Annotated in this window: 110 protein-coding genes, 3 tRNA genes and 1 riboswitch (1 of these 114 cut by a window edge); of the genes, 62 read left to right on the top strand and 51 right to left on the bottom strand. The window is 69.1% G+C overall.

The window, feature by feature from the left end:
- Positions 1–61: 61 nt before the first annotated feature.
- Positions 62–1,219, bottom strand: coding sequence for a hypothetical protein (locus AC3WOE_RS24950; protein WP_492694234.1), 1,158 nt, complete (start codon positions 1,217–1,219; stop codon positions 62–64).
- A gap of 313 nt (positions 1,220–1,532) precedes the next feature.
- On the opposite strand from AC3WOE_RS24950, the gene AC3WOE_RS24955 reads away from it, so the two are divergent.
- From AC3WOE_RS24955 to AC3WOE_RS24985, 7 genes are all read left to right on the top strand, one after another.
- Entirely contained in the window at positions 1,533–2,297 is a 765-nt protein-coding gene (locus AC3WOE_RS24955) for a PEP-CTERM sorting domain-containing protein (RefSeq protein WP_492694236.1), read from the top strand.
- Positions 2,298–2,336: 39 nt separating this feature from the next.
- Positions 2,337–3,104 carry a hypothetical protein gene (locus tag AC3WOE_RS24960; RefSeq protein WP_492694238.1) on the top strand — a complete coding sequence of 256 codons (768 nt, stop codon included), beginning with the start codon at positions 2,337–2,339 and terminating at the stop codon, positions 3,102–3,104.
- A gap of 60 nt (positions 3,105–3,164) precedes the next feature.
- Positions 3,165–4,355: a vWA domain-containing protein gene (locus AC3WOE_RS24965; protein WP_492694240.1), complete on the top strand. Its 1,191-nt coding sequence runs from the start codon at positions 3,165–3,167 to the stop codon at positions 4,353–4,355.
- A complete protein-coding gene (locus tag AC3WOE_RS24970; protein ID WP_492694241.1) occupies positions 4,352–6,166 on the top strand; it encodes an autotransporter assembly complex protein TamA in 1,815 nt (604 codons plus the stop codon). Before AC3WOE_RS24965 ends, AC3WOE_RS24970 begins: the two co-directional genes overlap by 4 nt.
- Before the next feature lie 43 nt (positions 6,167–6,209).
- The gene (locus tag AC3WOE_RS24975) at positions 6,210–10,091 is read left to right on the top strand and encodes a translocation/assembly module TamB domain-containing protein (protein WP_492694243.1); all 3,882 of its coding nucleotides are present in this window, start codon (positions 6,210–6,212) and stop codon (positions 10,089–10,091) included.
- Positions 10,092–10,274: 183 nt separating this feature from the next.
- Entirely contained in the window at positions 10,275–10,547 is a 273-nt protein-coding gene (locus AC3WOE_RS24980) for a hypothetical protein (protein ID WP_492694245.1), read from the top strand.
- A gap of 78 nt (positions 10,548–10,625) precedes the next feature.
- Positions 10,626–10,958, top strand: coding sequence for a hypothetical protein (locus AC3WOE_RS24985; RefSeq protein WP_492694247.1), 333 nt, complete (start codon positions 10,626–10,628; stop codon positions 10,956–10,958).
- A 9-nt stretch (positions 10,959–10,967) separates the two neighbouring features.
- Here the strand turns inward: AC3WOE_RS24985 and AC3WOE_RS24990 are convergent, their stop codons facing one another.
- Positions 10,968–11,315 carry a GFA family protein gene (locus AC3WOE_RS24990; protein WP_492694249.1) on the bottom strand — a complete coding sequence of 116 codons (348 nt, stop codon included), beginning with the start codon at positions 11,313–11,315 and terminating at the stop codon, positions 10,968–10,970.
- A 103-nt stretch (positions 11,316–11,418) separates the two neighbouring features.
- On the opposite strand from AC3WOE_RS24990, the gene AC3WOE_RS24995 reads away from it, so the two are divergent.
- From AC3WOE_RS24995 to AC3WOE_RS25005, 3 genes are all read left to right on the top strand, one after another.
- Positions 11,419–11,493, top strand: a tRNA-Arg gene (locus AC3WOE_RS24995).
- A gap of 59 nt (positions 11,494–11,552) precedes the next feature.
- Positions 11,553–12,386: a class I SAM-dependent methyltransferase gene (locus tag AC3WOE_RS25000; protein ID WP_492694251.1), complete on the top strand. Its 834-nt coding sequence runs from the start codon at positions 11,553–11,555 to the stop codon at positions 12,384–12,386.
- Positions 12,387–12,501: 115 nt separating this feature from the next.
- The gene (locus AC3WOE_RS25005) at positions 12,502–12,726 is read left to right on the top strand and encodes a hypothetical protein (RefSeq protein WP_492694253.1); all 225 of its coding nucleotides are present in this window, start codon (positions 12,502–12,504) and stop codon (positions 12,724–12,726) included.
- A 17-nt stretch (positions 12,727–12,743) separates the two neighbouring features.
- Here the strand turns inward: AC3WOE_RS25005 and AC3WOE_RS25010 are convergent, their stop codons facing one another.
- From AC3WOE_RS25010 to AC3WOE_RS25020, 3 genes are all read right to left on the bottom strand, one after another.
- On the bottom strand, positions 12,744–12,959 hold the full coding sequence (locus AC3WOE_RS25010; protein WP_492694255.1) for a hypothetical protein: 216 nt from the start codon (positions 12,957–12,959) through the stop codon (positions 12,744–12,746).
- A gap of 138 nt (positions 12,960–13,097) precedes the next feature.
- Positions 13,098–13,634, bottom strand: coding sequence for a CbrC family protein (locus AC3WOE_RS25015; protein ID WP_492694257.1), 537 nt, complete (start codon positions 13,632–13,634; stop codon positions 13,098–13,100).
- A gap of 160 nt (positions 13,635–13,794) precedes the next feature.
- On the bottom strand, positions 13,795–13,998 hold the full coding sequence (locus AC3WOE_RS25020; RefSeq protein WP_492694259.1) for a YjfB family protein: 204 nt from the start codon (positions 13,996–13,998) through the stop codon (positions 13,795–13,797).
- A 129-nt stretch (positions 13,999–14,127) separates the two neighbouring features.
- Here AC3WOE_RS25020 and AC3WOE_RS25025 point away from each other — a divergent pair, with 129 nt between their 5' ends.
- The 11 genes from AC3WOE_RS25025 (at position 14,128) to AC3WOE_RS25075 (ending at position 23,985) form a co-directional block, all read left to right on the top strand.
- Positions 14,128–14,631, top strand: coding sequence for a DUF7482 domain-containing protein (locus tag AC3WOE_RS25025; RefSeq protein WP_492694261.1), 504 nt, complete (start codon positions 14,128–14,130; stop codon positions 14,629–14,631).
- A 182-nt stretch (positions 14,632–14,813) separates the two neighbouring features.
- Positions 14,814–15,605: a MipA/OmpV family protein gene (locus AC3WOE_RS25030; protein WP_492694263.1), complete on the top strand. Its 792-nt coding sequence runs from the start codon at positions 14,814–14,816 to the stop codon at positions 15,603–15,605.
- A 12-nt stretch (positions 15,606–15,617) separates the two neighbouring features.
- Positions 15,618–16,673: a sterol desaturase family protein gene (locus AC3WOE_RS25035; RefSeq protein WP_492694265.1), complete on the top strand. Its 1,056-nt coding sequence runs from the start codon at positions 15,618–15,620 to the stop codon at positions 16,671–16,673.
- Positions 16,674–16,748: 75 nt separating this feature from the next.
- Complete coding sequence (ssuE, locus tag AC3WOE_RS25040; protein ID WP_492694267.1) at positions 16,749–17,300, top strand: NADPH-dependent FMN reductase; 552 nt, start codon at positions 16,749–16,751, stop codon at positions 17,298–17,300.
- 129 nt (positions 17,301–17,429) lie between these two features.
- On the top strand, positions 17,430–18,392 hold the full coding sequence (locus AC3WOE_RS25045; protein ID WP_492694270.1) for a sulfonate ABC transporter substrate-binding protein: 963 nt from the start codon (positions 17,430–17,432) through the stop codon (positions 18,390–18,392).
- Positions 18,389–19,318: an aliphatic sulfonate ABC transporter substrate-binding protein gene (locus AC3WOE_RS25050; protein WP_492694272.1), complete on the top strand. Its 930-nt coding sequence runs from the start codon at positions 18,389–18,391 to the stop codon at positions 19,316–19,318. The genes AC3WOE_RS25045 and AC3WOE_RS25050 overlap by 4 nt, the downstream gene beginning before the upstream one ends.
- A gap of 157 nt (positions 19,319–19,475) precedes the next feature.
- Entirely contained in the window at positions 19,476–20,648 is a 1,173-nt protein-coding gene (ssuD, locus tag AC3WOE_RS25055; RefSeq protein WP_492694274.1) for an FMNH2-dependent alkanesulfonate monooxygenase, read from the top strand.
- Between the two features lie 149 nt (positions 20,649–20,797).
- Complete coding sequence (gene ssuC / locus AC3WOE_RS25060; RefSeq protein WP_492694276.1) at positions 20,798–21,568, top strand: aliphatic sulfonate ABC transporter permease SsuC; 771 nt, start codon at positions 20,798–20,800, stop codon at positions 21,566–21,568.
- Between the two features lies 1 nt (position 21,569).
- Positions 21,570–22,358, top strand: a complete 789-nt coding sequence (locus tag AC3WOE_RS25065; protein WP_492694278.1) for an ATP-binding cassette domain-containing protein — start codon at positions 21,570–21,572, stop codon at positions 22,356–22,358.
- 210 nt (positions 22,359–22,568) lie between these two features.
- The gene (locus AC3WOE_RS25070; RefSeq protein ID WP_492694280.1) at positions 22,569–23,405 is read left to right on the top strand and encodes a PEP-CTERM sorting domain-containing protein; all 837 of its coding nucleotides are present in this window, start codon (positions 22,569–22,571) and stop codon (positions 23,403–23,405) included.
- Positions 23,406–23,745: 340 nt separating this feature from the next.
- Positions 23,746–23,985 carry a hypothetical protein gene (locus AC3WOE_RS25075; RefSeq protein ID WP_492694281.1) on the top strand — a complete coding sequence of 80 codons (240 nt, stop codon included), beginning with the start codon at positions 23,746–23,748 and terminating at the stop codon, positions 23,983–23,985.
- Between the two features lie 13 nt (positions 23,986–23,998).
- Here the strand turns inward: AC3WOE_RS25075 and AC3WOE_RS25080 are convergent, their stop codons facing one another.
- Positions 23,999–24,445, bottom strand: coding sequence for a hypothetical protein (locus AC3WOE_RS25080; RefSeq protein ID WP_492694283.1), 447 nt, complete (start codon positions 24,443–24,445; stop codon positions 23,999–24,001).
- A 151-nt stretch (positions 24,446–24,596) separates the two neighbouring features.
- Here AC3WOE_RS25080 and AC3WOE_RS25085 point away from each other — a divergent pair, with 151 nt between their 5' ends.
- Both AC3WOE_RS25085 and AC3WOE_RS25090 read left to right on the top strand, forming a co-directional pair.
- Positions 24,597–25,565: a metallophosphoesterase family protein gene (locus AC3WOE_RS25085; protein ID WP_492694285.1), complete on the top strand. Its 969-nt coding sequence runs from the start codon at positions 24,597–24,599 to the stop codon at positions 25,563–25,565.
- A gap of 49 nt (positions 25,566–25,614) precedes the next feature.
- Positions 25,615–25,953, top strand: a complete 339-nt coding sequence (locus tag AC3WOE_RS25090) for a thioredoxin family protein (RefSeq protein ID WP_492694287.1) — start codon at positions 25,615–25,617, stop codon at positions 25,951–25,953.
- Here AC3WOE_RS25090 and AC3WOE_RS25095 read toward each other — a convergent pair.
- The 3 genes from AC3WOE_RS25095 to AC3WOE_RS25105 are packed head-to-tail and all read right to left on the bottom strand — an operon-like array spanning position 25,950 to position 28,320.
- Positions 25,950–26,342 carry a hypothetical protein gene (locus tag AC3WOE_RS25095; protein ID WP_492694289.1) on the bottom strand — a complete coding sequence of 131 codons (393 nt, stop codon included), beginning with the start codon at positions 26,340–26,342 and terminating at the stop codon, positions 25,950–25,952. The genes AC3WOE_RS25090 and AC3WOE_RS25095 overlap by 4 nt on opposite strands.
- A 31-nt stretch (positions 26,343–26,373) precedes the next feature.
- Complete coding sequence (locus AC3WOE_RS25100) at positions 26,374–27,882, bottom strand: tripartite tricarboxylate transporter permease (protein ID WP_492694291.1); 1,509 nt, start codon at positions 27,880–27,882, stop codon at positions 26,374–26,376.
- Positions 27,883–27,894: 12 nt separating this feature from the next.
- Entirely contained in the window at positions 27,895–28,320 is a 426-nt protein-coding gene (locus tag AC3WOE_RS25105; RefSeq protein ID WP_492694292.1) for a tripartite tricarboxylate transporter TctB family protein, read from the bottom strand.
- A gap of 156 nt (positions 28,321–28,476) precedes the next feature.
- On the opposite strand from AC3WOE_RS25105, the gene AC3WOE_RS25110 reads away from it, so the two are divergent.
- Positions 28,477–36,972, top strand: a complete 8,496-nt coding sequence (locus AC3WOE_RS25110; protein ID WP_492694294.1) for a GH36-type glycosyl hydrolase domain-containing protein — start codon at positions 28,477–28,479, stop codon at positions 36,970–36,972.
- A 55-nt stretch (positions 36,973–37,027) separates the two neighbouring features.
- Here AC3WOE_RS25110 and AC3WOE_RS25115 read toward each other — a convergent pair whose 3' ends face one another.
- Positions 37,028–37,231, bottom strand: a complete 204-nt coding sequence (locus AC3WOE_RS25115) for a hypothetical protein (RefSeq protein ID WP_492694296.1) — start codon at positions 37,229–37,231, stop codon at positions 37,028–37,030.
- 129 nt (positions 37,232–37,360) lie between these two features.
- On the opposite strand from AC3WOE_RS25115, the gene AC3WOE_RS25120 reads away from it, so the two are divergent.
- Together AC3WOE_RS25120 and AC3WOE_RS25125 are read left to right on the top strand one after the other, a co-directional pair.
- Complete coding sequence (locus AC3WOE_RS25120; protein WP_492694298.1) at positions 37,361–38,878, top strand: ABC transporter permease/substrate-binding protein; 1,518 nt, start codon at positions 37,361–37,363, stop codon at positions 38,876–38,878.
- Positions 38,879–38,916: 38 nt separating this feature from the next.
- Positions 38,917–39,696, top strand: a complete 780-nt coding sequence (locus tag AC3WOE_RS25125) for a hypothetical protein (protein ID WP_492694300.1) — start codon at positions 38,917–38,919, stop codon at positions 39,694–39,696.
- 9 nt (positions 39,697–39,705) lie between these two features.
- On the opposite strand, the gene AC3WOE_RS25130 is transcribed toward AC3WOE_RS25125, so the two are convergent.
- A complete protein-coding gene (locus AC3WOE_RS25130; protein WP_492694302.1) occupies positions 39,706–40,722 on the bottom strand; it encodes an MBL fold metallo-hydrolase in 1,017 nt (338 codons plus the stop codon).
- A 116-nt stretch (positions 40,723–40,838) separates the two neighbouring features.
- Here AC3WOE_RS25130 and AC3WOE_RS25135 point away from each other — a divergent pair, with 116 nt between their 5' ends.
- Positions 40,839–41,783, top strand: a complete 945-nt coding sequence (locus AC3WOE_RS25135) for a LysR family transcriptional regulator (protein ID WP_492694304.1) — start codon at positions 40,839–40,841, stop codon at positions 41,781–41,783.
- A gap of 93 nt (positions 41,784–41,876) precedes the next feature.
- The gene (locus AC3WOE_RS25140; RefSeq protein ID WP_492694306.1) at positions 41,877–42,665 is read left to right on the top strand and encodes a glycoside hydrolase family 19 protein; all 789 of its coding nucleotides are present in this window, start codon (positions 41,877–41,879) and stop codon (positions 42,663–42,665) included.
- Between the two features lie 68 nt (positions 42,666–42,733).
- On the opposite strand, the gene AC3WOE_RS25145 is transcribed toward AC3WOE_RS25140, so the two are convergent.
- The 15 genes from AC3WOE_RS25145 to AC3WOE_RS25215 form a co-directional block, all read right to left on the bottom strand.
- Positions 42,734–42,809 (bottom strand) — tRNA-Lys (locus AC3WOE_RS25145).
- A 74-nt stretch (positions 42,810–42,883) separates the two neighbouring features.
- A tRNA-Lys gene (locus tag AC3WOE_RS25150) sits at positions 42,884–42,959 on the bottom strand.
- 69 nt (positions 42,960–43,028) lie between these two features.
- Entirely contained in the window at positions 43,029–43,817 is a 789-nt protein-coding gene (locus tag AC3WOE_RS25155) for a tRNA threonylcarbamoyladenosine dehydratase (RefSeq protein ID WP_492694308.1), read from the bottom strand.
- Positions 43,817–44,596, bottom strand: a complete 780-nt coding sequence (gene ybgF, locus AC3WOE_RS25160) for a tol-pal system protein YbgF (protein WP_492694310.1) — start codon at positions 44,594–44,596, stop codon at positions 43,817–43,819. Before ybgF ends, AC3WOE_RS25155 begins: the two co-directional genes overlap by 1 nt.
- Positions 44,597–44,601: 5 nt before the next feature.
- Positions 44,602–45,138, bottom strand: coding sequence for a peptidoglycan-associated lipoprotein Pal (pal, locus tag AC3WOE_RS25165; RefSeq protein ID WP_492694312.1), 537 nt, complete (start codon positions 45,136–45,138; stop codon positions 44,602–44,604).
- Positions 45,139–45,240: 102 nt separating this feature from the next.
- Positions 45,241–46,518 (bottom strand): Tol-Pal system beta propeller repeat protein TolB, encoded by a 1,278-nt coding sequence (tolB, locus tag AC3WOE_RS25170; RefSeq protein ID WP_492694314.1) that lies wholly within the window; start codon positions 46,516–46,518, stop codon positions 45,241–45,243.
- Between the two features lie 291 nt (positions 46,519–46,809).
- Positions 46,810–48,294, bottom strand: a complete 1,485-nt coding sequence (gene rng, locus AC3WOE_RS25175; protein WP_492694316.1) for a ribonuclease G — start codon at positions 48,292–48,294, stop codon at positions 46,810–46,812.
- A gap of 131 nt (positions 48,295–48,425) precedes the next feature.
- Complete coding sequence (locus tag AC3WOE_RS25180) at positions 48,426–49,031, bottom strand: Maf family protein (protein ID WP_492694318.1); 606 nt, start codon at positions 49,029–49,031, stop codon at positions 48,426–48,428.
- Positions 49,028–49,495: a 23S rRNA (pseudouridine(1915)-N(3))-methyltransferase RlmH gene (gene rlmH, locus AC3WOE_RS25185; protein ID WP_056198982.1), complete on the bottom strand. Its 468-nt coding sequence runs from the start codon at positions 49,493–49,495 to the stop codon at positions 49,028–49,030. Before rlmH ends, AC3WOE_RS25180 begins: the two co-directional genes overlap by 4 nt.
- The gene (gene rsfS, locus AC3WOE_RS25190; RefSeq protein WP_492694321.1) at positions 49,495–50,172 is read right to left on the bottom strand and encodes a ribosome silencing factor; all 678 of its coding nucleotides are present in this window, start codon (positions 50,170–50,172) and stop codon (positions 49,495–49,497) included. The genes rlmH and rsfS overlap by 1 nt, the downstream gene beginning before the upstream one ends.
- Positions 50,173–50,766, bottom strand: coding sequence for a nicotinate-nucleotide adenylyltransferase (nadD, locus tag AC3WOE_RS25195; RefSeq protein ID WP_492694323.1), 594 nt, complete (start codon positions 50,764–50,766; stop codon positions 50,173–50,175).
- Positions 50,757–51,692 (bottom strand): oxygen-dependent coproporphyrinogen oxidase, encoded by a 936-nt coding sequence (gene hemF / locus AC3WOE_RS25200; protein ID WP_492694325.1) that lies wholly within the window; start codon positions 51,690–51,692, stop codon positions 50,757–50,759. The genes nadD and hemF overlap by 10 nt, the downstream gene beginning before the upstream one ends.
- Positions 51,689–52,309: a 1-acyl-sn-glycerol-3-phosphate acyltransferase gene (locus AC3WOE_RS25205; RefSeq protein WP_492694327.1), complete on the bottom strand. Its 621-nt coding sequence runs from the start codon at positions 52,307–52,309 to the stop codon at positions 51,689–51,691. The genes hemF and AC3WOE_RS25205 overlap by 4 nt, the downstream gene beginning before the upstream one ends.
- The gene (gene purD, locus AC3WOE_RS25210) at positions 52,306–53,592 is read right to left on the bottom strand and encodes a phosphoribosylamine--glycine ligase (protein ID WP_492694329.1); all 1,287 of its coding nucleotides are present in this window, start codon (positions 53,590–53,592) and stop codon (positions 52,306–52,308) included. The genes AC3WOE_RS25205 and purD overlap by 4 nt, the downstream gene beginning before the upstream one ends.
- Complete coding sequence (locus AC3WOE_RS25215; protein ID WP_492694331.1) at positions 53,592–54,314, bottom strand: YebC/PmpR family DNA-binding transcriptional regulator; 723 nt, start codon at positions 54,312–54,314, stop codon at positions 53,592–53,594. The genes purD and AC3WOE_RS25215 overlap by 1 nt, the downstream gene beginning before the upstream one ends.
- A 75-nt stretch (positions 54,315–54,389) precedes the next feature.
- On the opposite strand from AC3WOE_RS25215, the gene AC3WOE_RS25220 reads away from it, so the two are divergent.
- The 6 genes from AC3WOE_RS25220 (at position 54,390) to AC3WOE_RS25245 (ending at position 60,827) form a co-directional block, all read left to right on the top strand.
- Positions 54,390–55,940, top strand: a complete 1,551-nt coding sequence (locus tag AC3WOE_RS25220; protein WP_492694333.1) for a helicase HerA-like domain-containing protein — start codon at positions 54,390–54,392, stop codon at positions 55,938–55,940.
- Between the two features lie 81 nt (positions 55,941–56,021).
- Positions 56,022–57,089, top strand: a complete 1,068-nt coding sequence (locus tag AC3WOE_RS25225) for a sensor histidine kinase (RefSeq protein WP_492694335.1) — start codon at positions 56,022–56,024, stop codon at positions 57,087–57,089.
- A complete protein-coding gene (locus tag AC3WOE_RS25230) occupies positions 57,086–57,865 on the top strand; it encodes a LytR/AlgR family response regulator transcription factor (protein WP_492694337.1) in 780 nt (259 codons plus the stop codon). The genes AC3WOE_RS25225 and AC3WOE_RS25230 overlap by 4 nt, the downstream gene beginning before the upstream one ends.
- Before the next feature lie 51 nt (positions 57,866–57,916).
- Positions 57,917–58,171 (top strand): hypothetical protein, encoded by a 255-nt coding sequence (locus tag AC3WOE_RS25235; protein ID WP_492694339.1) that lies wholly within the window; start codon positions 57,917–57,919, stop codon positions 58,169–58,171.
- A 12-nt stretch (positions 58,172–58,183) separates the two neighbouring features.
- Positions 58,184–58,999, top strand: coding sequence for a hypothetical protein (locus AC3WOE_RS25240; RefSeq protein ID WP_492694341.1), 816 nt, complete (start codon positions 58,184–58,186; stop codon positions 58,997–58,999).
- 58 nt (positions 59,000–59,057) lie between these two features.
- Positions 59,058–60,827 (top strand): glutamine--tRNA ligase/YqeY domain fusion protein, encoded by a 1,770-nt coding sequence (locus AC3WOE_RS25245; protein WP_492694343.1) that lies wholly within the window; start codon positions 59,058–59,060, stop codon positions 60,825–60,827.
- Between the two features lie 14 nt (positions 60,828–60,841).
- Here AC3WOE_RS25245 and AC3WOE_RS25250 read toward each other — a convergent pair whose 3' ends face one another.
- Positions 60,842–61,051, bottom strand: coding sequence for a hypothetical protein (locus tag AC3WOE_RS25250; RefSeq protein WP_492694345.1), 210 nt, complete (start codon positions 61,049–61,051; stop codon positions 60,842–60,844).
- Between the two features lie 130 nt (positions 61,052–61,181).
- A complete protein-coding gene (locus AC3WOE_RS25255) occupies positions 61,182–62,030 on the bottom strand; it encodes a hypothetical protein (RefSeq protein WP_492694347.1) in 849 nt (282 codons plus the stop codon).
- A 180-nt stretch (positions 62,031–62,210) separates the two neighbouring features.
- Between AC3WOE_RS25255 and AC3WOE_RS25260 the strand changes: the two genes are divergently transcribed.
- Complete coding sequence (locus tag AC3WOE_RS25260) at positions 62,211–62,726, top strand: hypothetical protein (protein WP_492694349.1); 516 nt, start codon at positions 62,211–62,213, stop codon at positions 62,724–62,726.
- On the opposite strand, the gene dbpA is transcribed toward AC3WOE_RS25260, so the two are convergent.
- The 9 genes from dbpA to AC3WOE_RS25305 all read right to left on the bottom strand — a co-directional run bounded on the left by dbpA (position 62,723) and on the right by AC3WOE_RS25305 (position 75,836).
- Positions 62,723–64,135 carry an ATP-dependent RNA helicase DbpA gene (gene dbpA / locus AC3WOE_RS25265; RefSeq protein ID WP_492694351.1) on the bottom strand — a complete coding sequence of 471 codons (1,413 nt, stop codon included), beginning with the start codon at positions 64,133–64,135 and terminating at the stop codon, positions 62,723–62,725. The two genes, AC3WOE_RS25260 and dbpA, sit on opposite strands and share 4 nt — an antisense overlap.
- 21 nt (positions 64,136–64,156) lie before the next feature.
- Positions 64,157–65,392, bottom strand: coding sequence for a cysteine desulfurase-like protein (locus AC3WOE_RS25270; RefSeq protein ID WP_492694353.1), 1,236 nt, complete (start codon positions 65,390–65,392; stop codon positions 64,157–64,159).
- A 157-nt stretch (positions 65,393–65,549) separates the two neighbouring features.
- Complete coding sequence (locus AC3WOE_RS25275; protein ID WP_492694355.1) at positions 65,550–68,243, bottom strand: response regulator; 2,694 nt, start codon at positions 68,241–68,243, stop codon at positions 65,550–65,552.
- Between the two features lie 506 nt (positions 68,244–68,749).
- Positions 68,750–70,168, bottom strand: coding sequence for a S41 family peptidase (locus AC3WOE_RS25280; RefSeq protein ID WP_492694357.1), 1,419 nt, complete (start codon positions 70,166–70,168; stop codon positions 68,750–68,752).
- A 73-nt stretch (positions 70,169–70,241) separates the two neighbouring features.
- Positions 70,242–71,336 carry an AraC family transcriptional regulator gene (locus AC3WOE_RS25285; RefSeq protein ID WP_492694359.1) on the bottom strand — a complete coding sequence of 365 codons (1,095 nt, stop codon included), beginning with the start codon at positions 71,334–71,336 and terminating at the stop codon, positions 70,242–70,244.
- A complete protein-coding gene (locus AC3WOE_RS25290; RefSeq protein WP_492694361.1) occupies positions 71,333–72,730 on the bottom strand; it encodes an FAD-dependent oxidoreductase in 1,398 nt (465 codons plus the stop codon). Before AC3WOE_RS25290 ends, AC3WOE_RS25285 begins: the two co-directional genes overlap by 4 nt.
- A gap of 60 nt (positions 72,731–72,790) precedes the next feature.
- Entirely contained in the window at positions 72,791–73,135 is a 345-nt protein-coding gene (locus AC3WOE_RS25295) for a translation initiation factor Sui1 (protein ID WP_492694363.1), read from the bottom strand.
- Between the two features lie 73 nt (positions 73,136–73,208).
- Positions 73,209–75,416: a S9 family peptidase gene (locus AC3WOE_RS25300; protein WP_492694365.1), complete on the bottom strand. Its 2,208-nt coding sequence runs from the start codon at positions 75,414–75,416 to the stop codon at positions 73,209–73,211.
- Positions 75,417–75,425: 9 nt separating this feature from the next.
- The gene (locus AC3WOE_RS25305; protein WP_492694367.1) at positions 75,426–75,836 is read right to left on the bottom strand and encodes a rhodanese-like domain-containing protein; all 411 of its coding nucleotides are present in this window, start codon (positions 75,834–75,836) and stop codon (positions 75,426–75,428) included.
- 65 nt (positions 75,837–75,901) lie between these two features.
- Here AC3WOE_RS25305 and ftrA point away from each other — a divergent pair, with 65 nt between their 5' ends.
- Together ftrA and AC3WOE_RS25315 are read left to right on the top strand one after the other, a co-directional pair.
- A complete protein-coding gene (ftrA, locus tag AC3WOE_RS25310; protein ID WP_492694369.1) occupies positions 75,902–76,888 on the top strand; it encodes a transcriptional regulator FtrA in 987 nt (328 codons plus the stop codon).
- 86 nt (positions 76,889–76,974) lie between these two features.
- The gene (locus AC3WOE_RS25315) at positions 76,975–77,634 is read left to right on the top strand and encodes a peroxiredoxin (protein ID WP_492694370.1); all 660 of its coding nucleotides are present in this window, start codon (positions 76,975–76,977) and stop codon (positions 77,632–77,634) included.
- Positions 77,635–77,728: 94 nt separating this feature from the next.
- Here AC3WOE_RS25315 and AC3WOE_RS25320 read toward each other — a convergent pair whose 3' ends face one another.
- Positions 77,729–78,004 carry a DUF4242 domain-containing protein gene (locus AC3WOE_RS25320; RefSeq protein WP_492694372.1) on the bottom strand — a complete coding sequence of 92 codons (276 nt, stop codon included), beginning with the start codon at positions 78,002–78,004 and terminating at the stop codon, positions 77,729–77,731.
- 116 nt (positions 78,005–78,120) lie between these two features.
- On the opposite strand from AC3WOE_RS25320, the gene AC3WOE_RS25325 reads away from it, so the two are divergent.
- Positions 78,121–80,556, top strand: a complete 2,436-nt coding sequence (locus tag AC3WOE_RS25325; RefSeq protein WP_492694374.1) for an ATP-binding protein — start codon at positions 78,121–78,123, stop codon at positions 80,554–80,556.
- Here the strand turns inward: AC3WOE_RS25325 and AC3WOE_RS25330 are convergent.
- From AC3WOE_RS25330 to AC3WOE_RS25340, 3 genes are read right to left on the bottom strand one after another with little or no spacing between them, the layout of a single operon-like run.
- Entirely contained in the window at positions 80,553–81,464 is a 912-nt protein-coding gene (locus tag AC3WOE_RS25330) for a tRNA dihydrouridine synthase (RefSeq protein ID WP_492694516.1), read from the bottom strand. The genes AC3WOE_RS25325 and AC3WOE_RS25330 overlap by 4 nt on opposite strands.
- Before the next feature lie 14 nt (positions 81,465–81,478).
- The gene (locus tag AC3WOE_RS25335; RefSeq protein ID WP_492694376.1) at positions 81,479–81,973 is read right to left on the bottom strand and encodes a YgjP-like metallopeptidase domain-containing protein; all 495 of its coding nucleotides are present in this window, start codon (positions 81,971–81,973) and stop codon (positions 81,479–81,481) included.
- 52 nt (positions 81,974–82,025) lie between these two features.
- Complete coding sequence (locus tag AC3WOE_RS25340; protein WP_492694377.1) at positions 82,026–82,517, bottom strand: 6,7-dimethyl-8-ribityllumazine synthase; 492 nt, start codon at positions 82,515–82,517, stop codon at positions 82,026–82,028.
- An 88-nt stretch (positions 82,518–82,605) separates the two neighbouring features.
- A riboswitch (FMN riboswitch) is annotated at positions 82,606–82,760 on the bottom strand.
- Between the two features lie 55 nt (positions 82,761–82,815).
- Between AC3WOE_RS25340 and AC3WOE_RS25345 the strand changes: the two genes are divergently transcribed.
- Positions 82,816–83,094 (top strand): 2Fe-2S iron-sulfur cluster-binding protein, encoded by a 279-nt coding sequence (locus tag AC3WOE_RS25345; protein WP_492694379.1) that lies wholly within the window; start codon positions 82,816–82,818, stop codon positions 83,092–83,094.
- Here the strand turns inward: AC3WOE_RS25345 and AC3WOE_RS25350 are convergent.
- Positions 83,078–84,745, bottom strand: coding sequence for a serine hydrolase domain-containing protein (locus tag AC3WOE_RS25350; protein WP_492694381.1), 1,668 nt, complete (start codon positions 84,743–84,745; stop codon positions 83,078–83,080). The two genes, AC3WOE_RS25345 and AC3WOE_RS25350, sit on opposite strands and share 17 nt — an antisense overlap.
- Positions 84,746–84,980: 235 nt before the next feature.
- On the opposite strand from AC3WOE_RS25350, the gene AC3WOE_RS25355 reads away from it, so the two are divergent.
- On the top strand, positions 84,981–85,571 hold the full coding sequence (locus tag AC3WOE_RS25355) for a 1-acyl-sn-glycerol-3-phosphate acyltransferase (RefSeq protein WP_492694383.1): 591 nt from the start codon (positions 84,981–84,983) through the stop codon (positions 85,569–85,571).
- Positions 85,568–85,810, top strand: a complete 243-nt coding sequence (locus AC3WOE_RS25360) for a VF530 family protein (protein ID WP_492694385.1) — start codon at positions 85,568–85,570, stop codon at positions 85,808–85,810. The genes AC3WOE_RS25355 and AC3WOE_RS25360 overlap by 4 nt, the downstream gene beginning before the upstream one ends.
- On the opposite strand, the gene minE is transcribed toward AC3WOE_RS25360, so the two are convergent.
- Genes minE through minC form a run of 3 tightly spaced genes read right to left on the bottom strand, consistent with a single transcriptional unit; the run spans position 85,807 to position 87,719 of the window.
- Entirely contained in the window at positions 85,807–86,070 is a 264-nt protein-coding gene (gene minE, locus AC3WOE_RS25365) for a cell division topological specificity factor MinE (RefSeq protein ID WP_492694387.1), read from the bottom strand. The two genes, AC3WOE_RS25360 and minE, sit on opposite strands and share 4 nt — an antisense overlap.
- Positions 86,071–86,083: 13 nt before the next feature.
- Positions 86,084–86,899 carry a septum site-determining protein MinD gene (gene minD, locus AC3WOE_RS25370; protein ID WP_492694389.1) on the bottom strand — a complete coding sequence of 272 codons (816 nt, stop codon included), beginning with the start codon at positions 86,897–86,899 and terminating at the stop codon, positions 86,084–86,086.
- Between the two features lie 37 nt (positions 86,900–86,936).
- On the bottom strand, positions 86,937–87,719 hold the full coding sequence (gene minC / locus AC3WOE_RS25375) for a septum site-determining protein MinC (protein ID WP_492694391.1): 783 nt from the start codon (positions 87,717–87,719) through the stop codon (positions 86,937–86,939).
- Positions 87,720–88,376: 657 nt separating this feature from the next.
- On the opposite strand from minC, the gene AC3WOE_RS25380 reads away from it, so the two are divergent.
- The 6 genes from AC3WOE_RS25380 (at position 88,377) to AC3WOE_RS25405 (ending at position 94,129) form a co-directional block, all read left to right on the top strand.
- Positions 88,377–88,559: a hypothetical protein gene (locus tag AC3WOE_RS25380; RefSeq protein ID WP_492694393.1), complete on the top strand. Its 183-nt coding sequence runs from the start codon at positions 88,377–88,379 to the stop codon at positions 88,557–88,559.
- A gap of 39 nt (positions 88,560–88,598) precedes the next feature.
- Positions 88,599–90,665, top strand: coding sequence for a methionine--tRNA ligase (metG, locus tag AC3WOE_RS25385; protein WP_492694395.1), 2,067 nt, complete (start codon positions 88,599–88,601; stop codon positions 90,663–90,665).
- 140 nt (positions 90,666–90,805) lie between these two features.
- On the top strand, positions 90,806–92,458 hold the full coding sequence (locus AC3WOE_RS25390) for a SulP family inorganic anion transporter (RefSeq protein ID WP_492694397.1): 1,653 nt from the start codon (positions 90,806–90,808) through the stop codon (positions 92,456–92,458).
- Between the two features lie 15 nt (positions 92,459–92,473).
- Entirely contained in the window at positions 92,474–92,677 is a 204-nt protein-coding gene (locus AC3WOE_RS25395; protein WP_492694399.1) for a DUF3460 family protein, read from the top strand.
- A 105-nt stretch (positions 92,678–92,782) separates the two neighbouring features.
- Positions 92,783–93,625, top strand: coding sequence for a segregation and condensation protein A (locus AC3WOE_RS25400; RefSeq protein WP_492694401.1), 843 nt, complete (start codon positions 92,783–92,785; stop codon positions 93,623–93,625).
- 12 nt (positions 93,626–93,637) lie between these two features.
- Entirely contained in the window at positions 93,638–94,129 is a 492-nt protein-coding gene (locus tag AC3WOE_RS25405; RefSeq protein ID WP_492694403.1) for a DUF6714 family protein, read from the top strand.
- A gap of 3 nt (positions 94,130–94,132) precedes the next feature.
- Here the strand turns inward: AC3WOE_RS25405 and AC3WOE_RS25410 are convergent, their stop codons facing one another.
- Together AC3WOE_RS25410 and AC3WOE_RS25415 are read right to left on the bottom strand one after the other, a co-directional pair.
- Positions 94,133–95,038, bottom strand: coding sequence for a DUF808 domain-containing protein (locus AC3WOE_RS25410; protein ID WP_492694405.1), 906 nt, complete (start codon positions 95,036–95,038; stop codon positions 94,133–94,135).
- A 48-nt stretch (positions 95,039–95,086) separates the two neighbouring features.
- Positions 95,087–95,542, bottom strand: a complete 456-nt coding sequence (locus AC3WOE_RS25415) for a MaoC family dehydratase (RefSeq protein ID WP_492694407.1) — start codon at positions 95,540–95,542, stop codon at positions 95,087–95,089.
- Positions 95,543–95,593: 51 nt separating this feature from the next.
- Here AC3WOE_RS25415 and kefF point away from each other — a divergent pair, with 51 nt between their 5' ends.
- The 7 genes from kefF to AC3WOE_RS25450 all read left to right on the top strand — a co-directional run bounded on the left by kefF (position 95,594) and on the right by AC3WOE_RS25450 (position 101,536).
- Positions 95,594–96,250: a glutathione-regulated potassium-efflux system oxidoreductase KefF gene (kefF, locus tag AC3WOE_RS25420; protein ID WP_492694409.1), complete on the top strand. Its 657-nt coding sequence runs from the start codon at positions 95,594–95,596 to the stop codon at positions 96,248–96,250.
- A complete protein-coding gene (gene kefC / locus AC3WOE_RS25425) occupies positions 96,247–98,094 on the top strand; it encodes a glutathione-regulated potassium-efflux system protein KefC (protein ID WP_492694411.1) in 1,848 nt (615 codons plus the stop codon). The genes kefF and kefC overlap by 4 nt, the downstream gene beginning before the upstream one ends.
- Entirely contained in the window at positions 98,091–98,918 is an 828-nt protein-coding gene (locus AC3WOE_RS25430) for an SIR2 family NAD-dependent protein deacylase (protein WP_492694413.1), read from the top strand. Before kefC ends, AC3WOE_RS25430 begins: the two co-directional genes overlap by 4 nt.
- Positions 98,919–98,940: 22 nt before the next feature.
- The gene (locus tag AC3WOE_RS25435; RefSeq protein ID WP_492694415.1) at positions 98,941–99,372 is read left to right on the top strand and encodes a DUF1841 family protein; all 432 of its coding nucleotides are present in this window, start codon (positions 98,941–98,943) and stop codon (positions 99,370–99,372) included.
- A gap of 199 nt (positions 99,373–99,571) precedes the next feature.
- Positions 99,572–99,940, top strand: coding sequence for a hypothetical protein (locus tag AC3WOE_RS25440; protein ID WP_492694417.1), 369 nt, complete (start codon positions 99,572–99,574; stop codon positions 99,938–99,940).
- Positions 99,941–100,049: 109 nt separating this feature from the next.
- Complete coding sequence (locus AC3WOE_RS25445; protein WP_492694418.1) at positions 100,050–100,634, top strand: TetR/AcrR family transcriptional regulator; 585 nt, start codon at positions 100,050–100,052, stop codon at positions 100,632–100,634.
- Between the two features lie 128 nt (positions 100,635–100,762).
- On the top strand, positions 100,763–101,536 hold the full coding sequence (locus AC3WOE_RS25450) for an SDR family NAD(P)-dependent oxidoreductase (RefSeq protein WP_492694420.1): 774 nt from the start codon (positions 100,763–100,765) through the stop codon (positions 101,534–101,536).
- A 58-nt stretch (positions 101,537–101,594) separates the two neighbouring features.
- On the opposite strand, the gene AC3WOE_RS25455 is transcribed toward AC3WOE_RS25450, so the two are convergent.
- From AC3WOE_RS25455 to flgA, 3 genes are all read right to left on the bottom strand, one after another.
- The gene (locus AC3WOE_RS25455) at positions 101,595–101,984 is read right to left on the bottom strand and encodes a hypothetical protein (RefSeq protein WP_492694422.1); all 390 of its coding nucleotides are present in this window, start codon (positions 101,982–101,984) and stop codon (positions 101,595–101,597) included.
- A 15-nt stretch (positions 101,985–101,999) separates the two neighbouring features.
- On the bottom strand, positions 102,000–102,332 hold the full coding sequence (gene flgM, locus AC3WOE_RS25460) for a flagellar biosynthesis anti-sigma factor FlgM (protein ID WP_492694424.1): 333 nt from the start codon (positions 102,330–102,332) through the stop codon (positions 102,000–102,002).
- A 138-nt stretch (positions 102,333–102,470) separates the two neighbouring features.
- Positions 102,471–103,166 carry a flagellar basal body P-ring formation chaperone FlgA gene (gene flgA, locus AC3WOE_RS25465; protein WP_492694426.1) on the bottom strand — a complete coding sequence of 232 codons (696 nt, stop codon included), beginning with the start codon at positions 103,164–103,166 and terminating at the stop codon, positions 102,471–102,473.
- A 156-nt stretch (positions 103,167–103,322) separates the two neighbouring features.
- Between flgA and flgB the strand changes: the two genes are divergently transcribed.
- From flgB to AC3WOE_RS25505, 8 genes are all read left to right on the top strand, one after another.
- Positions 103,323–103,736, top strand: coding sequence for a flagellar basal body rod protein FlgB (gene flgB, locus AC3WOE_RS25470; protein WP_492694428.1), 414 nt, complete (start codon positions 103,323–103,325; stop codon positions 103,734–103,736).
- A 14-nt stretch (positions 103,737–103,750) separates the two neighbouring features.
- Complete coding sequence (flgC, locus tag AC3WOE_RS25475; protein WP_492694430.1) at positions 103,751–104,167, top strand: flagellar basal body rod protein FlgC; 417 nt, start codon at positions 103,751–103,753, stop codon at positions 104,165–104,167.
- Between the two features lie 19 nt (positions 104,168–104,186).
- On the top strand, positions 104,187–104,828 hold the full coding sequence (locus AC3WOE_RS25480; RefSeq protein WP_492694433.1) for a flagellar hook assembly protein FlgD: 642 nt from the start codon (positions 104,187–104,189) through the stop codon (positions 104,826–104,828).
- Positions 104,829–104,859: 31 nt separating this feature from the next.
- Positions 104,860–106,206, top strand: a complete 1,347-nt coding sequence (gene flgE, locus AC3WOE_RS25485) for a flagellar hook protein FlgE (RefSeq protein WP_492694435.1) — start codon at positions 104,860–104,862, stop codon at positions 106,204–106,206.
- A 19-nt stretch (positions 106,207–106,225) separates the two neighbouring features.
- Entirely contained in the window at positions 106,226–106,957 is a 732-nt protein-coding gene (gene flgF / locus AC3WOE_RS25490) for a flagellar basal-body rod protein FlgF (protein ID WP_492694437.1), read from the top strand.
- 12 nt (positions 106,958–106,969) lie between these two features.
- Positions 106,970–107,752: a flagellar basal-body rod protein FlgG gene (gene flgG / locus AC3WOE_RS25495; protein ID WP_056199143.1), complete on the top strand. Its 783-nt coding sequence runs from the start codon at positions 106,970–106,972 to the stop codon at positions 107,750–107,752.
- A 122-nt stretch (positions 107,753–107,874) separates the two neighbouring features.
- Positions 107,875–108,549: a flagellar basal body L-ring protein FlgH gene (locus tag AC3WOE_RS25500; RefSeq protein WP_492694441.1), complete on the top strand. Its 675-nt coding sequence runs from the start codon at positions 107,875–107,877 to the stop codon at positions 108,547–108,549.
- 61 nt (positions 108,550–108,610) lie between these two features.
- Positions 108,611–109,336 (top strand): substrate-binding periplasmic protein, encoded by a 726-nt coding sequence (locus AC3WOE_RS25505; protein WP_492694443.1) that lies wholly within the window; start codon positions 108,611–108,613, stop codon positions 109,334–109,336.
- Here the strand turns inward: AC3WOE_RS25505 and AC3WOE_RS25510 are convergent.
- A protein-coding gene (locus AC3WOE_RS25510; protein ID WP_492694445.1) for an amidohydrolase crosses the window boundary here: on the bottom strand, positions 109,326–109,633 show its final stretch. 961 nt of this gene lie beyond the right edge of the window; the window shows 308 of its 1,269 coding nt (coding positions 962–1,269); its start codon lies beyond the right edge, outside the window — the gene reads right to left on this strand; its stop codon occupies positions 109,326–109,328. The two genes, AC3WOE_RS25505 and AC3WOE_RS25510, sit on opposite strands and share 11 nt — an antisense overlap.

Genomic DNA, 109,633 nt, shown 5'->3' on the forward strand with positions numbered 1-109,633 from the left:
GACTGGGGGTTTGGCGATTTCCAGTCTCTCAAAACCTCGCCGGGTGAACACCCGCAACAACCTATTGAACCTTCACAGCTAGCACAAGGCCCCAGACCAGCGCACGGTTGAGCGCGAATCCGAAACCGAAGACCCGGTAGCGAAGGACCGCGTAGGCCAGGCCGAGCATGGCGGCGATGCCCACCGAGCATTCGGCGACCGTGATGGCGAGCTGGCGCTCGGGGGACGCGCCGGGCAGCGAGCTCAAGACAAAGAAAACCAGGTTGCCGCACAACAGCATGCCGACGCAGATACCCGTCCAGGCGGCTCGGTACTTCGCCATCCCCGTCGCGCGCCGCCAGGCGACCCAAAGGCAGCCAACGCCGACCAGCGCGATCAAGTTACTGACGTGAAAGCTGGGTGTACTGAGCTGCCAAAAGTAGGACGCGTCCACTGGCAGCCAACGCAGCTTGTGCGCAGCCGCGAGCACCGGGAAGACGAGACCAACGCTGACCAGCGCGACAAGCATCCGACGCTGCCACGGCAGCAAAGGCCGGCCGGCAACGGTTGACGACGTGACAGCGAAGTAGAGGTAGCAGGTGACGACGACGTAGGCCATCAGGCTGGCATTCGTCACATAGAGCACGGTTTGCAACCAGCCACCCGGCAGTCCAGCGGTGACGCCTGGCACGCTGTAGATGGCAAGGGCCACCGTGAGCGCACGTATCGGCGGACTGTCGGGACGGCGCCAGGCCAGGATCGTCGCGACGACCACCGCCATGCAACTGACGATCCAGTCCGCCGCACGTGCAGTCACCATCAGGGGCGTGACACGCCCGGGTTCAGGCACGGTACGCACGACCATGGAACGCAACTGCCCCTGCGAATCGACAGTAAGCGCGATCGGCTCACCGATGCCCTTGTAGCGCCAGGAATCACCCGGCATGTCAAACGAGATGCGGTCGCCTGCCTTGACGCCCTGACGAGCCAGGTCAGAGCCAGGCTGCACGCTGATCACCTCGCGCATCCACAGCCGACCTGTGAACTGAAAAGTCACCAATTCCGCCCCGATGCCCCCTGCCGCCTCCGGCACGACGCTGGGCCCCAGGTAGATCAACGCCCACAGCCTCATGAACGCGCAAAGCAGGCACAGGGCCAACAACGGCACCTGCCACCTCTTGGCGCTGGAGCCTGATGGCAGCGGTGCACCGGCTTCGGCCTGCGCCAGGGAAAGGGTCATGGAGTCCTCCTCGGGCTGGCCTCTGCGGTCTCGGGGCCGGCGCAGCATAGGTGTTGGGTGTGTCGCATGCCAGCCACTTTCAACCAGTCGACAGCCTCCCGTCCTTAAAGCTGCTGAAGCCGGCCTGAAGCGTCCTGAAACCGCCGCGCAACAACCCTCACTTTCAGGACGTTTCAGCGCCGCTTCAGGCGCCTTCAGGACGGCCGGCCCGGCGAAGAAGACAGTGGCCACACGGCATCAAGACCTGGTTCAAGACGCCGCCACCCGCCAGCCAAGGCTGCGGCTTCAACCACCGCCTCAAAGGAGGATTGTCATGTCTCATTCCCTTGCCCGTCTGGCCTCGGCCGCCCTGCTCACGCTCGCTGTGCATGGCGTCCAGGCCCAGCAACTGCTCGACCCCGGCGCCCCCGTCGCCAGCTACAGCCAGAGCTATCTGTCGGCCGCGCTGGCGCAGTGGGAATACTCCTTCCCCGCCGCCACCAGCCCGCTGCTGGACACCACGGGCGCCGCAACCGCGTCGGGTGACCAGGGCAAGTACTTCTTCCTGGCCGCCTCGCTCAGCGAGGCCCCGGTGGTGCGCAACGTGACGGTGCGCAGCGATCAGACCCTGGTGTTCAGCCCCATCACCATCCTCTACTGGGCCGACGCCGTGATGGACACCGAGGCCAAGATGCGCGCGGACGCGATCAAGGTGCTGGGCACCGTGAGCAACCTGACGGTGACCGTGGACGGCGCGGACGCGCTGCTGCCGGCTGGTGTGAGCTCGACGCAGGCCTTCCGCCAGTCGGGGCCGCTGTTCCCCTTCACCCTCGTGCCGGACAACATCACCGGCTACGCCCCGGGCGTGTTTCCGGCCCTCACCGAAGGCTTCACCTTCGCCATGGCACCCCTGGCCGAAGGCAACCACACGCTGCGCTTCACGGCGCAGATGAACTCCGACTACGGCTTCACCTTCGCCCAGGACATCACCTACAACATTTCCGCCGTCCCCGAGCCCAGCACCTGGGCCAGCCTGGGCCTGGGCCTGCTGGCCATCGGCGCGCGCTCGCTGCGTCGCAGCCAACCCGACCAAGCCTGAACCCCAACCCCCATCCCCTCGGACAACCTGGAGACCACCATGTCACTCACCCGCACCGCCGTCGCCATCGCAGCCCTGGCCGCCAGCCAGCTCGCGCTCGCCGCCATGCCCAACGTTCCCGGCCAGCGCGAGCGCGCCGCCCAGGCGCTGCGCACCGGCCAGATCAGCCCGCAGAGCCAGCAAAGCGCCGCCCTCGCTGCGCAGAACGGACGCGAATCCTGGCAGGGCAAGATGCTGGAGCAGTTGGTCATCGACCACCAGCGCTGGATGGTCTCGGTGCCCATTGGCGTCAATCCCGCCAACCAGGCCGAGACCGGCGCAAACTGCGGCCTCAACCAGGACGGCCCGGTCTGGAATCTGTTGGGCCCCGGCGGCCTGCCCACCTTCAGCGTCAGCTGCAGCATCCCGGCCGGCAAGGCCATCTTCATGCCGGCCCTGGGCTACTTCTACGAGTACCCCTGCACGCCGGACTACCCGCAACTGCCGCCCGGCCAGAACCTGGAGGCCTTCCTGCGGGCCATGACGGCGGAGTTCATCGACGGCATCAGCGTCGCCCAGGTCACGCTCGACGGCAAGCCCGTCAAGACGCGCCGCGTCTCGACCGGCATGTTCTCGTTCACGGGCAGCCGCGACTGGGTCAACTACGACGCCTGCATCACCGGCTCGCCGCAAGTGGCCCAGGCCGATGGCCTGTGGGTGCTGATCGACCCGCCGTCGCCAGGCAAGCACACGATCAGGATGAACGTCTCGCACTCGCTGTACGGCGCCCTCTTCGACGGCACCTGGAACATCACCGTCACAAAGTGAGCCTGGCGGGGCGGGGTGGGCTCTGCATAATCTGCTGCAAACCCGCACCCGCCCCGCTCCATGCTGATCCAGTTCTTCTACACGCTGCGTGCCGCCAAGCTCAAGGTGACGGTGCCCGAGTACCTGACGCTGCTGGAAGCCCTGCAGGCCGGCGTCATCGGCGGCCCCGACAACGGTGGCGTCGCCAGCATCGACGACTTCTACCACCTGGCCCGCACCAGCCTCGTCAAGGACGAGACCCAGTTCGACAAGTTCGACCGCGCCTTCGCCGCCTACTTCAAGGGCGTGGAGATGCTGACCGACTTCACGGCCGAGGTGCCGCTGGAATGGCTGCGCAAACAACTCGAGATCGAGCTCACGCCCGAGCAGAAGGCCGCCATCGAGAAGATGGGCTGGGACGAGCTGATGGAGACGCTGAAGAAGCGCTTCGAGGAACAGAAGGAACGCCACGAAGGCGGCAACCGCTGGATCGGCACCGGCGGCACCAGCCCCTTCGGTAACAGTGGCTACAACCCGCAAGGCATCCGCATCGGCGGCTCAGGCGGCAACAAGAGCGCGGTGAAGGTGTGGGAGCAGCGCGCCTACCGCGACTACGACGACTCGCTGGAACTCGGCACGCGCAACATCAAGGTCGCCCTGCGCCGACTGCGCCGCTTTGCGCGCGAGGGCTCGGAGCTGGAGCTGGACCTGGACGGCACCATCCACGGCACGGCCGCCAATGCCGGCATGCTGGACATCAGGATGCAGCCCGAGCGCCACAACAAGGTCAAGGTGCTGCTGCTGATGGACGTGGGCGGCACCATGGACGAGCATGTGCACCGCGTGGAAGAACTCTTCAGCGCCGCCAAGAGCGAGTTCAAGCACCTGGAGTTCTATTACTTCCACAACTGCGTCTACGACTTCGTCTGGAAGAACAACCGGCGCCGCTTCGCCGAAAAGCTCAACACCTTCGACCTGATCCGCAAGTACAACCGCGACTACAAGCTCATCTTCGTCGGCGACGCGACCATGAGCCCCTACGAGATCCTGCAGGTCGGCGGCAGCGTCGAATACAACAATGACGAGGCCGGCGCCGAATGGCTGCAGCGCCTCACCCATGCCTTCCCCAAGTACGCATGGATCAACCCCGAGCCGCAAGGCGTCTGGCAGTACCGGCAGAGCATCGCGCTGATCCAGCAGTTGATGCAGCAGCGCATGTTCCCGCTGACCCTCTCCGGCCTCGAAGGCGCGATGCGGCTGCTCAGCAAATGACGCGTCTCTTTGCGCTGCTCCTTGCAGCGCTGTTGAGTGCCTGCGCGACCCAGGCACCGCCACAGCCTCCCGCCCCACCGGCACCCGACATCCCGGCCGACGCGCCCGCCGTCTACAGCCTGGACATCCGCATCGATGGCGACGGGCGCGACAACGCCGCCCTGCACGCCCTGCTGAGCCAGAACCTGGACATCGCCCGCTACCGCGCCAGCGAGGCGGCGCTGAGCAAGGTCGAGCTGGCCCGCCTGGCCGCGGCCGCGCCCGCCCAGGCCGAGAGCCTGCTGGAGACCGAGGGCTATTTCAACGCCAAGGCCGATGTGGACCGCGACGCCGCCGACGCGACCAAGCTGGTACTCGCCGTCAAGCCGGGACCGCTGACACGCGTCGACCAGCTCGACATCGAGTTCACCGAAGGCCTGGCCGAGGAAGACGCCAAGGCCCTGCGCGACAGCCTGCGCGGCGCCTGGCCGTTGAAGAAGGGCAGCGCCTTCACCCAGCAGCAATGGGCCTCAGGCAAGAGCGACCTGCTGCTGCGTGCCCGCAATGGCGGGTATCCGCTCGCGCATTGGGGCGAGACGGCGGCGCGCGTCGACCCCGACGCGCAGACGGCCGACATCCATCTCGTGCTGGCCAGCGGCAACCGCGCCAGGCTCGGTGCTCTGCGCATCGAAGGGCTGAAGCGCCAGGACCGCGATGCCATCGAACGCCTGGCCGGCTTCGACAAGGGCGACGGCTACACCGAGCAGAAGCTGGCCGAGTTCCAGGAGCGTCTGGCCAAGACCCAGCTCTTCGACGCCGTGCGTGTGCAGCTGCTGCCTGAGACCCCGGATGCCGACGGTACTTTCCCTGTCCAGGTGACGGTCACCGAGTCCGCCCTGCAGCAGGCCACCGTCGCCGTCGGCTATCACAGCAACACCGGCCAAAGCGTCAGCGTCGAGCATCTCCACCGCCGGCCCTTCGACCTGCCGGTGCGCCTGCGCAGCAAGCTGCAGCTCAGCCGCGATCTCCGCGGCGCCGAGTTCGAACTCAGCTCCCACCCCCAACCCGATCTGCACCGCAACCTCGCCTCGCTGCAGTTCGAGCAGGACCGCACCGGCGACACCATCGCCACCAATCTCGGCATCCGCCTGGGCCGGCTCTACGAATCCACGCGCGACGAACGCCTCAGCTATGTCGAGCTGCTGCGCGCCCGCGAGACCGAAGGATCACAAGTCAACACCAACCTGGCCCTGTCCCTCAACCAGCAGTGGATTCGCCGCCGACTGGACAGCACCCTGCTGCCCACCGACGGCCACCAGGCCCTGGCCCTGGTCGGTTTCGGCTATGCCCGGGGCGGCGGCACCGACAACAGCGGCCCCTTCGGCCGCATGCAGTTCAAGCTCGGCGTCTACAAGCCCTTCGGCGGCTGGTTTGCCTCGGCCCGCGCCGAGGTCGCCCAGGTGGTGGCCAAGGAGCAGGTCGGCGTGCCCGAGAAGCTGCTCTTCCTGGCCGGCGGCGACGAGTCGGTGCGTGGCTATGCCTACCGCAGCCTGGGCCCGCAGAAGAGCGGCCTGACCGTCGGCGGCCGCGTGCTGGCCACCGGCAGCCTGGAGCTGGCCCACCCCATCATGCCCAGCTTCCCGGCCCTCTGGGGCGCCGTCTTCATCGACGCCGGCAACGCCGCCTCGCGCTGGAAGGAGTACAGCGCCGTCGTCGGCTATGGTGCCGGCGTGCGCTGGCGCAGCCCGGTCGGGCCGCTGCGCGTGGACGTCGCGCGGGCGCAGGAGACGGGCAAGTGGCGCCTCCATTTCAGCGTGGGGATCACGTTATGAAGCCAGACGCTGCGGCTTCGCCGAACTCTGTGGGCATCACGCTGTGAGGCGATCCCTGCGCATCCTGCGTGCCGGCCTCATCGTGCTGGCCGTGCTGCTGGCCATGGCAACGGCCTTCGTGGCCTGGCTGCTGCATCGCCCCGCCGGCGGCGCCTGGCTGATGGCCCATCTGCCCGGCATCCAGATCGAGGCGCCCGAAGGCTCGCTGATGGGCGAGTTCAGCGCGCGCCGCCTCGTCATCACCTGGCAGGGCGGCTCGGCCGAATTGCGCGGCCTGCGCTGGAAAGGCCTGGGCCTGACCGCCAGCGACGGCCTGCTGCTGGCCGAGGAGCTGGCCGTCGACGAAGTCCTCATCCGCAGCCAGGCCAGCGACAAGCCGGTCACCATGCCGCCCGACCTGAGCTTGCCGCTGGGCGTGCACATCGCCAGCCTGCGCGTCGCCAAGCTCAGCTGGGCGCCCGACCAGCCGCCGCTGCTCGGCCTGATCGGCCAGCTCAACCTGCCGCGCCGCGGCACCCACCACTTCAAGCTCACGGCAGCACGCTGGCAACACCTGACGCTGGCCGGCGAGGCCAAGATAGAGAGCGCCGCCCCGCTGCAGACGGACGCGACGCTGCGCGTGCAGCAATTGGAGGCGACTGACCTGCCCTGGACCGCCGTCGCCGCCGTCACCGGGCCTCTGGCCAAGCTCAAGGCCAAGGCCGAACTGGAGGCCGCCCACCAGACCCTGAAGGCCGACGGCGAGATCCAGCCCTTTGCGCCCTGGCCCGTCAACGCCCTGCAGCTCAAGGCCGACAAGCTCGATCTCGCGGCGCTTGCCCCTGGACTCCCGCGCACAGCGCTGAGCGGCGAGGCCCAGCTCAAGGCACCGGCCCGCGACGCCGAGGCCACGCTGCAGGCCGATCTGCACAACGCCGCGGCCGGCCGCTGGGACCAGGGCGCCCTGCCCGTCACACGCCTCGTCATCGCGCTGGCCGGCCGGCCCGACCAGCTCGCCAGCCTGCGCCTCACCGCCCTCGACGCCGAACTGCCCGGCGGTGGCCGCGTGCAGGGCAAGGGCCAGCGCGAGGCCGACGGCCGTTGGCAGCTCGATGCCCGCGTGGCGGGCCTGCGCCCCGAGGCGCTCGACGCTCGCGCCACGCCGGCTCGCCTGGACGGCTCGCTCACCCTCTCCGGCAGCAAGGTCGGCCCGTTGAATGCCAAGCTCGATCTCGGCGGCAGCATCGAGAACCGGCCTGTCCGCCTGAAGGCCCAGTTGCAAGGCCAGGGTACGAAGTGGCAGATAGCGGATGCTCGCCTGGCCAGCGGTGACGCCTCGCTGCAGGCCAGCGGTCGCGTCGACACCACCGGCGCCGCTCAGCTCAAGACCCAGCTGCGCCAGTTCGACCCGCATCTGCTGTGGCGCGGCGCCCCCGGCTCGGCCTGGGCCCGCCTGCCCAACCCGACCCGCCTCAACGCCGAAGCCGACCTGGACCTGCGTGGCAAGAACGTCAACTCGATCACCGGCAATGCCTATGTGCGCGTGCTGCCAAGCCAGTTCGGCGGCCTGCCGCTGGAGGGCCGCATCAAGCTGCAACGCGAACACGCCAACGACGCGGCGGCCTTCGACGTCGACGGCCGCATCGGCAACAACCGTGTGCAGACCAACGGCCAGGCCCGGCCCGAGGCCGTCAACGGCACGGCCACGCTGAAGGCCGGCTCGCTGGCCGAGCTGAACCCGCTGCTGGCCCTGTTCGACCAGCAGCCCATCGCCGGCCAGGGCGAGGGCGAGGGCAGCTACCAGCTGGTGCGCGGCACCAAGGCTTGGCAGGCCGGCGGCAGCGGCAAGCTCTCCCTGGCCTCGGCCAAGGCGATGGGCACCAGCATCGCCAGCGTGAAGGCGCGCTGGGAGCTGCCCCTGCCCGGCGCTGACGGCGACGGCCCCATCGCGCTGAACCTGGACGTCAGCCAGCTGCGCGACCCGCGGGCCCAGCTCACCAGCGCCAGGATCGACCTGAAGGGCCGCCGCAGCGCGCATGAGGTCAAGGCCCAGGTTGCAGGCAAGATCCCCCGCGAATCGCAAGACCTGGCCCTGAATGCCCAGCTCGAGGCCCGCGGCCGCTGGGACGGCCAGGCCTGGAACGGCCGCATCGCCCGCATCGACATCGGCCCGCTGCGGCCCAACACGCCCGCCTTGCTGTCGGCCAAAGACATCGCGCTGCGCTGGGCCAGCGACGGCCCGCGCCTGGTCGCCGAGCCCGGCCGCGCCGAGGTGGGCGGCGCCTTCGTGCGCTGGCAGGCGCTGAGCTGGACGGGCGGCGAACACCCCGAGGCCCGGGCCGAACTGCAGCTCGAAGACCTGGCTGCCGCACCGCTGATGGCACGCTGGCAGCCCGACTTCGGCTGGGGCGGCGACCTGCGCGTGACCGGCCGCGCCTCGCTGGTGCTGAGCGAACGGCTGACGGCTGACCTTCTCATCGAGCGTCAGAGCGGCGACCTGCGCGTGACCGACGAGTTCGGCCAGCGTGCCCTCGGCCTCACCGACCTGCGCCTGGCGGTCAACGTGAAGGACGGCATCTGGCAATTCGCGCAGGGCATCGCCGGCAGCGAGCTGGGCAGCTTCGGCGGTGCGCTGACGCTGCGTCCCACCGGCCTCTGGCCCGATGCCCAGACGCCGTTGCAGGGCGTGCTCCAGGCCAATGTGGCCCACCTCGGCACCTGGGGCAGCTGGGTGCCGGCCGGCTGGCGCCTGGGCGGTCGTGCGGCCGCCACGGTGCAGCTCAGCGGCCGCCTCGGCGCGCCCGACCTGACCGGCCGCGCCGAGGGTGAGAACCTGGCCTTGCGCCATCTGCTCTACGGCGTCGACGTGACCGAGGGCCGCTTCGTGCTCGACCTCAAGGGCCAGCATGCCGAGTTGTCCAAGCTGGAGGCGCGCGGCGGCGACGGCTGGCTGCGCGCCAGCGGTGCGGCCGAACTGGGCGCCGAGCCCAAGGCCCACATCCAGATGACGGCCGACAAGCTGCGCGTGCTGTCGCGCGTGGACCGTCGGCTCGTCGCCAGCGGCGAGGCGACGCTGGACCTCGATGCCAAGGGGCTCAAGCTCGACGGCAAGCTGCGCGCCGACGAAGGCCTGTTCGACTTCAGCCGCGGCGATGCGCCGGCCCTGGCCGACGACGTGACCGTGCTGCGCGGCCCGCGCGACGCCGCGCCCACCGCGCCACCACCACCCAAGGCCGCGCGCAACAGCGTCGTCAACGTGGCCCTGGAATTCGGCCGCGACTTCAAGGTGCGCGGCCGCGGCCTGTCGACGACGCTGCGCGGCGAACTGCAGGTCACGCAGAACAACGGCCCCCTGCGCGTGACCGGCAAGCTCGACGCGAACGGCGGCCAGTACGCCGCCTATGGCCAGAAGCTGGACATCGAACGCGGCGACATCCGCTTCACCGGTGCCTATGACAACCCCTCGCTGGACCTGCTGGCGGTGCGGCCCAACCTCGATGTGCGCGTCGGCGTCTATGTCGCCGGCACGGCGCTGGCGCCGCGCGTCAACCTGTATTCCGAGCCCGAGATGAGCGACACCGACAAGCTCTCCTGGCTGCTGCTCGGCCGCGGCCCCGACGGCCTGGGTCGCACCGACACCGCCCTGCTGCAGCGCGCCGCCCTCGCCCTGCTGAGCGGCGAAGGCGAAGGCCCGACGGGCAAGGTGCTGCGCAATCTCGGGCTGGACGAGCTGTCCCTGGCCCAGAGCGACGACGACACCCGTGCCACCATCGTGCGCCTGGGCAAGCAGCTGTCCAAGCGCTGGTACGTGGGCTACGAACGCAGCCTGAATGCAACGACGGGTTCCTGGCAGTTGATCTACCGCATCGCCCAGCGCTTCACCGTGCGGGCCCAGGGCGGCGACGACAACGCGCTGGACCTGATCTGGCAATGGAAGTGGAACTAGCCACCCCTTGTCAGACAAGGCCGCATCCGCCTGAGGCCGGCGCCGGGGCCCACCGGCCGCTTCCTACAAGCGGACGCGCCGCGCCCCACCACTTCGGTCCCGACCAGCCTACAGGCACCACCCCGGGCAAGGACGAAAGTTGATTCATCAACGGTCCTGCTGTTGATCCCGAGGAGGTTCACCATGACTCAGCCCCGTCCTTCGCAAGTCCCGAACGACAAGACGCCCCTGGCAGACGCATTGCCCCCGGCGGCCGAGCCCACCCACCTGCTGCACTTCGAGCCGCTGTCGGCCCAGAGCGCCGGCTTCGACATCCCCTGCGACCCGCAGGGCCGCGTCGGCCTGGACGCGCTGGGCGACAAGCTGCGCAACGACTACTTCTTTGCGCGCGCCCTGATCGGTCGCCTGTTCGCCCGCCCCACCGTGCGGCAGGCCCTGCCGCTGATGCACGCCTGAGCGATCAGGCCTCGTCCTACAACCGCGTCGCGATCCGCCCGACAACGGGTGTCACATGCCTCCCCGAGGATGCCGGCCATGTTTTCCGAATCCCTCTCCATTTCGTCCCTGACGCTGCCGTCTCTGCCGGTCGCCGCCGACCAGCATGTGGACGCCGATCTCGACGTCTCCTTGAGCACGCCGTCCACCCTCGTGGTTCACGCCAGCCTCGAACTGCAGACCAGCGAGGCCATGGATCTGGCTCTCGTCATTCCTCGTTCACGTTGCCGCGGCGAGCGCCCGCGCCTGGGCGCCCTGCTGGACGCCGTCCAGGCTGCCGTGGCCCGTGCGACGCGCGGTGGCACCCTGCATCAACCACGCCGCGTGCTGACGAGCGTGGCCGGCCAGCCCCACCTGGTCGCGCAGTTCTGAGCCTCGGCCCTACTTCGAGCGACCGTCGAATTCCGTGACGGGCACGGCCTTGAGGTCGATGTCCTCGAGGCAGCGGATGTTGATGGCCGCCATCGCCGAGCCGTCCGGCCCCTGGCCTTCGCCATAGGGGTGCATGCCGCAGGTCGGGCAGAAGCGGTGCTGGATGACGTGCTTGTTGAAGGTGTAGCTGCTGGCGTTGGCTTCCGGTGTCAGCAGCTTCAGCGCAGCACGCGGCACGAACCACAGCAACGAGCCCTTGCGCTGGCAGATCGAGCAATTGCAGGACAGGGCCGAGCCGATCTCGCCCTCGACCTCGAACTTGATGTGGCCGCAGTGGCAGCTTCCCTGGTGCGTCATGGTGATGTCTCCCTGGTACAGCGCCATGCTGCCAGAAAGCGACCGACACCCCATGCGAGAATGCGCGCCGCTTGATCGACGCAATCGCCACGCGCCCAAGCCGCTCGCCGTAGTTCAATGGATAGAACGGCCGCCTCCTAAGCGGCAGATACAGGTTCGATTCCTGTCGGCGGGACCAGCGTTCTCCGCCTTTGCGGACCGCATTCCCGGTCACATGCTGCGCCGTATGCTCTGCGCATGAGCACCGCTCCCCGCACACCGGCAGCCACGATGGTGGCCGCCTGGCAACGCTATGACGACGATGAGCAGCGCCTCTCGGCCCACGTCAGCGAGCGCATGCTTGATCTGGCGCAGCTTCGCCCCGGGACCCGCGTCCTGGATGTCGCGACGGGCCGCGGCGAACCGGCGATTCGGGCGGCCCTGAGGGTGGCGCCTGAGGGGGTGGTCGTCGGGACCGATGTGTCGGCCGAGATGCTCGCATTCGCGCGGGCCCGGGCAGACCAGGCCGCCGTGTCCAACCTCAGCTTGGTCACCACCGGCGGTGAGGACCTCGCGGGACTTTCCGATCAACCCTTCGACGCGGCGTTGTGCCGCTGGGGCTTGATGTACTTCGACCGCCCCGTCGACGCGCTGAAGGCCGTGCGCTCCCACCTCCTGCCCGGCGGCAGGCTGGTGTCGGCCCTGTGGGTGGAGCCCGAAAGCGCCAGCTGGTGGTCCTACCCCCGGCGCATTCTGGAGCGCTACGTCGCCCAGCCGCCGATGTCGTCCGAAGCACCCGGGCCGTTCAGGTACAGCCGGTCGGAGACTTTTCTCGGCGACCTGGCGGCGGCAGGCTTCGCATGCACCCACGAGGAAAGCCTGACGACGGCGGTCATGGAGTCGAGCACGCCCGAAGGTTTGATCGAGTGGTGCCTGACCTTCGGGCTGTCCCGCGCCCTGGCCGCGCAACCCGGAGCCGTGCGCGATGCCTGGAAGCGCGACATGCTGGCAGAGCTTGAAGGCCATCGGGACCCGGACGGCATGTATCGCCTGGGTGGCGTGACGCGATTGGTCGTGGCGCGGGCTGTCTAGGGCCTGCTCACGCCGCGGCAGCGGGCCCCATCCCCCTTTTGGGGGAGACGACGCGTCGACCTCCCCCTTGAAGGCGATATCCCTGCGGCGCCTGGATCCAGACACTGGCGGCATCATGAAAAAGACGCCGCCCGCCCCCGCAAACCCGCTGGACAGCTTGACGCCCGCCGGGGATCGCCGCACCGCCCCCCGCATCCATCACGAGCCCTGGCCCGAGGCGATGCGGGAGGAATTCAGGAAGCTGCAGTTCCTGGCCGCCATCGAAGTAGAGGAAGTGGAGTCGGACGTCTGGCGAGACATCTTTGCGAGCTTCGAGGGGCGCCACATCCGCTTCATCTAGCCCCCTCCCGGCCGATCTCACGGCAGGCGGGGCAATGGAGCAAAGCGTTCCTCACGGCCGCACTCCAGGCGCCGCAGCCGCCTTTCCAGATCGGCAAGATCCTCGGCTTCGCCAAGCAGGCGCTCGTCGGCATCACCTGCGAAGGCAAGCCAGGCGCGCGGCAAACTCTCGGCCCAGCGCGACGTCCAGTCGGTGAAAGCCGATCGCGCAAACGAAGTGCCGGCAGCTTGCATGGGGTGCTCATTCGTGAAGCTCGAAAGCGATGGCTCACGATAGACACCGCCCGGGCTGATGCAAAGGCACAGCCGGGGCCCAAGTTCACTCGCCTGTATCAGCGCCGGCGCAGTCACAGCGCCCGCCCGGCCGTCAGTTCAGGAGTGATCCCAGCCCAGCCGCACCAGCCCGCAATGCCGGCACACGAACTTGTAGAAGGCGTTGTCGCCGGCCGGCTCGTAGTCGCGAATGGCGCTGGCCCATTGCTTTTCCGTCGTTCCGTAGTGCTGCCGCCAGTCTGTCTTCGTCGCCTCAGTCGCGTCCTCGACGTCGTCCTCCGACGCATCGCCATGGAACTCGCAGGCGTCGTTGCAATGCGCCAGCCACTCCTCCTGCTGCCAGGACGAATAGCCCGGCGTCCGCAGGCTCACCTCGTCGACGATGCCCTGCGCCAGGCCCGCCTGCAGCAGCGGCTGGGCGTCCGAGAAACTCGCGCCCAGCTTGTTCGCCGCCGAGCCGTCCGCGATGCACCAGGGGCAGAGTTTCTCGTCCAGGTCGCGGGTCGCGTAGACCGGCTGCACATAGACGAAGCCGCGCGCCTGCCCGCAGCAGGCGCATTCGATCCCTCGCGCCTCGATGGCCCCGGTGGCCAGCGGATCGACGTGGTAGCGAAAGGAAGGAAGCTCGTTGCCCATCGGCACTCCAGGAGGTCTGTTGCTGGCGGCCAGCTTAGCCCGAGCAGCCAGCGCCTGGCTGGGGCCATGAGGCGGGCACCGTGGCCGCGAACCCGGATGTCATCCTCTCGTGAGGGGATGCGGCGTGGGCAGTTGAGGCGAGGCGCCGGGCCGGGCGCGCTCAGGCGTAGGCGTTGAGGTTGCGTCCCAGCGTGCCTTCGGTGGCCAGCGCCGGCTGCTGCGGCAGCGCATTGAGAAGCTGCATGGCACCCGAGGCCTGGATGTCGAGCGCCTTGCGCAGCACGAGGAGGTTCACGGCATCGGCCGTCTCCCCTTGGGCCGGGCCCGAGGCGACGCTGACGCTGGGGGAGTTGGCGATGTCCATGCCACGCGTATCGGCCGCCCCGAACGAAACTTGAGGCCCCGATTTGTAACGCTGCGCCGCCTGCGCAATATGCCCTTGCCTCGGCGGGCCACATCGCAAGAATTGCCGCTTCCCTCAACAGGATCCGCAATGCCGACATCTGCCCTCCGCGCCTTGGGCGCCGTCCTCCTGCTCGGCACCGCCGCCGCCACCCAGGCCGCCGACCAGGTCGTCAGCCTTCCCTTGAAGGAGGCCTGGTTCGAAGGCGAGATCGTTCACTACGTCAGCACCGACATCTCCGACCCCGGCATCGCGAAGAAGCAGGGCATCAACTACGTGCCGGCCCTGGCCGACACCCTCAAGCCCGGCATGCCGGTCGAGAAGGCCTACAAATTTCCGGGCGACGAGCAGGCCACGGTGCTGCCCTCCATCCCCCGGCCGGTGGGCGGCGCCAATGCCGATGCCAGCTACAGCCCGCTGTGGGTGCTGGTGATGGTGCGCTGGAGACCCGGCGCCACGCCGCACACGCTGAAGTCCGAGGAGGCGGTGCTGGCCGCCGACGAGAAAGGCGAGGTCGAACTGACCCGCACCAAGATCGTTGCGAACTGGCCCGTCGTGCGGGCCCGCGGAGCGGCGCTGCAAGGCGTTCACTAGCCGCCCAGCTTGCGCAAGACTTGCCAGCGGCTGACATGGCGCTGTGAAGACCTCGCCAGCGGCCGCTGAGCGCCGATTGCGCGGCTAGAGTGGCTTCGCCATCCACCCGGGGTGGCGTTGCCGGCCCGCTGTCCAGGGCACCCATGCCCGCCCTCAGCCTCCTCCCTCGCCCTCCAGCTTCGATGCGCCTGCCCGGCTTGTGCCTCGCCCTGGCCTGCGCCGCCCTGGACGCCCAGGCCGGCGGCACCCTGCTGCTGCTGGAGGCGCCGCCCGCCGAGGCGAACTGGTCGGGCGGCCTGTCGGTGCGCGGCTGGCCGCGCGCTCCCGGCAGCGGGCGCCAGCGCGAGGCGCTGCTGCCGGCCCTGGACTACGAATCCCCCAGCGGCTTCTTCGCCGCCACCGACACCGGCGTGGGCTGGAACGCGGCCTCCCAGCTGCTGGGCCCCGAGGCCGCCAAGGACTGGCAGATCGGCGCCCGGCTGTGGCCGCAGTCGGGCCGTTCGCGGCGCGAGTCGCCGCCCGGCATCAACCGCCTGGGCTCGCGCCTCATCACCCAGCTGTTCGCCAATGTTCAGGCCACGCCAGAGCTGCTGCTGCAGTCCGGCCTGTCCTGGGGCAGCGGGCGCCACCACAACGGCGACCAGCTGGAACTGGGCGCCACCAGCGGCATCCCCATCGGCCAGGACCTGCTGGCCATCAGCCTGTCCACCACCTACGCGAACGCGGCGCATCTGCGCGGCAGCTTCGGCATCGGGCCCGGTGAGTCGCAGGCCAGCGGCCTGCCGGAGTTCCACCCGCACAGCGGCTGGCAGGACTGGAGCATCGCGCTGAGCGCCGAGCACAAGTTTTCGTCCGACTGGTCCGTCAACGGCCAGTGGCTGCACACCCGCCTGATCGGCCAGGCCGCCAACTCGCCGCTGACCCACAGCCGCGATCAGCCCACCTTCATCCTCAGCCTGTGGCACCAGTTCTGACCGGCTGAGGCCATGCACGACGTCCTGTTCTACGCCCTGCCCGTCTTCGGGCTGTGCATGCTGGCCGAATGGGCCTGGGGCCGCCGGCGCGGACGCCAGGGCTACGGGCTGGCGGACACCCTCAGCAGCCTCAGCCAGGGCCTGCTGAGCCAGGCCGTGGCCGTCGTCACGCCGCTGTTCCAGACCGGGCTCTACGCCGCCACGCATGCCCGCCTGGCCCTGCTGCCGGGCACGCTCTGGCAGGGCGCCTTCGGCATCGTCGCCAGCGTCGTCATGTACGACTTCTGCGACTACTGGCTGCACCGCACCAGCCACGAGAGCGCGCTGTTCTGGGCCGCCCATGCGGTGCACCACCAGAGCGAGCATTTCAACCTCAGCACCGCGCTGCGCCAGGAGAGCCTCTACTCGGTGATGGGTGCGCCCTTCTTCCTGCCGATGGCCCTGCTCGGCGTGCCGACGGCGCAGTACGCCCTGGCCGGCATCGTCGTGCTGTTCTACCAGTTCTGGATCCACACCGAGCACATCGGCCGCCTGGGTTGGCTGGACCGCGTGTTCTCCACACCGTCCAACCACCGTGTCCACCACGCCGTGAACCCGGGCTACCTGGACCGCAACTACGGCGCCATCTTCGTCGTCTGGGACCGCCTCTTCGGCAGCTTCACGGCGGAGACCGAGGCCTGCGTCTACGGCACCGTCAAGCCCTTGGCGAGCTGGAACCCGCTCGCCGCGGTGGGCCAGTTCTACGGCGAGCTGTGGCGGCGCATGCGCGCCACGCCGCGATGGGCCGACAAGCTGCGCGTGCTGCTGAAGTCGCCGGGCTGGATGCCCCCCGGTGCGGCGCTGCCATCCACCTCCATCGAAGCCCGACTCGAGCAGCCGCGCTTCGATTCACCCGCGCCCCGCTGGGCCCGCCTCGCTGCGGTCGCCGTGTTCGCGCTGACGGCCGCCGGCTGCGGCGCCTGGCTGTGGTTTGCCGACGACCTCGGCTGGCTGCACAACCTGGCCGCGGCCGCGGTGCTGGCCGGCGGCCTGTGGGCGGCTGGCGCGCTACTGTCGCGGCGCGCATAAGCATCCCCTTTTTCCTTCGTTCCGCGAGGAAGGCGCCTTCCCTATCGTGCAAAGCCTGAAACGAATCAGGCCGCCATGCACATCACCAGCCTCTCAGCCAGCCCCAGCGAACGCTCGCGCACCTACTGGCTCACGCAGTTCGCGCTGACGCGCCTGGAAGGCCGCGGCACGCGCTACGAGAACATCCTGGTGCGCGACCTGCCCGCCGCGGCGCTGCTGGCGGCAGACGTGCGGGACCCCGAGATCTCAGCCGCCGTGATGTCCGTCGAGCAGGCCGACCTCGTCATCATCGGCACGCCCATCTACAAGGCGGCCTACAGCGGCCTGCTCAAGGTCTTCCTCGACCTGCTGCCGCCCGACGCGCTGCGCGGCAAGCAGGTGCTGCCCCTGGCCACCGGTGGCAGCCCGGCTCACTTCCTGGCCCTGGACTACGCCCTCAAGCCGGTGCTCTCGGCCCTGGGCGCCCGCCATGTGCTGGACGGCGTCTTCGCCACCGACGCCCAGTTGCGCCGCCATGAAGCCGGCGGCTTCGTCCCCGAGCCCGACCTGATCGCGCGGCTGGACCGCGCCCTGGCACCGCTCGCACCGCGAATGCGAACCCAGCCCGAGGCCGCGCTCAGCTGTTGACGCGCACGGCTGATTCACCACCGCTTGTCTCCTCGCCCCCCGAACGGGAACGGCGACTTCATCCCGGCGCCAACGGGCGCTGATCGGGTGCGCCCCGGCGCCGGGATTTTTTTGCACAGGACACGACCCATGCTCTTCCGCTCTTCCTTCCTCCGCTGGACCGCGCCGCTGCTGATCGCCGCCGCCAGTCTCCACGCCTCGGCCCAGACCACGCTTCGCATCGGCTTCCAGAAATCCGCCAGCCTGCTGACGCTGCAGAAGTCCAGCGGCTCGCTCGAGAAGACGCTCGCGCCCCTCGGCGTCACCGTGAAATGGGTGGAGTTCCCGGCCGGCCCGCAACTGCTCGAAGGCCTGAATGTCGGCGCCGTCGACGTCGGCTTTGTCGGCGAGGCGCCGCCCATCTTTGCGCAGGCCGCCGGCGCCCGCTTCGTCTACATCGGCTATGACCCGGCCGCCCCCGAGGCCGAGGCCATCGTGGTGCCCAAGGATTCGCCCATCAAGTCGGTGGCCGAGCTCAAGGGCAGGAAGGTCGCGCTGAACAAGGGCAGCAATGTCCACTACCTGCTTGTGAAGGCGCTGGAAAGGGCGGGGCTGAAGTACAGCGATATCCAGCCCGTCTACCTGCCGCCTGCCGATGCGCGCGCGGCCTTCGAGCGCGGCGCCGTGGATGCCTGGGTGATCTGGGACCCCTTCCTGGCCGCCGTCGAGAAGCAGAGCGGCGCGCGTCCGCTGCAGGACGGTCGCGGCCTCGTCAACAACTACGCCTACTACCTCGCCGAGCGTGGCTACGCCGACAAGCAGCCGCAGATCATCCAGGCCCTGTTCGAAGACACGCAGGCCCAGGCCGCCTACCTCAAGGCCAACCTCAAGGCCGCCGCCGCCGTCATCGCGCCGCTGCAGGGGCTGGAGGCCGAAGTCGTCGAGAAGAGCCTGGCGCGCTACCAGTTCGGCGTGAAGCCGCTGACCGCAGCCGTCGCCGCCGAACAGCAGAAGATCGCCGACACCTTCCACGCCCTTGGGCTCATCCCCAAGCCCATCCGCGTGGCCGACGCCCTGCCCGCCACCGTCAAGCTCGCGGAGGCTGGCAAATGAGCGCGAACACGACCCGGCGCGCCGCCGTCGCCATCCTCGCCACCACGGCCTCGCTGTGGACCCGGGCGCAGACGCCGCCAACGCTTCGAATCGGCTTCCAGAAGGGCTCGCTGAACCTCGCCCTGCTGAAAAGCTACGGCCTGCTGGAGCAGCGCCTGCCCGGCACGCGCATCCAGTGGACCGAGTTCCCCGCCGGCCCGCAGCTGCTCGAGGCCCTGGCGCTGGGCAGCGTGGATTTCGGCGCCACCGGCGACGCGCCGCCCGTGTTCGCCCAGGCCGCGGGCAAGGCCGTCGTCTACGTCGGCGCCGAGCCGCCCAAGCCCGACAGCTCGGCCGTCCTCGTCAAGCCCGATTCACCGCTGAAGACCCTGGCCGACCTGAAGGGCCGCCGCGTCGCGCTGCAGAAGGGCAGCAGCGCCCATTTCCTGACCGTGCAGGCCGTCAAGAAGGCCGGCCTCACCTGGAACGACATCCAGCCTATCTATCTGCCGCCGGCCGATGCGCGGGCCGCCTTCGAGCGCGGCTCGGTGGACGCCTGGGCCGTCTGGGATCCCTACTACGCCGCCGCCGAGATCAGCGGCGAGCTGCGCACGCTGGCCACCAGCCGTGGCCTGACCAACAACAACACCTTCTACCTGGCCTCCCAGACCCTGGGCCGCGACGCGCTCCTGGTGAAGACGCTGTTCCAGGCCCTGACCGACACCGACGCCCGCGTGCGCGCCGACCGCCGCGATGCGGTGCAGCGCTATGCCGACTTCGCCGGCCTGCCGCTGGCCACCGTCGAAAAGATGGTGGAGCGCCGCGGCGCCGCGCCGGTGGGGCCGCTGACGGCCCAGCTTGCGAGGGATCAACAGCAGGTGGCGGATGCCTTCGCCGAACTCGGCCTGATCCCCCGCCCCATCCGCGTCGCCGACGCAGTCATATGAGCCCCTCGTCCAAGGCATACCTTGGCCGGTCCCCCGAGGGGACGGCGATGCCCGGCGGTTCGACCGCCGAGCACGTCGCCAACGCGGGCCGGCTCGGGAGCGGCCCGGCGCTCGGCCCGCAAATTCCAAAGCTTCGAACACAGAACGGAACAGCGATATGAAGATCTTCTGGTTCATCCCCACCCACGGCGACAGCCGCTACCTCGGCAGCTCACGCGGCGCCCGCGTGGCCGACCATGCCTATTTCAAGCAGATCGCCATCGCCGCCGACAGCCTCGGCTATGAAGGCGTGCTGCTGCCCACCGGCCGCAGCTGCGAGGACTCCTGGATCGTCGCTGCCAGCCTCATCGACGCCACCAGGAATCTCAAATTCCTGGTCGCCCTGCGCCCCGGCCTGGTCGCGCCTTCGCAGAGTGCGCGCATGGCTGCCACGCTGGACCGACTGTCGGGCGGCCGCCTGCTGGTCAACCTCGTCACCGGTGGCGACCCCGACGAGCTGGCCGGCGACGGGCAGTTCCTCGACCACAAGGCGCGCTACGAGCAGTCCGCCGAATTCATCCGCATCTGGCGCGAACTGCTGGCCCGCTCCCACACCGGCGAGCCGCTGGACCTCGACGGCGAGCACTTGAGCGTCAAGGGCGGCAAGCTGCTCTACCCACCCATCAGCAAACCCTACCCGCCGGTCTTCTTTGGCGGCTCCTCAGGCCCCGCGCACGAGCTGGCCGCCGACCAGGTCGACACCTATCTGACCTGGGGCGAGCCCCCGGCCGAGGTCGCGAACAAGCTGGCCGAGGTGCGCGAGCTCGCCGCGGCACGTGGCCGCCAGCTGAACTACGGCATCCGTCTGCACGTCATCGTGCGCGAGACCGAGGACGAGGCCTGGCGCGCCGCCGGCGAGCTGCTGTCGGCACTCGACGAGGCCACCGTCGCCGCGGCCCAGGCCCGCTTCAAGAGCATGGACTCGGTCGGCCAGCGCCGCATGGCCGAGCTGCACGGCGGCCGGTTCGACAAGAACGATGTTCGCGCCGGCCTGGAGATCGCGCCCAACCTCTGGGCCGGCGTGGGCCTGGTGCGCGGCGGCGCGGGCACGGCCCTGGTCGGCAATCCGCAGCAAGTGGCAGCCCGCATCACCGAATACGCCAACCTCGGCCTCGAGTACTTCATCCTCAGCGGCTATCCGCATCTGGACGAGGCCCACCGCTTTGCCGAGCTGGTCTTCCCGCTGCTGCCGCTGGGCGTGCGAGAGAAGCTGACCGCGCCGGCCCTGACCGGGCCTTTCGGCGAGGTCGTCGCCAACAGCTACGTGCCCAAGGCCGTGTCGGCGAGCTGACATGAGGCCCCTCGTCCAAGGAGTACCTTGGCCGGTCCCCCGCGGGGACGGCGATGCGAGCAGCATCGAGCCGCTCGCACATCGCCAGCGCGGGTCGGCTTGGGAGCGGCCCGGCGCTCGACCCGCCCAATTCACGACGCCAACCTGACATGAGCATCTCACGTCGCCTCACACCCTGGCTGCTGCCCGCCGCCATCCTCGTCGCCTGGGAGATTGCCTCGCGCAGCGGCTGGCTGTCGGCGCGCATCCTGCCCGAGCCCGCCGCCGTGGGAGCCGCCTTCTGGCAGCTGCTGCGCTCGGGTGAGCTGGCGCATCACGTCGCCGTCAGCACGGCGCGGGCCTTCTCGGCCCTGGCCCTGGGCGGTGGCCTGGGCCTGCTGCTGGGCCTGTTGACCGGCACCTGGCAGCGCGCCGAGGCCCTGCTGGACACCACGCTGCAGATGCTGCGCAACATCCCGGCCCTGGCCCTGATCCCGCTGGTCATCCTGTGGTTCGGCATCGACGAGGCGGCCAAGCTGGTGCTGGTCGCCGTGGGCGTGTTCTTCCCGGTCTACCTGAACACCTTCCACGGCATCCGCAACGTCGACCGCGACCTGATCGAGATGGCGCGCAGCTACGGCCTCAAAGGCTGGCAGCTCTACACCCAGGTCATCCTGCCCGGTGCCCTGCCTTCCATCCTGGTCGGCCTGCGCTTCTCGCTGGGCTTGATGTGGGTGCTGCTCATCGTCGCCGAGACCCTGTCGGCCCAGGCCGGCATCGGCTATCTGACGATGAATGCCCGCGAGTTCCTGCAGACCGACATCGTGCTGGTCGGCATCCTGCTCTACGCCGTGCTCGGCAAACTGGCCGATGTGGTCGCCCGGGGGCTGGAGCGCGCCTGGCTGCCCTGGCATCGCGGCTATGCCGCCGAGGTGAAATGAGATGTGGGTCACCGAGTTCGACACCCCCGTGCTGCCGCGAGAGCGCGCCATCGAGGACAAGCCCGCAGCGAGCCCATCGCCCGGCCTGGCGCTGAAACTGCGCGGCGTCGCCAAGTCCTTCGGCACACGCCATGTGCTGCAGGACCTGGACCTGTCCATCGCCCCCGGCGAGTTCGTCGCCCTGGTGGGCCGCAGCGGCTGCGGCAAGAGCACGCTGCTGCGCCTCATCGCCGGCCTGGACGCGCCGAGCGCCGGCCTCGTCGAAGCCGGTGCGCCACAGGAACGCCGGCTGATGTTCCAGGATGCCCGCCTGCTGCCGTGGAAGCGCGTCGTCGACAACGTCGCCCTCGGCCTCGAAGGCTCTGACGCCAGGCCTCGCGCCATGGAAGCCCTGGCCCAGGTCGGCCTGGCCGGCCGCGGCGACGACTGGCCGGCGACGCTGTCGGGCGGCCAGCGCCAGCGCGTCGCCCTGGCGCGCGCCCTGGTGCACCGCCCCCGCCTGCTGCTGCTGGACGAGCCGCTGGGGGCCCTCGACGCGCTGACCCGGCTGGAGATGCACCGCCTCATCGAGCAGCTCTGGCGCCGCCACGGCTTCACGGCCCTGCTGGTGACCCACGATGTCGCCGAGGCCGTCGCCCTGGCCGACCGCGTGCTGCTGATCGACCGCGGCGGCATCGCGCTGGACGCGACGGTGGCGCTGCCGCGGCCGCGCTCGCGCGCGGCGCCTGGCTTTGCGGAGCTGGAGGACCGCGTGCTGTGCCACATCGTCGGCCACGGCGTGGCGACCTAGACCTTCACCGGCTGGGGAGCGCCGTCGCACATCCAGCACAAGCAGGTTGACGACTGACGCGCGCAGCCCCCCCCCTAGTTTGATGTCGAATTTATTTACAAGCTAGGGATGGAAAAATCGTCAAGCTTCGCAAGTCGTTGATTTATTTGGGTCCAAAACAGGTGGAACGACAGTTGCTTAAAGCGGGCAGCTGTAACCATAGGGGGCCTCATGAAAAAGAATGCTATCCAACGACTTTCCATCGGCGCAGCCATATTTGCGCTGCTGAGCAGCCTGTCAGGGCTCACCGTTGCCAACCCGCAGGTGCCGTCGGCTTGCAGCACCGCCGACGTCAAGATCAACAGCGTCGTGCCGCACGGCAGCTCGACCAATCTCGTGAATGCGGCGGTCAATTCCTTTGACTGCGTGGGCGCCTTCTCGGGCAACGACAAGTTCGATCCCCAAGTCAACCTGGGCGCGAAGGGAGACGGCCTGTTCAATGGCGGCATGCAGAACGGCAATGGCCCGGTGCTGTTCCCCAACGGCGTGTTCTCGAACAACTTCACGGCCTACGACCTCAATGGCGACGGCGTCGTCGATCCGGGCTGGATTCGCCTCGGCAGCTGGGCGCCCGGCAGCGGCTTCAGCGCTGCAACCATCGGCGGCAAGAACATCGTCGGCGATTGGTTTACGGCGACTGTCGACCCCAAGAGCAACAGCCTGGCAGGCAACTGGTCGCTGACCCTGCCGAACAACATCAAGGATCTGGTCGGCCCTGTGTTCGGGACCAATCTGTTCGACCACCTGCTGATCTCCATCAAGGGCGGCAATTCCTTCGCTGCCTACGACTTCAGCGCCGCCGCGCTCGGGCTGCCGCTGGACACGCCCAACGACTTCAAGGGGACGTGGGACGTGACCCACACACTGACGGGTGGCATCTCGCACATCGACGTGTACGTCCGCGACCCGTTGCAGCCGGGTCAGAACCTGCCTGAGCCGGAGTCCATTGCCCTGGTGGGCGCGGCACTGATGGGCCTTTATCTGTCGACTCGTCGTCGCCGCGCCTGATCGACGGGCGGAACCATCGCTTTGCTGAAGACGGCCGCTGATGCGGCCGTTTTTCATTTCAAAGCCCTGCCGCGGAGTGCAGCCCATCGAATCCGAGGCCGAGGAGGATGCCAAGTTCGCGCGGAGCGATTCAGGATCACGGTTGCCGCCACGGCAACCGCGCCACGACGAGCAGCCCTTTCATGGTGAATCCCTCTTCAGGCGCCCATCTGATCCGGTGCTCTTTCCAGGAATCTGAACCTGTTCTTTTCTTTCGGCGGCGGGCACAGTGGCAGTCCGTGGCTGCCCTCGGTCACAGCACGACAGGCAGCGTCAAGCAATAGTTCGGAACATCGAAATCATGGAGTGGGTCCCCACAGTCTTCATAGCGTTCAAGGTGAGCGTGCTGGGAATCGGCATGTTCCTCGCCATCAAATGGCACTACGACAAAGCGAAAACTGAGAAAGGGCCTGCGTCGCAGCGCGCGGTGCTTTGGGCGGTCGCAAAGGTTCTCGCTGCCTTCATGCTGTTGCTCGCCGCCCTGCTGTTCCTGACCTTCGGCCTGGGCTCGATGCTCGGCATCGACTTGACCCCGACATGATCCTGAGGACGGGTCAGCCTCCCTGCGGCTTCTTCAACTCCACGCGGATGGCATGCAAGGGCACGGTGCCCACGTTCTCCATCGCGTGTCCCTGCACGACGGGGAACCATCTCGCTCCAGGCGGGCGCACGCCGAGATCGCGAGTGTTGCCATCCTGCAGGTGTTCCACCATGTGCGGCGACGTGTCGATGATCATCACGGCCGGGTAGCGATGCACATGCAGCGGCTCTCGCTCGCCCGGCACGACCGTCACCTCCAGTACGCGGACCTCGTCGTTCTCCAGAAGCACCTTGTGATGCTGCGGGGCGGCCACGGTGGCGTCCAATTCCGGGCGCCACCAGCGGTCCGCAGAGCTCGACTGAGCGGTCGCGAAGGCCCCGGCCGCGAAAGCGACGACCGCGACACCAGCGACTCGCACACGGCCGCCCACAAGTCGCTCACTTTGGCTGGCTTGCTTCATCACTCACCTCTCCTTGGAAAGCGGGCCGCGGTCTGCGATGGCCCTGGTGGGGGCGAGTCTGCTGGCAGCCGTGCCGCGCCACCAGGGGAGTCACACCTACGCCGCCGACCGATCATTGAGGCGAAGTTCATCCCATCGCTATGCTTGCCGGATGAAGCTCGCATTCACGTCAGGCATGCTGCAGCAGCGCTTCGAGAGTCAGCCCGTCTGGAGCCGCATCCAGGCCCAGGATCCCGACCATCTGCTGCTGCTGGGCAATGCCATCCATCTGGACATCGACGGAGCGCCCCGCACCATGTCCACCGGCGAATTCGCCGCCCACGCCCACGCGCTCTATCGCGACCAGCTCGCCGTGCCGGAGTTCGATGCACTACTGCGCCACATGGCCGGCAAGCCGGGCCGTCGCGTGTTCGCGATCTGGAACGACCACGATTTCCTGTGGCGTGACGCGGCCGGCGCCGACATCGTCCAAGCTGCCGAACATGCCGACAAGCTCGAACCCAGCCGCGTGCTGTTCCAGCTGTTCCAGCGAGCCCTGGTGGAGCCCGGCAGCTTCCCGGCCCAGCTGGACGACATCACGCCGCCGGCCGAGCCTCAGACCGGCCCGCTGCAGGAGTCCCTGCCGCTGCGGGAGGACGTCTGGCTGCACCTGACCGACGGCCGCAGCCAGCGCAGCGGGACCTGGCTGGTGCCGCAGGACAAGCGTGCCCTGCTCGGTCCGGCCCAGCTCGACACGCTCGCCACCGCCATCGCCACCACGCCGCCCGGCAGCCTGCATCTGGTGGCCAGCGCATCGGCCGGTTGCGACTGGCAGCACCACGCGCGGGAATGGACGGCACTCGGCGACCTGGCCGCCCGCCACCGCCTGCTGATGCTCAGCGGCGGCCTGCGGCGCAATGCCTTCGCCTCGCACATCGAAGGTCGCGGGTGGCCGCTGCACGAAGCCTCGTCCTCGGGCGCAGCGGTCCGCGACGCCGTCCTGTACGGTGCCGAGCTGGAGAATTTCGGCCTCGCCGAGATCGGGCCGGACGAGATCCGCGTCCGCTTCTTCGACCGCGACGGCGAGACGACACCGCGCCACATTTCCCGCGCCGACTGGACGCTGATCAACAGACGCTAGCAACCCCGGGACGGGCAAGCGCGGGCCGGCCATGGCACCATGCCGCCCCATGTCCCTTCACGTCGCCTGCCTCTGCGCCGCCTGGTGCCGCACCTGCGAGTCCTACCAGCAGGTCTTCGAAGCCGCCTGCGCCGAGCTGCCGCAAGCCGGCCTGCACGTGCGTTGGATCGACATCGAGGACGAGGCCGAGCTCATCGGTGACCTGGACATCGAGACCTTCCCGACGCTGCTGATCGCCGACGACGAGCAGGTGCGCTTTGCCGGCCCGCTGACGCCCCAGCCGGAGACGCTCAGGCGCGTGCTGCGCGCCCACCTGGACGACCCGCGGGCCGCCAAGGTCGATCCAGACTATCTGGTGCTGGCCGAGCGTCTGCGGACAGGCCCCTAGTCCGACTTGCGGTTGACGGCTCCGAAGCCGATCCAGTTGCGCTCCATCTCGACCTCCAGCAGCGAGAACTGCTGGCTCGCCTCCGGCACCGCCATGCCCTCAAAGCGGATCGCGCGCAGCAGGGCTTCGATGCGCTTGGCCTTCTGCCAGAACCAGGCGGACTTCTGGTCGAAGCGGAACACGGTGCCGGCCGCCACCATGGCGGCAGGCATGGACGCCAGCGCGGCCGTCACCGCCTTGGGCACGCAAGGGATGCTGACGGTGAGGCCGGCCGCGATGCTGGACAGCACGGTCGCGATGGCGACCGAATAGCCGAGCAGGTAGTTGCGGCGCGCATAGCGGCGCGAGCTGTCGGCAGCCACGATGAGTTCCTTCTCGAGCGCTTCCATCGGCATTCCCCCTCGTTGAGCGGACCCCGCGTCAGTGCGCGCTGGCGGCCGCCGGTTCGGCCCGCTTGCCCGGTGAGCGCAAGAATGCCACCAACTGCCACAGCACGAACACGGCGATCAACCCCAGCAGCCCGCCGCTGATGGGTCGGTTCACGAAGGTCATGAAGCTGCCTCGGCTCAGCAGCATGGCGCGGCGGAAGTACTCCTCCAGCATGGGGCCGAGGATGAAGCCCAGCATCAGCGGCGCCGCGTCCAGGTCCAGGCGCATGAAGACATAGCCCAGCAGGCCGAAGGCGGCCGTGATGAAGATGTCGTCGAGGTTGTTGTTGACGCTGAAGGTGCCGACGCAGCAGAAGAACAGGATGGCCGGGAACAGCACGCCATAGGGGATCTTGAAGACCGACAGCCAGTAGCGCACCAGCGGCACGTTCAGCACGACGAGGAAGACATTGCCCACCCACATGCTGGCCACCAGGCCCCAGAACAGGTCGGGGTGGCCCGAGATCATGTTGGGCCCGGGCTGGATGCCCTTGATGACGAAGGCCGCCATCATCAGCGCCATGACCGGGTTCTCGGGGATGCCGATGCTCATCAAGGGGATGAAGCTGGTGCGCGCCGCGGCCTCGTCGGCGGCGGCCTGACCGGCCACGCCTTCGATGGCGCCGCTGCCGATCTCGTCCTTGTACTTGCTGAGCTTCTTGTCGACGGCATAGGCCGCGAACTGCGCGATGACCGGGCCGCCGCCGGGCAGGATGCCGAGGAAGGAGCCGATGACGCTGCCGCGCAGGGCGCTGGGGATGATGCGCTTGAACTCTTCCCAGGTCGGCATCAGGTGGATCTTGCCGCTGAAGGGCGAGCGCTCCTCGCGGGCGTCGAGGTTCTTGGTGATCTCGGCGATGCCGAAGCAGCCCAGGGCCACGCTGACCAGGCCCACGCCCTCGGCGAGGAAGGGCAGGTCGAAGGTGTAGCGCTGCAGGCCGCTGTTGACGTCGGTGCCGATCTGGCCGAGCAGCACGCCCACCAGACACATGGCCAGGCCGTTGAGCAGGCTGCCCGTCGTCACGAAGCTCACGCAGATGAAGCCCAGCAGCATCAGCGAGCAGTAGTCGGCCGGGCCGAACAGCAGGGCCACCTCGCCCAGGTTGGGCGCCAGGCTGGCCAGCACGACGATGGCCACGGTGCCGCCGATGAAGCTGGAGATGCCGGCCGTGAACAGGGCCAGACCCGTCTTGCCCTTCAGCGTCATCTGGTAGCCGTCGATGCAGGCCACGATGGAGCTGGCATGCGGGATCTTCATCGTGATCGCGCTGACGCTGTCGCCGTACTGGGCGCCGTAGTAGATGCCGGCCAGCATGATCAGCGCGCCACCGGTCGGGATGGAATAGGTCAGCGGCAGCAGCAGGCTGATGGTGGCCAGCGGGCCCAGGCCCGGCAGCAGACCCACGAGGGTGCCGACGACGCAGCCGATCGCGCAGAACATCAGGTTCTGCAGCGTCAGTGCATGCTCGAAGCCGAAGGCGAGGTTGTGCAGGATGTCCATGCTCGCTCCGGTTCAGTACAGCGGCAGGCTCAGGCCCAGCAGCTTCTGGAAGGCGAAGGCGATGGCGATCAGGCCCAGCGCCACCTTGACGTTGCGGCGCCACGAAGGGTTGGAGGCCGCGAAGCCGGCGATGAAGACCATGACGACGATGCCGGCGATCATGGTGTGCAGCCACTCGGTCACCAGGGCGAAACTGCACAGCGCCAGCAGCAGCAGGGCGATGTTCCTGGGATGGAAGTCCAGCGGCACCGGCTTGACGAAGCGCGAGCGCACGATGGTCGCGATGGCGACGAGCAGCAGCAGCCCGCTCACCAGCAACGGGAACAGGCCCGCGCCGGCATGGGCGAAGTTGCCGATGGGGTAGCGCAGCGCGCCCAGGCCGAAGCCCAGCGCGATGACGGCCAGCAGCAGGCCGCGGGCAAGATTGCGATCATTCATGGCGCCCACTCTAGGGATTGCCGGGCCGGCGGCCACCACGCTTTCCACGATGTGACAGCCTCACGCAAGCTCGCGCGTACCTGTAGGAGAGCACCGACAGCCGCACGGGTTCCATGCCGCTGTCCCGTTAGGGCGTTGGCGCCGACATTGGTTTGCATGTCGTCCCCCCCGCCCTCGCCGCACGATGTCACGCTCACCGGCGCCGTGCCGGCCTTTGTCCGCCTGGCCAGCGGCCCCGAGGCGGCCGCGCCACCGGTGCGCGCCGTGCAGTTCGGCGCCGAGCGCTTTGCCGAACATGGCCGCAGCCTCGCCGCCGCGCAGCGCGTGGACGAGCCCCGCCAGCAGCCCCGCCCCTTCTCGCCGCGCCTGCGCAGCAACCTGCAGGTCTGGGCCGCCGCCTTGGCCGTGCTGTCCGAGGAAGGCCTGCAGGCCGACATCGACCCGGCCCACGCCTGGCTGCTGGACAACGCCCGCATCGTGCAGCAGCAGCTCGACGAGGTGCTGCACGATCTGCCGCGCAGCTACTTCCAGCGCCTGCCGCGCCTGGCCGACGAACCCCTGCAGGGACTGCCGCGCGTCTACGGCGTGGCCTGGGCCTGGGTGGCCCATGCCGACAGCTCGCTGGATCTGACGCTGCTGCAACACTTCCTGGCTGGCCACCACGAGGCCGAAGCGCTGACGCTGCGCGAGCTCTGGGCCCTGCCCTCCACCTTGCGCGTCGTGCTGGTGGAGAACCTGCGCCGCCTGGCCGAGCGCGCCGCCTGGCGTCATCTGGCCCGCCGCGCGGCCCAGCGCCTGTTCGAAGCCCTGCCCCACCTGGACGCCGGCGCCGTGCGCAACCAGTTGCAGCAATGGCAGTCGAGCTGGCCACGCGACCCGGCCATCGCCGCCCTCGCCCTGCGCCTGCACGAGCGCCTGGCCGACCGCGCCATGGGCCAGCCGGAGCAACGCGATGCCGACGATTCGCCCTGGGCCGCCGTCGCCGCCTGGCTGAACGAGGCGCTGCCCGACCCCGCCGCCGCCCAGGCGGCCGAGCAGGCCGAGAGCGCCGCCGACCACCAGAGCATCCGCAACGCCATCGGCAGCCTGCGCAATCTGGGCGCGGCCAACTGGGCCGGCCTGTTCGAGGCCGTGCACCCGACGCTGCGCGCCCTGGGCCGCATCGACATCTACCGGCAGGAGCACGAGGCCACGCGCGACATGGCCATGCATGCCATCGAGGCGCTGACCGAGCGCCACAACGTGGCCGAGGCCGAGGTGGCCGAGGTGCTGCAGCGGCTCTGCAACGACCCGACGTGGGCCGACGACGCCGAGGAGCGCGCGCCGCTGCATTGGCTTTCCGGCCCCGGACGCCAACGCCTGCTGGCCGAACTGCAGCTGAAGCCGACCGCCGGCGAACGCCTGGCCACCGGCCTGCGCCGCCACCGCGTCGCCCTCTACCTGACCAGCCTGGCGACCCTGCTGGTGCTGGGTGAGCTGACCCTGCTGATGCTGGGCCCGCCACCCGGCGTCGGCTGGCCCATGGTCGTGGCCGCCGTGCTGCTGTCGCTGCTGCCGGCCAGCGAGGCCGTCGTCGCGCTGGCCAACCGCCTCATCAGCGAATGCGCCCCGCCGGCCCGGCTGCCGCGGCTGAACTGGCCACAGGGCATTCCGGCCACGGCACGCAGCCTGGTCGTCATTCCTTGCATGCTGACGCGGCCCAAGGGCATCGCGACACTGCTGGCCCAGCTGGAACGCCACCACCTGGCCAATCTCGAGGGCGAGGCGCAGTTCGCGCTGCTGAGTGACTTCACCGACGCCAGGGCCGAACACCAGCACCAGGACTCCGCGCTGCTGGCCGAGGCACGCGCCGGCATCGCCGCGCTGAACCAGCGCCATGGCAGGGCCTGCGGGGACCGGCCGCGCTTCCTGCTGCTGCACCGCGAACGGCGCTGGAGCGACACCGAGCAGCGCTGGATAGGCTGGGAACGCAAGCGCGGCAAGACCGAGGCCCTGGCGGCTCTGCTCGCGGGCCAGCCGGCAGACCAGCTGCCAGACCGCTTCATCGACCTGGGCGAGCTGTCCACGCCGGCACCGGGCATGCGCCACATCGTCACGCTGGACGCCGACACCGCCCTGCCGCCCGGGGCCCTGCGCGAGCTGGTAGCCATCGCCGCCCATCCGCTGAACCGGCCACGCGTGGCACGCTCGGACAACGGCGCCGTCACGGTCGTGCGCGGCCACGGCATGCTGCAGCCGCGCGTGGCCACGCCGCTGGCCACGGCCGCCGGCAGCTCCACGGTGCACGGCACCTGGTTCCACAGCCTGTTCGCCGGCCAGCCGGGGCTGGACCCCTACAGCGCCGCCAGCTCCGAGGTCTACCAGGACCTGTTCGACGAAGGCAGCGCCACCGGCAAGGGACTCATCGACGTGCAGGCCGCCGCCGCGGTGCTGGCCCACCGCCTGCCCCAGGGCCAGGTGCTCAGCCACGACCTGCTGGAAGGCTCGCTGATGCGCTGCGCCGGTGTCAGCGATGTCGTGCTGGTGGAGCCCGCGCCCATGCACGCCGACGTGGCCGCCTCGCGCATCCACCGCTGGACGCGCGGCGACTGGCAGCTGCTGCCCTTCCTCGGCCACCCGCGCCGCTGGGGCCTGCGCGCCGTGCATGTCTGGAAGATGCTGGACAACCTGCGCCGCTCCCTGGTCGCGCCGGCCGCGCTGCTGCTGCTGCTGGCCTCGTGGCTGGGCCTGGGGCTGACGCCGGCCTGGGCGCTGGCCGTGGTGGGCGCGGCCTTCGGCGCCGGCCCGCTGATGGGCGCCCTGGCCGCCTGCGCGCCGTCGGGCGACAAGCTGTCGCTGCCGCGCTTCTACCGCCAGGCGGCCATCGAGATCGGCCGCGCCGTCGGCGGCGTGCTGTGGCATGTCGCGCTGCTGCCGCATGCGAGCTGGCTCAGCCTGGACGCCATCGTGCGCGCCTGGTGGCGCCAGCGCTTCAGCCACCAGCACCTGCTGGAATGGACGACGGCCGACGCCGCCGAGGCAGCCGCACGCACCGACTGGCGCTCGCTGTGGCGCCAGCACAAGCGCCTGACCTTCGCCAGCGGCGCCCTGGCCCTGCTCTTGATGACGCCGGCCCTGATCGGCCGCCCCGTGGACTGGAGCGCGGCCCTGCCGCTGCTGGCGGCCTGGGCGCTGTCGCCGCTGTGGATAGGCCTGGCCAGCCGGCCGCGCGCACGGCCGCGCCGCGAGGCCATCGACGACGACGAGCGCCAGTACCTGCTCGGCGTGGCGCGCGACACCTGGCGCTGGTTCGAGCGCTGGGTCACCAAGGACGACAACGACCTGCCGCCCGACAACGTGCAGTTCGACCCCGACATCGCGGTGGCGCATCGCACCTCGCCAACCAATATCGGCCTCTACCTGCTGTCGGCGTGCTGCGCCCGCGAGTTCGGCTGGCTGCACGACGTCGGCCTGGCCGAGCGCATCGGCCGCACGCTGGACACCCTGGACAAGCTGCCCCGCCACCGCGGCCACTTCCACAACTGGATCGACACCCAGCGCCTGGCGGTCCTGGAGCCGCCCTATGTCTCCGCGGTGGACAGCGGCAACCTTTGCGCCCACCTGCTCGTCGTCGCGGCGGCCTGCGAGGGCTACGCGCGCGGCGGCGAAGGCATGCCACCGCCGCCGGCCGTCACCGAGGCCCTGAACGCCGTGGCCGCCCGCGCCCGCGCCATGGCACTGGCCCATGACTTCAGCTGGCTCTACGACACCCAGCGCCGCCTGCTGCACATCGGCGCCGTCGCGGCCGTCGGCTCCGAGCCGGGCACCGAGAGGCTGGACCAGAATCACTATGACCTGCTCGCCTCCGAGGCCCGCCTGTCCAGCCTCGTCGCCATCGCCAAGGGCGACCTGCCGGCGGCGCACTGGGGGGCGCTGGGCCGGCCCTTCTTCTCGCGCGGTCGCGTGACGGGACTGAAGAGCTGGTCGGGTTCGATGTTCGAGATGCTGATGCCTTCGCTGGTGCTGGACGAGCCCAGCGGCAGCGCCCTGGCCGAAGCCTCGCGCGCCGCCGTCATGGAGCAGATCCGCGCCGGCCGTGCCGCCGGCCTGCCCTGGGGCGTGTCCGAGAGCGCATATGCCAAGCGCGACAACAGCCTGACCTACCAGTACGGCCCGCAGGGCGTGGCCAGCCTGGCCCTGCGCGACACGCCGCCCGACGAGATGGTCGTCGCGCCCTATGCCACGCTGATGGCGACCATGGTGATGCCGCGCGCGGCCGTCGCCAACCTGCGCACGCTGCAGGCCCTGGGCGCGCGCCATGACGGCGGCTTCATGGAGGCGCTGGACTACACCTTGAGCCGCCAGCCCGAAGCCAGCGGCGACACGCCGCAACCGGCGCGGCGCTTCGTGCGCATCGGCACCACCATGGCCCACCACCACGGCATGTCCCTGGTCGCGCTGACCGAGGTGTTGTGCGGCGGCGCGCCGCAGCGCTGGGCCGACGCCGAGCCGCGCCTGTGCGCGGTGCGCTGGCTGCTGCACGAGCGCGCTCCGCACAAGGTCGCGCCGCTGCGCGAGCCGCCACCCCAGCCCCGCCGCAGCGCGCCGCGCAAGGCCCGCATCTCCCTGGTCGTGCCCGAGTTGCATGGCCGTGCCCTGCCCGCCACCGCCTGGCTGGGCCACGGCAAGCTCAACGCCATGCTGCGCGAGCACGGTGGCGGCACCCTGGTCTGGGGCGAACCCGGCAGTCAGGTGCTGGTGAGCCGCTGGCGCGACGACCTGGCCCAGGACCTGCTCGGCCACCATCTGCATCTGCGCGACCTCGACCTGCACTGGGACGGCACGCCCGAGCAGAGCCCTTGGCGGTCGCTGACGCTGCGGCCCACGCCCGGCCCGCAGTGGCGCTACGGCTGCCGCCTGCACCCGGCCAGCGCCCAGTTCACCGCCGAGGGGGAGGAACTGCATGCCCACACCGAAGCCTGGGTGGCCGTAGAGGACGACGTCGAGCTGCGCCGCATCACGCTGCGCAACCTCGCCCATCGGCCGCGCCGCCTGGCCCTGGCGTCCAGCTTCGAGCCCGTGCTGGCGCCGGCCAAGGCCGACCTCGCACACCCGGCCTTCGGCAAGCTCTTCCTGCAGGCACGCTGGGCACCCGATCAACAGGCCCTGCACTGGCAGCGGCTGCCGCGCAGCCCCAACGAGGCGGCCCTGCACGCAGTGCATGCGCTGGTGGGCGTCGAGCTCGACGGCGGCGCACGGCTGGACCAGGTTCGCGCCGGTGCCGACCGGGCCCACTGGCTGGCCCGCGGTGGCACCCAGGGCCAGCCCGGCGGCGTCATCGCGCATGCCGGCGTGCAGGCCCTGCTGGGCACCGACGTGGCCGGGCTCAACACCGAAGCCGGCGCGCTGGACACCGGCAACGATCCCATCTCGCTGCTGCACCTGGTGCTGACGCTGCCGCCCGGCGCCCGCGTGACGCTGACGCTGGCCACCGCCGCTGCGCGCGAATCCCAAACCCTCGCCCATCTGCTGGACAAGCTGCGCCAGCCGGCTTTGGTCGAGCGGGCACTGACCCTGGCCCACACCATGGCCGGCGTGCGCACCCAGGGCGCCAGCCTGGCGCCGGGCGCCTGGCGGGCCGGCCTGACGCTGCAGACCCTGCTGACCTCGCAGGCCGCGCGCGAGAACCTGCCCCTTCCCGAGACCGGCTACGAGCGCGACGCGCTGTGGCGCCACGGCATCTCCGGCGACGATCCCATCGTGCTGATCCGCGTCGCCGACGCCACCGGCGTCGTCATGGTGCGCGAGCTGTGTGCGCTGCTGCAGGCCCAGGGCAGCCCGCTGCCGGTGGACGTCGTCGTGCTGGATGCCGAACCGCCGTCTTATCTCGCGCCGGTGTCGCGCGCGCTGCGCTCGCTGGCCGAGCAGCAGGCTCACGGCCGTTGCAAGGTCCATGTGCTGTCGGATGAGGCCGTCGGGCCGGACACGCGCTTTGCGCTCAACCTGCTGGCGCGTGTGCGCTGGTTTGCCGACGGCCGGCCGCTGGCCCAGCAACTCGAGCGCCTGGGCATCAACCACGAACAGGCGGCCAAGGCCCGCCGCGGCGCGGGCGCGACGCTGGTGTCCAGCGTGGCCGCACAGCCGGGCGCGCAAGCACCGGACAGCGCCTTCGAACCCGACAGCGGCGCCTGCCGCTTCGAGCTGGCCGAACGCACCCACCCGCCGCGCCCCTGGATCAACGTCATCGCCAACGAGCACTTCGGCTGCCAGGTGTCGGAGCGCGGCGCCGGCACGGCCTGGGCCGGCAACAGTCGCCTGCACCAGATCACGCCCTGGTCCAACGACGCCTTGCTGGACTCGCCCGGCGAATGGCTGATGCTGCACTGCCTGTCCAGCGGCAAGGTCTGGCTGCTGGGCCGCGCCGCGGCGCGCCAGAGCATCGCCCACCTGCCCGGCGCAACGGCCATGGCCTTCCAACTACCCGGCATGGTGGTGCGCCTGCGCTGGACCGTGGACGAGAGGACGGCCGTCAAGCAATGCCAGGTGGAGCTGCATGCCGCGCCGGGCAAGCCGCCGCGCCCCATGCGCCTGCTGGCCGCGGCGCAATGGCAGCTCGGCATGGACAGTGGCGCACGCCGCAGCGTCGTCACGCGGCTGGAGGCGCCGCAGGGCGACGGACCGCTGCTGGCCCTGGCCACCCAGGCCGACGGCCTCAACGGCTTCGGCGGCCACACCGCGTGGATGGCCCTGCGCCCGACGCGCGAAGGCGATGCCACGCCCGACCAGATCGACAGTCTGTCCGCCGACCAGGCACTGTGGCCCTGGCCGACCGACGCCGGCTTCACACCCGACCTGAACCGGCCGCGCCCGTGGATGGCCGCCATCGAGGCCAGCGGCGACCGCCGCCTGCTGTTCGACGACGAGGGCCGCCTCGTCATGCCGCATGCGCTCGATGGCCAGGCCGGCCCGGCCACTGACCCCGCCGCCCTGCTGGCCGTGCCCATCCGCCTGGAGGCCGGCCATGCCTGGCATGGCACCGTGCTGCTGGGTCATGCCACGAGCCTGCCCGCGGCGCGCGAGCAGGCTGCGGCGGCCTGGCAGGTCGACCCGCTGCGCCGCCTGGCCGCGCAGCGCGAGGTCTGGCGCGCCCTGAGCGCTGCCGTGCAGGTGGACACGCCCGACCCGGCCTTCGATGCCCTCGTCAACCACTGGCTGCCGGCCCAGGTGCTGGGCTGCCGCATCTGGGCGCGCGCCGGCTTCTACCAGGCCGGTGGCGCCTTTGGCTTCCGCGACCAGCTGCAGGACGCCATGGCCCTGGTGCAGCACGCGCCCGAGCGCCTGGCGGCGCAGATCCGCAAGCACGCCGCGCGCCAGTTCCCGCCGGGCGACGTGCAGCATTGGTGGCACGAGCCGGCCGGCGCCGGCGTGCGCACGCATTTCGCCGATGACCGGCTGTGGCTGGCGCTGGCGCTGGCCCTGTATGTCGAACGCACGGCCGACACCTCGCTGGCCGACGAGATGCTGCCCTTCCTGCAGGGCCGCCCCGTGCCCGAGGGCGCCGAGGACGTCTACGAGGTGCCGGCCATCAGCGACGAGCGCGCCAGCATCTACGAGCATGCGGCGCGCGCCATCGACATCAGCCTGCCGGTGGGTGCGCATGGCCTGCCGCTGTTCGGCACCGGCGACTGGAATGACGGCATGAACCGCGTCGGCGCCGAAGGCAAGGGTGAATCGGTGTGGATGGGCTTCTTCCTGTGCGCCGTCATCGACGCCCTGCACCCGCTCGCCATCGCCCGAGGCGAGCAGGCGCGTGCCGCGCGCTGGCGCCAGGCGCGCGAGAAGCTGGCCAAGGCGCTGGATGCAGAGGCCTGGGACGGCCGCTGGTACCGCCGCGGCTGGTTCGACGACGGCAGCATCCTCGGCACCCACAGCGACAGCGAATGCCGCATCGACCTCATCGTGCAGGCCTGGGCGGTGCTGACCGGTGCGACCGCCGCAGACCGTGCCCGCGTGGCCCTGGACAGCGCCTGGCGCGAACTGCACGACCGTGACGCGCATCTGCTGCGCCTGCTGTGGCCGCCGCTGAAGGACCACCAGCCGCCGGCCGGCTATATCCAGGCCTATCCCGGTGGCGTGCGCGAGAACGGTGGCCAGTACAACCACGGCGCCACCTGGGCCCTGATGGCCAGCGCCAAACTCGGCCAGGCCGAGCGCGCCTGGGCGGCCTTCACGGCCATCAGCCCGGCCCATCGCGGCGCGCACGGCGCCGCCTATGGACTGGAGCCCTATGCCGTGGCGGGGGACATCGAGACGGCGTCACCGCATGCCGGCCGTGGCGGCTGGAGCTGGTACACGGGGGCGGCCGGCTGGCTGCTGCGCGCGGCCGTCGAATCGCTGTGCGGCGTGAAGCTGGCCGACGGCCTGCTGCGCGTGCAACCCTGCCTGCCGCCGCACTGGCCGCAGGCCCGTGTGAAGCTGCAGCATCAGGGCCGGCGCATCGAAGTGCTGGTGCAGCGCGCGCCTACCGGTGCCGGCACCGCCCCGCCGCCCGGCTACCGCACGCTGACACCCGGCAGCACGCTGGCGCTGGGCGACGTCCAAGGCGACCTGCTGCTGTGGGTGCCCGTGACCGAGCTGCCGGTGCGGCGACCGGAAGCGGCGACGGCGTCTTGAAGGCCCAAAAGCAAAACGGCCCCGCGGGGCCGCTTTCTTGATGAGGCCTGGTGAATCAGACCGTCAGGCTCAATACCGCGGCGATGAGGACACTGCCCAGCACGACGGTCGTGAAGACGCGCTCGCCGATGGCGGAGTCCAGCGCCTCCAGCGAGCTCAGCATGCGCAGGCGGCGGTCGGACAGGGTGCGGCACTGGCGCAGATGAACGCCGAGGCTGTCCAGGTGTTGGCGCAGCAGATGATCGGTGACGCGGGGCATGGATGACCTCCTCTGGAAACAATGTCTTCAACTCTAGGCAGGACGCAGCGCCGTTGCATTCGGACACGAGGGGAACCGTCTGTAGGGCGGATCCGACATGTCAGACATGCCATCAGGCACCATGAGGGCATGAACATTCGCCGGCAAGTCTTACTGCTGCTGACGCTGCTGACGATGTGGACCGTCAGTGCGGCAAACGACGCTCCCGCCTTGCAGGTGGGCTCCAAGCGCTTCACCGAGAGCTATCTGCTCGGCGAGATCGTCACGCAGACCCTGGTCCAGCAGGGCCTGGCCGCCGAGCATCGTCAGGGCCTGGGCAACACGGCCATCCTGGCCGCGGCCCTGCAGCAGGGCCAGATCGACGTCTACCCCGAATACACCGGCACCATCGTGAGGGAGCTGCTCAAGCGCGAATCCGCCGGCGATGCGCAGGCGCCGCTGGCGCAGATCAACACCTGGCTGCAGCCGCTGGGGCTGAAGGCCGGGGTGCCGCTGGGCTTCAACAACAGCTATGCGCTGGCCCTGCGCGAAGCCGATGCGGCGCGGCTGGGCATTGCGACGATCTCGGATCTGGCCACCAAGGCGTCGACGCTGAAGCCGGGCCTGTCGCATGAATTCCTGGCCCGCGCCGATGGCTGGCCGGCCCTGCAACGTGCCTATGGCCTGAAGCTGCAACCCGGCGCCGGCCTGGACCATGGCCTGGCCTACCAGGCGCTGAGCAACGGCCAGGTCGACCTGATCGACGTCTACACGACCGACGCCCAGCTGGCCCGCCAGCCGGTGCGCGTGCTGCGCGACGACCGCGGCTTCTTTCCGCGCTATGACGCGGTGCTGCTGATGCGCGCCAAGGTGGACGAAAAGCCGCTGCAAGGCCTGGCCGGTCGGCTGCCGGAAGCCGAGATGACCCGCCTGAATGCGGCGGCCGAGCTGGACGGCCGGCCCTTTGCCGACGTTGCGAGAAGTTTTCTGCAAGCGGCGCCCCAGGGGGCGGCACACCAGGGCCTGACGGCGCGGCTGCTGGCGCCCGACCTGATGAAGCTGCTCGTCCAGCATCTGGCCCTGGTGCTGGCCTCCCTGGCCCTGGCCGTCGTCGTGGCCGTGCCACTGGGCGTCGCCGCTCATCGCCTGCCGCGTCTGGCCGCACCCGTCATGGCGACGGCCGGCCTGCTGCAGACCCTGCCCTCGCTCGCCCTGCTGGCCTTTCTGATCGCCCTGGTCGGCCGCATCGGCTTCCTGCCGGCCCTGCTGGCCCTGTTCGTCTACGCGCTGCTGCCCATCGTGCGCAACACGCACGCGGGCCTGCAGGCCGTGTCCAGGGGGCTGACCGAATCGGCCATGGCCCTGGGCCTGACACACGGGCAGACCCTGCGCGCCGTCGAGTTGCCGCTGGCCCTGCCGACGCTGATGGCCGGCGTGAAGACCGCGGCCGTCACCAATGTCGGCACGGCCACGGTGGCGGCCTTCGTGGGGGCGGGCGGCCTGGGCGAGCGCATCGTCGCCGGCCTGGCCGTCAACGACAGCACGCTGATGCTGGCCGGCGCCCTGCCCGCAGCGGCTCTCGCCATCGCCGTGCAACTGCTGTTCGACGCGCTGGAACGGCAAGTCGCGCACAATGGGCCGAAAGAATCTCGGGATCACGGGGCATGAACGTTGGGGCACGACGGGGCTGCTGGACGGCCGTTTGCATGCTGGCGATGACGGCGGCCGCCGAGGCCCGCTGCTCGCGCTCCATCCATGTGCCCATGGCCCCCATCGGGCTGAGCGTGAGCTTCGAGGAGGCCCGGCCCCAGGGCATCTACCCGACGCTGCTGCGCGAGGTGACCGCGAGCACGCAGTGCCAGTTCAACATGCACCGGGTGCCGCGGGCGCGCCTGCAGACGATGTTCGATGCCGGCCAGGCCGACATCCTGATCCCCGCCTCGGCCTCGCCCTCGCGGGACGGGGCCGGCGAATTCGTGCCGCTGATCCAGGTGCGCGCCAGCCTGTTGACGCTGGACGCCGAGATGCCCGTGCCGCGCTCCCTGGCCGAGTTGCTGGCCCAGCCGGACTACAAGCTCGTCGTCGTGCGCGGCTTCTCCTTCGGCGCCGCCTATGACAATGCCATCGCGACGCTGCGCCAGCGCCAGCGTCTGCTGGAAGAACCCGACGCGGCCGGCGTCGCCCGTGCCTTGCGCCAGGGCCTGGCCCAGGCCACCGTGATGACGGCGTCCATCCTCGTCGGCACCCTGGTCGTCGAGGCCGACCTGAATCCGCTGCTCAAGCGCCTGCGCGTCGAGCCCCTGGACGAACTGGGTTGGAGCGTCAGCGGGCTCTATCTGTCGCGCCACAGTCTCGGAGAGGCCGACCGCCGCACGCTGCGCCAGGCCTTCGGCCAGGCGGCGCGCAGCGGCCGCGTCTGGCAGCTTTTCAATGAACTGCATCCACCCGGCAGCCTGGGTGCCAGCATCCGGCCGCTGACACCCTGAGGACCGGGTTCAGCGCAGCTGGCTGCTGTAGTCCACCGGCAGCCACTGCCAGCCCTTGCCGCTCTGGCGCAGGCGGCCGACGCCGGGGAAGCTGAAGTGGGAGACGGCCACGAGGCTGCCGTCCCGGGCCAGGTCGGCGAAGACGCGGGCGCGGGTCTTGGCGGCCTGTGGTTCATCGGTGTCGAAGGCGATGGTGACCTCGGGCGAGGCCAGCTGTACCGAGGCGACGTGGATGAGGTCACCGATCAGCACCAGGCGCTGGCCCTGGCTCTCGACGACATAGACCGCATGGCCGGCCGTGTGGCCGTGGGCCTGCTGGACGCGGATGCCCGGCACGATCTCGCCGTCACGCTCGAAGGGCGTGAAGCGGCCCGCCTGCACATAGGGCGTCAGCGAAGCCGTGGCGCCCTGGAAGAAGCCCTTCATTTCCTTGGGGGCGGCCTCGGCCTTGGCGGGGGACAGCCAGTGGTCGGCATCCGCCTTGTCGGCATGCACGGTGGCGTTGGGGAAGACACGCTGGCCGTCGGCCGCGAGGCCGCCGACATGGTCGGGGTGCATGTGGGTGATCAGGATGTCGTCGACCTGCTCCGGCTGGTAACCGGCCGCGCGGATCTGTGTGGCGAGCTTGCCCAAGGTCGGGCCGAACAGCGAGCCGGCGCCGGCGTCGACGAGGACCAGGCGGCTGCCGGTGTTGATCAGCCAGGCATTGACTGAGGTCTCCAGCGGCGTCTGCTGGAAATGCTGCTTCAGGTCCTCGACGACACGGCCGGCGGGCGCGTGCAGGATCTGGTCGACGGGCAGGCCGACGGTGCCGTCGCTCAGCGACGTGACCTCGAAGCTGCCCACCATCAGGCGATACCAGCCGGGCGCCTGGGTCTTGAGCTGGGGCGCCGCTGCCTGGGCGGGAGCGGGCAGCGTGGCGGCTGCCAGGCCGCTGAGGGCCAGGGCGGCCGCGATGGCCAGGCGCCCCAGGGCCACCTGGCGGCGGCGCGATGGCGTCGGAAACAGCGGGGAGGAGGATTTCATGATCGGCTTTCGTCGGTAAGAGGGTTGGCTCGCGAACGGGTCGCATTGTTTTGCTTTGCGTTTCCCGGAACAATCTCGTCAAACGCAAACAACACTTGCGAATCACGCAAAACTCCATGATCGAATCCTTCGAGACCTTCCTCGCCGTCGCCGCGGCGGGCAGCTTTTCCGAGGTCGCGCGCCGCCAGGACGTGGCCGTGTCCTCGGTGACGCGCAAGATCGATGCGCTGGAGACCGAGCTGGGGTCCCGGCTGTTCCACCGCAGCCCGCGCCGACTGACCCTGACCGACGCCGGCGAGCAGTTCCTGCCGCGGGCACGCCTCATCCTCGGCGAACTGGCCGGCGCCAAGGAGGCCATCCATGCCGGCGACGCCGAGCCGCGCGGCCTGCTGACGGTGACGGCGCCGACCGTCTTCGGCCGCCGCCACGTCGTCGGCGCCCTGGCCAGCTTCCTGCGCCGCTATCCCGACATCGAGGTCGACCTGCACCTGGTGGACCAGATCGTCGACCTGTCCGAGCAGCGCATGGACGTCGCCATCCGCATCGGCCTGCTGCCCGACAGCGACCTGCGCGCGACGACGCTGGCCCAGGTGCGCCTCGTGACCTGTGCCAGTCCGGCCTATCTGGCTCGCAAGGGCCGTCCGCGCACGCCCGAGGACCTGCTGCAGCACGACTGCATCACCGTGGCCTCGCCGCCGGCGCCCAGCTTCGTGTGGCGCTACGCCGGCGTGAACCGCAACCAGCCGTTGCCGGTGCGAGGCCCGTTCAGGACCGACGACAAGGACGGCATGCTGCAGGCCGCCCTGCAGGGCCTGGGCATCATGCACATCGCGACCTGGGTGGTCTGCGACCATTTGCGCTCCGGCGAGCTGGTCGCCCTGTTCCCGGAAGAGGCCGAGGCGCCCGCATCACCGGGAATGCCGGGCATCCACGCGGTACGGCTGCCGGGGCGCAGCCACGCCACCAAGGCCAGGCTTTTCATCGACCACCTGCGCGCCGAGATCGGCGACACGCCCTGGTGGGACCGCCAGTTGCAGGCCGACGGCGCCGTGGCCGCCTGATCGGTGGCGGGCGCATCCTGCTGATTGGGGATTCGCCCGCGCGGGCGGGCGCATAAGGTCAGCGTATCTACTTCCTCACCGGAGCGCGCTGCCATGTGCATTGCCAAGAGCGTCGGGCAGGGTGCCCGCAATGACGTCGCCGACGTCCGCATCATCCAGATCCTGCTCAACATGAACAGCGAGGCCTGGAGCGGCGGGACTCCAAAGAAGCTGGATGTGGACGGGCAGATCGGCCCCAACAGCATTGACGCCATCCGCGCCTTCGAGACCCGCGCCATGGGCCTGTCGGAATCGGACGGGCTGGTGACGCCGGGGGACGCCACGATGGCGCGCCTGCTGGCGGGCCTGCCACCGGGCCCGACGAAGGAGAAACTCGAAATCGTCATGCCGCGGGCCATGCAAAAGCGCATCGACCTCTACTTCGACCCCTTGGTCAAGGGCATGACGCGCTATGGCATCGACACGCCGCGCCAGATCGCCCATTTCATCGCCCAGCTCGCGCACGAATCGGGCTCGCTGCTGTATGCGGAGGAACTCGCCAGCGGCAGTGCCTACGAAGGCCGCACCGACCTCGGCAACAGCCAGCCCGGCGACGGCGTGCGCTTCAAGGGCCGCGGCCTCATCCAGCTGACCGGCCGCAACAACTACCAGCAGTACAGCAAGTTCACCGGCATCGACTACGTCAGCGACCCCACCAAGCTTGCGCTGGACCCATTCGCCTGCGTGGACGTGGCCTGCTGGTTCTGGAAGGACCGCAATATCGGGCCGCTGGCCGAAGCCGACGACGCCAGGGCCGTCACCAAGCGCATCAATGGCGGCTACAACGGCCTGGATGACCGCCTCGAAAACCTGGCGCGAGCGAAGGCGCTGCTGGGCCTTTGACGCCAGGCGTCGAGCGGGCAAGAAAAAAGGACCTGGCTCTCGCCAAGTCCTTGTTTCGTTCTTAATTTTGGTGGGCCCTGAGTGACTCGAACACTCGACCTACGGATTAAGAGTCCGCTGCTCTACCAACTGAGCTAAGAGCCCTGATTCAACCCGGCGTACGCCTTGCTGAGCCAATGATTGTAGCGTGGATTCTGTCGAATCACCGCTAAAAAACCTGGTGGGACGTGCAGGATTCGAACCTGCGACCAACGGATTAAAAGTCCGCTGCTCTACCGACTGAGCTAACGTCCCGTGTCAAGCAGAGCCCGCCATTATAGGCAGCTTTTCAAGATCCCGGCAAGACTTTTTGATGCATCGTCGTCAAGACCTGACCCGGCCCAAGTGCAGGCGCTGCAATTCCGCCGCCGCGCACAGGCCGAAGGTGGCCGTGACGGTGACGCTGGAGCCGTAGCCATGGCAGTTCAGGCTGCCATCTCCGCTGACGATCTCGCAGGCATCCCCCTCGCCCTGCTGCGGCAGATGCACAGGCTCGCGCGAGTAGACGCAGGCCACGTCCATCTTGCCGGTGCGCGGCGCGCCATGCTGCTTGCGCAGGCGTTGGCGCAGCGACGCGAGCAACGGGTCGTGCGTGGTGGCGCTGAGGTCGTCGAGCTGCACGCGATGCGGCTCGCGCTTGCCGCCGGCAGCACCCACGGTGACGAAGGGCAGGCCCTGCTCGCGCGCCCACGCAGCCAGCACGGCCTTGGCGCGAACCTGGTCGCAGCAGTCGATGAGGCCGTCGAACGCGGCGTCGCCGATCAGGGCCGGCCAGTTGTCGGGCTCGACGAACTCCTCGATGACGTGCACGGCGCAGCCGGGATGGATGTCGGCAATGCGCTGCTTCAGCGCCTCGGCCTTGGCCATGCCGACGGTCGACCCGAGCGCCTGGATCTGGCGGTTGATATTGGATTCGGAGACCTGGTCCAGATCGATCAGCGTCAGCGCGGCGACGCCGCTGCGCGCCAGGGCCTCGACGGCCCAGGAGCCGACACCCCCCAGGCCCACGACCGCGAATCTCGCGGTGCGCAGGCGCTGGTAGGCGGCGTCGCCGTGCAGGCGGCGCAGGCCGCCGAAGCGGCGCTCCAGATCAGCGTCCAGCTGATCCGCCATCACTTCAAGGCGCGGAGGCGTTCCTTGCCCGCTTGCGCGGCCTCGGTGCCGGGATAGGCCTTGATGAGGTCCTCAAGGCTGCGGCGCGCGGCCTTGTTGTCCTTCAGCTCGATCTGGCAGTTGGCCAGGGCCAGCAGGGCCTCACCGGCGCGCGGGTGATCCGCATTGCCGGTGATGAAGGTCTTGAAGGTCGCGATGGCGTCCTTGTAGTCGCGCTTGCCGTACTGGGCATTGCCGAGCCAGAAGCGCACCGAGTCGGTGTAGCCGCTGGCCGGGTAGCGCTTCAGGAAGGCATTCAGCGCGGCCACGGCCTCGGCGAAATCGCCGCGGCGCACCAGGCCAATGGCAGCCTCGTACTGGTTGCGCTCGTCCGGGTTGACCTGGAATTCGCGGCCATCGAGGCTGACCTTCTGCGGCTCCAGCGGCTTGAAGCGGGCTTCGACGGACTGCGACTGGTCGGTCAGCTTGCGCTGGGTGTCGGCCAGGTCGCGGGCGAGCTGCTCGTTGGCACCGCGCAGCTTGGCGATCTCGGCGCGCAGGGCGTCGATCTGGCCATTCAGGTCCAGCATGCTGCGGCGCAGCGGCTGGAGCTGATCCTGGACCAGCGCGTTGAACTGCTCGTCGCGCTTCTTGGCGGCGTCCTCGTTCGCCTTGATCTGGGCACGCAGGTCGAGGATGGCCTTGCGGGCTTCGTCATCCTCGAACAGACCGGCGCGAGCCGGCTGCGTGAAGGCCGCGCCCATGGCGAGCGCCATGAGCGTCAGTCGCAGCACTCGCATCACTGTCACTTGTCCTTGAGCTCGACGCGACGGTTCTTGGCCCAGGCTTCTTCGCCACCGCCTTGAACGGCCGGGCGCTCCTTGCCGAAGCTGACGGCTTCGACCTGGTTGCCGGCGGCGCCCAGCAGGGTCAGCGACTTGGCGACCGCTTCGGCACGGCGCTGGCCCAGGGCCAGGTTGTATTCACGGCCGCCGCGCTCGTCGGTGTGGCCTTCCAGCATGAGGGCAGCCTGCGGGCGAGCCTTCAGGCGGCGGGCATGCAGGTCGACGACGCCACGGTACTCTTCCTTGACCACGTCGCTGTCGAAGTCGAAGTAGATGACGCGCTTGCCGCCGCTGTTGACTTCCTGGCTCAGCTGCGTGAACAGGTCCACGGGGGTGACGGCCGTCTGCGCGGTCTGCGGCTTCTGTTCCTGGGCGACCGGCGGCGGCGTGGTCGTGCGGGTCTCGACCGGCGCCGGATCGTCCAGCTTGACGGCAGAGCTGCAACCAGCCAGAACGGCGACGGCAATCAGGGTGAACGCATAGCGGGTCAGTTTCATTCGAATAGTCTCCACAACAGACAGGGGCGGGGGGATGGGGGGCACGGCACCGTCGGCGGCGCGGGCGCTGCATTGTCCAACATGGTCCGTGTTGTCAAGTTACTAGCGTGTAAATGGACCCCAGGTCGGTTCGCGCACCTCGACCAGGGTGACGAGCAGCGGCGTCTTCATCTTGCCGTCCAGCGTCGTCGTCATCAGCACCTCCTTGCCGCCGGCCCGCGTGGCGTAGACGATGAGCTTGCCGTTGGGTGCAAAGGCCGGGCTCTCGTCGTCGCTGCTCTCGCTGATCTGCTGCGACTGGCCGGACGCCAGGTCCATCACCGACAGGCGGAAGGCGCCGCCCAGACGCGTGATGTAAGCCATGGTCTTGCCGTCGGGACTGACGGCCGGGCTGATGTTGTAGCTGCCGCTGAAGGTCACGCGCTCGGCACTGCCGCCGGACGCCGGCATGCGATAGATCTGCGGGCCGCCGCCGCGGTCGCTGACGAAGTAGATCTTGCTGCCGTCGGGCGAATAGCAGGCCTCGGTGTCGATGGAGCCGCTCTGCGTCAGTCGGCGCAGGCCGGAGCCGTCACGGTTGATGACGAAAAGCTGGGTGCCGCCTTCGCGCGACAGGCTGAGCGCCAGCTGCGATCCGTCGGGCGACCAGGCCGGCGCGCTGTTGGTGCCCTTGAAATCGGCCAGCACGCGGCGGCCGCCGGTCAGCACGTCCTGGATGCGCACCGTCGCCTTGCGGCTCTCGAAGCTCACGTAGGCCAGCTCGCGGCCGTTGGGCGCCCAGGCCGGCGAAATGATGGGTTCGGGGCTGGTCAAGGCGACCTTGGCGCCCTCGCCGTCGGCGTCGGCCACGACCAGGCTGTAGCGCGGGCCGGCCTTGGTGACATAGGCCATGCGCGTGGCGAACACGCCCTTGTCCCCGAGCAGCTTCTCGTAGATGGTGTCGGCGATGCGGTGGGCCGCGAGGCGTGCATCGTCAGGATGCACGGCCTGGGCCTGGCCGACCAGCTCGGCCCCCTTGGCCACGTCCCAGAGCTTGAAGCGGATGTCGAGCCGCCCGTCGGCCAGGCGGGTGACTGAGCCGGCGACCAGGGCATCGGCCTGGCGGGCCTTCCAGTCGGCCCAGGCCGGGCTGCTGGTCTCGCTCAGGCCGGGCGGCGCGTCGACGCTGCGGAACAGGCCGCTGCGCTCCAGGTCGGCGCGAACGATGGCCGCGATGGGCTGGGCCGTGGCCTTGGCATCGTCGCGGAAGTCGACGATGGCCATCGGGTAGCGCGAACCGCCATAGCCGGCGATGTCGATGCGGACCTGGGCAAGCGCGGGACCGGCGCCCAGCGCGGCAAGGGCCGCAAGCGTGCGGCGACGAGAAACGGATGCGAGCATGGCGCGCGATTCTGCCGCAGCCGCGCCAGTTGTAACGTCGGACAAGGCCGCGTCCCCTTCACACGATTTTGCAACGCGGGAAAGCGCCGGGCCGCTCCCAAGCTGGCCCGCGGGCGATGTGCACGGGGCTCCATGCCACGTGCATCGCCGTCCCCGCGGGGGCTGCGGCCGGACACATGGCGCCCAGTGGGCGGCATGTGCCTGCCGAAGAGCGGCCGCCTTGGCGGCTGCGCGGTCTGCAAGACCGATTGGACTCGCCCGCGTTCAGCGCGGCGAGGCCAGGCGAGGGGCTCACAACAAGACGATGTCGTAATGCTCAGTCTGGTTGGTCGGCTCGGCCGTCAGCGAGATCGGCTTGCCGATGAAGTCGGACAGGCCGGCCAGGTGGGCGCTCTCTTCGTCCAGCATCATCTCGACGACATTGGCCGCCGCCACGACGCGAAATTCACGCGGCGAGAACTGGCGCGCCTCGCGCAGGATCTCGCGCAGGATGTCGTAGCAGACCGAGCGCGCCGTCTTGACCTGGCCACGGCCCTCGCAGGTCGGGCAGGGTTCGCAGAGCATGCGCGCCAGCGACTCGCGGGTGCGCTTGCGCGTCATCTCCACCAGGCCGAGCTGGGTGAAGCCGCCGACCGTGACCTTGGTGCGGTCGCGGGCCAGCTGCTTGCGGAACTCGGCCAGCACGGCGGTCTTGTGCTCCTCGCGCGTCATGTCGATGAAGTCGACGATGATGATGCCGCCCAGGTTGCGCAGCCTCAGCTGGCGGGCGATGGAGCCCGCCGCTTCGAGGTTGGTCTTGAAGATGGTGTCGTCGAAATTCTTGGCGCCGACGAAGCCGCCGGTGTTGACGTCGATGGTCGTCATCGCCTCGGTCTGATCGAAGACCAGGGACCCGCCCGACTTCAACTCCACCTTGCGCGCCAGCGCACGGGCAATCTCGGCATCGACATTGCACAGGTCGAAGATGGGCCGCTCGCCCTTGTAGTGCTCGAGCTTGGCCGTCGCGGCCGGCATGAAGGTTTCGCCGAAGGCGCGCAGCACGTCGTACTGCATCTTGGAGTCAATGCGGATGGAGCCGGTGCGCTCGCTCGTCAGGTCGCGCAGCACGCGCTCCACCAGGCTCAGGTCCTGGTGCAGCAGGCTGGCCGGTGGCGTCGTCAGCGCCTTCTCGCGGATCTGCTGCCAGGTCTTGCGCAGATAGGCGATGTCGGCGCCCAGTTCCTCATCGCTGGCATCTTCCGCGTTGGTGCGCAGGATGAAGCCGCCGCCACCGCCCTGCTCCTTCGTGCCCACCAGCGTGACCATGCGTGCGCGCAGGGCCTCACGCGTTTCGGGCGAGCCGATCTTCTGACTGATGCCGATGTGCTCATCCTGCGGCAGATAGACCAGCATGCGGCCGGCGATGCTGATCTGACTGGACAGTCGGGCGCCCTTGGTGCCGATGGGGTCCTTGATGACCTGCACCGTCAGCGGCTGGCCCTCGAAGACCAGGCGCTCGATGGGGGTCGGCGGCGCATCGGCGTTGGCGTGCCGGCCATGGCCGAACTGCGAGGCGCTGTGCAGGTCGGCCACATGCAGGAAGGCCGCCCGCTCCAGGCCGATGTCGATGAAGGCCGACTGCATGCCCGGGAGCACGCGCACGACCTTGCCGAGATAGACGTTGCCGACGAGGCCCCGCTCCAACGTGCGCTCGATGTGCAATTCCTGCACGGCGCCGTTCTCGACCACGGCCACCCGCGTCTCCTGCGGGGACCAGTTGATCAGGATGTCTTCCATCTCTCATCCTTGAATGCTGATGCTTGCCGCCGGCCGGAGCGGCATGCATCAAAACTCGAATTGACCGACGGGCCGCCCCTAGGTCTATTCCCCCCTCGGGGGGCCTGACGCGAAGCGGCAGGTTCGGGGGCTCAAAACTCAAAGCCAAATTTGTCCAAGAGGGAGGCCGTCTCATAGAGGGGCAACCCCATGATGCCCGAGTAACTGCCTGCAATCTTCACGATCCAGGCCGCGGCCTGGCTCTGGATGGCATAGGCGCCGGCCTTGCCGAAGGGTTCGCGGCTGGCGACATAACGCTCGATCTGGGCCGCAGACAGCGGCGCGAACTCGACCTGGGACACATTCAGCGTGGCCGCGCGGCGCGTGGCATCGGCCACCGCCACGGCCGTGATGACGCGATGCGTGCGGCCCGACATCAGCCCCAGCATGCGGGCCGCGTCGGCGTCGTTCTCGGGCTTGCCGAGGATGAGGTTGTCGACCGCCACCGTCGTGTCGGCGCACAGGATGGGCGCGGGCGGCAGGCCGCGCGCGGCCAGGCGGGTCAGGGCCGCGTCGAGCTTGGCCGCGGTGACGCGGGCGCAATAGGTCTCGGGCAGTTCATCGGCCCGCACGGCCTCCAGCGCTTCCGCATCCTCGTCCGCGCCGGGCAGCAGCAGCTCGTGCTTGAGGCCGATCTGCTCCAGCAGCTGGCGGCGGCGCGGGCTTTGGGAGGCGAGGTAGATGAAGGGGGCTGTCATTCGCGGTGATAGGGGTGGCCGGTCGTCACCGTCCACGCACGGTAGAGGCCTTCGGCCAGCAGCACGCGGGCAAAGGCATGCGGCAGGGTCAGGTCGGACAGACGCAGCGTCTCGTCGGCCGTGGCCTTGAGGTCGGGATGCAGGCCGTCGGGCCCGCCAATGATGAGGGCGGCGTCACGGCCCTCGCCCATCCACAGCTTCAAGCGCTCGGCGAGCTGCACCGAGGTGCGGCGCTCGCCGCGCTCGTCCAGGATGATGCGGCGCACACCTTTCGGCAAGGCGGCCTCGATGCGCGCAGCCTCGGCCGCCATCAACTGCTCGGCCGTCTTGCTGCCGCGGGTCTCGGCCTTGACGGCCTTCAGCTCCAGCTTGAGCTCGGGCGGGAAGCGCTTGGCGAAATCCTCATAGGCCGTGTCGGCCCAGGCCGGCTGACGCTGGCCCACGGCGACGAGAAAGAGGCGCATCAGCCCTTCTTGGCGGCGGCCTTCTTGGCCGGGGCTTTCTTGGCGACGACCTTCTTGGCGGGAGCGGCTTTCTTGGCGGCGGTCTTGACCGGTGCAGCCTTCTTGGCCGGAGCCGCAGCCTTCTTCGCTGCCGGCTTGGCCGCGCCGATCTTGATGGTCTTGGCGGCCGGCGTCTTGCTGCCGACGACACGGCTGACGCCCTTTTTGGCCGGTGCGGCCTTCTTGGCGGCCGGCGCCTTCTTGGCCGGAGCAGCGGCTGCCTTCTTGGCGGGCGCGGCCTTCTTCTTGGCCGGCGCCGGTTCTTCCGAGGCCTTCACCAGCTTGACCTCGCCGCTGGCCACCTTGAGCTTGACGGGCTTGTCGCCCCAAATCTCCTCGAGGTGGTAGTAGTCGCGGATGGCGGGCTGCATCACGTGCACGACGGCGGCGCCGCAGTCCACGATGATCCATTCGCCGTTGTCCTCGCCCTCGGTGCGCATGACCTGCATGCCGCGGCCCTTGACGGTTTCGCGAACGCTGGACGCGAGGGCCTTGGTCTGCCGGTTGCTCGTGCCCGAGGCGATGATGACGCGCTCGAACAGTGGCGACAGGTGCTCGGTGTTGAACACGACGATGTTCTGGGCCTTGACGTCTTCGAGACCATCGACGATGGCTCGTTGCAGCTTGCGAATGTCCATTCAGTACTTCTTCTCGTAGAGGCGGTGCGAGGCAATATAGCTCGCCACCTCGGCGCCCACCATGGGGCTGATGTCCTCACCGCGCACGACGGCGTCGCGCACGGCGGTGGACGAAAGGGGCATGTCGGGCAGGGCCAACACCTGCAGGCGATGGGCCGGCAGGCCCGGCGGCGTGACGACGGCCTCGCCGGCGCGGGGCACGACGACCAGTGTCGCCAGCGACGTGACGGTCTCGACCTGGTACCAGGTCGGCAGCCGCGCATATTGGTCCTGGCCGATCAGGAACATCAACTCGGCACCCGGGTTCTGCACAGCGAACTCGCGCAGGGTGTCGGCGGTGAAGCTGGGGCCGCGGCGATGCAGTTCGCGGTCGTCCAGCACGAAGCGCGGCTCGCCGGCGATCAGCCGGCGGATCATGCCGGAGCGGTGCACGGCGGCGGCCATGACCTGGTCGGGCTTCTGCCATTGCCGGCCGGCGGGCAGCCAGACCAGGCGTTCGGGCGCCAGCGCATCGAGCGCGAAGCGGGCGAAGGCCAGGTGGCCGAGATGCGGCGGGTCGAAGCTGCCGCCGAAGATGGCCAGCTTCACAGCCATAGCGCCGTCGGGATCTCGTCGGCCCAGTCGCGCGGACGCAGGAAGTCGCTGTACAGCCGCGCCTCGGGCGTGCCGGGTTCCGGCGCCCAGTCATAGCGCCAGCTGACCTGCGGCGGCATGGACATCAGGATGGACTCGGTGCGACCGCCCGACTGCAGTCCGAACAGCGTGCCGCGGTCCCAGACCAGGTTGAACTCGACATAGCGGCCGCGGCGATAGGCCTGAAAGTCGCGCTCGCGCTCGCCATAGGCATAGCCCTGGCGGCGCTCGACGATGGGCAGATAGGCGTTCAGGAAGGCGTCGCCCACCGAGCGGATCACGGCGAAGCCGGCATCGAAACCCCCTTCGGCGAAATCGTCGAAGAAGATGCCACCGATGCCACGCGGCTCGTTGCGGTGCTTCAGGAAGAAATAGTCGTCGCACCAGGTCTTGAACTTGGGATGCAGCTCGGCGCCATGCGGGGCCAGGGCATCGCGGCAGACGCGATGGAAGTGCTGGGCGTCGCGCTCGTAGCCGTAATAGGGCGTCAGGTCCATGCCGCCGCCGAACCAGGTCACGGCCGGCGCATCCGGCGGCAGGGCGATGAAAGCCCGCACATTCATGTGCACCGTCGGCACGAAGGGGTTGTGCGGGTGCAGCACCAGCGACACGCCCAGGGCCTCGAAGGGCGCGCCGGCCAACTCCGGCCGATGCTGGGTGGCCGAAGGTGGCAGCACGCGGCCCTTCACATGCGAGAAGTTGACGCCGCCGCGCTCGAAGACCGAGCCGCCCTCGATGAGGCGCGACAGGCCGTCGCCCTCCAGCCGGCCGCCGGGCTCGCGCGTCCAGCCGTCGCTGAGGAAGGCATTGCCGTCGGCAGCCTCCAGCGCGGTGACGATGCGCTGTTGCAGGTCGAGCAGATAGTCGCGGACGGCTTGGGTGTTCATGTGCGCGGACGGATCGGACTGGCCAGTTCGGGGCGCTTGCCCACGCGGTGGCCGAGGTAGTCGGCAAAGGCGGCGAAATCGGTGTCGACGTTACCGGTCAACTGGACGAAACGGCTCAGGGAAACCGTCCGGGTCTGGAAGTCGAAGTAGCAAAGCCCGACCGGCACGCCGGCCTGCACGGCCACCTGGTAGGCGCCGGTACGCCAGCCCGTGCCCAGGGACCGCGTGCCCTCGGGGGCCACCGCCAGCCAGAAGCGCTCGCCGCGCACGGCGGCCTCGCGCATCTGCCTCACCGTGTCGTCGACGATGCCATGCCGGCTGCCGCGGTCCACGGCCACGCCGCCGATCCAGCGCACCCAGCGGCCCAGCAGCGGCACCTTGAAGAGGCTGTCCTTGCCCCAGAAGCGCAGCTGCAGGCCCAGAGCCCACTTGGCCAGCACGCCGATGACGAAGTCCCAGTTGGACGTGTGCGGATAGACCAGGATGACGCCCTGCTCCGCCGGCAGCCCGGGCGATTCCACCGTCCAGCCGAACAGGCGCAGCACGGCACGCGCCACACGGCTCTGATGGCCGTGGGGGTGCAGCGGACCGGTCAGGACGGTGGGAGCCGGGCTCAACGCTTGAGGGCCCGGTGGCCGATGTCGGAACGGTACTGGCGGCCGGCGAACTGGATGCCCGAGGCCGTGTCATAGGCGCGTTGCGCCGCGGTGCGGACGGACTCGCCGAGCGCCGTCACGCAGAGCACGCGGCCGCCGCTGGTCAGCAGCTTGCCGTCGGCCATGGCCGTGCCGGCGTGGAAGACCATGGCCTCGTCCTCGTCCTCGGGCAGGCCGGTGATGGCGTCGCCCTTGCGCGGGCTGAGGGGATAGCCTTCGGCGGCCAGCACGACGCCCAGGGCCACGCGGCGGTCCCATTGCAACTCGACCTGGTCCAGCGTGCCGTCGGTGGCGTGCATCATCAGCTCGAAGAGATCGCTCTTCAGGCGCATCATGATGGGCTGGGTCTCGGGGTCGCCCATGCGGGTGTTGAACTCGACGGTGCGCGGCTGGCCGTGGTCGTCGATCATCAGGCCGGCATACAGGAAGCCGGTGAAGGGATGGCCGTCCTTGGCCATGCCGGCGATGGTCGGCTGGATGATCTCGTGCATGACCTTGGCATGCACGTTCGGCGTGACGACCGGCGCGGGCGAATAGGCGCCCATGCCGCCGGTGTTGGGGCCTTCGTCGTTGTCGAGCAGGCGCTTGTGGTCCTGGCTGGTGGCCAGGGACACCACATGCTTGCCGTCGCAGACGACGATGAAGCTGGCCTCCTCGCCGGCGAGGAAGTCCTCGATGACGACGCGGGCGCCACCCTCGTTGTGGGTCACGCCGAGCTTGTTGTCTTCCAGGATCCAGGAGATGGCCTCGTGGGCCTCGGCCAGCGTCATGGCGACGACGACGCCCTTGCCCGCCGCCAGGCCGTCGGCCTTGATGACGATGGGCGCGCCGCGGCCGTCCACGTAGGCATGGGCCGCCGCAGGGTCGGAAAAGGTCTCGTAGGCCGCCGTCGGGATGCCGTGGCGCTTCATGAAGTCCTTGGCGAAGGCCTTGGAGCTCTCGAGCTGGGCGGCCGCCTTGGTGGGGCCAAAGATGCGCAGGCCGCGGGCACGGAACTCGTCGACGACGCCGGCCGCCAGCGCGGCCTCGGGGCCGACGACGGTCAACGTGATCTTCTGGTCGACGGCGAAGTCGGCCAGCGCCTTCACGTCGGTCATGCCGATGGGCACGGTCACCAGTCGCTCATCGCGCGCCGTGCCGCCATTGCCCGGCGCCACGTAAACCTGGCTGACGCGCTCGCCCTGGGCCAGCTTCCAGGCCAGCGCGTGCTCGCGGCCACCATTGCCAATGACTAGGACTCGCATCAGTTCAGCTCGGCGTTGTGATAGACGGCCTGGGTATCGTCCAGGTCTTCGATGACATCCAGCAGCTTCTGCATGCGCTCGGCATCCTCGCCGGTCAGCTCGATGGTGTTCTCGGCCCGCATCGTCACTTCGGACAGCTCGGGCGTGAGGCCCGCGGCTTCCAGCGCGGCCTTGACGACTTCGTAGTCGCTGGGTGCGGTCAGCACCTCGATGGCGCCGTCGTCGCCGGTGATGACGTCCTCGGCACCGGCGTCCAGGGCCGCTTCCATGATCCTGTCTTCCGACGTGCCGGGCGCGAACAGCAGCTGGCCGCAATGCTTGAACTGGAAGGACACCGAGCCGTCCGTGCCCATGTTGCCGCCGTATTTGCTGAAGGCATGGCGCACCTCGGCCACGGTGCGGACGCGGTTGTCCGTCATCGTGTCGATCATGATGGCCGCGCCGCCGATGCCATAGCCTTCGTAGCGGATTTCCTCGTAGGTCAGGCCATCGATATTGCCACTGGCCTTGTCGATGTTGTACTTGATGCGGTCGGCCGGCATGTTGGCGGCCTTGGCCTTGTCGACGGCCAGACGCAGGCGCGGGTTGTCCTTGATGTCGGGGCCGCCCTGGCGGGCCGCCACGCTGATTTCACGGATGATCCGCGTCCAGATCTTGCCGCGCTTCTCGTCCTGGCGGCCTTTGCGGTGTTGGATGTTGGCCCATTTGGAATGTCCGGCCATAAGTTCGGCTCCCGGCGGCTGGAGGTCAGCGGCCTGATTTATCGTTGGCAGAAGTGAGATTTTAGAGGAGCGTCCATGACCGACCCGATCCTGCTGGCCCGCCATGCCGACACGGAGTGCCTGCTGCTGCCCGCGCTGGCCAACCGCCACGGCCTCATCACGGGTGCCACGGGCACCGGCAAGACCATCAGTCTGCAGAAGCTGGCCGAGAGTTTTTCCAAGCTCGGCGTGCCCGTTTTCATGGCCGACGTGAAGGGCGACCTGACCGGCATCAGCCAGGCGGGCAACCCGAGTGAAAAGCTGCTGGCGACGCTGAAGGAGCGCGGCCTGGAGGCGCCCGAGCAGCTCGCCTGCCCCACCACGCTGTGGGATGTCTTCGGCGAGCAGGGCCATCCGGTGCGCGCCACGGTGTCCGACATGGGCCCGCTGCTGCTGTCGCGCATGCTGGCCCTGAACGAGACCCAGGCCGGCGTGCTGCAGATGGTGTTCAAGATCGCCGACGACAACGGCCTGCTGCTGCTGGACCTGAAGGACCTGCGCGCCATGCTGCAGCATGTGGGCGACAACGCCAGCACCTTCACCACCCAGTACGGCAATGTCTCGGCCGCAAGCATCGGCGCCATCCAGCGCGGCCTGCTGCAGATCGAAGCCCAGGGCGGCGACAAGTTCTTCGGCGAGCCCATGCTCAACATCGCCGACTTCATGCAGACCGAGGGCGGCCTGGGCGTCATCAACGTGCTGGCGGCCGACAAGCTGATGAACTCGCCGCGGCTGTACGCGACCTTCCTGCTGTGGATGCTGAGCGAGCTGTTCGAGACCCTGCCCGAGGTGGGCGACCTCGACAAGCCCAAGCTGGTGTTCTTCTTCGACGAGGCCCACCTGCTGTTCAAGGACGCGCCCGACGCGCTGGTCGAGCGCATCGAGCTGGTCGTGCGCCTGGTGCGCTCCAAGGGCGTGGGCGTCTATTTCGTGACCCAGAACCCGCTGGACATCCCCGACGCCGTGCTGGGGCAGCTCGGCAACCGCGTGCAGCACGCGCTGCGCGCCTTCACGCCGCGCGACCAGAAGGCCGTCAAGAGCGCCGCCGACACCATGCGGGCCAAGCCGGGCCTGGACATCGCCGCCGCCATCACGGAGCTCGCCGTCGGCGAGGCCCTGGTCAGCCTGCTGGACGAAAAAGGCCGCCCCAGCATCACCGAACGCGTCTTCGTGCTGCCGCCGGGCAGCCAGATCGGCCCGATCACGCCGCCGCAGCGCCAGCAGCTCGTCGCCAGCTCCCTGGTCGCAGGCGTCTACGAGAAGCAGCTGGACCGCGAGTCGGCCTACGAGAAGCTCACCGGCAAGGCCGCGGCCGCGCCTGCAGGTGGGGGCGGCGTTGCAGCCGGCCCGGTCCCGCAGGGCGGCGGGGCTGCGGCCCCGGCACCGGCGGAAGCCGGCGGCGGCATGATGGACAGCCTCAAGGACGTGCTCTTCGGCACCACCGGCCCGCGCGGCGCCCACCATGCCGGCCTTGCCGAGACCGCCGCCAAATCGGCCGTGCGCAGCATCGGCTCGGCCGTCGGCCGCGAGATCATCCGCGGCGTGCTGGGCAGCATCCTGGGCGGCAGTGGCAGCCGCCGACGCTGAGCCCGGCGCCGTTCGCGCCCCGTCGCACCCGCTCGTCGCAAGACCCTGGCGCATCCACGCCCGGCGCCTGATGCTGGCGCCATGACACCTTCCCGTTCCCGGCACGACTGGCAGATCCACATCGGCGGCACGGTGGCGATCTGCCTCATCGTCGGCCTGCTGAACTACCTGATCCGCGACGGCGCCGGCTTCTGGATCTGCATGCTGTACGCCTTCGCCATCGGGGTACAGATCTCGGCCTATATCTCGCTGCTGAGCCACGGACTGGAGCGGCTGCTGCGCCGCTGGCGCGGCGATCATGCCGTGGCGCCCAATATGTGGATAGGCTGGGGCTGGATGATGCCCTGCATCCTGCTCGGCTCGCTGGCGGGCTACGCCGGTGGTCAAGCGCTCGCCGACCTCATCAGCGGCCAGCGCACCCTGCCGCTGTGGCAGTTGTCCGACCGACGCGTGCCCCTGTCCATCGGCTTCACGCTGCTGGTGTCGCTGCTGGGCTCGCTGTTCTTCTTCTCGGTGTTCAGGCTCAACGTCGCCAGGCTGGCGCAGGCCGAGGCCCAGCGCCAGGCTGCGGAGGCCCGCCTCGCGCTGCTGCAGAGCCAGCTCGAGCCGCACATGCTGTTCAACACCCTGGCCCATCTGCGCGTGCTGATCAAGCTCAAGCCCGACGAGGCCCAGCGCATGCTCGACCGCCTCATCGACTATCTGCGCGCCACGCTGCAGGCCAGCCGCGCCACCGAGCACCCGCTGGCCGAGGAGTTCGAGCGCCTGTCCGACTACCTGGCGCTGATGCAGCTGCGCATGGGCGAGCGGCTGCGCGTGAGGCTGGACCTGCCCGCCGGGCTGGCCCGCATCGCCATCCCGCCGCTGCTGCTGCAGCCCCTGGTGGAAAACGCCATCAAGCACGGGCTGGAGCCGCATGTGGAGGGCGGCGAGCTGCGGGTGTCGGCCGCCAAGGCAGGCGAGCGTCTCGTCCTTGAAGTGGCGGACAGCGGCGCGGGGCTGACTCGCGAGACGGAATTGCCAGGCACGGGTTTTGGCCTCACCCAGGTCCGTGAGCGCCTGACCCAACGCTATGGCGACTCGGCCCGCTTCGACCTCCAGTCCCAGCCCGGCGGCGGCAGCGTCGCCCGTATCGAGATGCCCGCATGAAAGCCACTGCCCTGATCGCCGAAGACGAGCTGCTGCTGGCCGAGAACCTGCGCGCCGAGCTGGCCGCCGCCTGGCCGGCGCTGGAGATCACGGCCCAGGCCGGCAGCGGCACCGCGGCCGTCGAGCTGGCCCTGCAGCACCACCCCCAGGTCTGCTTTCTGGACATCCGCATGCCCGGCATGACGGGGCTGGAAGCGGCCCAGGCCATCACGGAGGACTGGCCCGAGCATGCAGGCCCCCTGCCCTTGTTCGTCTTCGTCACGGCCTATGACCAATACGCCCTGCAGGCCTTCGACGCGGCAGCGGCAGACTATCTGCTCAAGCCCGTAACGCCCGAGCGCCTGGCGCAGAGCGTCGCGCGCATCCAGGCCCGCCTGCAGCAGCCCGCCGCCGGTGATGCGACGCTGGCCTCGCTGCGCCAGTTGCTGAGCCAGGCCCTGGCGCCCTCACCTCGCCTGCGCCATCTGCAGGCCGCCGTCGGCGACGCCATCGAGCTGGTGCCGCTGGACGACATCGTCTACCTGGAAGCGGCCGACAAATACGTGCGCGCCGTGACGGTGACGCGCGAGTTCTGGGTGCGGGCGCCGCTGCGCGAACTGCTGCCCCAGCTCGACCCCGAGCGCTTCTGGCAGGTGCACCGCTCCACCGTCGTCCACATCGATACCGTCGCCCGCGCGCTGCGCCAGGAGAACGGCACGGTGCTGCTGGAGCTGCGCCAGCGCCCTGAGAAGCTGACCGTGAGCAGAGTTCACGCAAATCGTTTCAAGGCGCTGTAGCGGCGCGGTAGCAAGGAAACGATGGAAACCGTATAAACGGTTTCCATCGTTATGAACCACCACCGCAAACCCGCCCCTGCCGAACGCGCCAAGCTCGTGCGCGACGGCTTCACCATGCCCGAGGCCGACTACGCCCTGTTCAAGGAGCTGAAGAACCGCCTCCACGACGTGAAGCGCGAAGCCAAGAAAAGCGAGCTGCTGCGCGCCGGCCTGCAGGCCCTGGCCCAGCTCGACGCCCAGGCCCTGGCCGCGGCGCTGGACCGGCTGGAGCCCGTCAAGACCGGGCGTCCCCCCAAGGCGGGTTGAGGAGAGAACCCCATGTCCGACGCAACCTACTGGTGGCATCTGCTCTGCGCCCTTGCCGGCCTCAACCTGATCGCCTGGACGGTCTCCACCGCCTGGCTGCACCGCAACAGGCCCGATGGCAGCACCTGGCCCCATCAGCGCCTGCAACTGCTGCTGTCGGCCCTCTATGTGCTGGGCTGCGGCTACCGCTGCGTGCTGCCGGTCTTCGACGTGCCCCGGGTCGTCATGGTGGACAGCTGGGCGTCCAGCGTCATCGTCGGCCGCACGGTGGCCACCATTGCCGAGCTGAGCTTTGCGGCCCAATGGGCGCTGCTGCTGCGCGGCGGGGCGATCACCACCGGGCACCGCTTCAGCCTCCACGTGGCCCACGCCATCGTGCCGCTGATCGCCATCGCCGAGGTCAACTCCTGGTATGCCGTGCTGACGACGCGCAATCTCGGCCACGTCGTCGAGGAGACGCTGTGGGGCACAGCCGCCCTGCTCAGCGTGCTGGCCATGCTGGCCATGTGGCCCCAGGCGAATGCCCGCGGGCGGCGCTGGCTGCCCCTGGCCATCGTCGCGGGCGGCCTGTATGCGGCCTATATGTTCGCCGTCGACGTGCCCATGTACTGGGCCCGCTGGGTGGCCGACGAAGCCGCCGGCCGGGTCTACGCGACGGTGGCAGCGGGCGTGGCGGATGCGTCCAGCCGCTGGACCGTGTCGCACGACTGGGCCCACTGGCAGTCCGAGGTCGTCTGGATGACGCTCTATTTCAGCGTCGCGGTCTGGATCAGCATCGCTCTGGCCCATGTGAGGCTGCCACTGAGGCACCAGCCGCCCCGTCCTTAGAATCGTCGCCATCGCGGGCCGAATTGAAAGCGGCCCGCTTCTGTTTGCAGAGCCGACGATGAGCCAAAACTCCCCCGCGCCCGCCCCGGCGACCAATTTCCTGCGCCAGCGCATCGAGCACGACCTCGAGACCGGCGTGTTTGCCGGCCGTCATTTCGCCGGCGGCCCCGGCGATGCGGCCCATCACGCCGCCGGCCCGCTGGACGAAGCCCGCATCCGCACCCGCTTCCCGCCCGAGCCCAACGGCTATCTGCACATCGGCCATGCCAAGAGCATCTGCCTGAACTTCGGCCTGGCGCGTGACTTCGGCGGCGCCTGCCATCTGCGCTTCGACGACACCAACCCCGAGAAGGAGGAACTGGAGTACGTCAACGCCATCAAGGAGATGGTGCAGTGGCTGGGCTGGAGCTGGGGTGACAACCTCTACGAGGCCAGCAGCTATTTCGACTTCATGTACGCCGCCGCCGAGGCCCTGGTGAATGCCGGCCACGCCTATGTGGACGAGCAGAGCGCCGAGGACATGCGCGCCAACCGCGGCGACTTCGGCCGCCCGGGCGTCGACAGCCCCTTCCGCGGCCGCTCGGCCGCAGAGAACCTGGCCCGCCTGCGCGAGATGCGCGACGGCAAACATGCCGACGGCGCCATGGTGCTGCGCGCCAAGATCGACATGGCCTCGCCCAACATCAATCTGCGCGACCCGACGCTGTACCGCATCAAGCATGCGGAACACCATGCCACGGGCAACAAGTGGTGCATCTACCCGATGTACACCTTCGCCCACCCGATCGAGGACGCGCTGGAGCGCATCACCCACAGCATCTGCACGCTGGAGTTCGAGGACCAGCGCCCCTTCTACGACTGGCTGCTGGAGCATCTGGCCGACCTCGGCCTGCTGGCCCGCCCGCTGCCGCAGCAGATCGAGTTCGGCCGTCTCAACCTGAACTACGTCGTCACCAGCAAACGCAAGCTGCGCCAGCTGGTGGAGGAAAAGCACGTCAGCGGCTGGGACGACCCCCGCATGCCGACCCTGGTAGGCCTGCGCCGCCGCGGCTTCACGCCGGCCAGCCTGCGCGCCATGGTGGAGTCCACCGGCGCCAGCAAGCAGAACGCCTGGATCGACGACACCGTGCTCGACCAGGCCCTGCGCGCCGATCTCGAGCCGCAAGCACCGCGCGCCTTCGCCGTGCTGCAGCCGCTGAAACTGAAGCTGACCAACTACGCCGAAGTCTTCGGCAGCGCCGACCACCGCGAGCCCTGCGAGACCGCCGCCCATCCGCACAAGCCGGAGCTCGGCCAACGCAAGTTCTCTCTCGGCCCGGAGCTGTGGATCGAGGCCGAGGACTTCGTCGAGACGCCGCCCAAGGGCTATTTCCGCCTCTTCCCGGGCAACAAGGTGCGCCTGAAGGCCGGCTACATCATCGAATGCACCGGCGCCGAGAAGGACGCGGCGGGCAACGTGATTGCTGCGCTGGCGACGGTCATTCCGGACACCAAGAGCGGCACGCCCGGCGCGGATGCCGTCAAGGTCAAGGGCACCATCGGCTGGGTGGGTGCGCATGAGGCCGTGCAGGCCGAGGTGCGCCTGTACGAGCGCCTGTTCGCGCAAGCCCAGCCGGACGCCGGCGGCCGCGACTTCATCGAGTTCCTGAATCCGAATTCCCTGCGCATCGTGCAGGGCTTCGTCGAGCCTTCACTCGCCGACGCGGCGGTGGACCAGCGCTGGCAGTTCGAACGTCACGGCTATTTCGTCACCGACCGCATGGACCACCGCGCGGACCGGCCCGTGTTCAACAAGATCACCGGGTTGAAGGACAGCTTCTCCAAGTAAGGGCCTGTTGGCCCTCAAAGGCGGCGGATGGTGGGGCTGGCGTAGTCACGTCCCACCACGGCGCGGGCGAACAGATAGTTCTGCAGCGCCTTCTCGCTCAGCGAATCCAGCCGCACGCCGCCATGCGCATCGCAGGGGAAAGCCAGCGCACGACCGGCATGGAACAGCGACTCGAACCGCAGTTCGTAGTCGTCGCTCATCAAGGGCATGGGGCGTGAGTTCATGGAGCACCTCGTCTTGCTTGCAGACTAGGCGCCCCCTCCCCCCATTGCGCGTGAAAAGGTCGCAGAGCGGGTCGACGCCCCCCGCAGTCACCTGCCTGGGCGCCAAGATGTCACGGCTGTTGCAATCGCTCTAGCGTCGCAGCACGTCGATCTGGAAGGGCCTGTCGTTCATCTCGACAAGGGCGGTGCTGGGTACGTTCAACGTCATCAGCCGGCGCTGCGACAGGTTGAGCAGGGCCAGCGAGGGCTGCAGATGCTGGCGCAGCAGGGCCTGCAGCGAGCCGTCGGCAAAGGCCATGCGCAGGCCGCGACCGATGCGCTCGATGGCCACGTGGTTGCCGGGATGGGTGTAGAGGTATTGCGGCAGGTCGTAGGCCAGCAGCAGGCTGTCGTCCAGGGCCAGGCCCTTGAGCCCGGCATGCGCCCGCGCCTCTTCGCCCACCTCCAGCACGCTGCGGCAGAACACGTCGGCCCGCCCCAGCGCCACCATCTGGAACAGCGCCTCGTAGGTGTTGATCTCGGCCACCGTGAAGCCGTTGGCGCGCAGAATGTCGGCATCGGCCCAGCCACGGCCCTGCACATGGCGCAGCCGCGCGACGGCGCTGACGGTGTCGGCCTCGCGCAGCAGCGCGCGCTGAGGCGCGTGCACGAAGCAGACCCGGTAGCGGGTGACCCCCAGATGGATGGGGAAGAGCACCGGCACCAGCCCGGCGGCACGGCCGCTCTCGGGCCCCGTGACGAGCAGGAAGTTGGGCGCCGACTGCTGGGCCGCCTCCAGCAGCGCGCGGCGCTTGTTCATCGGCGCGGAGAGTTGCAGGCGGTAGGGGCCATCGGTGGCGCGCGTCTTCTCCAGCGCCAGTTGCACCGCGTCGCGGTTGTAGGCATTGCGCAGGTCGGTCTCGCTGTCCGGCGACCGCAGCGTCAGCGTCAGCTCCTGCGCGTGCGCCAGTCCCGCTGTCGCGGCGAGCAGCGCGGGCATTCCCTTGATCAGACAACGTCTGTGCATCTTGGTGGCGCAGGGGCAGTTGCCCTGAATGTAGCGGGAACCGCGGCGTTAGGGCCCGTTCCGTGACTTCCTGCACGAACATCGCACCGCTGGCCCGCCTGTTTGCAATTGCTCACAGCCTCCGGGCGGGTGCCTTCCTAGCATGCCGAAGTCATGCCGACCGCCACGCCCACCAACCCACCGAGCCGCCCTGCCCAGCCCCGGCTGCTGAGCGGCACCGGCGGTGGCCGGCGCAACGACGACAGGACGCGCACGGCCACCGAGGCAACGACCTTCACGGCCACCGTGCCCGTCCCCCGGCCGCCGGCGACTGCCTCGCGCGCGGCCGCCGCGCCGGCACCGGCCTCGAGTGCCCTGCCCCGCTGGGCCAAGGGCTTCGTCATCGGCGGTGTGCTGCTCGCCATCGCCATGCCGGTCTCGGTGCTGATGTCGCGCTCCATGCTCGTGCAGGAAGCCCTGGCCGAGCAGAGCGGCTCCAAGGCGGCCATGGTCTGCACGGCCGGCGAAGGCCGGGCCAATGACGATTCCAGCCTGATGGGCTGGCTGTTCGGCGGCTCCTATTTCAGCTGCGGCGACTGGGAGACCCGCGAGGCCCGCCAGCAGCGCGACCGTGATCGCGACCAGGCCAACTACATGGCCCGTGAGCGGGCCAAGCAGGGGTTGAATTAATCGCTTGAAAGATCTGCCAGGCGGCGGACCTTGACCTTGCGGCCCTTGAGCTTGCCCAGCGACAGCCGGCGCACCGCTTCCTTGGCAATGCTGCGCTCCACCGCCACATAGCTGTGGAAGTCGGTCACGTTGATCTTGCCGATCTGGGCCGCCGTGAAGCCCGCCTCGCCGGTCAGTGCGCCGAGGATGTCGCCGGGGCGGATCTTTTCCTTGCGGCCGCCCAGGATCTGCAAGGTGTCCATGGCCGGCAGCAGCGGGCCACCGGGCGCGTCCTTCAGGCCGTCCAGCGGCTCCCACTTGAAGGCTTCGCCCTGCAGCTGCTCGATGCGGCCGATGCGGCCCATCTCGTCCAGGCTCGCCAGGCTCAGGGCCAGGCCGTCGGCACCCGCGCGGCCGGTGCGGCCGATGCGATGCACATGCTGTTCGACGTCGGCGCTGATGTCGACATTGATGACGCAGGCGAGATTCGCGATGTCCAGCCCGCGCGCTGCCACGTCGGTGGCCACCAGCACCGAGGCGCTGCGGTTGGCGAACTGGATCAGCACCTGGTCGCGGTCGCGCTGCTCCAGGTCGCCGTGCAGGGCCAGGGCGACAAAGCCCTGGGCCGCCAGCACGGCTTCCAGATCACGGCATTGCTGCTTGGTGTTGCAGAAGGCGATGGTCGATTCGGGCCGGAAGGCGCGCAGCAGCCGCGGCACGGCGTCCAGGCGTTCGGCTTCGCTGACCTCGTAGGCGATCTGGCGGATGGTCGACGCCGCGGCGCTGGTCGAACCGGCGACCTTCACCGTCTGCGGCTCGCGCATGAACTTGGCCGCGATGTCGTTGACGCCTTCGGGGAAGGTGGCCGAGAACAGCAGGGTCTGGCGGTTGCCGGGCGCACGCTTGGCAATCGCCTTGATGTCGTCGACAAAGCCCATGTCCAGCATGCGGTCGGCCTCGTCCAGCACCAGGGTGTTGAGGGCCGACAGGTCGAGCGAGCCGCGCTCCAGGTGGTCGATGAGACGGCCCGGCGTGCCGACGACGACGTGGGCGCCGAAGGACAGGCTCTCCATCTGCGGCTTCATGGGGTTGCCGCCGCACAGGCTCAGCACCTTGATGTTGTCGGCGGCGCGCGCCAGGCGGCGGATCTCCTGCGTGACCTGGTCGGCCAGCTCGCGAGTGGGGCACAGCACCAGGGACTGCACGCGCGGCAGGTCGGCCTTGAGCCGGTGCAGCAGCGCGATGGCGAAGGCGGCGGTCTTGCCCGAACCGGTCTGGGCCTCGCCGATGACATCCTTGCCGGCCAGGGCCAGCGGCAGGCTGGCGGCCTGGATGGGGGTCATCTCCAGATAGCCCAGCTGTTCGAGATTGGCCAGCATGGCCGCGCTGAGCGGCAGGCTGGAAAAGGCTTTGGAAGTGGACGCGGTCATGGCCCGATTGTCCGCGCCCGCTCAAAGAACCGGATCGAGGACCGCAATCAGGCGGTCGATCTCCTCGGCCGTGTTGTAGTGGGCGATGGACACGCGCACCACGCCGCCCTGCTCGCGCAGGCCCAGGTTGTCGATGAGGCGGCGGGCATAGAAGTCGCCGAAGCGGATGCCGATGCGGTGGGGGTCGACCTGCCGCACGATGGTCTCGCTGTGCTGGCCGGCGGCCACGAAGCTGATCGTCGGCACGCGCTGCCCGCCGCGGGTGCTTGAGGGGCCGATCAGCTTCACGCCGGGCTTGCTGGCCAGGAAACCCAGCAGCCGCTCGGCCAGCGCGTCCTCATGCTGCTCGAAGGCGTCGAAGGCGGCCTGCATGCGTTCGCGCCCGCTGCCTTCCCTCGTCCAGGCACCCAGGCGCCCGCCCACCTCGACGAAATAGTCGGCAATGCCGGCGCAGCCCCAGCTCAGCTCGTAGTTCACGTTGCCGGGCTGCAGCTTGTAGGGCAGCGTGGTCGGCGGGATGAAGTCGTGGTTCAGGCTCGCCAGCGACAGCAGCAGCTCGCGCCGCCCCCACAGCACCGCGTAGTGCGGGCCGAACACTTTGTAGAAGCTGAACACATAGAGATCGGCGCCGCTGGCCTGCACGTCCACCAGTCGGTGCGGGGCATAGGCCACCGCGTCCACGCACAGCCGCGCGCCGGCGGCATGCACCAAGGCCGCCACCTCGGCCACCGGGTTCACGGCGCCCAGCACATTGGAGGCCTGCGTCATCGCCACCCAGCGCGTGCGGTCGTTCAGCAGGGCCTGGAGATCGTCCAGCTCCAGCCGCATCGTCTCGGGCCGCATGCGCCAGAAGCGAATCACCGCACCGGCCTCGGCCAGCCGACCCCAGGCGCCGATGTTGGCCTCGTGATCGGTGTCGGTCACGATGATCTCGTCGCCCGGCCGGATACCGGCGCGCAGGGCCTGGGTCACCTGGAACATCAGCAGCGTCGTGGCGCCGCCCATCACCACTTCCTCGTCATGCGGTGCGTTGATCAGCCCGGCCACCGCCCGCCGCGCCGCCAGCACCTTCTCGCCCGCGACCTGCGACACCGCATAGCTCGCACCGAGCTGCACCGGCGTCGTCACCAGGTAGTCGCGGATGCGGTCCGCCACGCGGCCAAGGCACTGCGAGCCACCGGCGTTGTCGAGATAGACGAAGTCGCCGGCGAGGGCGGGGAACTGGGCGCGGATGAAGGGTAGGTCGAGGGCGGGCATGGGGGGCGGCCTGAGTCGGGTGAAGGGGCAGAGGCTGGATGCTGGGGTGTTTGACGAGCAACTGAGACCGCCTCATCGAGTTCGCGGACCAGCGCATCGCAAGCGATCCGCCGATGCGGACCTTGGGCGGCGGTGCCGGCCCATCGGCGCGGACGCCTCAACTGGGCCTCAGCCAGGCCCGCAGCCGTCCGTACAGGTGCTGCCGCTCAACCGGCTTGCCAAGGTGGTCGTTCATGCCTGCCGCGATGCAGACCTCGCGGTCCTCTTCGAAGGCGTTTGCGGTCATCGCGAGGATCGGGGTCTGCGCGTGGGTCGGCAGCCCCCGGATCGCCCGAGTGGCGTCCAGCCCGTTCAGGTGCGGCATCTGCACGTCCATCAGGATCAGGTCGTACGCCTGACGATTGGCCAGATCCACGGCCTGCCGGCCATCATCGGCCACGTCCACCGCAAAGCCGGCCTGCTCGAGCAGGGCGCGCGCCACCTCCTGGTTGACGGGCTCGTCCTCGGCCACCAACACGCGCTTGCCCGCAGCGACCTGGCGCAGGCGCTGTAGATCGTCCTCGCCGACCTGCACCGCCGCAGGCTCCGAAGCCCGCGCCGCGGCGCCCACGCGCACCGTGAACCAGAAGGTGCTGCCCTGCCCGACGCTGCTGACGACACCGATCTCGCCGCCCATCAACTGCACCAGGCGCTTGGTGATGGCCAGGCCCAGCCCCGTGCCGCCGTACTTGCGCGTCATCGAACCGTCGGCCTGCTCGAAGGAGGTGAACAAACGCCGCTGGTCCTCGACGGCGATCCCAATGCCGGTGTCGACCACCTCGAAACGAAGCCGCACCGTGCCATCGTCGTCGGCACCGGCGTCACCGCCGGGCAGCTGGCGCACGCGCAGGGTGATCGAGCCCCGCGCGGTGAACTTGAGGGCATTGCCGGTCAGGTTGAGCAGGATCTGGCCCAGCCGCATGGGATCCCCCACCAGCGTGCGACTGGTCAGCCCAGGGTCCGCATCCAGCCCAAACGCGATGTGCTGCTCCTGCGCCTTCGGGCCGAGCAGGCTCAGCAGGTGGCCCAGCACATCGTCGAGCTGGAAGCGGATGTGTTCCAGCGTCAACCGCCCAGCCTCGATCTTGGAAATGTCGAGGATGTCGTTGATCACCGCCAGCAGGTGCTGGGCCGACCGCTTGCTCTTGTTGAGCCAGTCGATCTGCTGCACATCGGTGGCACGGCGCAGCGCGAGGTCCACCATGCCCATCACGCCATTCATCGGCGTGCGCAGCTCGTGGCTCATGTTGGCCAGAAAGGTGCTCTTCGCACGGCTGGCGGCTTCGGCCTGCTCCTTGGAGGCGGCCAGTTCGGCGGTGCGCGTTTCGACCAATTGCTCCAGCCGGTGGCGATAGGTCTCGAGCTCGGCCTCGTTCGCCTTGCGCTCGGTGATGTCGTACAACGTCACCAGATAAAGGTCGCTGGACGGCGAAGGGAGCCGCGTTCCCGTGATCAGCGCCGTCCTTTCGGCCCCGCTCTTGCAGCGGATCTTCACCTCCATGGGCTCGGCCGAGGGCGCGTCGGGGCCGGCGGCGACCACGCGAGACATCCATTGCGCCTCGACCTCCCGGCGGTAGTCCGCGTCGGGATAGGCCTTGGGCCACCAGGCTTGCACCGTCGGCACGTCGGCGCGGTCGTAGCCGAAGCTGCGCGTGAAGGCCGCGTTCAGGTAGATGATGTTCAGCGCCGCGTCGTTGAGCGCCAGCGGCACGGGCGAGGCCTCGATGATGGTGCGCAAGCGCGACTCGGCCTGTGCCAGCCGCGCGGTGTTGCGCAGGTGCAGGCCCAGCATCACCCCCACCAGCAGGCTCAGCCCGAACCCGGCCGCGTACACCAGCGGCGACAGCGCGCGCGGCATCCCGGCGATGAAGCCGCTGCGCGGCTGCAGCACCACCTGCCAGGTCTGCTGCCCGAAGACCACCGCCACCTGCATGCCGTCGGCGTCGGCCCCGCCCGTGTCACCCCGCCGGGCCTCCGGCGGCGTCCCCCGGGCCAGCCCGGTGTAGAAGGGTTCCGAACTGCCGGGATCGGCGGCGTACACGCGCAGGTCCACCTGGGCCGCATCGGCCACTTGGGCGGCGCGCTGGAACAGCGTCGGCAGGTCCACGACCGCCGCGACGTAACCCAGCACGGCGTCGTGCGCGTCGAAGACGGCCGTCGAAATGGCGACGGCCATCACGCCGGAGTCGACCAGACCGCTCTTCATGAAGGGGAAGATGCCCGAGGCCACCGGCAGCCGGGTACGCTGCGCCTCCAGCTTGGACGCCATGCGCTCGGGGCTGAAACTCATGTCCAGCCCCTGGGTCTGGTACGCCGGCGGCCATGCGTAGAGCACCGGCACGTAGGTCTCGCGCCCGCTCACAGGCCTCCAGCCCTTGCCGTCGGCGTCGGGCTGCACGACCCGGTAGCCCCGTTCACCGGCCTGCCGCGCCGCAGCTTCGAAGCCGGCAAGGTCCCGGGCCGGCACCACGGGCTGCCACTCCACTAGGTTCACGCTGAGCTGGTCGGCCACCAGCTTCTGCGCGTAGCGGTCGAACTGATCGGCGCTGAGCCTGGGATTGGACTCCAGCAGCAGGCCTGCGTTGCGCATGGCCTCCGTCGTGCGCGTGAGCTCCAGTTCGAAGGCGCTGGCCACCGCGCGCGCGACGTCGGCCTTCTTCTCCTGCAGCCGAAGGGCTTCGGCCTGCCGCAGGCTGCCGCCCGCCAGCAGCGTGAGCGCGCTGCCGGTGGCGAGGGTCAGGCCCAGCAGCAGCGCGGCGCGCCAGCGGTCGCCCGAGTGCAGGCGGCTTGGTGCAGAGGTCAGGGCCGGCATGATGGTGGCGCGGGAAACGGCTGCGGGGGGTTGCACTCGGCCACGACGTCCCCAGGCCGACATCCCTTGTCGCTCCTGCAGCCACCTGTGGCAGTTGAACGCCATCATCATGGCATGGCGCAATGTTGCGTCGGCGGCACAGCGCTTGAGCTTTCGCAAGGCTCGCCGAGGCCCATGCCCCGATGGTTGGCGCGGATGCCGACGGCGCCCCGCCCCCGCGCAGCGCGACGCCGCCACGGCCGTGATTGGCATCGGCGTCTGGAGCGAAGCGGGGGCGACAGTCGTTCGCAGACGTGGCTCCATCAAGGACGTCTGGTCCCGCCCCGCGCGCCCGGCCCGTTCATCCCGGCAGCGGATCCAGGCCTTTTTGAGTCAGGAACATCTCGGTGATCGGCGCAGCCAAGTTCCACGCGAGGCGACGCAAGCGCTGCCCGTCATCGCCCACCCGGTGGCAGCGTGAACCTCCGCGCGGATTCCGCCGCTACCCAACAGGCACGCCAAGGCCTTCAATCGCCGGCCAGCCACCGCAGCGCCGCGGCCATCTCGGTATCCGCACCAGCGGCCACGTCGGCCCAGCGCGGCCGCACGACAACATCCGGCTGCACACCTGCATCCGGCGGGTCGCCGGGCGCGAAGTTCGCGACGAGAGGGATGTCCACGGCCACGCCCGAGGCCGGCAGCGTGATCCAGGCCAGCTGGCCGCCGTTCAAGCCGCGCAGATTGCCGCCAGTGGCTTGGCCGAGCAGGGTCGCCGCGCCACTGGCCTTGAGGTCGCGCGCCAGCAGATAGCCGGCCGAGCTGTTGTTGGGGCCGACCAGGGCAACGACACGGCCTTTGAAGGGCCGCGCCGCCGGGATGACGATGCTCGGCGGGCTGTCGGGCAGGGCCCAGTTGCGACCCGCGGTCTTCGCGACCTGGCCGGTGCGGTCGAAGAAGCCGAAATCCCAGGTGTCCAGGTAACGCGCCAGCACATAAGGCGCGCGTTCATAGGCTGACTCGCGGCGGCTACCGGGCTGGGTGAAGGGCGCCTGGATCAGATGGGCCAGCAGGGCCCGGCCCAGCGCATCGTCGCCGCCTTCGTTGTCGCGCAGGTCGATGACCAGGCGATCGATGCCGCGCTGGGCCAGCTCATCGAAAGTCCGGTCGAGAAAGGCGGCACCATCGAACTTGCGGTCCCAGAAGGCAAAACTGGGCAGGGTCAGCACGGCGGTGCCGGCTTCGATGCGCAGACGCCAGGCGGGATCGCGCTCACGCCAGCCCGTGGCACGCAGGGCCTGCTCGCGCTCCGCCGCCGACAGCACCAGCCCCCTCACCTCACGTCCATTCGCCAGACGCAGCCGCCAGCCCTCGGGACCCGGCGGGAACAGCAGTGGGAGGAGGCGCTGCACGGCGCCGCCATTGGCGTCGTCGTCGAGTTGGACCAGGCGCTTGCCGTCGCTGCTGCCGTCGGCGCGCAGATAGGGCATCAGGGCCGCGGCGATCTCGGCGGGCGAGAGGCCCTCGATGGCCAGCAGTTCGCTGCCCGCCGGCACGGCCGGTGCAGCGCTGGCGACGACAAGGATGCGCCCTTCGACCCAGCGCAGCACCAGCGGCAAGGTCTGGCGGCCCAGCATGGCCTGCACGGCCGGCGGCTGGTTGGCCGGATTGGTCCAGGTATGGCCGCAGCGCACGGCCGCCGCCAGCCGCGTGGCCAGCAGATAGAGCTGGGCGCGGCTGGCGCCCTCGGCCACCTCGGCCTGGGCGGCCGCAAAACCGGCGTCGATCTGCGCTGGCGTGGCGTAGCGGTAGAGGCCGGGATGCAAGTCGACCAGGGCGCGCTTGAGGATGCGCAGATCGCGCTGGGCCTGCTCGGAGCTCAGCTCGGGGGCGGCCTGGGCGACGGCAAGACCGATGGCCAGGCAGAGGGAGAGGACGAGGTTCTTCATGCCCCGCAGGGTCGCCGCAGCCGCCGCGACGCGCGACCCGAATCACCGCAAACCCGCGCCGGCCCTCAGCTTTTCAGGATCTGGCACGCCAGGCCGACGGCGTCATGCCCGTCTGCGCCTTGAAGACGCGGTTGAAGCTGGTCTTGGAACTGAAGCCGGCCTGCAAGGCCAGGTCCAGCAGTTCCTCGCCCGCACCGGCGGCCAGGCGCTGCTGCACCCAGGCGACGCGCAGGCCGCCGATGACGTCGGCAAAGCCCAGGCCCAGGCCCTCGTTGAAGGCCCGCGACAGATAGCTGCTGTTGGTGCCCAGGCGCCGCGCGAGGCCATCCAGGCTCAGCTCGGGGTCGCGGAACCAGGCTTCGGCCTCGGTGCGATCACGCCAGGCCGCGCCAAGCGCGGCCCAGTCGGGCGGGCTGCGCGGCGCGGGTGGCTCGGCCGGCGCTGCCTCGGGCTGCAGCGGATGGCGCTGGCCGGCATGCCGCCAGGCTTCCAGGCCCAGCGCGAACACGATCAGGGTCAGCGCGAGATAGAGACCGAAGCGGTCGAAGTAGTTGAGCCGCCAGATCGCCGTCGCGGCCTCGTAGGGCAGGCTGACGGCCAACAGCAGCCCCAGCGCCACCAGCGTGCCGGCCAGGCCGCTGTAGCGGTGCTCGTCGGCATTGCTGACATGCTTGTCCAGCCAGGCCTGGAAGTCGCGATGACGGCGCCAGGCCAGCAAGAGGTAGACGCTCAGCGACACCAGGCCGGCCCAGGTCAGCGCGGGGCCGATGAAGCGGGCATGAACCGTGTCGTTCCAGTGGTCCTTCCAGGCCAGGGGTTGCAGCAAGCAGAACGTGAAGTAGAGGGCGACCACGGCAGCCGGCAACAGATGCCAGGCCCAGCGCCGCGGCAGCCGCTGGCGCGTGCGCTGCTGCACATGCAGCCACAACAGCGGCCCGAGGGCCAGTTCGTGATCGAAGGGCGCGAAGCTCAGCCAGGGATACGCGTCGTAGAAGCCGGCATAGCCGATGACATAGGGCGTCAGCTTCAGGGCCATGACGACCAGCAGGGCCGCCACCCAGCGGTTGGCGCGGCGCTGGCCCGGCGGGGCCACCAAGGCAGCCGCCACCGCGAGCGCGAACAGCGCGCCCAGGCCGAGGGTGGTGCTCCAGGGGCCGAAGCGGATCATCCGGGCGATGCGGCTGGCATCGCGGCATTATGGGCAGCGCCGCCGGGCGCGCTGCGCCCCTTCACCAGCACCCGCCACAGCAGCCGCGGCGCGAATAGGCTTTCGGGCGGCGCCAGCATGTGCACGACGCGCTGGAAGGCCGCGCTGACCTCGGCGTCCTGCGGCGCCACGCTGTAGATGCGGCCCACATAGGCATTGACGATGCGCACCGGCAGCGGCCGCCTGCCCGGCACGACGTCCAGCGACAGGTCGCCGCCGACGGCGAGCTGCCAGGGCGTGTCTATGACCTTGGCGGCGGCGCGGAAGAAGCGCTGCGCCAGCTTCGCTTCGCCGCTGGCCAGCGCCTCGCGCAGGGCGAGCGCTTCGCAGGCGGCCACCGTCATGCCCTGGCCGTAGATGGGGTTGAAACTGGTCAGCGCATCGCCCATGACGAGGAAGCCGGCCGGAAAGGCCGTGAGCTGCTCGTAGTGGCGGCGCTGGCTGTGCGGCATCTGGTAGCGGATGACGTCGCCGATGGGCTCGGCCTCGTGCGTGACCTTGACGAGCTCGGGGCAGCCGACGTCGCGGGCCCGCTCGCGCAGGGCCTCCAGCGTCGCGGCCGCATGGTCGCCCGCGAAGCCACCCACGCCGGCCACCCAGCGCGGTGCGCCGCCCTCGCTCTCGGGCTCCTGGGCCAGCAGCACGCCGGGCCGCGGCTGCGCGTTGGTGACGGCGCCGAAGGTGGCCACCTTGTCCAGGCCCGGGCCCATGGCGCAGGCGCCGCTGCGCCTGAAGTAGGCGCTGGTGTAGCAGATGCCGATGTCGACGCGCTCCTCTGGCGGCGCCTGCAGGCCCCAGCTGCGCAGCCATTGCGGTGCGCGCGAACCACGACCGGTGCAGTCGACGACGACGGTCGCCGGCAGGCTGAACTCGACGCCCTCGACGACATAGTTCGCCGCCACGACGCGGCCGGCCTCGAACTCCGGCGCCTTCACGGCCGCGCCGCAGACGACGCGCACGCCGGCACGCGCCAGCAAGCGCCGGCGAATCTCCGCCTCGATGGCCAGGCGGCTCGCGCACAAGGCGGGCAGGCCGGCAACACCGCTGGCGAAGCGGCGCCGGTTGGCCTCGAAGGCCGCATCGCGCTGCAAGTCACCCAGCAGGCCACCGCGCGCCACCAGCGCATCCGTGAAACCGGGAAAGAGTTCCTCCAGCACCTGCAGGCCGCGCGCCAGCAGGCCGTGCGGGTGGATGGCGTGGGGCGTGCCCTTGCGCGGCGCGGCACCGGCAGGCAGCTCGTCGCGCTCCAGCAGCACGACCTCGTCGAAATGCTCCCTGAGCACGCGCGCGGCCAGCAGGCCGGCCAGACTGGCGCCGAGGACGACGGCGCGGGTGGGCGTGGAACTCGTGGCCATGGCGGGCCTCTCGTGGCGGGTTGCGATGCGCTGACTTACGCGCCCGCTCCGCCGCCGGATTCACCCACCTGAGCGCTTGACTTTCCAGCCTTCCGGCCGCGCCTGCAGCCAGGCCATGAGCTTGTCCGCATGGTCGCCCTGGATCTCGACGACGCCGTCCTTCACCGTGCCGCCACTGCCGCAGGCGGCCTTGAGCTGCTTGGCCAGCACGTTCAGCGCCGCGTCCTCCAAAGGCAGCCCCTTGATGACGGTGACGCCCTTGCCCTTGCGGCCCGCCGTCTCGCGGCTGACGCGCACGATGCCGTCGCCCACCGGCCGCTGCTTGGCCTTGCAGGCGCATTGCGCGATGGGCTGGCTGCAACCGGGGCAGATGCGGCCAACGTCCGTCGAATAGACCAGGGTCATTGATGCACCCTTCGCGCTCCGCGCTGTCCCGCCAAGCGGGAGCGAGCTTGCTTGGGGCGGCCCGGCGCGGCGCTCATGGCGTCGGCTTCAGATGCCGCTCGAAGAACGCATCCATGGTGCGGTAGAGATGCAGGCGCGCCGCTCGACCGGCGATGCCATGCGCCTTGCCGGGGTAGATCTGCAGGTCGAAGGTCTTGCCGGCGGTCTGCAGGGCTTCGACCAGGCGCAGCGTGTGCTCGAACAGCACGTTGTCGTCGGCAGTGCCGTGCACCAGCAGCAGGGGTTTGCTCAGCAGGCTCGCACGCGCCGGCAGGTTGGCGCCCGCATACGTCGCCGCCTTGCCCCCCTCCGGCATGCCGAGATAGCGCTCGGTATAGGCCGTGTCGTAGAGCGTCCAGTCGGTCACCGGCGCGACGGCGACGGCGGCGGCGAAGGGCGTGTCGGCATCCAGCATGGCGCGCGCGCCGAGGAAGCCGCCATAGCTCCAGCCGAAGAAGCCGATACGGGTTGCATCGACGCTGGGCACCAGGCCGGGCAGCTGGCGCACGGCGGTGAAGAGGTCGGCGATCTCGTGCTTGCCAAAGCTGCGGTAGTGGGCGCGCGTGTAGTCGCGGTCACGATGCTCCATGCCGCGCACGTCCACCATCAGCACGCCATAGCCGCGCTGCTGCCAGTAGGCGATCAGCGGCATGTCGCGGCCCCAGCCCCAGTTGACCGTGGCCGAGCCCGGGCCGCCATAGGCCAGCACGATGACCGGCTGCTTGCCACCCTCGCGCCTGGGCGCGAAGAAGAAGGCGTTGAGCAGCGTCTTGCCATCGGCCGCCATCAGGTCCAGGGACTGCGGCGTGTTGGTGAAGGCCGCCAGCGCCGGATCGGGCGCGTCGCCGGCCAGGACGATGGCGCCGCTCTGGCCCAGGCTGCGCAGTTCCAGCCGCGGCGGCTGGCCCCAGGCCGAGCGGGTGACGAGCAGGCGAGAACAGGCGCTGTCGGCCTTGGCGTCGCGCCATTGGCGGTCGGCCGCACCGGCGACAGGCTGCGCCTTGCCGCCGGCCAGCGGTTGCAGATAGAGCTCGCGGGCCTTGCCGCGGTCACCGGCGGCGGCGAAGACGATGCCGCGTTCGCCCACGCAGACCGCATGCGCCACGGCTTCGGCCTGCTGGGTCAGCGGCGTGCGCTGGCCGCTGGCGCGGTCGATCAGCAGCAGCTGGCGGCGGCCCGAGGCCTCGCTGGACCAGAGCAGGCCGCGCGGCGTCTCGATGAGATCGTCATGCACTTCGACCCAGGCGGCATCGGTCTCGACGGTGATGTCGTGCGGCGTGGCCTTGAACTCGGTCAGTGTCAGCCGCGTCTGGTCGCGGTTGAACCATTGCAGCCAGGGCGTGCCGTCGGCGAACCAGCCGGCGCGGGAGATGTACTCGGCGGTCTTCGGCAGCGACAGCTCGCGGCGCTGGCCGTTCGCGGCATCGATGACGAAGGCCGTGACCTTGGCATTCGCTTCGCCGGCTGCGGGGTAGCGCTGCTCGGTCATGGCGGTGCGGTCGGCAAAGATCTGGGCACGGGTCTTCACGGCCACGCCGGACTCGTCGGTGCGCAAGGCCAGCAGGGACTTGCCGTCCTTGGACCACCAGAAGCCACGCTGGCGGCTGAGCTCCTCGGCGGCGATGAACTCGGCCAGGCCCCAGGAGACCGTGTCGCTGCCGTCGCTCGTCAACTGGCGCGGCTGGCTGCCTGCGGCGAGGGGCAGCACGAAGAGATTGCCGCCCTGCACATAGGCCAGAGTCTTGCCGTCGGGCGCGCAGCGCGGGTCCTGCTTGGGCGCGTCGGGCGTGCTGGTCAGGCGTTGAGCCTGGGGACCACCGGCGCCGAGGCGCACCAGGTAGAGGTCGCCCGACAGCGGAAACAGCAGCGCGCTGTCATCGGCCCCGCACCACTGGTAGCCGGTGATGCCGCGCTGGCTGATGCGCTGGCGCTCCAGGGCCATCTTCTCGGCCTCGCTGAGCTTTTGCGCCGCGCCCCCCAGCAGGTCCGCCGCGCTGACCAGCCTGCGCGGCTCGCCACCGGCGCTGGGTTGTGCCCACAGCTCCAGCACCTCGCTGTCGGCCGCCGACGGGCGCAGGAAGCTGACCCATTGCCCGCCCGGCGAGATCTCGGCCTGGCGCGGCAGGCGGCCCGCCAGCGGCGGATCGGCGGTGATGCGTTCAAGGGTCAGCGGGGCGGGGGACTGGGCCGCGGCAGCGCTTGTGACGCAGACGGCGGCCAGCAGGGTCAGCAGGCTTTTCATCCCGCCATGCTAAGCGGCGGCTGCGGTCTCCCGGGCCAGCTCGAACCCTTCGTCGATCCAGCCCGTGATGCCGCCGGCCATGATCTTCACCGGCCGGCCCAGGCGCGCCAGGCGCAGCGCACCGCGGGCCGCGCCATTGCAATGCGGGCCGGCGCAGTAGGTGACGAAGAGGGTGTCCAGGGGCCACGCCGCGAGCTTGCTCTCGACCAGCTTGCCATGGGGGAAGTGGATGGCGCCGGGCACATGGCCGCGGGCATAGAGCTCGGCCGAGCGCACGTCCAGCAGCACGAAGTCCACCTCGCCGCGGCTGAAGGCGTCGTGCACGTCCCAACAGTCGGCCTCGAAACTGAACTCGGCGGCGAAATGGGCCTCGGCCTCGGCGGCAGGGGCGGCGGGAACAGCGGACACAGGGGAAGGCATGAGGGGCTCCGTTGAAAACATGCCCTCATGGTCGCGGCGACCGCGCTGGCCCACAATTGGCGCTCATGACGAGTATCGACAAGATCACGCCAAAGACCACCGGGCCCCTCGTGGTGGCGCCGGTCTACGACGGCCTGTGCACCTTCGAGTTCGCCATCGCTGCCGAGATCTTCGGCCTGTCGCGACCGGAAATGGGCCCGGGCTGGTACCGCTTCGCCAGCGCCGCCATCGAGCCCGGGCCGCTGCGTGCGCACGGTGGCTTGAGCGTGACGAGCGACGGTGGCATCGAGTTGCTGGACCGCGCCGACCTCATCGTCATTGCCGGCTGGAAGGGCGCCGACGTGCCGGTGCCCGAGGCCTTGGGCAAGCTCCTGCGCAAGGCCTGGCAGCGCGGCGCGCGGCTCGCTTCGATCTGCTCGGGCGCCTTCGTGCTGGCCGCCACCGGCCTGCTGGACAGCCGCCGCGCGGCCACGCACTGGCGCTATGCCGACAAACTGCGCCAGCGCCACCCGGCTATCGCCGTCGATGCCGGCGTGCTCTATGTCGAAGAGGACCGCGTGCTGACCTCGGCCGGCAGCGCTGCTGGCATCGACCTGATGCTGCACATCGTGCGCAGCGACTTCGGCGTCGAGGCCGCCAACAGCGTCGCGCGCCGCCTCGTCATGCCGGCCCACCGCAGCGGTGGCCAGGCCCAGTTCATCGAGAGGCCCGTGCCGGCCGACCGCGGCCACCGCCTGGCCGGCGTGATGGAGCAGGTGCGCGCAGACCTGCGCGCGCCGTGGACGGTGGAACGCATGGCCGAGGCCGTCGCCATGAGCCCGCGCACCTTTCTGCGCCGCTTCAGCGAGGCCACCGGCCAGTCCCCCGGCGACTGGCTGATCGCCGAGCGCGTGGCCGAGGCCCAGCGCCTGCTGGAAGCCAGCGCCCTGCCCGTCGAGCGCGTTGCGGCCGAGGCCGGCTTTGGCAGCGTGCAGGCGCTGCGCCACCATTTCCAGGCCCGGCTGGGCCTGGCGCCGCGGGCCTACCGCGCATCCTTCGGCACGGCCGCATAGATGTTCCGCGAACAAGCTCATGCGCAACAGACGCTTGCTTACTTCCTATGATCCGCGTCTTCCCCTCGACCACCTAGGAGAGCCCCATGTCCCTGCGCATCAACGACATCGCCCCCGACTTCACCGCCCAGACCACGCAAGGCGAGATCAAGTTCCACGACTGGATCGGCGACAAGTGGGCCATCCTGTTCTCCCACCCCAAGGACTTCACGCCGGTGTGCACGACCGAGCTGGGCTATATGGCCAAGATCGAGCCCGAGTTCACCAAGCGCAATGCCAAGCTGATCGGCCTGTCGGTCGACCCCGTGGACAACCACCACCGCTGGGCCGCCGACATCGAGGAGACCCAGGGCTATCTGCCCAAGTACCCCATGATCGGCGACCATGACCTCAACGTCGCCAAGCTCTACAACATGCTGCCGGCCGACATCGACGGCACGTCCGAAGGCCGCACCGCCGCCACCAACGCCACCGTGCGCTCGGTCTTCATCGTCGGCCCGGACAAGCGCATCAAGCTGATGCTGACCTACCCGATGACGACGGGCCGCAACTTCGACGAGATCCTGCGCGTGCTGGACAGCATGCAGCTGACCGCCAAGCACAAGGTCGCCACGCCGGTGAACTGGAAGCAGGGCGACGACGTCATCATTGCCGGCTCGGTCAGCGACGACGATGCCAAGACCCTGTTCCCGCAGGGCTGGAAGGCGCCCAAGCCCTATCTGCGCATCACCAAGCAGCCGAGCTGAAGCCCCCGAGGGGACGGTGATGCCCGCGGCATCGAGCCGCGAGCACATCGCCAACGCGGGCCGGCCAGGGGTGGCCCGGCGCTCGGCCCGAGAGTCAGGCCTCAGCGGTGACCGGATCGATGATGCGCCGCACCTGAGCCACCGAGTCGGCCGGGAAGCCGCCCAGGCGGGCATGCTCGCGCACCTTGGCCTCGTCGGGCGCGTTGTAGACGCAATAGATCTTGTCGTCGGTGACGTAGCTGTGCACCCACTGGATGCTGGGGCCGAGATCGCGCAGCACGCCGCAGGACGTGGCCGAGATGCCTTGCAGCTGCTCGGCGGTGAGCTGGCCGGCGCCGGGGATGTTTCTTTCGATGACGAACTTGGGCATGACACTCTCCTTGAAAAGAGCCGCTCGGGAATCGATCGGCCTGGCGTCATCCTCTTTCCTGGGGGTGGGCGGCGTCCTTTAGCCGGCCTGAAATCTGGATAAATTCGCGGTCAGACATGGCTGCCACCCATTACCGCTTCGGTGACTTCAAGCTGCTGCCGACCGAACGCCTGCTGTTCCGACGCGGCGCCGAGGTCGGGCTGACGGCGCGCGCCTTCGAGCTGCTGGTGGCCTTTGTCGAGCGCGCCGGCCAGCTGCTGGGCAAGGACGAGCTGCTCAAGCGCGTCTGGGCCGGCGTCGTCGTCGAGGAGAACAACCTCGCCGTGCAGGTGGGCGCCCTGCGCAAGCTGCTCGGCGCCGACGCCATCACCACCATCCCCGGCTTCGGCTACCGCTTCGCCCTGCCGGTGCTGGACGTGGCCGAGGCGGAGCCCGCCGCCCAGGGACGCCTGCCGCTGCGCCTGCCACCGCTGATCGGCCGCGAGGAAGAGCTGCGCGAGCTCCAGGCCCTGCTGGGCGGCCACCCCATCGTCACCCTGTGCGGCGGCCCCGGCTTCGGCAAGACGCGGCTGGCCCAGCAACTGGCGCTGCAGCGGCGCGGCGACCATGCCGACGGCGCCTGGTGGGTAGACCTGACGCTACTGCGCGAGGATGAACCCGTGGCCGCCGCGGTGGCGCGGACGCTGGGCCTGCCGCCGGGACAGAACCCGCGGGACACCCTGGCCACCAAGCTGTCAGCCCTGAGCCTGCTCATCGTGCTGGACAACGCCGAACACCGCGCGGCGGACGTGGCCGAGCTCGTCACCACCCTCGTGCAGAACACCGCCAGCGTCAGCATCCTGGTGACCAGCCAGGTGGCCCTGCAGCTGCCTGGCGAGCGCGTCTACCGGCTGGCGCCTCTGCCCTTGCCCGACGCCGTTCGTCTGCTGGCCGAGCGCAGCGGCGAAGCCGAAGCAGGCAGCCAGGCGGAAGCCATCTGCCAAGCCCTGGACTGCAACCCGCTGGCCATCGAGCTGGCCGCGTCACGTGTGGACGTGATGGGCCTCGACGGCCTCGCCGCCCGCCTGCACGAGAGGCTGACGCTGCTGGCCCCGGCCTCCGCCAGTCCCTCGCGCCGCAATGCCCTGGCCGAAGCCCTGAGCTGGTCGCACGAGCTGCTGGCCGAACGCGAACGCCGCGTGCTGCGCCGCCTGGCCGTCTTCCCCGGCAGCTTCTCGCTGGAGGCTGCGGCCCTGGTGCTGGCCGACGAAAACCTGCCCGCCGCGGACGCCGTCGCCTCGGTGCTCAGCCTGGTGGAGCGCTCCCTCGTCAGCGTCGACCGCGGCACCGCGCAGCGCCGTTTCCGGCTGCTGGAGACCATGCGCCTGTTCGCGCTGGACAAGCTCGCCGCCGCCGGGGAAACGGCCCTGGCCGAGGCCCGCCATTGCGCAGGTCTGAACTGGCTGCTGGACGACGCCTACGAGGAATCCTGGCGCCTGCCCCATGCCGGCTGGAAGGCGCGCTACGAGCCCGAACTGCCGGGCTTGTGGGCCGCACTGGCCTGGGCCGGCGAGCATGACCTGACGGCCGCAACGGCCCTCTTCGGCGCTGCGGCACCCTTGTGGTTGCCCCGCGCCACCCAGGCCCGCCCGCACGCCCTGGCCCTGGCCGAGCGCCTGGCCGACGAAGCCACGGCGGCCACCACGCCCAAGCCCTTGCTGGCGCGCTTCTGGTGGGCCTGCGCGCGCTGCCACAGCGTCGTCCACCCCGGTCATGCCCGCGACGCCGCCGAGCGCGCCGCACGCCTGTATCGCGAACTCGGCGACGAGCGCGGCGAATATCTCGCCCTCGTCGAGCATGCCTTCAACTGGCGCGTCGACGGCCCCGAGGCGCGGGCAACGCTGGCCGCCGCGCGCATGCTGGAGAACCCCGGCTGGCCCGCCGCCGTGCTGGAGCGCGGGCTGACCACCGAAGCCGTGCTGCACCTGACCTCGGGCCGGCACGAGCAAGCCCGGCGCTGCTACGAAGCGGCACTGGAGATCTGCGAGCGCGGCGGCTTCGATGCCGGCGTGATGCGCGCGCGGCTCAACCTGGCCGACCAGGCTCGCGCCGCCGGCGAACTGGACCGGGCGATCGAACTCGGCGAGACCCTGCTGGCCGAGCCCGGGGATGCCGGCGACCTGATCTGCCAGGCCACCATCCTGGGCAATCTGATCGGCGCCCTGGTTGGCCAGGGCCGCTGGGCCCGCGCCCGCGAGGTGGCGCTGGAATGCCCACGCCGCCTGGGCCGGCTGGGGTTGGGCGAGCAACTCTGGGTCAACCTGGATGCGCTGGCCCTGCTGCATCTGCACGACGGCCGCACGGCGCTGGCGGCGCAGCTCGCCGGCGTGGCCGACCGTGAGTTCGAGCTCCATGGCCAGATGCAGCGCCAGCCCAATGAGGCGGTGGACCGTGCCGCGCTGGCGGCCGGCCTGTCTCAGCGGCTTGAAGCGGCCGAGATCGCACGGCTGGAGCAGGAAGGCCGGCGCATGAGCCTGGCCGATGCGATGCGGTCGGCCCTCGAGTTGAACTAGACCGCGAAGAGGCGGCGTTCCAGCTCGTCCGCCGAGTTGATCGTGCGCAACTCGACATAGGCCGCCTCGGCCTCGGGGTAGGCGCGCTTCAGATAGTGCAGCCACTGCTTGAGGCGGCCGCCCTGATGCCTGGCAGCGACGGTGGCGCGCACCTGGGCGAAGAAGACCTGCATCAGCGGCAGCAGCTCGCACCAGGGCAGCGGCTCGGCGCGCTGGCCGGCGACGCGCAGGGCCAGGCCGGGATCGGCCACCATGCCGCGGCCCAGCATCAGGTGCTCGCAGCCGCTGCGCTCGCGCGCCAGCTCGGCATGCTCGACGGTCCAGATCTCGCCGTTGGCAATGAGGGTGAGAGGCACGGCCTCACGCACTTCGGCAATGCGCTCCCAATAGGCCGGCGGCTTGTAGCCATCGGCCTTGGTGCGGGCATGGACGACGATCTCCTGCGCGCCGGCGGCATGGATGGCGCGCGCGACGTCCAGCGTCTTGCTGCTGTCCATATAGCCCAGGCGCATCTTGGCCGAGACCATCACGTCGGCCGGCACGGCGCGGCGCACGGCGGACACGATCTCGTGGATGAGCTCGGGTTCGTCCAGCAGCACGGCGCCGCCGCGGTGACGGTTCACGCATTTGGCAGGGCAGCCGAAGTTGAGGTCGATGCCCTCGGGCTTCAGTTCGGCCAGGCGGGCCGCGTTTTCGGCCAGGCAATTGACGTCGGAGCCCAGCAGCTGGGGATGCACCGGCACACCTGCGGCCGTGCGGCCGGCGTTGTACAGCTCCGGCACGATGCGCGTGAAGACACGCTTGGGCAGCAACTGGTCGGTCACGCGGATGAACTCGGACACGCAGCGGTCCACGCCACCGACGCGGGTCAGCACGTCGCGCAGGATGTGGTCGAGCAGGCCTTCCATCGGCGCCAACAGAATCACGCCGGGTTCTCCTGGTTCATCAGATACAGCCGCAGGTCGAACTCGAGCTGGAAGTAGTCGGGCTCCATGTGCTGGCAGAGCTGGTAGAAGGCCTTGTTGTGGTCCAGCTCGCGCAGATGCGCCAGCTCGTGCACGACGATCATGTTCAGCAGCGCGGCCGGCGCCTCCTTGAACAAGGTGGCGACGCGGATCTCGCGGCGCGTCTTGAGCTTGGTGCCCTGCACCTGGGTGCGGCGGGTGTGGGTGCCCAGGGCCTGCTGCAGCACGCGCAGCTTGGCGTCAAAGCCGACGTATTGCAGCGGGCCGGCATTGCGCATGTGGCGGCTCTTCAACGCCTGCACATAGTCGAACAGGGCCGAGTCGCTGCGCACCTCATGGGCTTCGGGCAGGCGGCGGGCCAGGTGGTCGGCCAGGCGCCCTTCCAGGCGCAGCTGTTCGGCCTGGGCGATCAGTTCGGGGGGATAGCCGGCGAGGTAGCGGGCGGCAAGCATGGGGTCGAGTCAAAAGGCGCGGTGCCGGGTGAGCACCGCGCCGGGGGCGAGGTCAGGCGGCCAGCGTTTCGAGCTGGTCCAGGCTCTCTATTGTCGCGAGGCAGGCGCGCGCCACTTCGAGCCCCTTGGTGGAGAAATGCTCGGCGAAGAAGCGCTTGTGCTCGCCATGCTCGTGGAAGTGGTGCGGCGTCAGCACGCAGGAGAACACCGGCACGTCGGTTTCCAGCTGCACGTCCATCAGCGCCTGGATGACGGTCTGGGCGACGAAGTCATGGCGGTAGATGCCGCCGTCGACGACGAGGCCGCAGGCGATGACGGCGTCGAAGCGGCCCGTGCGCGCCAGGCGCTTGGCATGCAGCGGGATCTCGAAGGCGCCGGGCACGTCGATGACGGTGACCTGCTCCGCCGGGATTCGACATCGGCCGAACTCGCTGCGGATGGCCGCGACGGCCACGCCGACGATGTCCTTGTGCCAGCTGGCGGCCAGGATGGCCACGCGCGGCAGGCGGGACAGGTTGAAGCTGGGGTTGAGGGTCTGATTCATGGTGTCCTCTTGAAAGACGGTTTTTCCAGAATCAGGGCAAGCGCACGCAGCAGCGGCGCCTTCCGCAGCAGCGAAAAGCGCAGCCATCACGCGATCTCTTTCATCCGGACTGTGACCGTCGGCCCTGGCATCGCACCAGGTCTGCTGACCCTTTGCCGTTGGCACGGCGAAGGCGCTCGCGGGCTCTTGCGCTTTCACGCAAATACCGCCGGTGGGGAATTTCGCCCCGCCCTGAGAACGCTGCCGATCTTGCGGATCGGCCACGGCATCTTAGGTGCAGGGCGGCATGATGGCGGTCATGTCCGAGACATTCCGAGTGACCCTGCTGCCCGGCGGCGAGAGCTTCACCGCCACGGCCGACCAGACCCTGCTGCTGGCCGGCCTGGCCGCCGGGCTGCAACTGCCCTGGTCCTGCCGCACGGGCACCTGCCGTACCTGCATCTCCCATCTCGTCGAGGGGCGCATCGAGTACCGCGTCGAATGGCCGGGTCTGTCCTACGAGGAAAAGGCCGAGGGCTTCATCCTGCCCTGCGTGGCCGAGCCACGCAGCGACGTGACCCTCACCTGCGGGCCATGACCAGGGTGTTCCCGTTCTGCAGCAGGGTCACAGACCCGGCCGGACCCTCGTCGCCGCTGAAGTCCAGCTGGGCGTCCACCTGAGGCACGTGCACGCGGCGCGGCGTGCTGGCCTTCAGTTCGAAGGCCGGCTGGCCCGGCGCCTGGCCCTGCAGCCGGCCCTGCTCATCGACGAACACACGCACCGCGAACTGCGGCGACACATAGTCGCCCACCAGCACCTGCATCTGCGCCGGGCTCAGCGTGATGAAGGCCAGCTCGGTCGGCAACTCGCCACGGCGTGCCCAGCGCTCGGCCTCGTTTTCGCCATTGTTGAAGACACGCGCCGCCACCGGCTTGCCATCGCTGCCGCGATCGATCTGGAACCAGGTCAGCGAGTCCGGGAAGGCGAAGCGGTCGCCGCCGAGGGCGATCAGGGCATTGCTGCCGCCGCCCGTGCGCTGGCTGTGCAGCACGCCGTCCTTCACGCGCAGCACGCGGGTCTGCTGCTCGTCGAGGGCGTAGACGCCTTCGACGCTCTTCAACTGCTCGACCGGGACGGCCACCGGCGTCGGCTCGGCATAGGGCTCGCCGATGGCGAAGGCGGCCAGCTTGCGCGCGGCCAGATCCATGTTGAAGCCCGGGCCGTCGCTGTTGCGCAGGATGACGACCGTCGTCTGGCTCTGCGGCAGGTAGTTCAGCGTCGACACGAAGCCGTGGATGCCGCCGCCGTGCGACAGCATGGCCTGGTCACGCAGCTTGCCCGTCGCGATGCCGAAGCCGTAGTGGAAGCTCCTGGCCGGCCCCTCCGGCGTCGTCATGCGCTGGTAGCTGGCGGCACTGATGAGCTTGCCTCCATGCAGGGCCTGGTTCCAGCGCCACAGGCCTTCGGTGTTGGCGATCAGCGCGCCGGCCGCATGGGGCTGGGTCATGCTGAGGAAGCCGGCCGGCGCCACCTGGGCCTGGGGGTTCAGCGTGTAGCCCTGTGCCATGCCCTTGAAGAGCCTGTCGCCGGCCTGGTAGTGCACGCTGCTGATGTGGGCAGGCTGGAGCAGCAGCTCGTCGAGGGACTGGTGCCAGGGCTTGCCAGAAATGGCCTCGACGACGGCGCCCAGCAGCACATAGCCGGAGTTGTTGTAGGCCCACTTCTCGCCGGGAGCGAAGTCCACCGGCAGGTCCTTGAATTCCTTGATCAGCTCGGCCGTGCTGAGGTCGCGCCGCACCGGGTTGCCCATATAGCCCGAGATGCTGGTGTAGCTTTTGACGCCCGAGGTGTGGTTGAGAAGTTGCAGCAGCGTGATCTGGCCGCCGTTGGGATAGTCGGGCAGGAACTTGGAGATGGGGTCATCCAGCTTCGCCTTGCCCTCGTCGATCTGCTTGAGCAGGGTGGTGGCCGCGAACTGCTTGGTGACCGAGCCGATGCGCATCAGCTGGTCGGGTTGCATGGGCACGCCCAGTTCGATGCTGGCCATGCCGCGGGCACCCTTGTAGAGCAACTGGTCGCCACGCGCCACCAGCACGGTCACGCCGGGCTCTCCCTGCTTGAGCTTGCTGTCGTTGAGCAGCTTGTCGGCATAGGCCTTCATGGCCGCAGGCGTCGCCGGCTGGCCGGCCTGGGCCGCGACGACGAAGAGCGAGAGCAGGACTGCGGCAGGGATCGGTGCGTGGCGCATGGTTGCAAACGGGTGAGTTGAACGGCGCGCAGCATCGCGGCCGCCCGGGTTTACGGCAAGCGGCCATGCGATCAACGGCATAAACCGAGGCATGAACCGCAGCGGTCTCGTCCACAGCCGCTGTGGACAACCGCGGGGACAGCCTGCGGGTTGCAAGCCCAAGTCCTTGGCACAACAGCAGTTTTATTGCGCTGCCTCAGATTGAGGCAGTCTGCCGCGCGGGACAATCACGGCCATGCATCGAACGATCTTCACGACGCCGGGACTCAGCACGCTGCTGCGCGGCGCCTCCATCGCCTGGCTCAAGCTGGCGGGCTGGACCGTGCAGGGCGAGCTGGTGCCCGAAGCGCGCAAGAGCGTCTTCATCGCCGCCCCCCACACCAGCAACTGGGACCTGCCCTACACGTTGTTCGCGGCCTTTGCGCTGCACCTGACGCCCTACTGGATGGGCAAGGCCTCGATCTTCAAGTTCCCGTTCGGCGGCCTGATGCGCTGGCTGGGCGGCATCCCGGTGGACCGCAGCCAGTCCAACAACCTCGTGGCAGCCTCAGCGCAAGCGCTGCAGGCCGCCGACGGGCCGGTGCAGCTCATCGTGCCGCCCGAGGGCACGCGCAGCAAGACCATCTACTGGAAGACCGGCTTCTACTGGATCGCCGTCACGGCCAGGCTGCCCATCGTCATGGCCCACATGGACTACCCGCGCAAGCTGGTGGGCCTGGGGCCGCTGTTCACGCCGACCGGCGACGTCGACGCCGACATGGCCGAAATCAAGCGTTACTACGCCCAGTTCAAGGGCAAGAACTCAGACCAGTTCACACACGAATGAACGGCAGCAAAGATCCCCTGCACGGCCTCACGCTCGAGGCCATCGTGACCGAGCTGGTCGCTTATTTCGGGTGGCGCGAGCTGGGCCAGCGCATCGAGATCAAGTGCTTTCGCATCGATCCCAGCGTGGCCTCCAGCCTGAAGTTCCTGCGCAAGACGCCGTGGGCGCGCGCCAAGGTCGAGAGCCTCTACCTGTTCATGCGGCGCGAGCAGGCGCGCGCCGCGCAGACGCGCACTTAGCGGCCGCCGGGCTCCGGCAACTCGATCTTCACTTCGAGCACTTCCAGGTCGCCCTGGCGCTCCATGTGGACCTTGATGTCGTCGGGGTTGATCGACACGTATTTGCTGATGACCGCGACCAGCTCCTTCTGCAGCTGGGGCAGATAGTCTGGGCTGGCGCTGCGGCCGTTGCGCTCGTGGGCCAGGATGAGCTGCAGCCGCTCCTTGGCGACGCTGGCCGAGCTCTTCTTCTCGCCGAGGAAAAAGTTCAGGAATCCCATTGCGCGGCTCCCATCACTTGGCGCCGAAGACGCGCTTGAACCAGCTCTGCTTCACGGCTTCGGTGAAGCGCATGGGCTTGTCCTCGCCGAGGAAGCGCGCGACGACGTCCTTGTAGGCCTCGGCCACGTCGGTGTCGGCCAGGTGGATGGCCGGCGTGCCCTGGTTGGACGCCTGCAGCACGCTCTCGCTCTCGGGAATGACGCCGATCAGCGGCGTGCGCAGGATTTCGTGGATGTCGTCCAGGCTCAGCATCTGGCCGCCCTCGACGCGATTGGGGTTGTAGCGCGTGATGAGCAGGTGTTCCTTGACCGGATCGCCGCCCTCGATGGCGCGCTTGGTCTTGCTGCTCAGCATGCCGAGGATGCGGTCGCTGTCGCGCACCGAGGAGACCTCGGGGTTGGTCACCACCAGCGCCTCGTCGGCGTAGTGCATGGCCATCAGCGCACCGGTCTCGATACCGGCCGGCGAGTCGCAGACGATGTAGTCGAATTCCATCGCCTTCAGCTCTTCCAGCACGCGCTCGACGCCTTCCTGCTTCAGCGCGTCCTTGTCGCGCGTCTGCGAGGCAGCCAGGATGTAGAGCTTGTCGAGCTGCTTGTCCTTGATCAGGGCCTGCGTGAGCTTGATCTCTTCGTTGACGACGTTGATCAGGTCGTAGACGACACGGCGCTCGACACCCATGATGAGGTCGAGGTTGCGCAGGCCGACGTCGAAGTCGATGACGCAGGTCTTGAGGCCGCGCATCGCGAGGCCGGTGGCGAAGCTCGCGCTGGTGGTGGTCTTGCCGACCCCGCCCTTGCCGGAGGTGACGACGACGATCTTGGTCATCTGGAGCTTTCCTGTTCGTTCAGTTCAATCGGGGGCGTCAGAGAGCGAGCGGCTGCATCAGCAGCTTCTCGCCGTCGAGATAGACCTGGGCCGGCTTGCCCGACACCTCGGGCGGCAGCGGGTTCTCGGTCGTGCGGTAGATGCCGGCAATCGACAGCAGCTCCGCTTCCAGGCTGTGGGCATAGATGCGCGCCGACGTGTCGCCGCGCGCGCCGGCGATGGCCTTGCCGCGCAGCGGTGCGTAGACATGCACGCTGCCGTCGGCGATGACTTCGGCACCGTGATTGACCAGGGCCAGCACGACGAGGTCGCCGCCCTTGGCATAGATGCGCTGGCCGGAGCGCAGCGGCTTGTCGATGACCATCGTCGGCGCCGGCGCTGCAACGGGAACAGGCCTGTCGATGAACTTCTCGACGGTGATCTCGCGCACCACTTCGCGCACGACTTCGGTCGCTGCCGCCTGGACAGTGCGTTCGGTTGCCGGCTCATCGGCGGCGTCGGCCAGGCCCAGCTCATGGGCCAGTGCCAGTTCCTCGGACGTGGCACCGGCGACGGCCACGGGCTGCAGCTGGCTGTTGCGCAGCAGCTCCACGATGGCCTTCAGGTCGACGGGCGCCGGGCCGTCCAGGGCCAGCGGCGCCTGGCCTTCGACCGGCTCGCTGGCAACGGCCGGTGCACGCGGCACCTGGCTCAGATCGATGACGACGGGCTCATGCTCGAAGCCGCCGGCACCAGCTTTGGCAGCCCAGTCGGCGGCCAGCTCAGCCATGTCGGCGCTGTGCAGCACCAGACCCAAAAGGCTGAAGCGGCGCGACTTCAATTCGAAAGTGCCGGCGCGCGATGCGCTCTTGCCGCGCCCGCTGCTCTCCCTTGCCAAATCCGCCATCGCCCCGCTGCCGCCCCGTTCAAAAGGCCGCGAGTTTAGCCGCCGGCCTCGGGCGCACTTCTTGGGGACTGCCCCCAGAGCCCAGTTTGAGACCGCCTCAAAAGCAGGCAGACCAGTCGGCGCAGTGGCGGATCAACGACTTAGCGTCGCTGTCGTCAGCCGGCCCACAGACTTGTCCACAGCGGACGGGGACAAAGCGCATCGGAATGTCATTCCAAACCGTGACATCCGCACTTGGCGGCTTGACTTATCCCCAAACCTGGAAGGCGTCAAGCCCCGCCAGCCCTCATGCCCCCTGCCGCATGGCTTCGCCGGCTCATGAAGCTAAGTGATTGATTCATATAGCCGCCCTGGGGTTGCCTAGAAATGAGGCACGCTAAGACAACCCGCATTCCATAAGGGCTTGGCTGCGATGGAGGGGGGTTCTCCACAAAGTTTTCCACAGACTCGGTGGATAGCTTTCAGAAGCATTACAAATCAGTGACTTAAGCGCGGTCCTTGATGCGCTGTGGAGCTTTCGGCTGCAACTTGGGCGCGCCCGGAGCGCCACGGCAAGCTACATTGGGCCGGCCACCTCAAGGAGAGTCCATTTTGGCTACCCCGAACTACAGCTATGAAAAACGCCAGCGCGAGCTGGCCAAGAAGCGCAAGGCCGAAGAGAAGCGCCAGCGCAAGCTCAGCGGCAAGCCCGATGACCCCACCGCGCCGGATGAGCCCCAGGCCGATGGCGAGGCCGCAGCCGACCCGGCCGCTCCGACCGACCCGCAAACCTAGAATCCGCAGTTCCGCCCGTCAGCCCCGTCCACCGCGCCCATGCCCCGCCAGCTCTTTGTCACCACTGCCCTGCCCTATGCGAACGCCGGTTTCCACATCGGCCACATCATGGAGTACACCCAGGCCGACATCTGGGTTCGCTACCAGCGCATGGCGGGCTCGCAGGTGCACTTCGTCTGCGCGGACGACGCCCACGGCGCGCCGATCATGATCGCGGCCGAGAAGGCCCAGAAGACGCCGCAGGAATTCGTCGCCGGCATCGCGGCCGGGCGCAAGCAATACCTGGACGGTTTCCACATCAGCTTCGACAACTGGCACTCCACCGACGGCGCCGAGAACCACGAGCTGTCCAAGGCCATCTATCTCTCGCTGCGCCACAACGAGCTGATCTCGACCAAGACCATCGAGCAGTTCTTCGATCCGGCCAAGTCCATGTTCCTGCCGGACCGCTTCATCAAGGGCGAGTGCCCCAAGTGCGGTGCCAAGGACCAGTACGGCGACTCCTGCGAGGTCTGCGGCGCCGTCTACGCGCCCACCGAGCTGAAGAACCCCTACTCGGTACTGTCGGGCGCGACACCGGTGCTCAAGACCAGCGAGCACTATTTCTTCAAGCTGAGCGATCCGCGCTGCGTCGACTTCCTGACGCAATGGACACAAGAAGCCGGCCGCCTGCAGCCCGAAGTGCTGAACAAGATCCGCGAGTGGTTCGAGCCGGATGAAGACGGCAACAACCGTCTCAGCGACTGGGACATCAGCCGCGACGCGCCTTATTTCGGCATCGAGATCCCCGACGCGCCGGGCAAGTATTTCTATGTCTGGCTGGACGCGCCCATCGGCTACCTGGCCTCGCTGAAGAACTACTTCGGCAAGGGCGGCCCCCGAGCCGCAGGCGAGTCACGTTCCTTCGACGCCTTCATGGCCGACCCGTCGGTGGAGCAGATCCACTTCATCGGCAAGGACATCACCTATTTCCACACGCTGTTCTGGCCGGCCATGCTGCATTTCAGCGGCCGCAAGACTCCGAATCACGTCTTCGTGCACGGCTTCATGACCGTCAACGGCGGCGAGAAGATGAGCAAGAGCCGCGGCACCGGCCTGGACCCGCTGAAGTACCTCAGCCTGGGCCTGAACGCCGAATGGCTGCGCTACTACATCGCCGCCAAGCTCAATGCCAAGGTCGAGGACATCGACTTCAACCCCGAGGACTTCGCCGCCCGCGTCAACAGCGACCTGGTCGGCAAGTTCATCAACATCGCCTCGCGCGCCGCCGGCTTCCTGACCAAGCGTTTCGACGGCCGGCTGAGCGGTGACCTCGGTGTCGAGGGCCGCATGCTGCTGGATGCGTTGCGCTCGCAGAGCGGCACGGTCGCGGAGCTCTACGAGACCCGCGAATTCGGCAAGGCCCTGCGCGAGATCATGCTGCTGGCCGACAAGGTCAACGAGTTCGTCGACCAGCACAAGCCCTGGGAACTGGCCAAGCAGCAAGGCATGGATGCCGCCCTGCACGATGTCTGCAGCGTCTGCATCGAGGCCTTCCGCCTGCTGACGATCTACCTGAAGCCCGTGCTGCCGGCGCTGGCCGCCCAGGTCGAGTCCTTCCTGAAGGTCGAGCCGCTGAAATGGAGCGATGCTGCCCGCGCCCTCGGCGCCCACCAGATCGGCGCCTACCAGCACCTGATGCAGCGCGTCGACCTCGCCAAGGTCGAGCAGCTCTTCGAAGCCCCGGCGGCTCCGAAGGTCGTGCCCGGCGGCGAGGACATCGCCGCCGAGATCAAGATCGACGACTTCGCCAAGGTCGACCTGCGCATCGCCAAGATCGTCAAGGCCGAGCACGTCGAGGGCTCGGACAAGCTGCTGCGCCTGACGCTGGACGCCGGCGAAGGCCGCATGCGCAATGTCTTCAGCGGCATCAAGTCGGCCTACAAGCCCGAAGACCTGGAAGGCAAGCTGACCGTGCTGGTCGCCAACCTTGCACCGCGCAAGATGAAGTTCGGCATCAGCGAGGGCATGGTGCTGGCCGCCAGCCACGCTGACGAGAAGGCGAACCCCGGCATCTTCGTGCTGGAGCCTCACACCGGCGCGCAGCCGGGCATGCGGGTGCGCTGAGCCCATGTGCCGAGCGACGCCCGGTTCGCTGCTCGGCCCCCTTGGCCTGACCCGGCGCCGGCGTTTCATCGCCGAGCGCTATCACTGCGGACCTCCGGTCACGACGCCCATTGCGTCGTGTTCCCTTCCCCGGAGCTCCCATGCCACTCCCCCGACTGCACCCTTTTCGTCCCCGCAGCCTCACCCTGCTGGCAGGCTATCCGCGCAAGCGCCTGCTCGCTGACATCGGCGCGGGCCTGACGGTCGGCATCGTCGCGCTGCCGCTGGCCCTGGCCTTCGCCATCGGGTCCGGCCTGCGGCCCGAGCAGGGCCTGGCCACCGCCATCGTCGCGGGCTTCCTGATCTCGCTGCTGGGCGGCTCCAGCGTGCAGATCGGCGGCCCGGCCGGCGCCTTCATCGTCGTCGTCTACGGCATCCTGCAGCGCCACGGCCTGGCCAACCTGCTGCTGGCCACGATGGGCGCCGGCGTGCTGCTGCTGTTGATGGGCGCATTGCGCCTGGGGGCCCTGGTGCGCTACATCCCCGTCGCCATCGTTACCGGCTTCACCAACGGCATCGCGGTGCTGATCGCCCTCGCCCAGTTGAAGGACTTCCTCGGCCTGCGCATCGCCCAGATGCCGGCCGATTTCTTCGGCCAGATCGAGGCCCTGATGCGGCACGCCGACGGCATCAACCCGGCGGCCCCGGCCATCGCAGCGGCCTGCATGGCCATCGTGCTGCTCTGGCCCAAGAACATCGCCCAGGACCGGCCGCTGGCCGGCGTGCGCCGCCTCATGGCCCTGCTGCCCAGCACCGTCATCGCGCTGATCGGCGCGACCGTCGCCACGGCCTGGCTGGGGCTGCCGCTGGAGACCATCGGCAGCCGTTTCGGCAGCATCCCGCGCGCGCTGCCGGCGCTGGCGTGGCCGGCGATGAGCTGGGCGGGCATGCAGCAGCTCGTCATCCCGACGCTGACACTGGCGCTGCTGGGGGCCATCGAGTCGCTGCTCTGCGCTCGCGTCGCTGATCGCTTGACCCCCGACCTGCCCCGCCACGATCCCAACCAGGAGCTGATGGCCCAGGGCGTGGCCAATCTTGCCGCGCCGCTGTTCGGCGGCCTGCCCGCCACCGGCACCATCGCCCGCACCGTCACCAACATCCGCGCCGGCGCCACCAGCCCGGTCGCGGGGATGGTGCATGCGCTGACGTTGCTGCTCATCCTGCTGGTCGCCGCCCCCCTGGCCGTGCATGTGCCGCTGGCGGCGCTGGCCGGCATCCTGCTCGTCGTGGCCTGGAACATGGGCGAATGGCACGAATTCGCCCGCCTGAAGCGTTTCAACCTGACGTATCGCACCCTGCTCGTCGGGACCTTCACGCTGACCGTCGTCACCGACCTGACGGTGGCGGTCGAAGTCGGGTTGGTCACGTCCTGCGTGTTTTTCGTCTGGCGCATGGGTCAGCTGTTCACGCTGGAACGCGTGGTGAGCCAGCCCCTGCCGGAGGGTGCCATGGCCTACGAGCTCTACGGCGCCCTTTTCTTCGGTGCCGTCGGCAAGCTGGAGCCGGTGCCGGAGCAGTTGCCGGCCGGCACCCGGGCCGTCGTCTTCGAGATGCACCGCCTCATCGTCATGGACACCTCGGGTGTCGAAGCCCTGCGCGACCTGCACCGCGCCCTGCTCAAGCGCGGCATCGCCCTCATCCTGGCCAACGTGAATCCGCAGCCGCTGAGTCTGCTCAGGCGCTCCGGGCTGGCCGGGGAGCTCGGCGAGGCCGGTATCCTGCCTTCGCTGGACGATCTAAAATCGCTGGCTTAGCCAACGAGACCCGCCATGCCGCTGTTCTGGAAGCCCTACAAGTCCGAAGTCACCAACTTCATCGAACAGCTCAAGGCCCAGCGCCCGACGCTGGAAGCCGAGCAGCGCGCCGGCCGTGCCCTGCTGTGGGACAAGGAACAGGACCGCAGCGCCCAGGCCGGCTACAACGAAGCCCGCGTCGCGCAGAAGCCCTACGTCTATCAGACCAACGACAAATAAACGGCCCACCCCCTACCGGCTTCGCCGGCCCCCTCGAGGGGGCACTGCCAGCGGCCTGGCAAAGCCAGTTCCGCGGCAGTCGCTGGGTAGCTGACACGACCTCCAATGACCACGGTCACCACCGACGAGACGTCTCAGATTTCGTCGGACCATCCGGAAGCGGTTGATACCGTCGCTGTCGCTCGCCTGTACGGCGAGCCGCTGTTCCAGATGCCGCTGGACCTCTACATCCCGCCGGATGCGTTGGAGGTCTTCCTCGAGGCCTTCCAGGGGCCGCTGGACCTGCTGCTCTACCTGATCCGCAAGCAGAACTTCAACATCCTCGACATTCCGCTGGCCGATGTGACGCGCCAGTACCTCAGCTATGTCGAGCAGATCCGCAAGCACAACCTCGAGCTGGCCAGCGAATACCTGCTGATGGCGGCGATGCTGATCGAGATCAAATCGCGCATGCTGCTGCCGCCCAAGAAGAGCGAGGACGGCAAGGAAGTCGAGGACCCGCGCGCCGAGCTGGTGCGCCGCCTGCTCGAGTACGAGCAGATGAAGCTGGCCGCCGCGCGGCTGGACCGCCTGCCCCAGCTGGGCCGCGACTTCCTGCGCGCCCAGGTGCACATCGAGCAGTCGCTGACGCCGGTCTTCCCCGACGTCAACACCGACGATCTGCGCGAGGCCTGGCTGGACATCCTCAAGCGCGCCAAGCTCAACCAGCACCACAAGATCAGCCGCGAGCAGCTGTCGGTGCGCGAGCACATGAGCATCGTGCTGCGCCGTCTGCAGGGCCAGCGCTTCGTCGAGTTCGAGGCCCTGTTCGACGTCACCCGCGGCCAGGCCGTCCTCGTCGTCACCTTCATCGCCATGCTGGAGCTGGCCAAGGAGCGCCTGCTCGAAATCACGCAGGCCGAGGCGTTTGCGCCGATCTACGTGCGGCTGGCTTACTTGCCCATCTAAGGTTGCTTGAGCATGGATCGCCGAGATCGTGTGCTGGCGCAGATCCATGAGGCCTTCCAAGACGTCGTGTTGGGCGACGGCGTTTCACTGCACGAGGCCATAGCCATCGACGATGGCGCCTCTGCGGTTGAGCAACAACGGGCACGCGACCCGGATACGGCGGCGCGCTGGCAGGACGTCCCAGACGAACATCTCGGACGCCATGAGGCCGTCCTCTCGTTTCTCGACGTCAAAGGCTACGTCTTCTACGCACCCGCCTATATGTGCTGGTTGCTGCGAACAGGCCATGCCACCGATTGGAACTCTGCGGCCGAGGCGCAACTGGCATTTGATCCACAGGGAAGGCGCGACGGCGGCCGGTGGCTCAAGCCCCACGAAATATTTTCCCTTTCGCAGTGCAAGGCGATCGCGCAGTACCTGCTCTACGTGTACGAAGTGTTGGACGAAGAGAGCCTCTCTCACGTCAAGGAAGCACTGGACAAGTATTGGTCTCAGTACCTCTGAGCCTCACTTCCCGCGCAGCTTCTGCACCACCATCACGCCGGCCAGCACCAGGGCGCCGGCGATCACACCGACCAGCGCATTCGCGCCGTTCTCCAGCAGCGCCGCCACAGCCCAGGCCTGGCCCTCGGCGAGATGCGCGACAGCGTGATGCAGCGGCGCGATGCCGTGCACCAGAATGCCGCCGCCCACCAGGAACATCGCCGCCGTGCCCAGCACGGTCAGCAACTTCATCAACCGCGGCGCGGCGGCGAGCAGGAAGCGGCCGAAGGCCTGGGCGGCAGCACTTGATTTGCGCGACAACCACAGCCCCGCATCGTCCATCTTCACGATGCCCGCCACGAAGCCATAGACGCCCACCGTCATCGCGATGGACACGGCCACCAGCACGGCCAGCTGGGTCTGCAGCGGTGCACCGGCCACCGTGCCCAGCGCGATGACGATGATCTCGGCCGACAGGATGAAGTCGGTGCGGACGGCGCCCTTGACCTTGTCGCGCTCGTAGGTCGGCATGTCCACCTTCGGGTCGGCGGTGGCCTGGACCAGCTCGTCGTGATGGGCCTGGTCTTCCTCGGCACTGTGAAGGAATTTGTGCGCCAGCTTCTCGAAGCCCTCGAAGCACAGATAGGCGCCGCCCACCATCAGCAGCGGCGTGATCGCCCATGGCAGCAGGGCCGAGATGGCCAGGGCCGCCGGCACCAGGATGGCCTTGTTCAGCAGCGAACCCTTGGCCACGGCCCAGACGACGGGCAATTCGCGGTCGGCATTCACGCCGGTGACCTGCTGGGCGTTCAGCGCCAGATCGTCACCCAGCACGCCGGCGGTCTTCTTGGCGGCGACCTTGGTCATGGTCGCGACGTCGTCCAGGACCGTGGTGATGTCGTCGAGAAGAACAAGCAGGCTGGAAGCCATGGTGGAGTCAGGCGGTCGTGAAAACGGCCGCCATGCTATCGCCCCCGTTCAGCGGAAATGCCGCGCCAGGCTCTCGGCCACGCAAACCGGCTTGGGCGAGCCCTCGGCCTCGATGGCGACCTCGACCGTCACCTGCACGGCACCGCCGGCCACCTCGTCCATGGCCAGCAGCTTGAAACCGGCCCGCAGCCGGCTGCCCACGAGCACGGGCTTGGTGAAGCGCACCTTGTTGAGGCCGTAGTTCAGCACCATGCGGCTCTCGCGCACCGCAAAGCCGGTCTCGAAGAAATACGGAATCAGCGACAGCGTCAGGAAGCCGTGCGCGATCGTCGTGCCGAAGGGGCCGGCCTTGGCCCGTTCGGGATCGACGTGGATCCATTGCCGGTCCTCGGTGGCTTCGGCAAAGGCGTTCACGCGGGCCTGGTCGACGGTGATCCAGTCGCTGTGGCCCAGGGGCTGACCGGTCAGGGCTTGAAGATCGGCAAGGGTCTCGAAGATGCGCATTCGGGCTGATCTGGGTGGAGCTGTCGCGAGACGACGGTAACCTAGCTCGCCATGCCTGACAGTACCGTTCGCGACATCCTCGTCCTCGCCGCCCATCCCGACCTGGCCCGCTCCCATGCGACCCGCAGCGTGCTCGACGCGCTGCGGGCCTCGCCCGTGGCCGGCCGCGTCGAGCTGCGCGACCTCTACCGCCTCTACCCCGACTTCCACATCCATATCGACGCCGAGCAGCAGGCGCTGAGCACCGCCAAGCTGGTCGTCATGCTGCATCCCATCTACTGGTACAGCATGCCGGCCCTGCAGAAGCTCTGGCTGGACGAGGTCGCGCGCCTGGGCTGGGCCTATGGCCCGGGCGGCACAGCCCTGCATGGCAAGGACTTCTGGCTGGTGGCCTCCACCGGCGGCGGCGCCGAGGCCTACGCGCCGGGCGGCCACAACCACCATGCCATCGAAGAATTCCTGCTGCCCTACCAGCAGTCGGCCAAGACCTGCGGCATGCACTACCTGCCGCCGCAGATCCTGCACGCAGCCCACCGCGCCACCGACGAGGAGATCACCGCCCACGCCGAACTGTTCGTGAAGCGGCTGGCCCATTACCCCGAGTGGTGCCACCACCTCGCCGCGCCCGAGGTGGGTGACGAGGAAGCAGTCGCCCTGGACGAGAGGCCGCCGATGTTTTCCACGCTGGGCGGGGGGAACGAGCCATGAGCCACGGCAACTGGCTGCAACTGCCCCTCGTCTTCCTCGCCGCCGCCGTGCTGGCCGTGCCGCTGGCGCGCTGGCTGCGGCTCGGCTCCATCCTGGGCTATCTCGTCGCCGGCGTGCTGATCGGCCCGGCGGTGCTGGCGCTGATTCCCGAGTCCACCGCCATTCCCGAGGTCGCCGAACTGGGCGTCGTGCTGATGCTCTTCCTCGTCGGCCTGGAACTGGAACCGAAACGGTTGTGGGCCATGCGCCGGCCCATCTTCGGCTGGGGCAGCGTGCAGCTGCTGGGCTGCGCAGCGGTGCTGACGGCCTTGGGGCTTGCCCTGGGCTACCCCTGGCGGCTGTCCGTCGTCGTCAGCCTGGGCCTGGCGATGTCGTCCACCGCGGTGGCGCTGGCGGTGCTGGCCGAGCGCAACCTTGGCCGCACGACGGCGGGCGAGAGCATCCTGTCGGTCGCCCTGCTGCAGGACATCGCGGCCATTCCCGTGCTGGCCCTGGTGCCGGTGCTGGCCCTGAGCGGCGCGGCCGACGACGCAGAAGGCCGCACCTGGCTGGCCGGCGCCAAGGCGGTGGGCGCCATCATCACCATCATCTTCGGCGGCCGCCTGCTGCTGCGCCCGGCCCTGCGCTGGATCGCCCACAGCAAGACACCCGAGATCTTCACGGCCGCGGCCCTGCTGCTGGTGCTGGGCACGGCAGCGCTGATGCAGCTCGTGGGTCTCTCGATGGCCCTGGGCGCCTTCCTGGCCGGCGTGCTGCTGGCCGAAAGCGAATACCGGCGCGAGCTGGAGACCGACCTCGAGCCCTTCAAGGGTCTGCTGCTCGGCCTCTTCTTCATCGCCGTCGGCATGGGTCTGGACCTCAAAGCCGTCGCGGCCCAGCCTCTCTTCGTGCTGAGCGTGCTGGCCGCCCTGCTGGTGTGCAAGATCGCCGTGCTGATGGCGATGTCCAAGGCGATGAAGATTCCGCTGGTCGAACGCCCGGCCTTCGTCATCTTGCTGGCCCAGGGCGGCGAATTCGGCTTCGTCGTCTTCCAGCTCGCCCAGAGCGAGGGCATGATCAACGCGGCCCAGAACTCGGCCCTGGTGGCGGCCGTGGCGCTGTCGCTGGCCCTCACCCCGCTGCTGCTGACCGGTGGCGACCGGCTGATGTCGCAGAAGCTCGCCCGCCTGGGCGAGAAGAAGAAGCACCACGAAGCCCCGCCGCTGCCCTCGCCCATCATCATTGCAGGCAGCGGCCGCTACGGCCAGGTCATCGCCCGCATGCTGCGCGCCAACGGCCTGGAAGCCACCGTGCTGGACCATGACTCCGAGGCCATCGAGAGCCTGCGCCGCTTCGACTGGACGGTCTACTACGGCGACGCCACGCGGCTGGACATGCTCAAGACGGCCGGTGCCGCCACCGCCCGCATCCTCGTCATCGCCATCGACGACATCGCCCAAAGCCTCGAGATCGCCGAGCTGGCGCGCGAGCACTTCCCGCAGGCCACTGTCGTGGCCCGCGCCCGCAATGTGCAGCACTACTACCAGCTGTACGAGGCCGGCGTGCGCCATATCGAGCGCGAGACCTTCGACTCCGCGCTGATGAGCGCCCGCAGCGTGCTGGAGCTGACCGGCATGGAACCCCATGCGGCGCGCCGCCAGGCCATGCGCTTCCGGCACCACAACCTCGCGGTGCTGAACCAGATGGTGCCGCTGCAGCGCGACGAGAACGCGCTGATCGCTGCCGCTCGACTGGGACGTCAGCAGTTCGAGCAGCTGATGGCCGCCGAGCGCGAGGCCGAGGACGCCCATCGGCGTGCCCAGCGCGGCGGCTGGGACAAGCACGACGTCGAACAGGACTCATGAGCGACGCGGCGCTGGACCAGGCCGCCGAGTTGATCGCCCAGGCGGATGCCCTCATCGTCGCGGCCGGCGCCGGCATGGGCGTGGACTCCGGCCTGCCCGACTTCCGTGGTCGCGAGGGCTTCTGGAACGCCTACCCGGCCCTGGCACGCGCGCGGCTGGACTTCACAACGGTCGCCTCGCCGCAGACCTTCGAGCGCGACCCGCATCTGGCCTGGGGCTTCTACGGCCATCGCCTGGCCCTCTATCGCCGCACCCTGCCTCATGGCGGCTTCGGCTTGCTGCGGCGCTGGGGCGAGCGCATGACGCAGGGCCTGGCCGTGTTCACCAGCAATGTCGACGGGCAGTTCCAACGCGCCGGCTTCGATGAAACCCTCATCCACGAATGCCACGGCTCACTGCACTGGCTGCAATGCCTGCGCGGCTGCGGCCAGGCACCCTGGCCGGCGGATGGCGTCGAGCCCGACATCGACGAGGCCGAATGCCGCTGGATCGGTGACTTGCCCAGTTGCCCGGGCTGTGGCGGGTTGGCGCGTCCGAATCTGCTGATGTTTGGCGACTGGGGCTGGGAAGGCGATCGTTACCAGGCCCAGGCCCATCGCCTGTCGAGCTGGCTGGCGCGAGCCGAGCGGCCCGTCGTCGTCGAGATCGGCGCGGGCACGGCCGTGCCGTCGGTGCGCCATTTCAGCCAGCTCGTCGTCGCCGCCCATGGCGGACAGATCCTGCGGCTGAATCCGCGCGAGCCGGCCGTCGCCGCAGCCTTCGGCATCGGCCTGCCCCTGGGCGCACTGGAGGCGCTGCAAGCCCTGGCGGACCGGCTGGATTGAGGGCGGCGGCGACAATCGTCCCATGTTCGCCCCCTCCCAGCTCGAAGTCCGGCGCTTCTTCTGCGCCACCTATCGCAAATGGCGTGACGGCGCGCCGTTGATCCCGATGGAGGCCCTGGCGGCGGACTGGATCGCCGAGCACCCCGAATACCACGAGGAGCTCGCCGACGAAGCGGCGGCGCTGGACAAGGTCTACACGGTCGAGGAGGGTCGTACCAACCCCTTCCTTCATCTGTCGATGCACCTGACCATCACCGAGCAGCACGCCATCGACCAGCCCTCGGGCATCCGCCAGGCCATCGACCTGCTGTCCGCCAGGCGCAATTCCCGCCATGACGCCCACCACGTGGCCATGGAGGCCCTGGGCGAAATGATCTGGGCCTCGCAGCGCAGCGGCATGCCGCCGGACGGCCACGTCTACCTGGACAAGGTGCGCCAGGCGGCCACCCGCTGAGTCCGGTCAATTCGCTCTGTTTTCAGCACGACGACAATTTGTCGTCGATGATTGTTTTCAAATTCCGAACGACGCATTGCTCCAGCACTGGTGTTTCTACTGAGCGCTGATGCCTAGAGTTCAGCCCATGGACACCGCGGTCGCGATGCCCAAGCCAACCAGGCGGAACGCACCGCCACGGAACTTGAAGGAAATCATCATGAGCAAGCTGTCCACCGCCCTGAGCACTTTCGCTGCCGCCGCCCTGCTGATCGCTGCCGGCGCTGCCTCCGCCCAAACCAGCCGCGAAGCCGTCATCGCCGACCTCGTCGCCGCCCGCAACAGCGGTGAACTGGCCGCCCTGCAAGGCGAAAAGGGTGTCGAAGTGGCCGCCCCGGCCGCTGCCAAGACCTCCGCCGTCGCCACCACCAAGCTGCCCCGCCAGGCCGTCCTGGTGATCAAGCCGGCGGAACTGCAGCCCGAACTGACCGCCGCCCAAACCGCCGACCATGGCGAGAACGCCGCCCGCGAACTGGGCGACTTCCCGGCTCCGGTGGTGCGCCGCGCTACGGCGCTGGCTTCCAAGTAAGCAGCGACTCGCGCCACGACAAGCGGCCCTCGGGCCGCTTTTCTTTTGTCGATTGACAAACCTATCAATTGGTAGGTAAATTCTTGACATCGATTCAGCGACCGACGCCATGAAGCACTTCTCCGAACTCAGCCCCGCCGCGGAACGCGTCGTCGATGCCGCCGAAAGCCTGCTGCAGCTGCAGGGCTATAACGGCTTTTCCTATGACGATGTAGCCCAGCAGGTGGGCATCAAGAAGCCCAGCGTCCATCATCACTTCGCCACCAAAAGCGATCTGGCCGCCATGGTCGTGCAGCGCTACACGCACCGTTTCCGCGAGGAGCTGCTGCGCATCGACGGCCACCACGCGCACGCTCGAGAGCGGCTGGCGGCCTATGCCGAGCTGTTCGACCGCACCTTCGCCCGCGAGCGACGCCTGTGCGTCTGCGGCATGCTGGGCGCCGAGGCGCACGACCTGCCTGAGGCAGTGCGGGACGAGGTGGCACGCTTCTTCGACGTCAACCTGCGCTGGTTGCGCGACAGCTTCGACCTGGGCCGCCGCGAAGGCGCGCTGAGCTCGCAAGCCCAGCCCGAGGCGCTGGCACGCGCCTACCTGTGCGCGCTGGAAGGCGCCATGGTCGTCGGCCGGGGCCTGGCCGACGACCAGCGGCCGACCGCCGTCGGCGCGGCCATGCTGGACCTCTGCTGGCGCTGACCTGACACCGGCCGACGCCACCAGCTCCACTGAACGATTCCACCCGGCACCCGCGTGAGCGGGGGTGCAGCCACGGGCCAATTCCGCTCGCATCACTTACCTATTGATAGGTAGTTTTAGGATATTTCATGACTGCAAACTTCAATGGCCACAAACTGCTCGTGCTCGGCGGTGGCGGCGGCATCGGTGCACGGGTCGCCGTCGATCTGCTGGACCAGGGCGCCCACGTGGTGGCGGTCGGGCGCAGCGCGGCCAAGCTGCAGGCGCTGACCGACGCGGCGAGCGCATCCAACCGCTTGGCGACGATCGCCGCCGACATCACGACGCCGGCGGGCTTCGCCGCGGTCACGGCTGCGCTGCATGGGCCGCATCGAGACGTCGACCTGTTGGTCAACGCGGCCGGCGTGTTCGTGCCCAAGCCCTTCCTGGCGCACGAGCACGCGGACTACGACGCCTATCACGCCCTCAACCGCGCCAGCTTCTTCTTGACCCAGGCCGTCACCCGCCTGTGGGTGGAGGCACAGCGCCCGGGCGCCATCGTCAACATCGGCTCGATGTGGGCCAGGCAGGCCATCGCGGCGACACCGTCGTCGGCCTATTCCATGGCCAAGGCCGGTCTGCACGCGCTGACCCAGCATCTGGCGATGGAACTGGCGCCGCACCGCATCCGCGTCAACGCGGTGGCACCGGCCGTCGTGGCCACGCCGATCTACGAGGGCTTCATCGCCAAGGACCAGATCGAGCCGACGCTTCGCAGCTTCGATGCCTTCCACCCACTGGGCCGTGTGGGCCAGCCGCAGGACGTCGCCGCCGTCATCGGCTTCCTGCTGTCGGAGCAGGCGGGCTGGGTCACCGGTGCGGTGTGGGATGTGGACGGCGGCGTCATGGCCGGCCGCAACTGAAGACCGGGGAGCAATGAAAAAGCCACCCGAGGGTGGCTTTGCTCGTTCGGGGCCTGACTCAGGCCTGGTAGCTGCCGCCGCCGACGCTGCGGCGCTCGGCCTTGCCGCCGGCGCCATAGAGGCCGGTCGGTTCACTCGGGATCAGCACGTCCAGGGCGCGATCCAGGGAGGCGTTGCCGCGCGCCAGGGCTTCACGCTGGGCGGCCAACAGGCCACCGGCGCGCACCAGGCGGTTGCGCAGGGCGCTGGGCACGCTGCCGGTGCGGGCGGCTTCGCTGAAGCTTTGCACGGCGCGGGCCAGGTGTTGGTGCAGTTCGGCCGCGTGCTGCTCGATGGCCGAGGCGTCGCGGCGGGCCAGCGCATCACCGAGCTGGTTCAGCGCGGCTTCGACGGCCAGCAGGGGCTGTTCGAGTTCGGCGCCGAGGTTGGATGAGGCGGTGGCGGTCATGTTGTCAGTGCTTGCTCAGTGCTTGTTCTGGCGGCTGTCCAGCAATTCTTGCGCATTCGAGACCAGCTTGTCCGCGATGGCGTTCGCGTTGACCGTGAACTTACCCTCACTGATGGCCTTGGAGATGCGGGCGACCTTGGCGGCGTCGAAGCTGCCGTCGTCGGCACCGGCGCTGGCTGCGAGCTTGGCGGCGCTGGAAATATCGACCTGGGCGCTGGGCGCCGACGTGGCGGCCTGGGCGGTCTGGCGGACGATGTCGGTGGTGGACGCAGCCTCGGGCTTGCGCGCGGCGGGACGCTCGGCCTTGGGCGGGCTGGCGCTGCCTTCTGGGCTGTTACCGATCTTCATGAGCTTCTCCAGGGTGCGGGGCGGGCCCCGCAGAGGGCATTGCAGGGGAGTTTCCCCCTGTATCGGTCCCCAGCCTAGGAACTTGAGCGGGAATTGGCCTGTTTTTCCGGCCAGTTCTCGGGATTCGTGGCAGTTTGCTCACAGCAACACATCCACGCGGCGTTCGCCGACAGCCCGGCCGCTGGCGACGCGGCCGCTTTCGAACCTCACCCTGACCTCCTGGCCCTCGATGCCGGCCGACAGGGCCTGGGCTTCGGAAGCGACAGCAAATCCCTCGCCCGCCACGCGGACCTGGACGATCTCTCCGGCGGCAAACCACTGGCGCGACTTCAGCACCGGCGCGCGCACGGCTTCCGAGGCGCCGAGCGGCCGGGCCAGCGTGCGCCCGATCAGCTGGGCCGGGTCGGTGAAGACCGCTCCCGGCTCGGCTGCGATGTCGATATCGGCCAGGGCCAGCTGTTCTTGAGACAAATTCACGCCCGCCGGCAAGGGGCCGTTGGCGACCACGGCGCGGCCGAAGACGGCGACGCGGATCGGCAGGGTCACATTCCAGCGCGCCGCGCCGTCGGTGCAGCGCAGCCCGATGCGGCTCTTGCCCCAGACGGCCATGCCGGGCGGCAGATAGGGTTGGATCTGCTGGCAGGGCGCCAGGCGCAAGCGGGCGTCCAGGGCGCCGATCTCGACCGCGACACGGGTATTCGGGGGGGCCGCGGCGCGGGCGGCCGTCTCGGCCAGCACGCGCACGCGCTCCAGCAATGCCGGATCGAGCACGGTCTGCGCCCGGCCCGGAAGGGCGGCAAGCAGGCAGACGACGAGCAGGGTGGCGCGGAGCATGGGCAGCACTCTAGAGAAGGGAGCCGCCGCCTCTAGGTCGGAAATGAGCCGCTTTGGCCCCGCTAATCCCGCTCATGTTTTCGGGCCTCCTTCAGACAATTTGCGCAAGAGCCATCCCGGCCCTTGCTCCCGAAAGCTCCTCGAAAGAGGCCCCAGATGTTGAACCGACTCACCGACTCGCTGAACTTCCAGACCCAGGCGCTCACGCTGCGGGCGGAGCGCCAGCGCCAGCTCGCCAGCAACATCGCCAACGCCGACACCCCGGGCTACCAGGCCCGCGACATCGACTTTGCGAAGGCGCTGCGCGAGGCCACCGGCGAGATCGCCACCAACGGCGCCATGCAGACCACCCAGCGCGGCCACATCGCGCCGCTGGCCGGTGCGCGTGGCGAGAGCGGCAAGGAATATGCGTTGCGGTCCCAGACCAGCCTGGACAGCAACGGCGTCGACATGGACCGCGAGCGCGCCAGCTTCGCGGACAACTCGGTGAAATACGAGGCCACGCTGCGCTTCATCAACGGCGCCGTGCGCACGACGCTGGATGCGATGAAGTCGCCCAACCAGAGCTGATGGAGGCCTGAATCATGTCCATGTTCCAGATCTTCAGCGTCTCCGGCAGCGCGGTCAGCGCGCAGAGCCAGCGCCTCAACGTGGTGGCCAGCAACCTGGCCAACGCCGACACGGTGGCCGGCCCCGACGGCCAGGCCTACAAGGCGCGCCAGGTGGTGTTCCAGACCCAGTTGATGGGTGCGGGCAACGACAGCGGCAATGCCGGTGTGCGCGTGACCAACGTGACCGAGGACCAGACGCCCGGCCGCCGCGTCCACGACCCCAAGCACCCACAGGCCGACGCCGACGGCTATGTGACCTATTCCAACGTGAACCCGGTGGAAGAGATGGTCAACATGATCTCGGCCTCGCGCTCCTACCAGAACAACATCGAAGTCATGAGCACGGCCAAGAGCCTGCTGCTCAAGACGCTGCAACTCGGCCAGTCCTGACTGCTGAAGAAAGCCCGCCATGGACATCACCGCACTCAACGGCAGCAGCACCCAAACGCCGACCACCTCGGCCAAGAACGCTGCCGAGACCCAGGACCGCTTCCTGAAGCTGCTCGTCGCGCAGATGAACAACCAGGATCCGCTCAACCCCATGGACAACGCCCAGGTGACGAGCCAGATGGCGCAGATCCAGCAGGTGACGAGCCTGTCCACGCTGGACACCAGCATCAAGGGCCTGGGCAGCCAGCTCGGCCAGATGCAGGCCCTGCAGTCCATCTCGCTGGTGGGCCGCGAGGTCAGCGTGCCCAGCGACAAGATCCAGGTTGAGAACGGCGCAGCGGACGGCAGCTACGAGCTGGACGGCGCGGCCCAGACCGTGAAGCTGGAGATCCTCGGGGGAGCCGGCAACGTCATCGACACCGTGCAACTGGGCGCCCAGGGCTCCGGCCGCCAGACCTTCTCCTGGCCCGCCGGCAGCAAGGCGGCCGACGGCACCGAGCTCAAGTACCGCATCACTGCCGCCAATGGCGCCAAGGCCGTCACGTCCACCCTGTACGCCCACGACAAGGTGGACGCCGTCTACAGCGAGAACGGCAGCTTGAAGCTCAATCTCGAACGCCTCGGCCCGGTCGACTACACGGCCGTCTCCTCGGTCAATTGATCAATCACCCGCACGACAGCAAGGACTCCTCATGAGCTTCCAGCAAGGCCTCTCCGGGCTCAACGCCGCCTCCAAGAACCTGGACGTCATCGGCAACAACATCGCCAACTCCGGCACCTTTGGCGCCAAAGGCTCGCGGGCCGAGTTTTCCGACGTCTACGCGGCCGCGCTGAACGGCGCCGGCGCCAATCAGGTCGGCATCGGCACCTCGCTGCAGTCGGTCGCCCAGCAGTTCACGCAGGGCAACATCACGACGACCGAGAACCCCATGGACCTCGCCATCAACGGCGGTGGCTTCTTCCAGGTCAGCGACGGCGTCAACCCGACGCGCTACACGCGCAACGGCCAGTTCAAGGTCAGCAAGGACGGCTTCATCGTCAACAACGACGGCCTCAAGCTGATGGGCTACCCGGCCAACGGCGCCGGCGTCATCCAGCCGGGCACCGCACAGCCCCTGTCCCTGCCCACCGGTGGCATCCCGCCGGCGGTGACGACCAAGGTCTCGATGGAGTTCAACCTCGACTCCCGCCTGAAGACCACCGCCCCCGGCGGCGGCACGGGCACGGGCATGGACCTGAAGGACAGCGCGACCTACAACAACGCGACGTCGATGACCGTCTACGACGCCAAGGGCCAGGACGTCGCCGTGACCTTCTACTTCCAGCGCGCCACCGACCCCAGCGGCGCGGTGCCGCCCAACGACGTGTGGAACGTCTATGCGACGGCCAATGGCACGCCCTTCGACACCGACGCCTCGGGCAACGCCATCGCGCTGGACGCCAACGGCAACCCGACCACCCCGTACACCACCGTCACCTTCCCGCCCACCGGCGGCGCGCCCTCCGGCATTGCGGGCAGCGCGACGACGCCGCCCGGCACCATCAGCATGCCCGTGCCAGCCGGCACCAGCTCGCGCGGCAACCCGACGCTGGCCATCGCCGGCATCCAGCTCGACCTGACCAAGGCCACCGAGAACGGCAGCAGCTTTGCCGTGACCAACCTGACCCAGGACGGCTACGCGCCGGGCCAGTTGACCGGCATCCAGGTGGCCAACGACGGCGTCGTCCAGGCCCGCTACTCCAACGGCCAGAGCAAGCCGGCCGGCCAGGTCGAGCTCGCCAGCTTCCGCAACCCGCAAGGCCTGCAGACCATGGGCGGCAACGTCTGGATCCGCACGGTGGCCTCGGGTGATGCCGTCGTCGGCGTGCCGGGCGACGGCAATATGGGCGCGCTGCAATCCGGCGCCCTGGAAGAAAGCAACGTCGACCTGACCGCCGAGCTCGTCAACATGGTGACGGCCCAGCGCGCCTACCAGGCCAATGCGCAGACGATCAAGACGCAGGACCAGGTTCTGCAGACGATCGTGAATCTGCGCTGATCACAGGCGAGGTTGAAGCATGGACCGCATGATTTATCTGTCGATGGCCGGCGCCAAGGCGGCCATGCAGCGGCAGGACGTGCTCTCGCACAACCTCGCCAATGTGACCACCAACGGTTTCCGCGCCGAGCTGCAGGCCTTCCGCGCCGTGCCGGTGCGCGGCGATGGCGCGTCCACGCGCGCCTACTCGCTGGAAACCACCATCGGCTACAACGACGCCCAAGGCCCGCTGACGCCGACCGGTCGCAACCTCGACGTGGCCATGCAGGGCAATGCCTGGCTGGCCGTGCAGTCCAACGACGGCACCGAGGCCTACACCCGCGCCGGTTCGCTGGACGTGAATGCCGAGGGCATCCTGGTCATGCGCAACGGCATGCCGGTGCTGGGCGACGGCGGCCCGATCAACATCCCGCAGAACAGCCAGGTCGACATCGGCAGCGACGGCACCATCAGTGCCAAGCAACCCAACCAGAAGCCGACGACGGTGGGCCGCTTGAAGCTCGTCACGCCCGAAGCCGCCAACCAGCTCACCCGCGGCGACGACGGCCTGTTTCGCGCCGCCGACGGTGACCTGCCCGCCAACCCGGCCGCCCGCCTGCAGGACGGCGCGCTGGAAGGCAGCAACGTCAGCCCGGTCGAGACCATGGTCGCCATGATCGCCGCCGGCCGCCAGTTCGAGCAGCAGATGAAGCTGCTGCAGATCGCCCAGACCCAAGGCCAGCAATCGGCCAAGCTGCTCGGCAGTACCTAAGGAATCCCAGCCATGATGCGCTCGCTCTGGATCGCCAAGACCGGCATGGAAGCCCAGCAGACCCAGCTGGACAACATCTCGCACAACCTCGCCAACGTCGCCACCAATGGCTACAAGCGTTCGCACGCGGTGTTCGAGGACCTGATCTACCAGAACATGCGCCAGGCCGGCGCCAACAGCACCGACCAGACCACGCTGCCCACCGGCCTGCAGGTCGGCCTGGGCGTGCGTCCGGTGGCCACCGCGCGCATCTACACCCAGGGCAATCTGCAGCAGACCAGCAACAACCTGGACCTGGCCATCAAGGGCGACGGCTTCTTCCAGATCCAGCAGCCCGACGGCACGACCGCCTACACCCGTGACGGCTCGTTCCAGCTCAATGCCAATGGCCAGATGGTCACCAACAACGGCTATACGCTGCTGCCCGGCATCACCATCCCCGCCAACGCCCAGAGCCTGACCATCGGCAACGACGGCACGGTCAGCGTCACCCTGCCCGGCCAGGCCGCGGCGCAGACGGTGGGCCAGCTGCAGCTCGCCACCTTCGTGAACCCGGCCGGCCTGGACCCCAAGGGCCAGAACCTGTTCACCGAGACCGCCGCCAGCGGCACGCCCAACACCGGCGCGCCCAACAACAATGGCATCGGTGCCGTGCAGCAGGGTTTCGTCGAGACCTCCAACGTCAACGTCGTCGAGGAACTGGTGCAGATGATCCAGACCCAGCGCGCCTACGAGCTGAACTCCAAGGCCGTGCAGACCTCCGACCAGATGCTGCAGAAGTTGGCCCAAATCTAGTACCCCCCGTCGCGCTCGCGCGCTCCCCCCGGGGGGCGCAGCCAGCGGCCCGGCAAAGCCGGCTCCGCGGCAGCCGCTGGATGAGCGGCTTGCTTCGCGGCCTGAAGAATGGAAGCGTCATCATGAAGTTCGTTGTACTGACTGCCATCACCGCCAGCGCCCTGCTCGCCGGCTGCGCCACGCCCTACCCCGAGCCGCACGTCGAGATGGCCGCGACGCCGGTCGTCAACCTGCCGCCGGTGCAGGCCATGGCGCCGACCAATGGCTCGATCTACCAGGCCGCCGCCTACCGCCCGCTGTTCGAGGACCATCGTGCCCGCCTGGTCGGCGACACGCTGACCATCAACATCACCGAGCGCGTGTCGGCCTCGCAGACCAGCACCAGCGAATTGAGCAAGACCGGCAGCCTGTCCGCCGGCATCACCGCCCTGCCCGCCATCTCGCCCAAGGCCTTCGCGCGCGCCGAGGCCGGCGCCACCTCGGCCAACGACAACAAGGGCAAGGGCAGCAACCAGAACACCAACGAGTTCACCGGCGCCATCACGGCCGTCGTGACCGGCGTGCTGCCCAACGGCCACCTGATGATCAGCGGCGAAAAGCAGATCGGCGTGAACCACAACGTCGACGTGCTGCGCTTCTCCGGCCAGGTGGACCCGCGCTCCATCGGCCAGGGCAACGCCGTGGCCTCGACCTCGGTCGCCAATGTGCGCATCGAGCAGCGCGGCCGCGGCGCCACCGCCGACGCCCATGCCGTGGGCTGGCTGTCGCGCTTCTTCCTGAACATCGCGCCGAGCTGAGGTCCTTCGCCTCATCCGCATAACATCAGCGTCATCCAGGAAGCGCTGAGGATGAGGTGTCATGAAGCTGCGGCGCCGTGAAGCCGTTTCGGCCATCGCCGGGGCCTGGCCCCTGGCCGTGATGGCCTCGCCGCAGACTCTGCGTTTCGCCACCGACGCCAACGACCAGAGCGGTCTGGCACCGGCCGGGCGCGCGGTGCTGAGCCGCGCCCTGCAACGCCTGGGGTTCTCGGTCCGCTTCGACGCCCTGCCGCTGCGCCGCTCGCTGCGCATGACCGAACAGGGCCAGCTGGACGGCGAGACGCTGCGCATCCGCAGCATCGTCGAGGGTCACCCCAATCTGCTGCTGGTGCCCGTGGCCATCGCGACCGTCAGGGTCGTCGGCTGGGTGCGCCAGAGCGCCCCCGGAACGGGTGACTGGTCGGCCCTGCCGCAGCTGCGCGTGGGCTATCCGCGCGGCATCGTGCTGATCGAGAACCTGCTGACCGGCGTGCCGCAGAAAGTCGAGGCAACGACACACGCCGACCTGCTGCGCCTGTTGCGATCGAATGTCATCGACATGGCCCTGCTGACGCTGGCGGCCGGCGAGCCAGAGCCCGACGCCGAGCAGATGGTCGGCCTGGCGCCGATGCCGACCCCGCTCAGCACGACACCCCTGCATCCCCTGCTGCATGAGCGCCACCGCGAGCTGCTGCCACGGCTGACCAGCACACTGCAGCAGATGGAAGAGAGCGGCGAGTCCGAGCGGCTGCGCCGCATCGCCTGGAACAACGCGCTCAGCCCTTGATCGAAGCGAGATAGTCCACCGCCAGGTTGGCCAGCGCGCGCACGCCGACTTCCAGACCTCGCTCGTCGACGACGAAGCGTGGCGAGTGGTTGGAGTAGGCCTGGCTCGGCTCGATCTCCGGCGCTGTGACGCCGACGAAGAAGAACAGCCCCGGGATCAGGCGCTGGAAGAAGGAGAAGTCTTCCGCCCCGGTCGCCTTGGGCACGACCTCGATGCCCATGGGCCGCGGGCCGGTGCTGGCGACCCGGGTCAGCGTGGGCACCATCTGCTCGGTCAGCACGGGGTCGTTGCGCGTGA

This window comes from Roseateles sp. FW305-36 (assembly GCF_058787015.1).

Coding starts and splice junctions, on each gene's coding strand:
- ssuE (WP_492694267.1), top strand. CDS start 16,749: ATGCACATCACCAGCCTCTCAGCCAGCCCCAGCGAACGCTCGCGCACC.
- AC3WOE_RS25025 (WP_492694261.1), top strand. CDS start 14,128: ATGCCGACATCTGCCCTCCGCGCCTTGGGCGCCGTCCTCCTGCTCGGC.
- kefC (WP_492694411.1), top strand. CDS start 96,247: ATGAGCCACGGCAACTGGCTGCAACTGCCCCTCGTCTTCCTCGCCGCC.
- AC3WOE_RS25180 (WP_492694318.1), bottom strand. CDS start 49,031: ATGACAGCCCCCTTCATCTACCTCGCCTCCCAAAGCCCGCGCCGCCGC.
- AC3WOE_RS24980 (WP_492694245.1), top strand. CDS start 10,275: ATGACTCAGCCCCGTCCTTCGCAAGTCCCGAACGACAAGACGCCCCTG.
- ssuD (WP_492694274.1), top strand. CDS start 19,476: ATGAAGATCTTCTGGTTCATCCCCACCCACGGCGACAGCCGCTACCTC.
- AC3WOE_RS25480 (WP_492694433.1), top strand. CDS start 104,187: ATGGACATCACCGCACTCAACGGCAGCAGCACCCAAACGCCGACCACC.
- AC3WOE_RS25360 (WP_492694385.1), top strand. CDS start 85,568: ATGAACGGCAGCAAAGATCCCCTGCACGGCCTCACGCTCGAGGCCATC.
- AC3WOE_RS25295 (WP_492694363.1), bottom strand. CDS start 73,135: ATGACCCTGGTCTATTCGACGGACGTTGGCCGCATCTGCCCCGGTTGC.
- AC3WOE_RS25215 (WP_492694331.1), bottom strand. CDS start 54,314: ATGGCCGGACATTCCAAATGGGCCAACATCCAACACCGCAAAGGCCGC.
- flgF (WP_492694437.1), top strand. CDS start 106,226: ATGGACCGCATGATTTATCTGTCGATGGCCGGCGCCAAGGCGGCCATG.
- minE (WP_492694387.1), bottom strand. CDS start 86,070: ATGGGATTCCTGAACTTTTTCCTCGGCGAGAAGAAGAGCTCGGCCAGC.
- ybgF (WP_492694310.1), bottom strand. CDS start 44,596: ATGCGAGTGCTGCGACTGACGCTCATGGCGCTCGCCATGGGCGCGGCC.
- AC3WOE_RS25255 (WP_492694347.1), bottom strand. CDS start 62,030: ATGCCCGCGCTGCTCGCCGCGACAGCGGGACTGGCGCACGCGCAGGAG.
- AC3WOE_RS25030 (WP_492694263.1), top strand. CDS start 14,814: ATGCGCCTGCCCGGCTTGTGCCTCGCCCTGGCCTGCGCCGCCCTGGAC.
- AC3WOE_RS25080 (WP_492694283.1), bottom strand. CDS start 24,445: ATGAAGCAAGCCAGCCAAAGTGAGCGACTTGTGGGCGGCCGTGTGCGA.
- AC3WOE_RS25105 (WP_492694292.1), bottom strand. CDS start 28,320: ATGAATGATCGCAATCTTGCCCGCGGCCTGCTGCTGGCCGTCATCGCG.
- AC3WOE_RS25355 (WP_492694383.1), top strand. CDS start 84,981: ATGCATCGAACGATCTTCACGACGCCGGGACTCAGCACGCTGCTGCGC.
- dbpA (WP_492694351.1), bottom strand. CDS start 64,135: ATGACCGCGTCCACTTCCAAAGCCTTTTCCAGCCTGCCGCTCAGCGCG.
- tolB (WP_492694314.1), bottom strand. CDS start 46,518: ATGCTCGCATCCGTTTCTCGTCGCCGCACGCTTGCGGCCCTTGCCGCG.
- AC3WOE_RS25390 (WP_492694397.1), top strand. CDS start 90,806: ATGCCACTCCCCCGACTGCACCCTTTTCGTCCCCGCAGCCTCACCCTG.
- flgM (WP_492694424.1), bottom strand. CDS start 102,332: ATGAAGATCGGTAACAGCCCAGAAGGCAGCGCCAGCCCGCCCAAGGCC.
- AC3WOE_RS25140 (WP_492694306.1), top strand. CDS start 41,877: ATGTGCATTGCCAAGAGCGTCGGGCAGGGTGCCCGCAATGACGTCGCC.
- flgE (WP_492694435.1), top strand. CDS start 104,860: ATGAGCTTCCAGCAAGGCCTCTCCGGGCTCAACGCCGCCTCCAAGAAC.
- AC3WOE_RS24955 (WP_492694236.1), top strand. CDS start 1,533: ATGTCTCATTCCCTTGCCCGTCTGGCCTCGGCCGCCCTGCTCACGCTC.
- AC3WOE_RS25400 (WP_492694401.1), top strand. CDS start 92,783: ATGACCACGGTCACCACCGACGAGACGTCTCAGATTTCGTCGGACCAT.
- AC3WOE_RS25300 (WP_492694365.1), bottom strand. CDS start 75,416: ATGAAAAGCCTGCTGACCCTGCTGGCCGCCGTCTGCGTCACAAGCGCT.
- AC3WOE_RS25000 (WP_492694251.1), top strand. CDS start 11,553: ATGAGCACCGCTCCCCGCACACCGGCAGCCACGATGGTGGCCGCCTGG.
- AC3WOE_RS25350 (WP_492694381.1), bottom strand. CDS start 84,745: ATGCGCCACGCACCGATCCCTGCCGCAGTCCTGCTCTCGCTCTTCGTC.
- AC3WOE_RS25065 (WP_492694278.1), top strand. CDS start 21,570: ATGTGGGTCACCGAGTTCGACACCCCCGTGCTGCCGCGAGAGCGCGCC.
- AC3WOE_RS25085 (WP_492694285.1), top strand. CDS start 24,597: ATGAAGCTCGCATTCACGTCAGGCATGCTGCAGCAGCGCTTCGAGAGT.
- AC3WOE_RS25285 (WP_492694359.1), bottom strand. CDS start 71,336: ATGATCCGCTTCGGCCCCTGGAGCACCACCCTCGGCCTGGGCGCGCTG.
- AC3WOE_RS25120 (WP_492694298.1), top strand. CDS start 37,361: ATGAACATTCGCCGGCAAGTCTTACTGCTGCTGACGCTGCTGACGATG.
- AC3WOE_RS25125 (WP_492694300.1), top strand. CDS start 38,917: ATGCTGGCGATGACGGCGGCCGCCGAGGCCCGCTGCTCGCGCTCCATC.
- AC3WOE_RS25505 (WP_492694443.1), top strand. CDS start 108,611: ATGAAGCTGCGGCGCCGTGAAGCCGTTTCGGCCATCGCCGGGGCCTGG.
- AC3WOE_RS25455 (WP_492694422.1), bottom strand. CDS start 101,984: ATGACCGCCACCGCCTCATCCAACCTCGGCGCCGAACTCGAACAGCCC.
- AC3WOE_RS25220 (WP_492694333.1), top strand. CDS start 54,390: ATGACCGACCCGATCCTGCTGGCCCGCCATGCCGACACGGAGTGCCTG.
- rsfS (WP_492694321.1), bottom strand. CDS start 50,172: ATGGACATTCGCAAGCTGCAACGAGCCATCGTCGATGGTCTCGAAGAC.
- AC3WOE_RS24970 (WP_492694241.1), top strand. CDS start 4,352: ATGACGCGTCTCTTTGCGCTGCTCCTTGCAGCGCTGTTGAGTGCCTGC.
- AC3WOE_RS25440 (WP_492694417.1), top strand. CDS start 99,572: ATGAGCAAGCTGTCCACCGCCCTGAGCACTTTCGCTGCCGCCGCCCTG.
- AC3WOE_RS25275 (WP_492694355.1), bottom strand. CDS start 68,243: ATGCCGGCCCTGACCTCTGCACCAAGCCGCCTGCACTCGGGCGACCGC.
- AC3WOE_RS25135 (WP_492694304.1), top strand. CDS start 40,839: ATGATCGAATCCTTCGAGACCTTCCTCGCCGTCGCCGCGGCGGGCAGC.
- ftrA (WP_492694369.1), top strand. CDS start 75,902: ATGACGAGTATCGACAAGATCACGCCAAAGACCACCGGGCCCCTCGTG.
- AC3WOE_RS25005 (WP_492694253.1), top strand. CDS start 12,502: ATGAAAAAGACGCCGCCCGCCCCCGCAAACCCGCTGGACAGCTTGACG.
- AC3WOE_RS24960 (WP_492694238.1), top strand. CDS start 2,337: ATGTCACTCACCCGCACCGCCGTCGCCATCGCAGCCCTGGCCGCCAGC.
- AC3WOE_RS25405 (WP_492694403.1), top strand. CDS start 93,638: ATGGATCGCCGAGATCGTGTGCTGGCGCAGATCCATGAGGCCTTCCAA.
- flgB (WP_492694428.1), top strand. CDS start 103,323: ATGTTGAACCGACTCACCGACTCGCTGAACTTCCAGACCCAGGCGCTC.
- AC3WOE_RS25280 (WP_492694357.1), bottom strand. CDS start 70,168: ATGAAGAACCTCGTCCTCTCCCTCTGCCTGGCCATCGGTCTTGCCGTC.
- AC3WOE_RS25335 (WP_492694376.1), bottom strand. CDS start 81,973: ATGCTTGCCGCCCGCTACCTCGCCGGCTATCCCCCCGAACTGATCGCC.
- AC3WOE_RS25015 (WP_492694257.1), bottom strand. CDS start 13,634: ATGGGCAACGAGCTTCCTTCCTTTCGCTACCACGTCGATCCGCTGGCC.
- AC3WOE_RS25395 (WP_492694399.1), top strand. CDS start 92,474: ATGCCGCTGTTCTGGAAGCCCTACAAGTCCGAAGTCACCAACTTCATC.
- AC3WOE_RS25430 (WP_492694413.1), top strand. CDS start 98,091: ATGAGCGACGCGGCGCTGGACCAGGCCGCCGAGTTGATCGCCCAGGCG.
- AC3WOE_RS25445 (WP_492694418.1), top strand. CDS start 100,050: ATGAAGCACTTCTCCGAACTCAGCCCCGCCGCGGAACGCGTCGTCGAT.
- flgC (WP_492694430.1), top strand. CDS start 103,751: ATGTCCATGTTCCAGATCTTCAGCGTCTCCGGCAGCGCGGTCAGCGCG.
- flgA (WP_492694426.1), bottom strand. CDS start 103,166: ATGCTCCGCGCCACCCTGCTCGTCGTCTGCCTGCTTGCCGCCCTTCCG.
- AC3WOE_RS25155 (WP_492694308.1), bottom strand. CDS start 43,817: ATGGCGGATCAGCTGGACGCTGATCTGGAGCGCCGCTTCGGCGGCCTG.
- AC3WOE_RS25305 (WP_492694367.1), bottom strand. CDS start 75,836: ATGCCTTCCCCTGTGTCCGCTGTTCCCGCCGCCCCTGCCGCCGAGGCC.
- rlmH (WP_056198982.1), bottom strand. CDS start 49,495: ATGCGCCTCTTTCTCGTCGCCGTGGGCCAGCGTCAGCCGGCCTGGGCC.
- AC3WOE_RS25035 (WP_492694265.1), top strand. CDS start 15,618: ATGCACGACGTCCTGTTCTACGCCCTGCCCGTCTTCGGGCTGTGCATG.
- AC3WOE_RS25320 (WP_492694372.1), bottom strand. CDS start 78,004: ATGCCCAAGTTCGTCATCGAAAGAAACATCCCCGGCGCCGGCCAGCTC.
- AC3WOE_RS25450 (WP_492694420.1), top strand. CDS start 100,763: ATGACTGCAAACTTCAATGGCCACAAACTGCTCGTGCTCGGCGGTGGC.
- AC3WOE_RS25315 (WP_492694370.1), top strand. CDS start 76,975: ATGTCCCTGCGCATCAACGACATCGCCCCCGACTTCACCGCCCAGACC.
- AC3WOE_RS25330 (WP_492694516.1), bottom strand. CDS start 81,464: ATGGAAGGCCTGCTCGACCACATCCTGCGCGACGTGCTGACCCGCGTC.
- flgG (WP_056199143.1), top strand. CDS start 106,970: ATGATGCGCTCGCTCTGGATCGCCAAGACCGGCATGGAAGCCCAGCAG.
- AC3WOE_RS25500 (WP_492694441.1), top strand. CDS start 107,875: ATGAAGTTCGTTGTACTGACTGCCATCACCGCCAGCGCCCTGCTCGCC.
- AC3WOE_RS25225 (WP_492694335.1), top strand. CDS start 56,022: ATGACACCTTCCCGTTCCCGGCACGACTGGCAGATCCACATCGGCGGC.
- AC3WOE_RS24965 (WP_492694240.1), top strand. CDS start 3,165: ATGCTGATCCAGTTCTTCTACACGCTGCGTGCCGCCAAGCTCAAGGTG.
- AC3WOE_RS25290 (WP_492694361.1), bottom strand. CDS start 72,730: ATGGCCACGAGTTCCACGCCCACCCGCGCCGTCGTCCTCGGCGCCAGT.
- pal (WP_492694312.1), bottom strand. CDS start 45,138: ATGAAACTGACCCGCTATGCGTTCACCCTGATTGCCGTCGCCGTTCTG.
- kefF (WP_492694409.1), top strand. CDS start 95,594: ATGCCTGACAGTACCGTTCGCGACATCCTCGTCCTCGCCGCCCATCCC.
- AC3WOE_RS25435 (WP_492694415.1), top strand. CDS start 98,941: ATGTTCGCCCCCTCCCAGCTCGAAGTCCGGCGCTTCTTCTGCGCCACC.
- rng (WP_492694316.1), bottom strand. CDS start 48,294: ATGGAAGACATCCTGATCAACTGGTCCCCGCAGGAGACGCGGGTGGCC.
- AC3WOE_RS25345 (WP_492694379.1), top strand. CDS start 82,816: ATGTCCGAGACATTCCGAGTGACCCTGCTGCCCGGCGGCGAGAGCTTC.
- AC3WOE_RS25240 (WP_492694341.1), top strand. CDS start 58,184: ATGTCCGACGCAACCTACTGGTGGCATCTGCTCTGCGCCCTTGCCGGC.
- AC3WOE_RS25075 (WP_492694281.1), top strand. CDS start 23,746: ATGGAGTGGGTCCCCACAGTCTTCATAGCGTTCAAGGTGAGCGTGCTG.
- AC3WOE_RS25415 (WP_492694407.1), bottom strand. CDS start 95,542: ATGCGCATCTTCGAGACCCTTGCCGATCTTCAAGCCCTGACCGGTCAG.
- AC3WOE_RS25130 (WP_492694302.1), bottom strand. CDS start 40,722: ATGAAATCCTCCTCCCCGCTGTTTCCGACGCCATCGCGCCGCCGCCAG.
- hemF (WP_492694325.1), bottom strand. CDS start 51,692: ATGAACACCCAAGCCGTCCGCGACTATCTGCTCGACCTGCAACAGCGC.
- AC3WOE_RS25270 (WP_492694353.1), bottom strand. CDS start 65,392: ATGCCCGCCCTCGACCTACCCTTCATCCGCGCCCAGTTCCCCGCCCTC.
- AC3WOE_RS24950 (WP_492694234.1), bottom strand. CDS start 1,219: ATGACCCTTTCCCTGGCGCAGGCCGAAGCCGGTGCACCGCTGCCATCA.
- AC3WOE_RS25410 (WP_492694405.1), bottom strand. CDS start 95,038: ATGGCTTCCAGCCTGCTTGTTCTTCTCGACGACATCACCACGGTCCTG.
- AC3WOE_RS25245 (WP_492694343.1), top strand. CDS start 59,058: ATGAGCCAAAACTCCCCCGCGCCCGCCCCGGCGACCAATTTCCTGCGC.
- AC3WOE_RS25115 (WP_492694296.1), bottom strand. CDS start 37,231: ATGCCCCGCGTCACCGATCATCTGCTGCGCCAACACCTGGACAGCCTC.
- AC3WOE_RS25010 (WP_492694255.1), bottom strand. CDS start 12,959: ATGCAAGCTGCCGGCACTTCGTTTGCGCGATCGGCTTTCACCGACTGG.
- AC3WOE_RS25020 (WP_492694259.1), bottom strand. CDS start 13,998: ATGGACATCGCCAACTCCCCCAGCGTCAGCGTCGCCTCGGGCCCGGCC.
- AC3WOE_RS25045 (WP_492694270.1), top strand. CDS start 17,430: ATGCTCTTCCGCTCTTCCTTCCTCCGCTGGACCGCGCCGCTGCTGATC.
- AC3WOE_RS24990 (WP_492694249.1), bottom strand. CDS start 11,315: ATGACGCACCAGGGAAGCTGCCACTGCGGCCACATCAAGTTCGAGGTC.
- AC3WOE_RS25260 (WP_492694349.1), top strand. CDS start 62,211: ATGCCGACCGCCACGCCCACCAACCCACCGAGCCGCCCTGCCCAGCCC.
- AC3WOE_RS25095 (WP_492694289.1), bottom strand. CDS start 26,342: ATGGAAGCGCTCGAGAAGGAACTCATCGTGGCTGCCGACAGCTCGCGC.
- AC3WOE_RS25235 (WP_492694339.1), top strand. CDS start 57,917: ATGAACCACCACCGCAAACCCGCCCCTGCCGAACGCGCCAAGCTCGTG.
- AC3WOE_RS25100 (WP_492694291.1), bottom strand. CDS start 27,882: ATGGACATCCTGCACAACCTCGCCTTCGGCTTCGAGCATGCACTGACG.
- AC3WOE_RS25110 (WP_492694294.1), top strand. CDS start 28,477: ATGTCGTCCCCCCCGCCCTCGCCGCACGATGTCACGCTCACCGGCGCC.
- AC3WOE_RS25340 (WP_492694377.1), bottom strand. CDS start 82,517: ATGAATCAGACCCTCAACCCCAGCTTCAACCTGTCCCGCCTGCCGCGC.
- nadD (WP_492694323.1), bottom strand. CDS start 50,766: ATGGCTGTGAAGCTGGCCATCTTCGGCGGCAGCTTCGACCCGCCGCAT.
- minD (WP_492694389.1), bottom strand. CDS start 86,899: ATGACCAAGATCGTCGTCGTCACCTCCGGCAAGGGCGGGGTCGGCAAG.
- AC3WOE_RS25090 (WP_492694287.1), top strand. CDS start 25,615: ATGTCCCTTCACGTCGCCTGCCTCTGCGCCGCCTGGTGCCGCACCTGC.
- AC3WOE_RS25325 (WP_492694374.1), top strand. CDS start 78,121: ATGGCTGCCACCCATTACCGCTTCGGTGACTTCAAGCTGCTGCCGACC.
- AC3WOE_RS24985 (WP_492694247.1), top strand. CDS start 10,626: ATGTTTTCCGAATCCCTCTCCATTTCGTCCCTGACGCTGCCGTCTCTG.
- AC3WOE_RS25250 (WP_492694345.1), bottom strand. CDS start 61,051: ATGAACTCACGCCCCATGCCCTTGATGAGCGACGACTACGAACTGCGG.
- ssuC (WP_492694276.1), top strand. CDS start 20,798: ATGAGCATCTCACGTCGCCTCACACCCTGGCTGCTGCCCGCCGCCATC.
- purD (WP_492694329.1), bottom strand. CDS start 53,592: ATGCGAGTCCTAGTCATTGGCAATGGTGGCCGCGAGCACGCGCTGGCC.
- AC3WOE_RS25050 (WP_492694272.1), top strand. CDS start 18,389: ATGAGCGCGAACACGACCCGGCGCGCCGCCGTCGCCATCCTCGCCACC.
- metG (WP_492694395.1), top strand. CDS start 88,599: ATGCCCCGCCAGCTCTTTGTCACCACTGCCCTGCCCTATGCGAACGCC.
- AC3WOE_RS25070 (WP_492694280.1), top strand. CDS start 22,569: ATGAAAAAGAATGCTATCCAACGACTTTCCATCGGCGCAGCCATATTT.
- AC3WOE_RS25230 (WP_492694337.1), top strand. CDS start 57,086: ATGAAAGCCACTGCCCTGATCGCCGAAGACGAGCTGCTGCTGGCCGAG.